The following is a 115,343-nucleotide window of genomic DNA, read 5'->3' as shown; positions in this document are numbered from 1 at the left end:
GTTAATAATCATCTTGCTCTTGACCATTGGCTTTATGAAAGCTCAAGAACAAAAACAAAGTTATTCCTTTAGTCTCCAACAGGCTATTGACTATGCCATTAAAAACAATTATGCTTCCCTCAATGCCGACCGAGACATTGCTGCCGCTAAGCAAAAGAAATGGGAAACCACAGCCGCAGGTTTACCCCAAATTAATGCCGGTCTGAGTTACATCAATAATTTTGAGTTAACCCAGCAAGGCGCAGCAGGTGGTGGACCATTTGGCGGAAGCCCATCAGAAGTCTTAACTTTTGCTTTTGGCACCAAACACAATATGAATGCCCAAGCAACGTTGAGCCAATTGATTTTTGACGGTTCCTATATCGTAGCGCTTCAAGCCTCAAAAACGTATTTGAAATACTATGAAAATGCGAAACAAAAAAGCAATACCGAAATTCGAGAAATGGTAGTGAATGCCTACGGTAATGTTTTATTGGCGCAGGAAAGCATTTCTATTTTAGAAAAAAACAAAACGACCTTATCCAAAACGCTTTTTGACACACAGGAAACCTATAAAAACGGTTTAATTGAAGAAGAAAATGTAGAACAATTACAAATTACATTATCCTCAATCGAAAGCAATTTGAACAATACCAAAAGGCTTTTAGAGGTAGCCACTAAAATGTTGAAATTCACTTTGGGAATGGACATTGACGATGAATTAACGTTGACCGACAAATTAGACAATCTTTCTACTTCTAATTTAGATTTGGCTTTTAGTCAAGGTGGATTTACGGTTGACAATAACATTAATTATCAAATGGCTACCAATTTTCAAGAGCAAAGAGCTTTGGAGTTAAAGCTGCAAAAAAGTAAAGCGTTACCAACCTTGAGTGCTGCTTTAAACTTTGGTTACAATGCCTTTGGAAACGAATTCACCTTTGCCAATAGCGATCAAAAATGGAATAACTTTTCCAATTTAGGAGTAAGTTTAAATGTGCCAATCTTTAGCAGTTTCGGGAGAAGTGCCAAAACACAGCAAGCCAAAATTGCTTTAGAACAAGCCAAAACCCAATTGACGCAAACCGAACAACAGTTGAAATTAGAATACGAAAGAGCCAAAAGCGACTATGAGTTCAGTATTGAAGAATACGCCACTTCCAAAAGCAATTTGAATTTGGCCGAACGAATTGAAAAAAAGCAACAAATCAAATTTACCGAAGGTTTGTCCTCTAGTTTTGACTTCAGTGAAGCACAACGACAGTTGTATTCTGCACAACAAAACTACCTGCAATCTATGGTAAACATCATCAATAAAAAAGCAACTCTTGAAAAAATCATCAATAAAAACTAATCTATACATTATGAAGAAGACAATTATACTATCTCTTTTAGCCGTAGTGCTTTACGCTTGTGGTAATAAAGAAAACACGCAGCCGGTTGACCAATTGATTGCTGCCAAAAACGTAAACGCTTTACAAGCTAAAAAAACAGCTTTACAGGGAGAAATTGCTAAAATCGAAGAAGCTTTGGCAACATTAGACGTTAAAAAAGAAGAAGCTCTAGTTGCGGTATTGACTGTAAAAGATACAATTTTCACTCATTATCTTGACATTCAAGGAAGTGTTGACACCAAAGAAAATATTTTGGTTCAACCGGAATTCAGCGGTACTTTAACTTCGCTAACCGTTAAAGCCGGACAAAGTGTTGCTAAAGGTCAAATCCTGGGTCGCGTTGATGATGGCGGAATGAGTTCACAGTTGGCTAGTGCCGAAAACCAATACAATTTGGCCAAAACGACTTACGAAAGACAAAAAAATCTTTGGGACAAAAAAATCGGTTCTGAAATTCAATACTTGCAAGCAGAAGCGCAAATGATTTCGGCACAAAAAAGTGTGGCACAAATCAAAGCTCAATTGGCTAAAACCATAATTCGTGCACCATTCACCGGTACTATCGATGAAGTTTTTGTTGAAAAAGGACAAGTAGTGGCACCAAGCGCTCAAGGCTTAATGCGAATTGTAAACTTAAACAACATGTATGTTTCGACAACTGTTCCTGAAACTTATATCGGAAAATTGAAAGTAGGCACTTTGGTAGATGTGTATTTAACTTCTTTAAACAAAACGTATAAAGGAAAAGTTCGTCAAGTGGGTAACTTCATCAATCCAAGCAACAGAAGTTTTGGTATCGAAGTGAGTGTGCCAAATCCGGACAACTTATTACGTCCGAATCAAGTAGCCAAGTTAAAAATTACTGATTATGTTAACAAAGATGCGATTGTAGTGCCAACCAATGTAGTTCAAGAAGACGGAACAGGTGCAAAATACGTTTACACCGTTGAAGGCAGTAATGGAAAAACAGGAACCGCCAAAAAAGTATTGGTAACCGTAGGAAAATCAGCTGAGAATGTAACCGAAATCCTTAGTGGTTTATCTGCAAACGACATTATTGTTACCGAAGGCGTGAATAATATTTCGGAAGGAATGAAATTAAATTTCTAATATCAAATATTAGATATCAAATATCCAAAATTTAATATCTAATATCTAAAATCTAATATTAAATGAGTCACCAAAATAAAGAATTCGGAATATCGAGTTGGGCAGTTGACAACAGAGTCACTGTGTATATCTTCACTTTTTTGATTGTTATTACCGGTTTAATCGCCTATGTAACAATGCCACGTGAAGATTTCCCGGAAATTATCGAAAATAAAATTTACGTTTCTTCTGTTTTTCCGGGGAATTCAGCCGAAGACGTTGAAAAATTAATTGTCAAGCCACTGGAAAAAGAATTCAAAAACATCAGTGGAATTGAAAAAATAACCGCCAGTTCGTTTCAGGATTACGGAATGATTATCGTTGAATTCGGCGATAAAGTGGGTGTTGAAGAAGCCAAAACCAAAATCAAAGACAAAGTCGATGTGGTAAAAGCCGACACCGATTGGCCGAATTTGGACAACGGAAGTAAAGTTGAACCTAGCGTTTTCGAATTGAACATTTCAGAAGAAGTGCCGATTTTGAACATCAACTTAAAAGGAAATTACACCACACAACAACTTAAAAAATACGGCGAAAAACTGCAAGATGATATTGAAGAAATTGCCGAAGTAAAAAAAGTTGACATCCTTGGTGTTGATGACAAAGAAGTTGAAATCGCCGTTGATATTTTCAAAATGACTGCTGCACAGGTTTCGTTTGACGACATTCAAAATGCCGTGAAATATGAAAACATGACACTTTCGGGTGGAAATTTAACTTCGCAAGGTTCTCGAAATAACATTAGAATCGTTGGAGAAATCAAAGACCCGAAAGAATTAGAAAATGTAATCGTAAAATCTTTTGGCGGAAGCGTTTACCTAAAAGATATCGCCACAGTAAGTTTCAAAGAAAAAGAGAAAACGACTTACGCTCGTGAAAAAGGAAAAGAAGTCGTGATGTTGAACGTGAAAAAACGTTCGGGTCAAAACATGATTTCTGCGATTGAGCAAGTCAAAGAAAGAATCGAATTGGCGAAACAAAATTATTTGCCTTCAGATTTAAAAATCGATTTAACCAATGACCAATCTTCGCGTGTAGAACACCAAGTAGACGAATTGTCCAACCACATTATCTTCGGAATTGTGTTGGTAATGATTGTCTTGATGTTTACCATGGGATTGCGAAACTCCTTATTCGTAGGTGCGGCGATTCCATTGTCAATGTTGATGGCGTTTACAATTCTTTCTGCTTTCGGAATGACGTTAAATACGATGGTGTTGTTCGGACTCGTAATGGGATTAGGAATGTTAGTGGATGACGGAATTGTAGTGGTCGACAACGTGTTTGCCAATATGAAAAAAGGTATGCCGCGTATTCAAGCATCGAAAATCGGTATTGGCGAAATCGCTTGGCCGGTAATTTCTTCAACAGCAACGACTTTGATGGCATTTTTACCTTTTGCATTATGGCCTGGAACTATGGGTAAATTTATGATTTACTTTCCGTTGACGCTTTCGGTAACATTAGGCGCGTCGTTATTCGTGGCGATGATTGTCAATGCGGCGATGACCGGTGGTTCTATGGATATTGAAGACCGAAATGTAACCAACAAATCTGCCAAAACCTATTCGATTGTTTTCGGAATCATAGCGGTTATTTTTGTGATTCTCGGTAATGTATACGATTCAAAATTAGGAAGAGGAATTGGTCACTTAGCGCTTATTGCATTAGGATTAATGTGGTTGTACAAATTGAAATTGTACCAATGGACACAAGATTTTCAACATAACTTTTTCCCTAGAATGGAAGAAAAGTACAAACGCTTTTTGGCCAAAATCCTAACCGGAAGAAATGCTTGGTATGCTTTGGTAACCATCATCGGAATGTTGTTCTTATCTTTTATCTTGTTAGGTATTTTCCCGAGAAAAGTATTGTTCTTCCCGGACAATATTCCGAATCAGGCTATTGTTTATATCGAATATCCGCAAGGAACTGATATCGAGAAAACCAACAAGGCTACTTTATATGTAGAAAAACAAGTAATCAATATTTTAAGCAAATATGTTGATGAAAAAAATCCAAACGAGAACTTCTTAGCCGAAAGTATCGTTTCGCAAGTTGGTGTCGGTGCCGGAAATCCAAATGTTGATGCCGGTTCTGCTTCGGAAACCCCTTTTAAAGGAAAAGTTACGGTAAACTTCTCGGAGTTCAAATTCCGTCAAGGTATCAACACTTCCGATGTTTTAGAAGAAATTCGCGGCAAAGTAAAAGGCATAGCTGGAGCGATAGTTACGGTTGAAAAAGATGCCAATGGTCCGCCGGCAGGTTATCCTATTTCGGTACAATTAACCGGTTCCGATTATGACCAAATGATTGCGCAAGCCGATAAAATGATCAACTACATCAACAGCAAAAACATTCCCGGAATCGAGAAATTGAGCGTTGATGTCAACAAACAAAGTCCGGAATTGGAAGTAAGCGTAGATCGTGTAAATGCAGGAAGTGCCGGAGTTACCACAGGTCAATTAGGATTCAATTTACGTCGTTCTTTATATGGTCAGGAAATTTCAACTTATAAAGAAGGTGATGACGACTATAATATTGTGGTGAGATTGCAGGAAGACCAACGTAAGAATGAGAACATTTTGTTCAACCAATCGTTGACCTTCAGAAATCAAAACAACGGACAAATCGTGCAAGTGCCAATTTCTGCCGTATCTGAAACAGAGAAAACGTACACGTACAACCAAATCAAAAGAAAAGGTTACAAACGTATCATGACCATTTATTCCAATGTAATAACCGGTTATAATGCGGATGAAATTACGAAACAGATTGAAACAGAATTAAAAGGATACGAATTGCCAAAAGGCATTACCTATTCGTTCTCAGGCGTACAAGAAGAACAAGGCAAAAATCAGAGTTTCTTACTTTATGCACTGTTCTTAGCTATGGCAGGAATTACGATTATCATCGTGTTACAATTTAACTCGGTTTCTAAAACCATAGTGATTTTGTTCACTGTATTGTTGAGTTTCAGTGGTGTTTTCTATGGTTATGTTATTGCTAATATGGATTTCGTAATCCTGATGACCATGATGGGAATTATTTCCTTGGCTGGAATTGTGGTAAAAAACGGAATCGTATTAATGGATTTCTTCGTCTTGTTATTAGACAAAAAAGTAGCCGACAAAGCGGTGGAAAGTCACGATGATTTATCGCTTGAGGAAATCAAAGAAGTGATTATTGAAAGTGGAAAATCGCGTTTGCGTCCGGTATTGCTAACCGCATTGACCGCTGTTTTAGGATTAATTCCGTTGGCGATCGGATTGAACTTTGACTTCTTCGGATTGATCACCGATTTAAATCCGCACTTATATATGGGCGGTGACAACGTAATTTTCTGGGGACCATTGGCCTGGACGATTATCTTCGGATTGACCTATGCTACGGTATTGACCTTAGTTATGGTTCCGGTAATGTTCTTCTTGGTGAAACGAACTAAATATTGGTTGCGTGACCGAAGAGAAAGAAGAAAAACTGTTGAAGCATAATTTTGATAGTTGCAAATAAAAAAGGGAACTCAATTGAGTTCCCTTTTTTACTTTAAATAATTAACTTTTATTTATTAACGATAGCGTCTTGTTTCCAAGATTTTACCGAAGCTACACGGCTATCAGCATAATCTACTTCGCTTAATGATTTGTTGTTCCAAAAGAACCATTTCCCGGTTTTTTGACCATTAGTGTATTCCCCAATAGATTTTTTATTACCGTTTTCATCATAAGCAACCCATTGTCCGGTGATTTTACCGTCTTTAAAATAACCTTGTTGTTGTACTTTACCATTTTCATAGTAATAGGTCGCTTTTACTAAGTTTCCTTCTTGTTCTAAAACCGGCTTAGCAGTTTGAGCAAAAGTGAATCCTGAGATAAATAATGCTCCTAAAATCAATATCTTTTTCATAATCGTAGGTTTAAGTTGTTCATAATTACATAACAAAGCTACAATATAATTTACAATAAAAAAACTTTTGCTTAACAATTTGGTAACATTGAGTGAAAACTTAACATTGGGATTTTATTTTTTAGACAAAAAAACCACCCGGTTTGGGTGGCTCATGTATTGGTTTTACTGATTTTAATTCAATAATTTATTCAATTGTTCTTGTAGTCTTGGATCAGATGGTCTTTTCGCATCTGCATCAACAACAACGCCTTTTGGGTCGATTAATATGAATCTTGGAATAGAATTTACTTCAAAAGCTTTAACAAATTCCGTTTGGTTCGCTTTAGCGGCATACAATTGAGTACCGGTCAATTGTTTTTCGGTTACAAATGTTTTCCATTTCTCATAATCCTTTTCAGCATCAATTGAAACACTCACAAATTCAATGTTCTTACCATGAAACGTTTCTTCCATTTTCTTTAAAGAAGGAATCTCCGCACGACATGGTCCGCACCAAGTGGCCCATAAATCTACATAAACGTATTTTCCTTTCAAACTTTCCAAAGTGGTTTTGCCACCTTTATGATTTTCAAAATCAAAATTAGGCGCCGCCACATTGTTCATCTTTTTCTTGGCTAATGACATGGTATAATATTGTTGCAATTGACCAATATTGGCTTCGGTTCCTTTCTTCAACATATCTACCAAATTCGCATCAATTTTTGAAGCTTCTAAACTGGCAATTTGCGTCGCCTTAAGTTCTTCAGTTGCTTTTTTGAAACTTTCAGCATCTAACTCCAACATCGTTTGAAAATCAATACTGTTCTCTTGCAAAGTTCGTTTGGCTAAAAAATTATTTTCTGCGGCACCATTTCCAGTAAATGCTATAGTCTCATCAAATTTTGCAGCATCCATGGTCATTTTTAGATTATAACCGTTTTTCAAATACAAATTGGCATATTCTACGCCATCAAATAACTGATACAATCCTTCTTTGATTGGAAAAGTGGCTTTAAAATTACCTTTTGTATCTGCCTCAATTTTTTGAATGGTTTCTCTACCGCTATTGATAAAAAGTGTGTTGCCGTTTTTGTTGGCAATCTCTGCCTGAAAAGTCATAGTCTCCTGAGCAATAGCCAAACAGGAAACCATTACAGTTAAAATAAAGCTAACTATTTTCTTCATAAGTGTGTGTGTTAATTTTTAAGATACCAAATATACTTGTTTTGTCTATTCAAAAATTAAAGATTAACTTAAATTTGATTTGGCTCTTCAAGCGTTTAATTGGTATAAGTTTTTTACTTTTGCCAAAAATTTATTCTAAATGTATAGAAGTCATAATTGTGGCCAATTAAACGCCACTCATATTAATAAGAAAGTTACGCTTGCCGGTTGGGTTCAAAAATCACGTGACAAAGGTTTTATGATTTGGGTAGATTTGCGCGACCGCTACGGTATCACCCAATTAATCTTTGACGAACAAAGAACTGACAAAGCCGTTTTCGAAAAAGCCAAATCGCTTGGAAGAGAATTCGTAATTCAGGTAAAAGGAACTGTGATTGAGCGGGAGTCCAAAAACCCGAATATGACTACCGGTGATATCGAAATTTTGGTGTCTGAACTGACTTTATTAAATGCTTCTATTCTTCCGCCATTTACTATTGAAGATGAAACCGACGGTGGTGAAGACATCCGAATGAAATACCGTTACTTAGATATTAGAAGAAATCCGGTAAAAAACTCCTTGCTTTTCCGTCATAAAGTGGCGATGGAAGTGCGTAAATATTTATCCGATTTGGATTTCTGTGAAGTGGAAACCCCTTATTTAATCAAATCGACTCCGGAAGGTGCCAGAGATTTCGTGGTTCCAAGCCGAATGAACGAAGGACAATTTTATGCCTTACCGCAATCGCCTCAAACCTTCAAACAATTGTTGATGGTAGGTGGCATGGACAAATATTTTCAAATCGTAAAATGTTTCCGTGACGAAGATTTGCGTGCCGACAGACAACCGGAATTCACCCAAATCGATTGCGAAATGGCATTCGTTGAACAAGAAGATATTTTAAACGTTTTCGAAGGATTGACGCGTCATTTATTGAAAGAAATCAAAGGCATTGACGTAGCAGAATTCCCGAGAATGACCTATGATTACGCCATGAAAACCTACGGTAACGACAAACCGGATATTCGTTTTGATATGAAATTCGGTGAACTAAATGCTGTTGCCCAACATAAAGATTTCCCTGTCTTCAATTCGGCCGAATTGGTAGTTGGAATTGCCGCTCCGGGTTGTGCTTCATATACTCGTAAAGAAATTGACGCCCTAATTGACTGGGTAAAACGTCCGCAAGTCGGTGCATCCGGAATGGTTTACGTAAAATGTGAAGAAGACGGAACTTTTAAATCATCGGTAGATAAGTTTTATGATCAAGACGATTTGAAAAAATGGGCAGAAGCTACGAATGCTAAGGCTGGCGACTTAATTTTAGTACTTTCAGGAAACGCTAACAAAACAAGAACACAATTGTCAGCACTTCGTATGGAAGTAGCAACAAGATTAGGTTTGAGAAAACCCGACGAGTTTGCACCGTTATGGGTGGTAGATTTTCCTTTATTAGAATGGGACGAAGAAAGCGAAAGATACCACGCAATGCATCATCCGTTTACATCACCCAAACCGGAAGACATGAAACTCATTGAAACCGAACCGGGAAAAGTACGCGCCAATGCTTATGATATGGTATTGAATGGAAATGAAATCGGCGGTGGTTCGATTCGTATTCACGATAAAGAGTTACAAAGCAGAATGTTCAGTCTGTTAGGATTTACTCCGGAACAAGCGCAAGACCAATTCGGATTCTTGATGAATGCTTTCCAATTTGGCGCACCGCCACACGGTGGTTTGGCTTTTGGATTGGATAGATTGGTGGCTATTTTGGGCGGACAAGAAACAATTCGCGACTTTATTGCTTTCCCAAAAAACAATTCAGGGCGAGATGTTATGATTGATGCACCATCAGCCATTGATGAAGCACAATTAAAAGAATTGTACATAAAATTAGACTTACCACAATAAATATCATATTCGCATTTTCAAAGAAAGCAATTATTTAAAAATTTATAAATAATTGCTTTTTTTGTTGTCATTTTTAGAATAATTCAAATACTGTACTGAAAATCATTTAATTATAATTTGAAAATTCTGAAAAAAATTTAACTTTTTATTTGATTTTTGTTGGCTATGTTACAAATAAGTATATCTTTGGACATTATTAATTATTTTTATATTACAAAATGCGCACAGGTAAAGTTAAATTCTTCAATGAATCAAAAGGTTACGGTTTTATTACTGACGACGAGACAGGAAAAGACATTTTCGTACATGCTACCGGAGTTAGAACTGAAGGTCTAGCTGAAGGTGATAAAGTATCTTACGAAGAAGAAGAAGGTAGAAAAGGTAAAGTAGCAGCTCAAGTAGTAGCTATCGAAGACTAATATATATTATTTTTTGATTACCTAAAATGACTCAACGTCCCGAAAATTTCGGGGCGTTTTTTTATACCCAAGCTCCTTATTTATAATCGGTTTAAATAAACCTGTTTAGGAAAGAAATAACAAACGTTTAGCTTTTCATTTTTGCGAATTAAATAATGCGATGTATATTTGTAGCTATTTTAATTTACTTCTAATTTTGAGCATTATGCAGTCTAATCAATTAGATTATTTACCAATCCTGATGCAAGCAGGTTTAGCAGTTGGATTTGTGGTCTTAACCATTATCGGCTCTAGCTTTTTAGGCCCAAAAAGACACTCTAAAAACAAAGACAAAAACTTCGAATGTGGTATTGAATCAGTCGGAAACGCCAGAATACCTTTTTCTGTAAAATATTTCTTAGTAGCAATTCTTTTCGTCCTTTTTGACGTAGAGGTGATTTTCCTTTACCCTTGGGCTATCAATTTCAAAGAATTGGGAATGGAAGGCATGATTAAAATGGTTATTTTCATGTCACTGCTATTGGTAGGCTTCTTCTATATCATCAAGAAGAAAGCTTTAGAGTGGGAATAATTAATTGCGACACGAGCGAAAGCGAAATGATGAAATAATTATAAATTACGAATTATAAATGAGTGATTCTAAAACAAATATGGTCGCTCCGCCGGAAGGAGTAGTTGGTGAAGGTTTCTTCGCTACCAAATTAAACGATGTTGTTGGATTAGCCAGAGCTAATTCACTTTGGCCATTGCCATTCGCGACTTCTTGTTGCGGAATCGAATTTATGGCTACCATGGCTTCTCACTACGATTTAGCACGCTTTGGTTCGGAAAGAGTAAGTTTCTCTCCGCGTCAAGCCGATATGCTGATGGTAATGGGAACGATTTCTAAAAAAATGGCTCCGATTTTACGTCAGGTTTACGAACAAATGTCAGAACCTCGTTGGGTAATTGCCGTTGGCGCTTGTGCTTCTTCAGGCGGTGTATTCGACACTTATTCTGTTTTACAAGGCATCGACAAAGTAATTCCGGTTGACGTTTACGTTCCGGGTTGTCCGCCAAGACCGGAACAAATTGTTGACGGCGTAATGCAATTACAAGAATTGGTGAAAAACGAATCGGTTCGCCGAAGAAGTTCACCGGAATATAAAGAATTATTAGCTTCTTATAACCTATAATATGGCTTTAGAAACAGCTTATATACAAGATAAATTAATGCAGGCTTTCGGCAACAATGTGCTGAATTTCGAGATGAAACGTGATATTTTCACTTTCGAAGCCACGCCAAGCACTATCCACGAAGTGATTCGCTTTTTGAAAGAGCAAGAAGATTTAAACTTCCATTTCTTAACGGATTTAGCCGGAATTCATTTCCCGGACAATGATGATGAACACCAATTTGCGGTAGTTTATCAAATGCACAATTGGATTGAAAACATAAGAATTCGTGTAAAAACTTATTTGCCTGATGCGGCAGAAGTTGAAACCATAACCGATTTATTTCTGTGTGCCAATTGGATGGAAAGAGAAGCCTGGGATTTCTTCGGAATCAATTTCAAAGGACATCCGCAATTGAAACGCATTTTGAATATGGATGAAATGGTTTCTCATCCAATGCGAAAAGAATTCCCAATGGAAGACAGTGGAAGAACCGATAAAGACGACCGTTTCTTCGGAAGAACACCGGCAAATTTGTAATTACGTATTAAAAATTACGAATTACGAATTTTGAAAAACATTAATGATTAGTAAATTAAATAACAAGTCTAAGTTGAATTACACAGTACATTTAAAAGCAATTGTCTTTAATTCGTAATTCGTAATTCGTAATTGAAAATATGTCAGATTTATTATTATCACCAGAGCATCGATATGCTAAAGTTATAGAAAAGACCCGCAACGAAGACGGAAGCGAACTCTCTATACTAAACTTGGGACCAACACACCCGGCCACACACGGAATTTTCCAAAACATCTTATTAATGGATGGAGAAAGAATTCTGGATGCCGAGCCAACCGTTGGTTACATTCATAGAGCATTCGAAAAAATTGCAGAAAATCGTCCGTTTTACCAAATCAACGTTTTGACTGATCGTATGAACTATTGTTCATCGCCTATCAATAACATGGCTTGGTGGATGACTGTTGAGAAATTATTGAATATTGAAGTGCCGAAACGTGCCCAATATTTAAGAGTAATCGTGATGGAATTGGCCCGAATTACAGACCACTTGATTTGTAATTCGATTTTAGGGGTTGATACCGGAGCTTATACCGGTTTCCTTTACGTATTCCAATTCAGAGAAAAAGTATACGAGATTTACGAAGAAATTTGTGGCGCTCGTTTAACCACCAATATGGGAAGAATAGGCGGTTTCGAGAGAGAATGGTCTGATGAAGCCTTCAAAAAACTAAACACTTTCCTTGAAGATTTCCCGGTAGCCTGGAAAGAATTCGAAAACCTATTTGAAAGAAACCGAATCTTTATTGACAGAACTGTTGATGTTGGATCAATTACTGCCGAAAAAGCAATGGCTTACGGATTCACAGGGCCAAACTTACGTGCAGCCGGAATTGACTACGATGTTCGTAAAGCCGCACCATACTCTTCTTATGAAGATTTCGAATTTGATATTCCTGTTGGAAAATCAGGCGATACCTATGACCGCTTCTGTGTTCGTAATGCCGAAGTTTGGGAAAGTTTGAGCATCATCAAACAAGCTTTAGCGAAATTACCTGAAGGGCCAATTCACGCTGATGTTCCCGATTATTATTTACCGCCAAAAGAAGACGTTTACACCAACATGGAAAGCTTAATTTATCACTTCAAAATTGTGATGGGTGAAGTTCCGGTTCCGGTTGATGAAATCTATCATGCAGTGGAAGGCGGCAACGGAGAATTAGGTTTCTATTTAATTACCGATGGAAGTCGAACACCATACCGTTTAAAATTCAGAAGACCTTGTTACATCTATTACCAAGCTTATACTGAAATGATTAAAGGCGGAATGCTATCGGATGCCATCGTTATTTTATCAAGTTTAAATGTAATTGCCGGCGAATTAGACGCTTAAGAATTATGGAAAGATCACATATCAAACAAGAGATAAACATTACTGAACCCTTGATGGCTCGCATCAATGAGTTGATTAGTCATTATCCTGCCGATAAAAAGAAATCAGCGTTATTGCCGGTTTTGCACGAAGTTCAAGACGCTCACGACAATTGGTTGAGCATCGAATTGCAAAACAAAGTAGCCGAGATTTTAGAAATATTGCCTATCGAAGTATACGAAGTAGTGACTTTTTATACGATGTTCAACCAAAGACCTATTGGAAAGTACATGTTCGAATTCTGTCAAACCGCTGCCTGTTGTCAAAACGGTGTAGAAGATTTGATGGATTATACTTGCGAAAAATTGGGCGTAGGCATTGGCGAACCAACCGCTGATGGCATGTTTGAAGTACGCGGCGTAGAATGTTTAGGCGCTTGCGGTTATGCGCCAATGATGCAATTGGGCGATTTCTACCAAGAACATTTGACCAAAGAAAAAGTAGACCAGCTAATCGCTGATTGCAAAGACGGAAAAATCACTTTACACGATAAATAATATCATGGGAAGAAAAATATTATTAGACAAAATCAATGTTCCAGGCATCAAAACCTATGAAGTATATCGTCGTGAAGGCGGTTATGCTTCGGTGGAAAAAGCCCTAAAAAAAATGACGCCGGATGAAGTAGTCGAAGAAGTTAAAACTTCATGCTTACGCGGTCGAGGTGGCGCTGGTTTCCCGGCCGGAATGAAATGGAGTTTTATAGATAAAAAATCAGGCAATCCAAGACACTTGGTGTGCAACGCCGATGAATCTGAACCGGGAACTTTCAAAGACCGTTACTTAATGGAATACATTCCGCATCTTTTGATTGAAGGAATGATTACGTCGAGTTATGCTTTGGGTGCCAACCTATCCTACATCTACATTCGTGGCGAATACATGTGGGTGTATAAAATTTTAGAAAGAGCCATCGCCGAAGCAAAAGCGGCCGGTTGGTTAGGTAAAAATATATTAGGCTCAGGCTACGATTTGGAATTATACGTTCAAATCGGTGGCGGTGCTTACATCTGCGGTGAAGAAACTGCCTTAATCGAAAGTTTAGAAGGAAAACGTGGTAATCCTAGATTGAAACCACCATTTCCTGCTGTAAAAGGACTTTGGCAAAATCCAACTGTAGTCAATAACGTAGAAACGATTGCAGCTGTGCCATGGATTGTAAACAATTCAGGAGCAGATTATGCCGGAATCGGAATCGGGCGTTCAACGGGAACCAAATTAATCTCGGCTTCCGGAAACATCAAAAACCAAGGCGTTTACGAAATTGAATTAGGTGTTTCCGTTTACGAATTCATCAATTCTGATGAATATTGTGGGGGAATGCAAACCGACAGACCATTGAAAGCATTGGTACCCGGAGGTTCTTCGGTGCCGATTTTACCAGCGAATTTAATCTACAAAACCGCTGCAGGCGAAGACCGTTTAATGACATACGAAAGTTTGGCTGACGGTGGATTTGCCACAGGTTCTATGTTAGGTTCAGGTGGATTTATCGTTTATGATGACCGCGCTTGTATCGTTCGCAACACTTGGAATTTTTCTCGCTTCTACCACCATGAATCTTGCGGTCAATGTACGCCATGTCGCGAAGGAACGGGTTGGTTAGAAAAAGTATTGTGGAGAATCGAAAACGGACAAGGACGCGAAGAAGACATCGAATTGTTATGGAGCATCCAATCTAAAATCGAAGGAAACACGATTTGTCCACTAGGCGATGCGGCTTCATGGCCGGTTGCTGCGGCGATTCGTCATTTCAGAGACGAATTTGAATACCATATTCGTTTCCCTGAAAAAATTAAAAATAGAGATCACTTTGTGAATGAGCCTTTTGAAAAAGTAAAACATTTAGTGGCAAAACAAGAAGTTTAAAATAAATTAGGAGCGAATGGCTCGGGCATTTTTTGCCATCCATTTTCCCGCTTTCCGCGCTGCATGGCAGCCAGCTGCAATCGGGGCTAAAGAGCAATCTTTAGGAATAAAACAAATTAATAAAAACAAAAACTCCGTAGGAGTGAAATATTGGTATGAAAGTAACCATAGACGGTCAAGAAATTGAAGTAGCACCGGGAACAACCATCCTGCAAGCTGCTCGTATGATTGGTGGAGAATCTGTTCCGCCAGCCATGTGTTATTATTCGAAACTAGAAGGAACCGGCGGAAAATGTCGTTGTTGTTTGGTAGACGTTACTAAAGGTAGCGAAGCTGATCCAAGACCAATGCCAAAACTAGTTGCGTCATGCGTAACCGGTTGTCAAGACGGAATGGAAGTCGCCAGCAAAGGTTCAGACCGCGTTTTTGAAGCGCGCAAAGCCGTAACCGAATTCCTTTTAATCAATCACCCGCTCGATTGTCCGGTTTGTGACCAGGCAGGAGAATGTGATTTGCAGAATTTAAGCTTCGAACACGGAAAATTACAACAACGTTTTATAGAAGAGAAGAGAACTTTCGAACCGGAAGATATCGGTGACAAAATTCAATTGCACATGAACCGTTGTATCGTTTGCCAACGTTGTGTGGAAGTCGCCGATCAATTGACCGACAAAAGAGTTCACGGGGTTTTAAATCGTGGTGATCACTCTCAAATTTCGACTTGTGTTTCGGCAGCCATCGACAATGAATTCTCCGGAAATATGATTGATGTTTGTCCGGTTGGCGCTTTGACTGACAAGACATTCCGATTCAAATCAAGAGTTTGGTTCAACAAACCTTTCAACGCTCACAGAGAATGTACTACTCCGGGTTGTTGCGGAAAAACTACTTTATGGATGTTTGGTAACGAAATCCAAAGAGTAACCGCTCGCAAAGACGAATTCCACGAAGTAGAAGATTTTATCTGTAACACTTGTCGTTTCGACAAAAAAGAAGTGTCAGATTGGGTAATTGAAGGACCAAGAAAATTCGAGAAAGATTCAGTTATCAACCAAAATAACTATACTCGTAAAATGGAAAAAGTAGTGATCGAAACCGAAAAAGCCATCTTGCAAGGTAGAGACATCGACCGTAAAAAAATCAGCATGGCCGAGATTGATTACAACGAAAAAATAGATGGTAACCCAATAAATAGCAGTAAAAATGGATAGTGCCTTTATTATAGAAAAAAGTATCGTTATCGTTGTTGTTTTTGCAGTAACCATGATTATGGCGATGTATTCCACTTGGGCCGAACGTAAAGTAGCGGCTTATTTGCAAGACCGTGTCGGACCAAACCGCGCCGGTTGGGGAGGATTGTTACAACCTCTTGCTGATGGAATGAAATTATTCGCCAAAGAAGAATTTGAACCGAATACTAAAAATAAATTTTTATTCTTTGTTGGACCTGCCGTTGCCATGAGTGCCGCATTAATGACGAGTGCCGTAATTCCTTGGGGCGACAAATTAGAAGTTTTTGGAAGAACAGTTCAACTACAAGCAACCGATACCGATAGTGCTTTATTATACATTTTCGCCATAGTTTCCATCGGTGTTTATGGCATCATGATTGGTGGTTGGGCATCGAACAACAAATTCTCTTTAATGAGTGCGGTTCGTGCGGCTTCTCAAATGGTTTCTTACGAAATCGCCATGGGATTATCCATAATTGCCTTGTTAATGATGACCGGAACGTTGAGTTTAAAAGAAATCTCAATGCAACAACACGGATTCCATTGGAATGTATTCTATCAACCTTTGTCGTTCCTAATCTTTTTGATTTGTGCTTTTGCAGAAACCAACAGAACGCCTTTCGATTTAGCGGAATGTGAATCGGAATTAATTGGTGGTTATCACACCGAATATTCTTCGATGAAAATGGGATTCTATTTGTTTGCTGAATACGCTAACATGTTTATCTCGTCAACCATTATTGCCGTTTTATTCTTTGGTGGTTATAACTATCCCGGAATGGGTTGGGCAGTCGAAAATTGGGGCGTTAACATTGCCAACGTCATCGGAATTGCCGCTTTATTTGCCAAACTGTGTTTCTTCATCTTCTTCTTTATGTGGATCAGATGGACCATACCACGTTTCAGATACGATCAATTGATGCATTTAGGCTGGAAGATTTTAATCCCGCTTTCCATCTTCAATATTATAATAACAGGAATTTGCATTTTAGCTTTTAAATAAGAAAAGAAATTATGTCAACATCGATACAAAGTATATCATTATCAGGCCATAAAAAGCAGGTTTCCAACAAGGAAATGACCTTTTTAGAAAGACTATACCTGATTGCCATTTTCAAAGGCTTATGGATTACCATCCAACACTTTTTCAGAAAAAAAGCTACGATTCATTATCCGGAGCAAGTTCGAGAATTCAGTCCGGTTTATCGTGGCCAACACATGTTGAAACGCGATGAGTTAGGTCGTGAAAACTGTACAGCTTGCGGATTGTGTGCCTTGTCTTGTCCGGCAGAAGCCATCACTATGAAGGCCGAAGAGAGAAAAAAAGGAGAAGAACATTTGTACAGAGAAGAAAAATATGCTTCCATTTATGAAATCAATATGTTGCGTTGTATTTTCTGCGGATTGTGTGAAGAAGCTTGTCCGAAAGATGCTATTTACCTAACCATTTCTAAAGAATTGGTTCCTGCAAACTACGACCGTGAAGATTTTATTTTCGGAAAAGATAAATTGGTTATGCCTTTGGACATGGCCATGAAGAACGCTCAACTTAAAAACGCTAACTAATGTCGCCAATATTAATTACCTTCTATTTTTTAGCAGCCATTACTTTGGCTACGGCGTTTTTAACCATTTACAGTAAAAACCCAATACACAGTGCCATTTATTTAGTACTTTGCTTTTTCTCAATAGCCGGTCATTACCTGCTTTTCAACGCACAGTTTTTGGCCATTGTTCATATTATAGTTTATTCGGGTGCCATTGTGGTTCTGTTCCTTTTTACCATCATGTTGATGAATTTGAATAAGGAAGATGAAGTCCACAAACCTCGTATCACCAGACTTGGCGCTATCGTTGTTTTCATAATCACTAGTGTTGTTTTGGTGACTATTTTTATCAATTCAAAAACCATAATGGGTGAATATGATACAACCGGTGAAGATTTTCAATCGATTAAAAAATTAGGAACCATATTGTTGAACGAATACATGGTGCCTTTCGAATTTGCTTCAATTTTATTATTAACAGCAATGATTGGTGTGGTTTTATTGTCTAAAAAAGAAAAAACGGAGAAAAAATAATGAACAATATTTTAAATGAAATAGGGATTGAAAACTACATTTTCCTTTCGGTACTTTTATTTTGTATCGGTGTTTTCGGAGTGTTGTACCGCAGAAATGCCATCATCGTTTTCATGTCAATTGAAATCATGCTGAATGCGGTGAACTTATTGTTTGTAGCTTTTTCAACGTATCACCAAGACGCCGAAGGACAAATATTTGTATTTTTCTCGATGGCGGTTGCTGCAGCAGAAGTTGCCGTAGGATTGGCCATCTTAGTTGCGGTATTCCGTAACTTAGGCTCAATCGATATTGATAATTTAAAGAATTTAAAAGGATAACCCGGGATGGAAACAAATTTAGCTTTAGTATTACTCTTATCTCCATTTGTTGGATTTCTTTTCAATATTTTCTTTGGGAAAAAAGTAAGCCGAAATCTATCAGGCGCTATCGGAACATTAACTGTAGTAGTTTCGTTCTTATTAAGCATCTGCTTTTTTGCCCAATTGAACCAAAACGGAAAACCGTTCGAAATTTCGTTATTCGATTGGATTCAAGTGAGCAATTTCAAACTAGACTTCGGTATTTTATTAGACCAATTGTCGTTATTGTGGTTGTTATTCGTAACCGGAATTGGTTCGTTAATTCACTTATATTCTATCAGCTACATGCACGACGATGAGAATATGCATAAGTTCTTTGCGTATTTGAATTTGTTCGTCTTCTTCATGATTACGTTAGTAGTGGGAAGCAACTTATTAGTGATGTTCATTGGTTGGGAAGGCGTTGGATTGTGTTCGTATTTGTTGATTGGTTTCTGGTATAAAAACCAACCTTATAACGATGCAGCCAAAAAAGCGTTTATCATGAACAGAATCGGAGATTTAGGCTTTTTAATCGGAATGTTTATTATTGCCGCTTTGTTCTCTACTTTAAACTACGCCGAATTAAGAACTGCACTTTCAGCCGGAAATGCAAATTCTGCAATGCTTGGTGTAGCGGCTTTGTGCTTATTCATCGGAGCTTGTGGAAAATCAGCACAGTTGCCTTTATACACTTGGTTACCCGATGCGATGGCTGGTCCAACACCGGTTTCTGCGTTAATTCACGCCGCGACCATGGTAACCGCCGGTATTTTTATGGTTACGAGAATGAATTTCTTATTCGATTTAACACCGGATATTCAACAAATCATAGCCATTGTTGGTGCTGCCACTGCTTTAGTAGCCGCTTCCATTGGTTTATTGCAAAACGATATCAAGAAAGTATTGGCTTACTCAACCGTTTCCCAATTGGGATTAATGTTCTTAGCTTTAGGTTTAGGAGCATACACCGTTGCGGTATTCCACGTAATCACACATGCATTCTTTAAAGCTTGTTTGTTCCTAGGTTCCGGTTCAGTAATCCACGGATTGCATGGCGAACAAGACATGCGAAAAATGGGTGGTTTGCGCAAAGCGATGCCAATCACTTTCTGGACTATGATGATATCTACCTTAGCAATTGCCGGTATTTTCCCGTTCGCAGGTTTCTGGTCAAAAGACGAAATCTTAATGGTCGCTTTTGAACACAATAAAGTATTATGGGTTGTCGCTTCGATTGCTTCGATAATGACCGCTTTTTATATGTTCCGATTGATGTATTTGACCTTTTTTAAAGAATTCAGAGGCACAGAAGAACAAAAACACCACTTACACGAAAGCCCTAGTTTAATCACCATTCCATTGATAATCTTAGCTATTTTAGCCGTAATTGGTGGCGCGATTAACTTACCGGGCAGTATGTGGTTGAACCATTTCCTAGAACCGGTTTTAGCCGCTAAGCACGAAGCTCATCATTTAGGCACGCAAGAGTTTGTTTTGATGGGAATCGCATTAGCCGGTGCCATCGTTGGAATAATTTGGGCGAATGCCAAATACATCAAAGGCGGTTTTGTTCCAAAACAAGATGCAGACATCACCGGATTTTCTAAAACAATTTACAATAAATATTATGTAGACGAGTTTTATACCTTCTTGATTGTGAAACCTATCAACGGATTAGCTAATTTCTTCCGTACGACATTGGAACCGGCTTTAGGTAAAGTGGTTTACAGTTTCGGAAGTTTGGCTAACGGCTTGGGTACACAAGGGAAAAAATTACACAACGGAAATATCGGTTTATACCTTTTTGCCTTTGTAATTGGGGTTTGTGCCATCATAACTTATTTATTTATTACAACTAAAACAGTTCAATAATTTTACACAATGGATGTAACTACGCTATTATTATTACTTCTTGTTGGTGCTATCGCCACGTTTTTTGCAGGAGATAAATTGGCTTCCAAAATTGCGCTGGTATTCAGCTTGGCAGCCTTAGGTTTGTCATTGTATTTGCTAAACTTATTGAACCAAGGTGCTGATATCGGTTTCACCGGAAGTTGGATTGCCAACCCAAAAGTAGCCTTAGCTTTCAAAGCCGACGGTTTATCCATGGCGATGGTTTTATTGACTACAGCTTTAACACCGTTGATTATTTTATCATCATTCGGAAATAGCTTTACAAACGCTAAAAACTTCTACGCTTTAGTATTGTTCATGTCATTTGCCATGGTGGGAACATTCTTGGCTGCTGACGGATTATTATACTACATCTTCTGGGAATTGGCTTTAATTCCGATTTACTTCATCGCTTTAATTTGGGGTAACGGCGATGCCGAAGAACGCAAAAAAGCGGTGGTGAAATTCTTCATCTACACTTTAGGAGGTTCGTTATTTATGCTAATCGCTTTTGCTTATTTGTATTCAAAAGCCGGAAGCTTCCTTTTAGAAGATTTATACCAATTAGACTTAACCGCTACAGAAGAATGTTGGATTTTCTTCGCTTTCTTCTTGGCTTATGCGATTAAAATTCCAATCATTCCTTTCCATACTTGGCAAGCAAAAGTATACCAAAAAGCACCAACCGTTGGAACGATGCTTTTATCGGGTATCATGTTAAAAATGGGATTGTACAGCGTTATCCGTTGGCAATTGCCTATCGCGCCAAATGCAGCTAAAGAATACATGCCAATCTTAATCGGGTTGAGTATAGCCGGAGTAATTTACGGTTCAATAGTGGCTTTACGCCAAAAAGATTTGAAAAAATTATTGGCTTACTCATCATTAGCACACGTTGGTTTAATCGCCGCCGGTTGTTATACTTTAACGCTTGACGGATTAAGCGGTGCGGTTTCGCAAATGATTGCCCACGGTTTTGTTATCGTTGGATTATTCTTTGCGGCTGAAGTGATTTTCAGAAGATATGAAACGAGAACTATTGCTGATTTAGGTGGTATCAGAAGTCAAACGCCAAAGTTTACTTCGATGTTTATGATTTTGGTATTAGCTTCTGTGGCTTTACCGGGAACCTTTAACTTTGTGGGAGAGTTTACGGTATTGTACAGTTTGAGCCAAGTGAATATTTGGTTCGCCGTTTTAGGTGGAACGACGATTATTTTAGGGGCTTACTATATGTTGAAAATGTTCCAAGACGTTATGCTAGGAGAAACCAATACGAAAGTATTTGCAGACGTAACCACCAGCGAAGCGATTACCTTTGTAGTAATCATTGCGTTTTTACTGTTCTTCGGTTTGTATCCAAAACCAATTGTAGATCTGGTAACGCCAAGTTTAAACGAAATTTTAGAAGTAATCAATAAATAATAAAATGCAAGTATTAATAACAATAGTATCATTAGGAGTTTTTTGTCTGTTGGCAGAAATTTTCAATTTTAGAAAACTACTGGTTCCAGTTACTGTAATAGGTTTACTTGCCATTTTAGGTATATCCTTAAATCTTTGGGCGATTGACCCAAGCATTGATTCCAACTATGCAAGTATGATTGCTGTAGATAAATTCTCGAACGCTTTTTCTTCTTTATTCATTTTACTTACGATATTCTTAGTCGCCTTAAGTGGTGATTTCTATAAAGAACACCAAACCAAAATATCCGACTTTATTGCCATCAAAGTATTCCTTTTGGCCGGAGCAGTTGCTATGGTTTCTTTTGCCAATTTATCCATGTTCTTTTTAGGAATTGAAGTATTATCAATCGCTTTATACGTTTTAGCCGCGAGCCGAAGATTGGACGTAAAAAGTAACGAAGCCGGAATGAAATACTTCCTGATGGGATCGTTTGCTTCAGGGATTATTTTATTCGGAATTTGTTTGATTTATGGCGCGACAGGCTATTTCGACTTAGCAGCCATCAAAGATTTATCTTCAGGAGCCGGTTTACCGATTTGGTTCCCAATAGGCATCACTTTAATGATCATCGGAATGCTGTTCAAAATCGCAGCTGCACCTTTCCATTTTTGGGCACCGGATGTTTACGAAGGTTCGCCATCGATGACAACAGCAACCATGAGTACGTTAGCGAAAGTAGTCGCTATGGCTGCTTTATACAAAATATTAAGTAGCATGACTTCCTCATTAACCCCAACTTTCGAAATGGTGATTGTTGTCGTTTCTATATTATCAATGACCATCGGAAATATCATGGCGTTGCGTCAGGACAATGTAAAACGTATGTTGGCGTTCTCCGGAATTTCTCACGCCGGATTTATGTTAATGGCGATTTTAAGTTTATCCACTGCGGCAAGTACTTTATTTTATTACACTGCCGCTTATGCTTTAGCGGGAATTGCTTCTTTTGCCGTAATCATTTATGTAACGCGCAACAAAGACAATGAAGCTACGGCCAACTTCAACGGTTTAGGCAAAACCAATCCGTTAATGGCAGCCATTTTAACAGCTTCACTTTTATCGATGGCAGGAATTCCAATATTCTCAGGATTCTTTGCCAAGTTTATGTTGTTCAGCGATACCATTAAATCAGGTTATTTATTCTTAGTGATTGTTGGGGTAATCAACTCGATTATCAGTGTAGGTTATTATTTCAAACTGATTTTGGCGATGTACACTAAAGAAACTACCGAAGAAAAACAATCGGTTCCTTTTGTTTATTACTTCGTAGCAGTTGCAGCGATTTTACTCAATATTGCCATGGGACTTTATCCATCATTTGTAACCAATTTATTGAACTAAAAAACACTTCTTACTTCATTATACTAAAAACCATCAAGAGTAATTTTGATGGTTTTTTTGTGGATCGTTGTCTTTAATAAAATCCTATATTTGGATAGCAAAAAGAAATTAAACATGGAAAACTCGAGTGTAACAACGGTTCTCAGAAAATTGCCTTACGACATTATCACTTTCTTTATATTTTGTCTTGCCATTTCCACTTTCAGTTTTTATTTGGATCTAGATATTAATAAAGAATTAAGAACTTCTTTAATTCCTTACACTGGTTGGGGTTTTGGCAGAGGTTATTTGTCCGCCTCGTTTTTCATATTAATTGGTTTACTTTCGTTCAAAAGTTCGGAAAACAGAACGCTTCAAATACTACGGATTTTTATTATCCTCTTAATGTCAATCAATGTTTATAACGGTGTACAAGATTGGCTGCAAATCACTCCCGAAGATTACACCAATCCCAATCCGTATTTGCGCTATGATACTTTAACACCCGTTTATACAATTGCCACTCCGTTATTTTGGACACTTCTTATGACAGTAACACTAGTTTGGAACTACTTCAAAAACAAAAAGAGAAACAAACCAAAACCTGATACAATCTCTTAAAATATAAAACCATCATGATTGATTTTGATGGTTTTTGTTATCAACAATTGGTAAAATTAACTTTTGTTCCGGTACAAAATCCTTAATTTTATACGATGTATGCTTTAGTCGATTGCAATAACTTTTACGCTTCGTGCGAACGTGTTTTTCAGCCAAAATTGGTTGGAAAACCGATTGTTATTTTGTCCAATAACGACGGTTGCATTATCTCGCGAAGTGATGAAGCCAAAGCACTCGGCATTCCCATGGGTGCGCCCGAATTCAAAGTACGCCAAGAGCTCCAAGCCAAAAACATTCAGGTCTTTTCTTCCAATTATCCTTTGTATGGTGATTTGAGTAATCGCGTGATGAAAATACTCGAAGGCTTTACACCACATGTAGAACCGTACAGCATCGACGAAGCCTTTATGAATTTTGAAGGTGTAAAAATAGCCAACTTCCACGAGTATGGACTGCAAATGAAAAGCCGCATTATGAAATGGCTAAGCATTCCGGTATCCGTGGGTTTTGCGGAAACCAAAGCACTTTCAAAAGTCGCCAATAAAATCGCCCGTAAGTTTCCCGAAAGAACCCAAGGCGTCTATGTAATCGATTCAGAAGAAAAGCGCAACAAAGCCTTAAAATGGACCAAGATTGAAGACGTTTGGGGTATTGGATTTCGCCTGACTAAAAAAATGAAAGCGAAAAACATCAATACCGCTTATGATTTCACTTTGCCACACAACGAAGCTTTTATCCAATCAACCATGGGCGTTATAGGCTTGCGATTGAAATATGAATTAGAAGGTAAGTCGGTCTTAGAAATGGACTTACCCAAAGACAAAAAAACCATCGCCATCACCCGAAGTTTTGCCGGCAACATTACCACTTTAGACGAAATGAAAGAACGCGTTTCAACCTTCGCTACCGTTTGTGCCGAAAAGCTACGCAAACAAAAATCTTGTTGTCATGGCGTCATTTTGTATTTAAGAAAAGACAAATACAAAACCGATCGACAACGTTACAATTTTTATAAGATGGAAACCTTGCCTTTTGCCAGTAATTCTTCTATCACCATTAGTAACTTGGCGGTAAAAATGCTGAAAGAAGTCTTTGAAGAAGGTGAAATCTATAAAAAAGCCGGCGTCATCGTGACTGAAATTATACCCGAAAACCAAAAGCAGTTCCACCTTTTTGAAGAAGAAAATCCAAAGCATTTAAAACTCATGAAAGTGATGGATGATTATTATAAAAAAACCGGAGAACGCAAAATACGATTGGGCAACCAAGATTTGCAACGCACTTGGAAAATGAAACAAGACCATTTGTCTAATAAATACACCACCGATTTCTCTCAAATCTTAAAAATTAAATGTCAATAAAAAGCAACCTCTCCTTTTTTAAACCCGATTTCGAAAACTCGAGAACACTTCCCTATTTTGAAGGCGGCATCAAAGCAGGTTTTCCTTCACCGGCAGCCGATTTTGAAGGAAGCCAAATCAGTTTAGACAAAGTATTGGTCAAAAATTTCGAGGCTACTTTCTATGCCAAAGCCGATGGCCATTCAATGATTGGCGCCGGCATAGACGATGGCGACATTATGGTCATTGATCGAAGTCTGGAACCCACAAATGGTAAAATTGCGGTTTGCCTGACTGACGGAGATTTTACTGTAAAACGCATCAAAGTCGAAAAAGATGCTGTCTATCTCATGCCGGAAAATGATTCTTTTCAACCGATAAAAATATCTGAAGACAACAAATTGATTATTTGGGGCATTGTAACTTATGTAATAAAAAGTGTATAGTCAACCTGGGTAAGACTACAAAAATGCAATCATTTTAACAACTCATCATCGCTACTCATTAGGAAAATATAGCCAATCAATTGAATCGATTGTGATAAGTTCCTATCTATAATAACGTATTTTCTTGTGTAATCCTTCCAAAAAACACAACGAAAACGTTTGAAACAACTTAACATTACTACAACATTTAGCAAAATCCTTCGAAAAAAGGCAAACCAATGATGAAACAAAACAAATTATAGGGAGTGCATTAAGATAAAAATTAAGAATTGTATAGTTTTTATATCATATAATGTAAATATGTGTAAAAAAACATACGGTATTTTTATAATCTACAAATTTTACAAATTATGAAACGAATAGTACAATACTTTTTCAGAAAAACACCAATTATCCTTTTGTGGGCAATTGTAGGAATCCATAATTTAAGTGCTCAAAATTTATTAACCAATGGCGATTTTGAAGCTGGTGGAAGTGGTAATGGTTTTTTAGTGCATGATTATACTTTGATTAATCCGCTTAACGGAATCAGTAATCCGGGTTTTTATGGCAGAACTACTAACCCAACCATAATGAATACCAATTATATTTCGGGTGGAGACCACACATCGGGCTCGGGTAACATGCTGGTTATCGATGGGGCAACACTTGCCAACAGATTTTTCTGGACTACCGGAAATACCGGCGGTGCTATTGGTGGATTTACGGCCGGAACAACCTATACTTTCAGTTTTTGGATTAAATCCGTTTCCAATGCAGTAACTTCAGACGATACTACCAGAGCGAGTATCGGTGTCTTTTTTGTTAATGCCAATAATGTCAATCCAACAAATTTAAACACGCTTGCTCCTTTACCATCAGAAGGCTGGCAACGAATATCTTATTCTTTTGTGGCTACAGCCAACAATGTAATGGTGCGTTTAAAAACCAATACCATCGGGACTATAGGTCACGATTTCGCTGTAGATGATTTTTCTATTACTGAAGGAGGTCTTCCTTTTGTAGGTTCTTATTCTTTTGTCAATCCAACTTGTCCTAATACGACAGATGGCAGTATCACAGTCAACATAACCGGTGGTACTTTTCCATATAGCACTTTTAATTTAACCGGTACAGCAACCCTTTCTAACAATAACGGAATCTTTACCGGTTTAGGCGAAGGAACTTATTCGGTGACCGTTTCTGATTCTAATGGACAACAGTATACGCAAACTGATATTGTATTGGCAGCGCCCAATAATTTACAATTGAGCAGCCCGGTAACCATTTGTTCCGGAGAATCAACTACTTTATCAGCAACCGGAGGAACAGGCTCTTATACTTGGTCGGCTAATCCTGCGGATGCTTCTATCACTAACCCAAATAGTGCCACACAAAACGTTAGTCCGACAGTAACTACAACTTACACGGTTACCTCTGGCTCACTTTCTAATCCCGTGAATTTAATTCAAAATGGAGACTTTACACAAGGCAATACCCTTTTCATAACAGAGTATGCCCAAGTAGATGACCCGAATCCGTTTGGAGTTCAATCGTCATACAATATTGTCACCAATCCTAATGCTTGGTTTGCCCCATTTGCTTCCTGTGGTGATCACACTACCGGTAGTGGAAATTTAATGGTGTTTGACGGATCAACAGACCCAACAGGAAACATCATAGCATGGGGTAATGAAAATCCGGTTGCAATTGCTACCAACACCAATTACACTTTCTCTTACTATGTAGCATCAGTTGCGCCTCAAAATTTAGCCCAATTGGAAGTTACCATTAACGGCATATCGCTGGGAGCACCTGTCACTGCACCTGGTTCAACCTGCTTATGGACACTAGTATCATACAACTGGAATTCCGGTGCCAATACCACTGCAACCATCCGCATCTATAATAGAAATTTTATCGACTTTGGAAATGATTTTGCTTTAGATGACATCTCTTTAAGAGAAACTGTAACCTGTCAGTATGAAAAAACAGTAACTGTAACCGTTAACCCGGCCAACACACCTTCTTTTAATGCGGTAGCTCCTATTTGCTCAGGTGGAACTTTGAATGCATTGCCTACAACTTCTATCAACGGTTATACAGGAACTTGGTCGCCGGTTTTGAATAATACCGCTACAACCACTTATACATTTGAGCCAACCGCAGGGCAACAATGTGTGACCAATGCAAATCTTACCATTACAGTAAACCCTAACTTAACACCGAGTTTTGCCGCAGTTAATCCAATTTGTTTTGGAACTACTTTATCCGCATTGCCTACAACTTCTACCAACGGCGTTACCGGATCTTGGCTGCCTGCTTTGAACAATACGGCTACTACAACTTATACCTTTTCGCCAACAGCCGGACAATGTGCATCGGCTACAAATCTTTCCATAGAAGTTAAGCCTTTACCGGAATTTACCATAGCTGAAGGTTGTAATGGCGTAAGTTATACTTTAACTGCAGTTGATACCAACCCTGCCAATTCAACTTATGCATGGTTTGATCCTTCAAACACTCCAATAGGAAATGAATTGTCTGTGGTTATCGCTACTCCGGGTGTTTATGAGTTGGCAGTAACCCAAAATGGTTGTACTGCTGAAGAAACCATTAATGTCCTTTCACCAACTTGCGGCATCCAAAAAGGAATCTCTGCCAACAATGATGGTTTAAATGACAGCTTTGATTTGGCAGGCTATAACGTGAAACAACTAAAAATCTTCAACCGATATGGCGTTGCGGTTTACTCTAAATCCAATTACGAAAACGAATGGTTTGGTCAATCTGATGGTGGTGATAAATTGCCGGATGGTACTTACTATTACGTAATTGATTTCAATGATCTCAAAACCAAAACCGGCTGGATTTATATCAACAGAGTACAATAATTAAACTTCCTTTTTGCCCTAATCTGATGTTTAACAATAAATCGATGGTTTATAATTTATAAATCTTCAAGGTTGCTATTTTCCACATAAATGAATTACCCAAAAAAAATATTGCTCTTTTTACTTTTGCTGCTATCCTCTCACAGTTATTCTCAATTGGGATTCTGTGGCGGAAGTAAAGGCGACCCTATTTTTACTGAAAATTTCGGGAATGGCACCAACTACGGACCGGCTTTACCTGCCGGAACAACCAATTATACTTTTGTAACCGGAAATCCAAACGACGGAAGCTATACCCTTTATTACAGAACAAATTTATACAGCACTTGGCATTACTCCTTAGACCATACACCCGATGCCACTAACGGCACTAATGGAAAGTCTTTAATTGTAAACGCCAACGCAAGTACTTCGGGCGATTTTTATAAAAGAACCGTAACCGGATTGTGTGTTAATACCACTTTTGAATTTTCTGCTTGGGTAATGAATGTTTACAATCCCGGCTCAGGATTTTGTGGCGCCGGTGAAATACCCATCAATGTCAGATTCGAAATTTGGAATGACACCGAAACCACTCTTTTAGGCTCCGGAAACACAGGAAATATCATGGGAACCTTTGCGCCAACTTGGCAACAATTTGCTCTGGTATTTACTACCGGAAATGAAACCTCTGTAGTACTGAAAATGAAAAACAACGGCTTAGGCGGTTGCGGCAATGACTTAGCCATAGACGACATCGAATTTAGATCTTGTGGTGATTTAACCACCGTGACAAGCCCATCGGTAACAGGAAATAGTTTTGTTACCTGTCAAAGTCCGGTTTCACTTGTACTTCAAGCCAACACTACCGGAACTTCTCCTTACTTTTACCAATGGCAAACCAGTACCAACGGCTTCACATGGGTAGATATTCCCGGAGCTACTCACGCCAGCTATACGACACCTAATTTGACTTCGCTAACCTATTACAGAACCAAAGTAGCACAAGATATTGCCAATTTAAGCAACCCTTTTTGTTCAACCTTGTCAAACAGCTTTACCATTTCTTTTTTACCACCGCCTACAAACAGTGTCAGCAATGGAAACCAAACCATTTGTAGCAACCAACCTATTCCAACCCTAAGCGTTACGGCAAGTCCGGGAACCGGAATCAACTGGTACGATGCGGCAACCGGTGGTAACTTATTGTTGTCAAACTCAACTTCTTTTACCCCAACAACCGCCGGAACGTACTACGCCGAAACGTATGATTTAACCTCAAATTGTCTCAATAGTTCCAGAGTTCCTGTTAGTCTAACTATAGTCAGTCAACCCACAGCAACCCTTTCAGGAACTACTTCTATATGTACCGGAAATACCGCTACTATTACCTTCAACGGAACACCAAATGCTATGGTAACTTATAATATTGACGGTGGTGCAAATCAAACAACCACTTTAAACGCAAGCGGCTCAGCTTCCGTTACCACACCAGTTTTAACTTCCAACAGCACCTACAATTTAGTGTCAGTAACCTTAAACACTTGTACGGCCAACTTAAATGGCTCGGCGGTGATTACGGTGTTTTCTACACCAACAGCCTCTGTTTCAGGCACAACTTCGGTTTGTTCCGGGGCTAATGCACCTCTTACATTCATCGGAACACCAAACGCCACTGTGACTTACACCGTCAATAGCGGTGTCAATCAAACAATAACTCTAGATGCCAACGGCAATGGTTCAGCAGTAGTTTCAAATGTAACCTCAAACACCATTATTACACTCATCAGCATTACTTCAGCCGGTGCCAATAGTTGCGTCCAACCCTTATCACAATCTTTTACTATAACTGTAGTCGCCTTACCAACAGCAACCATCAGTGTGAGTCCATCAACCATTTGCGCCAACCAAACCAGTACGCTAAGTTTTACCGGCACACCAAATGCTATCATTACTTATAACGCAAACGGAGGAACCAATCAAACCATAACACTAAACGCTTCAGGACAAGCTTCTTTAGTTACCCCAAGCATTGCCTCAAACACTACTTTTCAATTGGTAAGCGCCGCGCTTTCGGAAGTTTCAAGCTGTAGCCAATCAATCTCAGGCAGTGCTTCGGTTTCGTTAAATCCAACGCCTGTAGCCGGTTTCAACGGAGATTTAAATTATTGTTCCAATGAAACTACGGCCATCAACCTAACGGCTGATATCGTCGGAACCACCTTCTCATGGACCGTTACCCAAAACGGCACTACAGGAGCAACAACCGGAACAGGAGATCAGATTGTACAAACCATAACCAATAACAATACTACTAACGGAGCCGTTACTTATGTTGTTACTCCTTCTTACAATGGCTGTGCAGGTCTTCCGATAACTATTAATATCACCATTCATCCGATACCAAATCCATCCATTACTGATGGTGCTATCTGTTTGAGTAGCGCAAGTGCTCCGACGTCACAATTTCATACTTTAGTTACCAACCTACCTGCAGCCAATCACAGTTTCGTTTGGTATTATGGCAGCGCAGTTATCCCAAATGCCAATAACAATGCATACAATGCTTACCAGGTTGGAACTTATAGTGTTATCGCAACCAATACCTTAACCGGTTGTGTTTCCGGTTTGGTTTCTGCTGTAGTAAGCGAGTCCATTCGCGGTGAAAGCCTGATCATCAATCAATCGGAAACTTTTAGCGATAATCCCCGAATTACTGTAACGGTTGTTGGTGGAGACGGTCCGTTTTTATACCAATTAGACAATGGTCCGTTTCAGTCTTCGAACGTCTTTGCTCCCGTTTCACCGGGAACGCATACCATTACCGTGGTAGATGAAACCTATTGTACTTATTTAACCTCAACCGTAACCATCATCAACTATCCGCATTATTTTACGCCTAATGGTGACGGCTATCATGACCATTGGAACATAAAAGGAGTCAATGCCAATGCCCGTATAGTAATTTATGACCGCTACGGAAAAATCATCAAGCAAACCAGCCCCGGCGCCGGTGGTTGGGACGGAACCTATAATGGCCGCCTGATGTTCTCCGATGATTATTGGTTCACCATTGATTATATAGAAAATGGCGTTGAAAAAACTTTCAGAGCACATTTCACCCTAAAAAGATAACCACTTAAACACACACTAACCATGAAACAAAACCAACCAAGCACAATAGGACAAACAAAATTTGCATTCAAAATAAAATAAGACAAAATGAAGAAACTATATTTCATTGCCATATTAGCTTTATCAGTAACAGAGTTAAGAGCACAGCAAGATCCTCATTACACTCAGTACATGTACAACATGAGTGTGATGAATCCGGCGTATGCCGGATCTAAAGAAGCGGTTTCCGGTGGTTTCCTTTATCGTAAGCAATGGGTTGAGATAGAAGATGCGCCTACAACGGGAACCTTCTTTATCCACAGTCCGGTAGGCAGAAACGTTGGATTAGGCCTTTCTGTCATCTCCGATAAGATTGGACCGGTGGAAGAGAACAATTTCTACGCCGACTTCTCCTATACCTTAAACTTAGGTGGCGAACACCGCTTGGCTTTTGGTATGAAAGCCGGGGTAACCATGCACAAAATTGATTTCAATACCATCTATCCAACCTTACCTGATATCAATGATGGCGTTTTTGCTGGAGGCAATCCTAACAAAACCTTCCTAAACGTGGGTTCAGGGGTTTTCTATTACACCGATAAGTACTATGTAGCGTTCTCGGTACCGAACATGCTAAAGACAAAATATTTAGATTTTGACGGCAGACAATACGGAACAGAAGAATTGCACTATTTCTTAACCGGAGGTTATGTGTTTGATATCAACCCGAATTTAAAATTCAAACCTTTTGCGATGGTTAAATCCTCGCTTAACGCACCTACATCAGTTGATGTATCGACCAATTTTATGCTTTATGATAAGTTAGAATTAGGCGCCACTTATAGATTAGAGGACTCTTTCGGAGCCATGGTCAACTTTGCCATTACCCCTAGTTTAAGAATAGGGTACGCTTATGACCACATTGTTTCCGATTTGAATACCGTAACACCATCTTCTCACGAGGTGATGTTGTTATTCGATTTGAACTTCCCGAAAAAAGTATCCCGTTCACCAAGATATTTCTAACCTGTAAAGACACCTAAAAAATGAAAAATCTATATATAGCCTTAAGTTTTGTTACCCTAAGTTTCTCGCTTTCGGCACAAAATAAAGATACCAAAGCCGCCGACAAACTATTCGCAAGATATGAGTATGTTGATGCTGCTAAAGCCTATCTGAAACTTGTTGAGAATGATAAAGCCGACCCTTATGTGTACAAACAATTGGCCGATGCCAATTACAACATGTTCAACTCGGCAGAAGCTGCAAAATGGTATGCTAAAGCCACGGAGACCAATCAGGATGCCGAGACTTACTATCGTTATGCACAAATGCTAAAAGCCAATGGAAAATACGAAGAAGCCAACAAGCAAATGCAAAAGTTTGCCGCAGCAGCGCCTAATGACCAAAGAGCCAAAGCCTTCAAAGAAAACCCTAATTACGTACCAAGATTACTGGACAAAACCAAATTGTACAACGTAAAGTCATCTGATGTAAGCAGCGACAAGTCTGATTTTGGAGCCGTGCTTTATGACAATAGTTTGTATTTTGCCAGCGCTCGAAACGGTGCCAGAAAAAACTACGGTTGGACAGATGAACCTTTCCTTGACATTTACAAAGCCGATTACAATACCGATGGCACTATTACTAATGCGGGTGTGGTAGCGTCTTTAAACTCAAAATGGCATGATGGTCCGGTGACTATCTCAGCCGATGGCAATACGGCATACTTTGCCAGTGAGAGCTACAAAGAGAAAGACTACGAGAAAGACAAAAAGAACAATGCCCGATTCAGTCAGGTGTATTTGTTTAAAGCTACCAAAAATGGCGATTCGTGGAGTGAGTTAACCGCACTGCCTTTTAACGACAAAACCTATTCAAGCAGCAATCCATCACTTAGTAGAGACGGCAAAACGTTGTACTTCTCTTCTAACAGACCGGGCGGTTTAGGCGGAAATGATATTTGGAAAGTAAGCGTGAATGCTGATGGTAGTTTTGGAGAGCCACAAAATTTAGGCAGTAAAGTAAACACCGAAGGCAACGAGAGCTTCCCGTTTATAGCCGATGACAACAAAACATTGTACTTTGCCTCAAGTGGTAAACAAGGTTTAGGCGGATACGATGTGTTCCAAATTGATTTATCAGGAGGAGAAGCTACCAATTTAGGTACGCCAATCAATACCGAGAAAGACGATTTTGCATTTTCTTTCAACGGCACTAAAAACGTAGGTTTCTTATCGAGTAATCGCTCAGGAAATGACGATATCTTAGTGGTGAGCCCAATCTGTGGTGTTGATGTAACGGTGGTAGTAACCGATGCTAAAACAGGCGCTATTTTATCAAATGCCAATGTTGCCATCTTAGATGACAAGAAGAATGTTATTGCTACTGAAAAGTCAAACGCTAGTGGTGAGGTAAAATACCGAGTAGAGTGTGACAAACCTTATGTAGTACAAGCGTCAAAAGACGGCTACGAAGGCAATACTTTTGCTGTGACACCAAGCAAAGGACCATCGGCTAAAATAGCAGCCGCCTTACAACCAATTGATGTGATTGTAACGGATACCGAAATTGTATTGAAACCAATTTATTTTGAATACGACAAGAGCAACATCACCCAAGAAGGCGCTTTTGAGTTAGACAAACTGGTTCAGGTGATGAAAAACAATGAGAAAATGGTCATCTTAGCCAAATCACACACGGATAACCGTGGAACTGACAAATACAACGAAAGACTCTCAGACAGAAGAGCCAAATCAACAGCGCAATACATCATTTCGAAAGGGATTGCGGCCAACAGAATCTCTGCCAAAGGCATGGGTGAGTTAGAGCCAAAAGTAGATTGCGGCAAAGACTGCTCAGAAGAACAACACGCTCAAAACAGACGTTCTGAGTTTTTGATTGTGACGAAGTAATCAAATAATACTAAAAAATAGAAAACCCCAAGCAGTAATGTTTGGGGTTTTTTGGTTAAAATGTACACAAAAAGTGTAACAACAAAACTTCATCATTTCTTATTTTAGCAAAAATTAATGTGCTACAAAATAAACACATTTCATAACCCCGTTAGGGTTTAACATGGGTAGCAATGGGTTTAAAACGCATCGAATATAAAACAAGAACAAAATCCCCTTAGGGATGATATATTGGTAAATGGCTAATACCTACACACAAATTCATATTCAATTGGTTTTCGCTGTAAAACACCGGAATGCATTAATCCATTCTTCATTTAAAGGCGAATTATACCAATATATTACAGGAATAATCAAAAACCACAATCATAAATTATTAGCCATAAACGGTATGTCCGACCATATCCATATCTTTATTGGCATGCGTCCAACACAATCCTTATCTGATTTATTACAAGACATCAAAGGAAATTCCTCAAAATGGATAAATGAAAAGAAGTTTCTTAAAGTCAATTTTGAATGGCAGCAAGGTTATGGTGCATTTTCTTATTCAAAGTCACAAGTAAATAATGTCATTAACTATATTAATAATCAAGAGCAACATCATTCAATAAAAACTTTTCGGGAAGAATATTTAGAATTCTTAAAATTATTTGAGGTTGATTACGATGAAAGGTATATTTTTAAAGAGCCCTTATAAAATCCCGGCAAAAAAATCATCAATCAACCAAACCCAATCCCAAATCCCGCTAGGGATAAAATATCGGTAGAGATAAAATATCGGTAGAAATGAAATATCGGTAGAAAAAATATCCGCAAAAAAATCATCAATCAACCAAACCCAATCCCGCTAGGGATAAAATATCGGTAGAGATGAAATATCGGTAGAGATGAAATATCGGTAGAAAAAATATCCGCAAAAAAAATCATCAATCAACCAAACCCAATCCCGCTAGGGATAAAATATCGGTAGAAATGAAATATCGGTAGAAAAAATATCCGCAAAAAAATCATCAATCAACCAAACCCAATCCCGCTAGGGATAAAATATCGGTAGAGATGAAATGTCGGTAGAAAATTCATCAATCAAACAAACCCAAAATCCCGCTAGGGATGACATATGGGTGAAAATTGTATATGTGTAATAATATAATTTATATCATCCCTAAAGGGATTTTTTATCAAATAACATCTTTTCTACCAAAATTAAATCCCTAAAGGGATTGACCAAAAAAAATCTCTGCCAAAGGCATGGGTGAGTTAGAGCCAAAAGTAGATTGCAGCAAAGACTGTAGCGAAGAACAACACGCTCAAAACAGACGTTCTGAGTTCTTGGTTGTGAGTAAATAATAGATATCACTATAAATAGAAAAGCCCCGAGCAGTGATGTTTGGGGTTTTTTGTTTTTCAATACCTATTTTTATTTTTGTAATCTTTTTTGTATATTAGCATTCAATAACTAGAGAATAACAGTGAAAGTCTTATTAAAAATGACTTTAGATTGTACTGAAATTGTGGATTAATGAAATAAACACATTAATTAAATTTATTCTAAAATTTATAAGATATTGAAAATTCTAATAGACACAAACATCCTACTTAACCTAGAAGACAATAGAATCATAGAAGCATCCTTTTCAAATTTTTATCGTTTAGCTATAGAAAACAACTGCAAGATTATTTATCATCCTAAAGCAATTCCTGCTGATATTAGTAGAGATAAAAATTCAAATAGAAAACAAATCACTATCTCTAAACTTAAAAAGTATCAAGAACTTGAAGATTATGCTAAACCAACTAAAGAATTCTTATCTAATCTTAAAACAAAAAAAGCGAATGACGAGATAGATAATATACAACTTTTTCAATTATACAGAGGATATGTTGACTATTTTATTACACAAGACAAGGGTATACATACAAGTGCAAAAAAGCTTGGCATTAATTCTAAAGTCTTAAATATATCTGGAATACTTAAATTACTTGAAGAACAATTTACAATAGTAATTCCAACTCATCCAATTTTAAAAGAGCATAGTCTCAGAGAAATAGAAGATAAATTCAGTAGCGTATTTTTTGATAGTTTCAAATTAGATTATGGTGACTACTTTGATACCTGGCTTAAAAAATGCGTCCAAACAAACAGAAAGTGTTACTCATTGATAGTAGATGATGAATTACAGGCTTTACTAATCTATAATATTGAAAACATTGAAGATCATAAGTTAGCAAACATTTTTGAAAAGGTGCTGAAAATTTGCACACTAAAAGTTGCTGACACTGCATTTGGTATAAAACTAGGGGAACTCTTTCTAAACAAAATGTTTGAATATTGTATTAATCAAAAATTAAATTATTTATATCTGACCGTATACGAAAAGCAAGAACAATTAATCACACTACTTGACTATTTTGGCTTTTATCGTGAAAATTTTACTAATAGTCAAGGTTTGATTGAAATCAGAATGATAAAGTGCCTAAACAAAAGTGCTATAAACACGAAGGAGAATACAATCGACATTCATCCGTTTTATCATGATGATGAAACCATATCTAAATTTGCAATACCTATACGTCCAAATTATTATAGTAATCTTTTTAAAGATGGTAAGTTAAGACCGCCCTCCATTTTTGATGCTTCACCGGATAGTGTAAATGAAATACAAGGAAACACAATTATAAAAGCTTACATATCGAACTCTAAAATAAAGAATTTAAAAAAAGGGGACATTCTGCTTTTTTATTCTTCACAAACCAACAAATCAATAAAGCCAATAGGAATATTAGAAACAATAAAAATTGTAAAAGATTTTGATGAGCTTTCAAAGATTGTGAGTAAAAAGACCGTATTTTCGCAAGAAGATTTATTAAAGATGTTCATTAAGAAAGATGAATTACATGTTATAACATTTAGACTAATAACTTATTTGAGCAAAAAAATTCCCTTACAAAAAATCCAACAGTTAGAAAGTTTTAAAAATAAAATACAAACAATTACTAAAATATCTGAACAAGATTACCAATTATTAAAAAATGAAGGATACTTTGACAAGCGTTATATTATCAATTAAACCGACTTATTCCAAAGCAATTATTTCAGGCACCAAGAGAGTAGAGTTTCGGAAAAAAAAATTCAAACGGCCTGTAGATAAAATTTTTATCTATTCTTCATCGCCTGAAAAAATGATTATAGGGTACTTTACAATTTCAGAGATTGTCCAAGATTCTCCAAAAAACTTATGGAGTTCATTTAATAAAGTTGGTGGTATAACTGAAACTGATTTTTTCGATTATTACAAAGATGCAGAAATAGGTTTTTCTATAGTAATAGATAAAGTTTGCAAGTTTGAAAACGGTATTGATCCTATTGATTTTATAGAAAAATTTTGCGCCCCACAATCTTATATCTACGTAGAGGAAAAACGCCTACTTTCAGCAGCAATACTGAATTACTAATTAAAATACCCCGCTACCGCACGAATCCTTTCGTGTGGTATTCAACCCACCCCGCCCACCAGCGGGTTTTTTCATTCCCAAAACCACCAACCCTCAAAAAAAATCCCCTCCCATCCCCCATTTAACAAGCAAACTATTATTTTTTTAATAGGCACGCATACTATTTTAAACTTTTCTGCGTTATCTATAAAGAGAACAGTCAATAATAAAAGTTCAACCCATCGGTACTCCATGAAATAAAAATTACTTGACACTTATTCCTAAGGCAAAACAACCTTCCAAAACGGATGGGTGTCAGCGAGTAATAAAAATATTTCTAATGAAACTTTTACATTATGAGTACCAGAAGATCAACCTCAGAAGTAGGGCATGCTAAAAACGTAGCCAACTTCACAGCCCTAATCCAGTTATTAGAAGAAATGGGGCCTTTGTACCAACCTACAAATGCCACAATCGCAATTAGCCCTCTCATCACACTGCGAGACCAACTCACCGACAGCATTCAAAACCTAGCCGACAAAATACCACCTTTTAAATCGCAGTAGCCAACCGCGAAAACGCCTTTAGAGACCTATCCAAAAGAGCGACCAGAGTCAAGAACAGTTTCTATTCCATGGGACTGTCAGCACCCGAAAATGAAAACGTCTTAGCCATAGTCAAGAAAATTCGAGGCGACCAACCCGTCCGAAGGGCTGATAACCTCGAAAACGCCGAAACAGAATCCATCTCTAATGCCCAACTCAGCTACACCAGCCGAGCCACGCACCTCCAAACCTTAACAAGCCTTTTAAGCTCTTATCCGGCTTATGCACCCAATGAAGAGGAACTATCCGCTGCTAAACTGGCAAACTTCTATAATAACCTCAAAAACCTCAATGATGAGGCAGCCAATAAAACCTTTGCCCTCATTACCGCGCGCAAAGAACGTAATGACCTCCTATACTACAATCCCGGAAACCTACTCAGCCTAGTAAATCCTATAAAAGATTACATCAAATCAGTAGAAGGAGCTAATGCTTATTACAAAGCTGCGGTAGCTTTAAAATTTAAAACAATTCAGTAAAAACAAATTCCGTTAATGAAACCGAGGCAAATCAAATCACCTCGGTTTTTTTATGTCCATTCCCGAAAAGACAACTACAACTCCTAAAATCAAACCTGAAAACTCCGAAAGAACACCTGCCAGCTCCGAAAAGATACCTGCCAACTCCAAAAAGATACCTGCCAAGTCCGAAAAGACTCCTGCCAAGTCCGAAAGAACACCTGCCAACTCCAAAAAGATATCTGCCTACTCCGAAAAGATACCTGCCAACTCCGAAAAGACTCCTGCCAAGTCCGAAAGAACACCTGCCGGCTCCGAAAAGATATCTGCCTACTCCGAAAGAACACCTGCCTACTCCAAAAAGATACCTACCTACTCCAAAAAGATACCTGCCAACTCCGAAAAGACTCCTGCCAAGTCCGAAAGTACACCTGCCGACTCCAAAAAGATATCTGCCTACTCCGAAAGAACACCTGCCTACTCCAAAAAGATACCTGCCAACTCCGAAAAGACTCCTGCCAACTCTGAATTGAGACCTGCCGACCCAATCATATAAAAACAAAAAAGCCCGATACTTTCGCATCAGGCTTTCTTTATAAATTATACAACGATTACAAATCCAATTGGAGGCTAAAAACCGAACTGTGCGCAGCAAATCCTTTCGGATGATAGCAGGAGTTATTTATTTACAGTACCATCAATCTAACTTGAGTCGCGTATGCCTAGGCATTCCTTTTTAAGGAAACAATCAAAAATCAACATTCACTACACCGCCAATCATATCTTGAACGCTTGTCTGGCCTGCGTTCACCACCTCACCGCGAAAAGTCCCCACTATTGAAGTGCTAGAATTAACGGTGATGTTGTTAGTCCATTCGTTTCCGAATGCGGCAGGAATCAAAGGCGTATAGATCTGGCTGAAAAGACGAAGTTGAAAATTGTTGATTTTGTTAGTACCCGTTTGGCCTACTTCCACGTCAAAATCAATTTGATAGGTTGTATTGGTCTTTTCTCCGTGAACGTGACGTGTTGTACCGGTAGTAGTAACCGTAATCACATCAAATACAACTGGTGCCGAACCCAAATTCACAGACAACGTTCCGGTTGTTGTTGGCACAGTACAATCCAAACCATCAAGGATAGTTTGCAAATCTCCCGTGGTATCTCCACAAGCCGTAATTTGGTCTTGCAATGCCTCTTTGTATGCCTCACATAACTCAGGGAAATTTTCGTCTGTAGCATTCTGAAACGCTTGAGCCGCCGCTAAAGTAGCCGATGCTGCCTCTTCACAACTAGGTGCCGAATCACTGTCGGAACTACAAGACAAAGACAATAAGGTCAAAAGCAATACTGTCGAAACTAATTTTAATCTTTTCATTTTATTTGTTTTTTAGAAATTAAAAAAAAGCCCGATACTTCTGTATCGGGCTTTTAAGCTGCTCCCCCTCTTGGGCTCGAACCAAGGACCCTCTGATTAACAGTCAGATGCTCTAACCAACTGAGCTAAGGAGGAAGATGTTATATCTTTTAAGCGGTTGCAAAGATAGAACGAATTTTATTTTTTGCAAATAAAAACGAATAAAATTTTAAAAAATATTACTTGCCTATGATTGCTTTGTAAATATCGTTTCCGTTAGCAAACAGTAGCAAGGAAATAAGTAATACAAAACCAACCATTTGGGCTTTCTCTAAGAACTTGTCACTTGGCTTTCTTCCTGAGATCATTTCATACAACAAGAACATCACATGACCTCCGTCTAGCGCAGGAATCGGCAATAAATTCATCACCCCAAGCATAATCGACAGTAAAGCGGTAATACTCCAAAAAGCTTCCCAACTCCAATAATCAGGGAATACATTATAAATTGCGGCAAAACCACCAACCCCTTTATAAGCGCCCGTACTTGGATTGAAAATCAATTTCAATTGTTTCCAATAATTGCCCAATTGTTCAAATCCTTTGTCAATACCCACCGGAATAGATTCGAAAAAGCCAAACTGCTCTGTGCTGAATTTATAGTACCCTAATTTCTCAAGGTTATCTTCTTTGATAGCACCACGCACTACGCCTAATTTACCTTCTTTATTCACCGTCACGGTAACTGCTGTTTCTTTTTGGTCTCTCAACACTACCGCTGGCAATTGCTTTCCTTTGTTTGCCGAAAGTATTGGCTCAGCCTGATCAAAATACCTCACTGACTGACCGTTTATGGAAACAAAAATATCTTTGGCTTTCAACTCTTTGTTTGGAGAATCATCTTGTAAACCCCCAACCACAAAAGGCATTCTCAAAGCAATCAATCCTTTTTTGTCTTCGTCAATAAATTTACCAATAAAGTTTTGCGGAAGCGTAATTGTCTTTTCTTCTCCGTTACGGTTAACCAAAACAGTTTTAGCCATTAAAACATCCATATTAACAGAAGGCTCAAACTTTACAATTTTCTTACCGTCAATAGCAACAATTTTATCTCCGGTTTTGATGCCGGCTTTTTCAAGCTCAGTGTTTTGCACCCAAACACCATCTTTCACTTCACTATTATTAATGTACTTTTCACCATAGAAAAAAGTCATCCCAATATAAATGATAAACGCCAAAATAAAGTTTACCGTTACACCGCCCAACATGATAATCAAACGTTGCCAAGTTGGTTTCGAACGGAACTCCCAAGGTTGTGGTTCTTGTGCCAATTGTTCCGTGTCCATGCTTTCATCTACCATTCCGGAGATTTTTACATAGCCCCCCAAAGGCAACCAACCGATACCATATTCGGTTTCACCGATTTTCTTTTTTAATAAAGAATATTTGATGTCAAAAAATAAGTAGAACTTCTCTACCCTAGTTTTAAATAATTTGGCCGGAATAAAATGCCCTAATTCGTGAAGTATAATTAATATTGATAAACTCAGTAAAAATTGAGATAATTTGATTGCAATTTCCATTTCTTATTTGTCAGTTTCTTTTAAACGCACAAAAGTAAGGTTTTCACCTTACTCGTGCATATAATATTTGTTTTAGATTATTTTTTTATGAATTTTTTATGATAAGTCCCTTCAGATGTCTGAATTTGCAAGTAATGAACTCCAGAGGACAAATGACTTACAGAGAAGTCCAAAGTATTGTTTTCAGCTATATTTTGTCCTAAGCTATTGTAAATCGTGACTTTTTCCAGAACTATATCCGTTGGCATTTGGATGTGTAAAACATCAACACTAGGATTAGGATAAAGCACTATAGCATTAGCCATGTCAAAATTCTCATTGCCAAGGGTAGCATTGCTGTTTCTGGAAATAATATGTCTTTCAGGATCAAACACTACTGCGGTTATAGCAAAAGGAACATTGGCAATAATCTCTTCTCCATTAAAAGTATTCTCCAGTACTAAATCAGCTTCCTGACCACCGGAACCATACACCCTAACCGGAACCGGCATTTCAAAATAAGACACCGAAGGATCAGATTGTGTTTGATTAATGACAAATTTGGCTTGTCCTTCGCCCCAATTCTGAGCAGTAATATTATAAGTCGGATACCCTTGATTGTAAACCCAATCATTAAAGAACTCTGTTAAATCTTGTCCGTAAACAGCTTCCAAATGCGCTATCAAATCGGTAGTAACGGCATATTTATAAGCCAAATTAGGATCGACCAAGTAATTTCTTATCGCTTGAAAAAAGTCTTCGTCACCCATTTTAAAACGCAACATTTCTAAAACCATCGCGCCTTTGTTATAACTCAATCGACTACTGAAAATTCTGCCCACATTGGTCGCTTGAACATCGGTTAAATAAACATTACCAGCCGGACTAGAAGTAATAAAGTCAATCATCCCCGTTTTTTGTGTGATAAAAGCATCTAATCCGTCTAAATTCTCAATGGTAATAGCCGATAAATAAGTAGCAAATCCTTCATTCAGCCAAATGTCTTTCCAAGTACCACAGGTGATTTTATTTCCAAACCATTGGTGCGCCAATTCGTGCGCAATCAAACCGCGACTGAAATTCCCCATAAAAGAAACGGTCGTATGTTCCATTCCACCACCAAAACCACATTGGGCATGCCCATACTTTTCGGCACTAAAAGGATAAGGTTCAAACAAATTTTCAAACAAATCCATAATCACAGGCGTTTGCGCCAAAGAAACCACTGCCGAAGCATAATTCTCAGGATAAATATAATTTACAATCGGGAACGTATTAGGTCCAATGCCGGCAGTTTGAGTATACACTTGATAATTGGTTATGGCAATAGCCACCAAATAAGCAGGTATCGGATAGTTGTGTTGAAAATGAGTCGTTTTATTGGCCCCATTGATAACCGGAGCTTCCGGTTCAACACCATTGGCCACACTTACATATTGCAATGGCGCTGTGATGTATATATCTACACTCTCAATCTTATCATTCAAATCTTGTTTACAAGGCCACCAATCTTTGGCACCAAATGGCTCCGATAATGTCCAAATAATCCAAGCACCATTGTGACTACTTCTGGTAAAAGCCTGCTCACCACTAGCCGGAGCACCTGAATAATTGATTTCAACCGTAGCAAAATTTCCGGTAGTTAAAGTACTTGGCAAAGTAATCACCAATTCATCGCTGGCATTTTGCACAAATGTTAAATTGGTTGTTCCTTGTTTAACCGAACTTACAGTCAATTGATCCGTTAAATCAAAGGTCACCGTTGTCATATCACTCAATGCCTTGAAAGTTGTCGTCACTTTTCCGGTGATAAAATAAACGGCAGGATTTACCGTAAACTCTAATTTACTGTAGGTAACATCGTAGTTTGCCGTATTGGGATTAACCTGAAAACTCATCAATTGGGAAGCCGATTTCATTTCCGCTTCGGCAATTCTGTTGGTTTCCAGCAAGCCATCTTGTGCAAAAACAAAAGAAATTGTAAAGAAAAATAATAAAATGTAGCACTTTTTCATAGCAAGCAATCTGTTTTTTTGCGAATATAACAATTATCAGGCTATACAACTGTCAAAAAAATGATAAATTAAACCTATCACTTTGATTATAATTTGGTTACCAAAAGTAAGTTTTTCAGCAACTGAAAGGTTTTATCAAACATTTCATTAAATTTGCGGGCGCAATAAAGAAAATGACATGTTACAAATCAGTTACATCAGAGAGAACAAAGAAAAAGTGATTACCGCTTTGGCCAAAAAACACATGGATGCTAAAGCCATTGTAGAAGACGTAATCCAATTAGACGAAAACAGAAGAAGCACACAAGTGGCTCTTGACAATACTTTGGCAGAAGCCAATAAATTATCATCCGCTATTGGCGAAATGATGAAAAATGGTGAGAAAGCCAAAGCCGAAATCCTAAAACAAAAAACAAGTCAGCTCAAAGAAAGCAGCAAAGAATTGTCTGAGAAATTAGATGCCTTCGCTACCGAATTGACCCAAAAAATGTATTTACTACCAAATCTTCCCGCCGATATCGTTCCGGAAGGCAAAACTCCCGAAGAAAACCTAAACGTTTTCCAAGAAGGTGACATTCCGGTTTTGCACGAAGGCGCGCAACCACACTGGGAATTGGTCAAAAAATATGACATCATCGACTTCGAATTGGGCGTAAAAATCACCGGAGCAGGTTTTCCTGTTTATAAAGGAAAAGGCGCCAAATTACAACGCGCGTTGATTTCGTATTTCTTAGACAAAAACACCGAAGCCGGTTACCAAGAATTTCAAGTACCACATTTAGTTAACGAAGCTTCAGGATACGGAACCGGACAATTACCGGATAAAGAAGGCCAAATGTACCACGTTGGCGTTGACGATTTATACTTAATTCCAACCGCTGAAGTTCCGGTAACGAATTTGTTCCGCGATGTGATTTTACAAGAAAACGAATTGCCTGTTATGTGTACGGGTTATACGCCGTGTTTCCGTCGTGAAGCAGGTTCTTATGGCGCGCACGTTCGTGGTTTGAACCGTTTGCACCAATTTGACAAAGTCGAAATCGTACGAGTGGAACATCCTGATAAATCATATGAAGCGCTTGATGGCATGGTGGAACATGTGAAAAACATTTTGCAAGAATTGAAGTTACCTTATAGAATCCTACGTCTTTGTGGCGGCGATATGAGTTTTGCTTCGGCATTGACTTATGATTTTGAAGTATTTTCAACCGCTCAAGACCGATGGTTGGAAATTTCTTCGGTGTCTAATTTTGAAACTTTCCAAGCTAATCGTTTAAAATTGCGTTTCAAAGGAAAAGACGGCAAAACCCAATTGGCGCATACACTCAATGGAAGTTCATTGGCTTTACCAAGAGTTTTAGCCGGCATCATAGAAAATTACCAAACACCGGAAGGTATCGTAATCCCGGAAGTATTGCGTCCTTACACCGGATTTGATATCATTAACTAAATAAGTTAACCTACCTATCGGCAGGCAAGTCTTTTTTAACAATTCATTGTACTAAAGGAGCACAAAAAGTGTTACTTTAGTACATTGTTCGTTTTACTGTTGCACATGAAAAAAATGCTCTCCATACTTTGCTTATTCCTTTCGCTTTGGGCTTCGGCTCAAAACGAGCAATTGGCCAATAATTATTTTGACCGAGGTGAATTTGAAAAGGCGTTGGTTAGTTATGAAGAATTACTCAAAGCCCAAGCCGGCAATTCCAATTATTTCCAAAGACTAATTGAGTGTTACCAACAGCTGCAACAATTTGACAAAGCCGAAAAAGCGATACAAGAACGTCTTGACAAATACAAACAGGGCAATCTTTTAATCGAATTGGGATTCAATTTCCAGTTGCAAAAAAACCAAGACAAAGCCAACAAATATTACAATCAGGCGATAGACAGAATCAAGAAAAACGCTAATGAAGCCTACGGATTGGCTTATACTTTCGAAAGAAAAGCCTTGTTTGATTATGCGCTTTTGGCTTATAAAACCGCAATTGAAACCGACTCCAGATTGAGTTTCAACTTTCAAATGGCGATGCTTTACGGGCAAAAAGGCCAAACCGATTTGATGATTGAAACCTATTTGCTGGAAGCCAATCAAAACCCGCAAAACCTACCCGTTATTCAAAACCAATTGTCGCGGTTTATGACCGAAGATGGTGATGCTAATTTCAATGAGGCTCTAAAAAAGGCTTTACTCATCAGAACCCAAAAATCGCAAGATGTCTTCTGGAATGATTTTTTAAGCTGGTATTTTGTGCAACAAAAAGAATACGGTAAAGCGTTTATCCAACAAAAGGCTATCTATAAAAGAAACCCGGAATCTTTTGGGAACATTGTCAATTTAGGCGAAATGGCCATCGAAGACAACGACCAAGATTCGGCCAAAGAAATTTTGACTTTTGTATTGGAAAACACCAACGATCTAGAGTTGTTGATTCAGGCACATTCTTATTTAATTGAAATGAGAATTGACCACGCTACCGATAAAGATTATGCTGTCATTTCGGCCGAATTAGACAGACTCATTAAAGAATTTGGGGTAAGTCCATACACTTTATCCCTGTTAGAATTGCAAGCCGATTTCACTGCCTTCAATTTGAACAACCCTGAAAAAGCGAAAGCCATTTTGAAAAATGCAATGGAAATGCCTATCAATCGGTACCAAACCGCAGCCCTCAAAATGCAACTGGCGGATATTCTTTTGTTAGAAGAAAAATACAATCAGGCGTTGATTTATTATTCCCAAGTCGGAGAAGACATGGGTGGCGATATTACCGGACAAGAAGCCCAATTAAAAACCGCCAAAACCAGTTATTTTAAAGGCGATTTCGAATGGGCAACACACCAATTAAAAGTCCTAAAATCAGCCACGTCACAATTGATTGCCAATGATGCTTTAGACTTGTTTTTACTCATCAGCGACAATACTGTGGAAGATTCAACTCAAGTGGCTTTGAAGAAGTTTGCCCGTGCTGATTTCTTGTTGTACCAAAATAAAAAAACACAAGCTTTAGCCCAATTCCAACTCATATTAAAAGAACACAAAGGCGAAGAAATTGAACCGGTGACTTTACTACGCATCGGTAAAACCTATGAAAAAATGGGCGAGTTCACCAAAGCGTTAGAAAACTATAATGCCATAATCGCCAATCACAAAGAGTGTATTTATAGGGACGAAGCGCTTTATTATTCGGCAGAGATTTACAATATGAATTTAAACGATGCCGAAAAGGCTAAACCACTTTATGAAGAAATTATCTTCAAGCACGAAGACAGTATTTACTTTGTTGACTCGAGGAATAAATACCGGAAACTTCGTGGAGACACTAATCTTTAGTATTCAGTCACAGTAGCAGTTGGCAGTCAAAAAACAAATACCAAATTATCATGATTTTATATAACGTTACCATCAACATACACGAAAGCGTTCACGACCAATGGATGCGATGGATGCAGGAAAAACACATTAGCGATGTCTTGGCCACCGGAAAATTTTCTTCGGCACGAATGGTAAAAGTTTTAATCGAGGAAGAAATGGGCGGCACGACTTATTCCATTCAATATAGCACAGATTCTAAAGAAACCTTGCAAAAATATTACGAGGAAGATGCCCCGAGATTGCGCGAAGAAGGACATCGCCTTTTTGGCGACAAAATGTTGGCTTTCAGAACGGAATTGGAATTGATAAGCGACCATTAACCCCGTTTTTGTCATTCCCGCGCAGGCGGGAATCCATAAATAAAACATTACAGAAGATGCAACAATTCCGTCAATACTTCCTCTATATTTTGGCAAGTAAGAAAAACGGAACGCTATACATTGGAGTGACAAACAATATCGAAAGAAGGATTGAAGAACATAAAAACAAACTAAATCCAAACTGTTTTACTGCAAAATACAATGTAAATTTGTTAGTGTACTATGAAACTTTCCAATATATAAACGACGCTATTGACCGGGAAAAACAACTCAAAAAATGGAATCGTCAATGGAAAATAAATTTGATTGAAGAAGAAAACAAAGATTGGAAAGACCTTTCTGAAAATTGGAATAATTAAAAATGGATTCCCGCCTGCGCGGGAATGACAAACGAGCAGGAAAATGAACCAAGTAAAAGCCAAAAAACACCTCGGACAACATTTCTTAACCGACGAAAGCATAGCCAAAGACATAGCCGATACGCTAAATCTACAAGGCTATGAAAACGTATTGGAAATTGGACCAGGCATGGGTGTTTTGACCAAATATCTTTTGGAAAGACCAACTACGACTTATGTGATTGAAATCGATACCGAATCGGTGGAATATTTGAACACACATTATCCTAAACTGGAAGGAAAAATCATTTCCAAAGACTTTTTGAAATACAACATCAACGAAATTTTCGAAGGCCAACCTTTCGCCATTACCGGAAACTTTCCGTATAATATTTCGTCCCAAATTGTGTTCAAATGTTTAGAATTGCGCGAGCAAGTTCCGGAGTTTTCAGGGATGTTCCAAAAAGAAGTTGCTGAAAGAATTTGTTCCAAAAAAGGCAGCAAAGTTTACGGAATTTTGTCGGTTTTGGTTCAAGCTTTTTACGATGCCGAGTATTTGTTTACCGTTCACGAACATGTTTTTAATCCGCCACCTAAAGTAAAATCGGGTGTGTTGCGTTTGCGCCGAAAAGCCGATTTCCATTTGCCTTGTAGCGAAAAATTATTCTTTAGCGTAGTCAAAACCGGATTCCAACAACGCAGAAAGACATTGCGAAACAGTCTAAAATCGTTCAACCTTTCGGATAATTTAAAAGAAGATACTATCTTTGACCTCCGTCCGGAACAATTGACTGTAGAACAGTTCATCGAACTCACTCAAAAAATAGAAGCCAATGCAGTTTAAAATCAGCAAAGAACTCTTAGCGCAAATCGAGCAACTCATTCACGACAAAAACGACCAAGCGTTGGAAGTGTTGTTGAATGACATGCACCATGCCGATATCGCAGAGATTTTTGAGGAACTCGAAACTGCCGAAGCCACTTATATTTTTAAAATCCTTGACAGTGAAATCACCGCCGAAATTCTTCCCGAATTGGAAGACGATTTGCGTGAAAAAATACTTAAAGGACTTTCTGCCAAAGAAATCGCAGAAGAGCTTGACGAATTAGACACCGATGATGCGGCGGATATCATCGCCGAGCTTTCGCAAAGCAAAAAAGAAGAAGTAATCTCCGAATTAGAAGATGTTGAACACGCCAAAGACATTGTCGATTTGTTGCGTTACGACGAAGATACGGCCGGAGGTTTGATGGGAAAAGAGTTGGTCAAAGTCAATGAAAATTGGAACGTATTAACTTGCGTTAAAGAAATGCGAATCCAAGCGGAACATGTGACTCGCGTACATTCGATTTATGTCGTAGATGACGAAAACCGTTTGAAAGGAAGATTATCTTTAAAAGATTTATTGACGACTTCAACCAAAACCCCAATCAGCGAAGTTTATATCAAAAAAGTAGATTATGTTCGAGTGGACATGCCCAACACAGATGTTGCTCGTATCATGCAAAAATACGACTTGGAAGCCATTCCTGTTGTAGATGAAATGGGCAGATTGGTGGGCCGAATTACCATTGACGACATCGTAGACGTGATTAAAGAAGAAGCTGATAAAGATTACCAATTAGCGGCCGGTATCTCACAAGACGTTGAAGCGGATGACAGCATCCTCGACTTAACCCGAGCGCGTTTGCCTTGGTTGGTTTTGGCCTTATTTGGTGGTTTTATCAGTGTTAGAGTTCTGGGTTTATTCGAAGGCGCGATGGATAATCATGGTAATTTATTCTTCTTTACACCACTAATCGCGGCGATGGCAGGAAATGTTGGAGTACAATCTTCAGCGATTATCGTACAAGGTTTGGCCAACCAATCCATCAGCGGTTCGTTGTGGAATCGTTTGATTAAAGAAGTGTCTTTGAGTTTGCTCAATGGCGTTATCTTAGCCACCATATTATTCGTTGGCAGTCATTTCCTTTTAAATGTCGAATTAATCATCGGAGAGATTGTCACTATTGCGTTGGTTTCTGTAATCATCATCGCCTCACTTATCGGAACTTTTGTACCGTTATTGCTCCACCGATTCAATATTGATCCCGCTTTAGCCACCGGACCATTCATCACGACCAGCAACGACATTTGCGGAATTTTAATTTACTTTTCAATTGCCAAATTGATTTTGGGGTTTTAGTTTTTTAGGAGCGGAAGTTCCTGCTTCATTACACTAATCCTCCCGCCATCCGCACTACCCCGAAGCATCGGGGGTAGTTTGCTCCTGTCGGGGCTATTAAGAATGTATTTCTTTCTTACAACCAATAAAAAAACCTCCCATTACTGAGAGGTTTTGTACCCGGAGTGGGAATCGAACCCACACTCCTAAGAACACGAGTTTGAGTCGTGCGCGTCTACCAATTCCGCCATCCGGGCATTTCCTTTTGGATTTTGACATTTAATTTTTAGAAAAAATTAATTAAATAAGTCGCCATCCGGGCAGATTCGATGTAAATTTCAAAAATATTCAGTTCCGAGGAAAGTGTATTAGTGACATCGAACAACAAGATATCCTTGTTTTGTGGGTGCAAATGTAAAAAAAAATTCTTCATACAAACCAAAAAATACTTAAAAATATCCTTTCAGAGTCGGATTTAATTTCTAAATTTGCACCTCGGTAAAACGAACAACAACTAACTAACTACATCCGAGGCAATTAATACTTGAAGTTTAGACAACAGTCATAACCAAATTGTATAGAGCGCAACGGAGTAACAACAACAATTACAATGTCGCATTTAGAGCCCGAAGCAAAGATATTTGCCTGTTCACAAAGCGTCCACTTAGCCGAACAAATAGCTACTAACTATGGTGTTCCGCTGGGGAAAGTTACGTTCTCAAAATATAGTGATGGCGAGTTTCAGCCCTCGTTTGAAGAATCCATAAGAGGATTGCGCGTTTTTATTGTCTGCTCGACATTTCCGAGTGCCGACAATTTAATGGAGCTTTTGTTAATGATTGATGCCGCGAAACGCGCTTCAGCCCGACACATTACTCCGGTAATTCCGTACTTTGGTTGGGCCAGACAAGACCGTAAAGACAAACCTCGTGTGCCGATTGGAGCCAAATTAGTAGCCAAATTATTGGAAACTGCCGGTGCCACCAGAATCATGACGATGGATTTACACGCCGATCAGATTCAAGGGTTTTTTGAAAAACCGGTGGATCACTTGTTTGCTTCTACAATCTTTTTACCGTATGTAAAGAGTTTGCAGTTGGACAATTTAACCATTGCGTCTCCAGACATGGGTGGTTCCAAAAGAGCTTATGCTTATTCTAAATTTTTAGAATCAGATGTAGTAATTTGTTACAAACAAAGAAAAGCCGCCAACGTGATTGACACGATGGAGTTGATTGGAGAAGTTAAAGGCAGAAACGTGATTTTGGTAGACGACATGATCGACACCGGAGGAACTTTAGCCAAAGCCGCCGATTTGATGATGGAGAAAGGCGCCATAAGTGTCAGAGCGATTTGTACACACGCCATCTTATCAGGAGAAGCGTATGAAAAAATAGAGAACTCTAAATTATTAGAATTAATAGTAACCGATTCTATTCCGTTAAAGAAAGAATCGAACAAAATAAAAGTGGTGAGTTGTGCACCGCTCTTCGCCGAAGTAATGCACATGGTGCAACACAACAACTCTATAAGCGGGAAATTCCTGATGTAGAAAAAAAGTTTCAGGTTTGAAGTTTCAAGTTATGACCAACATGAAACGTGAAACATGAAACACTTCAAAAGAACAATAAATTTTGAAGTTTAGCAGAGATTGCGTTAGATTTGAGATTAAGAGGAGGAAGCCCAGTGGGCTTCAGGTATAAAAAGCCTCGAGAGAATTTTATATTTCAAGTTTAGCACATATTGCGTTAGGGATAGAGGCAGGCACCGCGTGCAGCCGAAAGCCCGGCCCGAAGGGAAACGCCCAAAAAAGTATTTTATTTATTAACTATATATTTTTACAATGAAATCGATTACGATTAAAGGACAAGAAAGAGAAAGCGTAGGCAAAAAAGCTACTAAAGCCTTACGTGATGCTGGAATGGTCCCTTGCGTTATTTACGGAGGAACTACACCAGTGCATTTTGCAGCAGAAGAAAAAGCATTCAAAGGCTTGGTTTACACTCCAAACGCACATACTGTTGTGGTTGATTTGGCTGGAAAAACTACCAATGTTATTCTTCAAGACATTCAGTTTCACCCGGTGTCTGACAAAATTTTACACATTGATTTCTTTCAATTAAACGAAAGCAAAGAAATTACTATGGAAGTTCCGGTGAAAGTGGTTGGAACCTCTCCAGGTGTATTGTTAGGTGGTGATTTACGTTTGAACACCAGAAGATTGAAAGTAAAAGCTTTACCTAAAAATCTTCCTGATTTTGTTGAAGCTAACATCTCTGAATTGCAAATGGGTAACAAATTGTACGTTACCAAATTAGAAGCAAAAAACTTCAAATTGATGCACCCGGACAACACTGTGGTGGCGCAAGTGAAGATTTCACGTGCTGCTATGAAAGCCGCTCAAGAAGCAGCCAAAGCAGCAAAAGCTCCGGCAAAAGGAAAGAAAAAATAATTTTCAATACCTTATACTTAAAAGCATCAGTTCACACTGGTGCTTTTTTTTATGTCTTTTTTTTAGGAGCGAAAGGTTAGGGCTTTCTTGGTTTCCATATTCCCGCTTTTCACTGCAATAACTTTGTCAAAGTTATTTCCGTTACAATCGGGGCTAGATAGTAAACTAAAGGCTTCTTGGTAAATTTTCAAATTTTCAAATTGTCTCATCTTCAAATTAGTTTATTTTTGCTTCATGAAATGGTTAACACAACTCTTTAGCAATAACCCTAAAGTTGACAACACAAATCAAATGAAGAAATTCCTAATTGTCGGTCTTGGAAATATCGGCGCCGAATATGTCAATACCCGCCACAACATTGGCTTCAAAGTTTTGGATTTCGTAGCCCAAAAGGAAAATTTATCTTTTGAAACGGCCAAGCTTGGCATGATAACCGAATATACTATCAAAGGCAGAAAGCTTATCCTATTGAAACCAAACACTTATATGAATTTAAGCGGAAAAGCGGTTCAATATTGGATGGAAAAAGAAAACATCGCCAAAGAAAACGTCTTAATCATTACCGATGATTTGAATTTGCCTTTTGGCACCATTCGCATCAAGGCCAAAGGCAGCGATGGCGGACACAACGGCTTGAAGAACATCCAACTGGTTTTAAACTCTTCCGAATATCCTCGGTTTCGTTTCGGTATCAGTGATGAATTCAAAAAAGGCCAACAAGTAGATTATGTTTTAGGCGAATGGAACGAAGACGAAAAAGCCAAACTCCCGGAACGATACGAAGTGGCCAAACAAATCATAGAATCCTTTGCTCTTGCCGGTTTGAACAACACCATGAACAGTTTCAACGGAAAATAAAAAAAGCCATCAGAAATGATGGCTTTTTGTTTATAAATAAAACACGATTACTCGATAACAATTTTTTTAGTTACCAATTGGCCGTTATCACTTTTAATATTGATAAAGTAAACTCCGCTACTGGTGTTTTCTAAATTGATCGTTTGCACTAAGCTTGAAGCCAATTCAAAGTTATTATCATAAATAACCTGACCGGTAATATCATATACCTCAACCGAATAACTATTGGTCAACTCTTTGAACTCGATGGTAAAGCTACCTTTACTTGGGTTTGGATAAACTTTAAAGCTATTAGCCAACACTTCATTGTTAGATAAAGCTGTAGTAGAAAATTGACCGGCAATAGCATTGTAATAAGCTCTCATTCTGTTTTCTTGTCCTAAGGTAAACATATACATACAAGCATCATCTACATAATCCATGTAGTTCATGGTAAGCGCAAACTGCTCAAATGAACAACTTCCAACAGTTCCTACTGACGGGCAGCCATAAGACTCTTCAGCTACTTCAGGGGTATCACAAACCCTGTCGCCTTGAGTATTACAGTTCGTGTTGGTACTACAGGTACCATTGTTAAAGGTATGATTTAAATTAAAGAAATGCCCTAACTCATGGGTAAGTGTTCTTCCTAAATTAAAAGGTGCTGCAGGAACATATCCGGAACAACCCGAACCAGATCCAAAACAAAATCTGTTAATCACCACTGTATGACCTGCGCCCGGAGAACCACCAAGAGGCGAATACCCTAAAATAGAATTCCCTTCATTTCTAACTACCATGTTCATATAACCTGCCCAAGTTGCATCAGAATCAGCACCGGATAAGAAATCTGTACCAAAAGTGACAGCCACCTGTCCATTGGTCAATCCTGTTCCTGCAGGATGATTTTGAGTAGCCAATTCAAACTGTACGCCTAAATTGCCAACTGAAATCCCCGGATAGAAATCGGCATCACCTTCTGTAAAATTGACAATATCGGCATTCATTGCATTGTAATCTGCATTTAAAATGTTGATTTGATTTTGGGCCAACGCTCTTAAACAAGTTTTCACTGATTCAGATACCGCACCGGCAGAAGGGTAATGAACTGCAACCGGAATTCTAATTATTTGAACATTATTAACTGTATTACTGTTTCTATTGAGTGTTGACAGTTTTTGAAGCTCTACTTCAAATTTGGCTTGTTGTTGAAGATACTGTTGTCTAGCGGCAGGATCATTCATGATTTGTTGCATCTTTTGTTCCATTCCGCAAGTTCTTTGCTGGGCAAAACCAATTTGAACTAAAGCTAACAACAGTAAGGAAAATTTTAATTTCATTTAGCAATTTTTTAATTATTTAAACATTGTAAGCTCAAAAAGGAGAAAATTTCACAATTCACTCCTTTTGAAACTATTTTTAATTTATTACTCGTTTACTCAACAGCAATTCGTTTTACTACTTTTCTGTTACCATCAGTAACATTCAATAAGTAAATTCCTGATTGAGCATTGTTCAATTGAATATTCTCATTAAATACCCCTTGGTTTGTATAAGCGTTTTCAAATATTTTTCTACCTCTCATATCATATACCTCAATCTTGGTTTCTTCAGAAATTGGGTTGTCAAACTGAACGGTAAAGTTTCCATTATTTGGATTTGGATATACAGTTAAATCAGCGATATCAAATGGTTGGCTATCTAAAGTACAACCGAAATCAATTCCCCATGAAGCAATAGTTCCGGTATCACCATTGTAAAAATCCTGAACAGTTAAAGTCCATACTCCATTAGAAGGTTTTCCGTTAAAAGCTGATAAGGCTTGAGCCGGACTATAAGTTCCTGCTGTCGGACTGGCACAAACCGGTGCCGGTGAACCATCAGCAAAAATAATATTCATTCCAGTTCTTTGCGGATTGTTACAGGTTCTGTTCCATAGATTAATTTCTGTACCGTCAGGGTGTTTTAGTTTAACTACTAAATCTCCAATCCAAGTGTGACCTGTACTGAAAGAAGCCTTCATATTGTTAATCGTAACATTATTTGGGAAGTTGATAGTGCGAACAGCGGCTGCTCCCGGATTGTTAGCCCCTAATCCGTCAGCGATTGCTGTACCAGGCGTTTCATTGGCAACATTACAATCATATCCTAAAGTAATATTTTTACTAACTGCATAGAAAATATTCCCCACAGCTTCTATTAATAATCTACAATTTTGTGTTGGTGTAACAGGCATTGTAATGGTTTCAGTTCCATCATTTGGCGTATTGGCTACCAAAGTTGTAAATGTGGTGCCACCATCTGTTGAGATTAAAATGTTAACATTAGCGGTATTCATCCCATTTGCAGTACTTCCGGCAACATTCCATGTGATGGTTTGTGTAGAACCCAATTGCCATGAAACCGGCGCATTTGGACTGGTGAAAGCAAATGCACCACTAATGTTAACCACGTTAACCGTAGTTGCAGCGGTGTTCGTTTGTCCGCCTCCGAGCGCATTATCTCTGGCTGTAAAAGTAAAATTCAAAGTTCTTGCCACAGTAGAAACAGTTTCCCAAGCGTTTACTAAACTACCATTTAATACATCTGAAAATTTAGGCATGTATCTTACCGGATTTTCACTTGGAACCACAGATCTAAAATTAGGACCATTTGTTTTTGTTGGTGAAGGCAATGAAGCGGCTGCACCTACAGTAGTAGCATCATTATTTTGCTCCCAAGTATAAGTCAAAACTTGACCGGCTGTATCAGTTCCTGTTCCGCTTAATTTAAAAGCTGTTCCCACCGGAATAGTAAAACTAGTTCCTTCAACAGTTACTGTTGGTCTTGGATTGGTATCAACTATACTGGTACTTATCGGACAAGTCTTTCCGGCTAAATTGGTTTGTATTTGAAGGATACTTCTGTATGTGAAATAATCATCTGAATTCCCTTGCATATCAGTTCCACCTCCACCAATTCCGGCATAAGCCATGATGGTAGAACCACTTCCAGGCTCAACATTTACGGCATTGTTTTCTGCAGTATGTGAAAAAGTATGGTTAGCACCCATTTGGTGACCCATTTCGTGCGCTACATAATCAATATCATAAGTATCTCCCATTGGCACACCATCAGCCGGAGAAGTATAACCACTTCCCTTTTGACCATCTACACAAACACATCCGATACAACCTGCAAAACCACCGCCTCCAGTTGCTCCGAATAAGTGACCGATATCATAGTTTGCTTCTCCAATTTGTGAGGTCAAAGTCGCTTGTAATTGCGGACTCCAATTCCCCATAGTCGTATAAGGATCCGTTCCCGGATTGGTATAAATCACCAAGTTATTGTTAGCGACAAGGATTAATTTCACCGCTAAATCTCTTTCAAAAACACCATTACAACGTGTCATAGTAGCATTAATAGCCGCTAAAGCCAAAGCAACCGTTCCTCCGTGATAAACTGCATATTCTCCATTACAAGATACTGCTAAACGCATGGTTTTGTAAATTTGATTGTTGGCCATAGTCACATTACTGTTTCTTTGTAAATTATCAGCCATAGCAACATCTTCTGTAGAACATACAAAAGGCAATTGACCTCGCGCTCTAGTTTTAGAATCAAACACTACATAAACAGATCTGTCTTTGGTGTAAGGCTCAATAAATTCTGATCCTAAACCTGCTCTGAAAATCATGGTTTGAATGCCTGAAGGCGCAAAACTAAAATTTAAAGTAGCGGCCGGATCAGTGATTCCTTTTCCGACATAAGCCCTGATTTCAGGAAAGTTAGCTTGCAATTCAGGGGCAAAGTTTGAGGATTCCCAAACCCTAAATTTCTCCAATTTCCCCTCTATATTTGGAAGTGAGATTTCAACTCCCGGAAGTCCTGAAGCCAAATCGTTTACATTAACCAACAATTGCTTGAATTCAACGGCATTGAATTCTAATAATTTCTGATTGTCTGAATAATCGGTTTCTCTAACTTTTTCGGCAGTAATAAGCTTATCATTACTGAGTAATTTCCATGTTGAATTTCCTTGAGCGAAACCTTGGATTACCGAAAAAAAGAGGATGAATAAAAAGTACTGTTTTTTCATGGTATTTTCTTGATAGTTAAAAGTAGCCAAAGATAATTATCTTTCAATAGATTGCAAATCTCTGTACAGTTTTTTTGAAAGATTTCGATTTAAATTTAACATATAGTTTGTTATTTTTATTTTTTTAACAATCTAATGCCTAGTGTTTTTATACTTTTCAAGTTAAAAACAAACGCTATTCTTTTTGTTGCTTTATCTTAATTACGAAAAAAAATGCCTCTAAGTTTTAAAACAAACTTATAAATCTTTGATGGTGGTTTTGTACAATAACTACAGATTTTGTGTATTATAGCTTGAAAAATTATTGTATTTAATTTGTAAAACATATTTTTGCAGTAATACATTCCGTTACTTCTTGAAAATAGTCCATTCCATAAAATCTTTTGTCGCCCATAAACCTACCATAGTCACTATTGGTACTTTTGACGGCGTGCATTTGGGACACCGAAAAATTTTAGAAAAAATCATTGCCACCGCAAAATCTCAAGATTGCGAAAGCTTAGTACTGACATTTTTCCCGCATCCGCGAATGGTATTGCAGGAAGGAACCGAAATGAAACAACTCAACACACTCAAAGAAAAAATAACGCTGTTAGAAAACTTAGGTGTCGACCATCTGGTGGTTCATCCTTTCGACAAAGATTTTTCGAGATTAACCGCTGAGGATTTTGTCAAACAAGTTTTGGTAGATACTTTCAAGCTACAGAAAATCATCATCGGTCACGACCATCGCTTTGGTAGAAACCGAACAGCAGACATTAATGATTTGACCGAATTCGGCAATGCGTATGGCTTTGAAGTAGAGCAAATTTCGGCCCAAGAAATCAATGAAGTTTCCATCAGCTCAACTAAAATCAGAACCGCTTTAAATGAAGGCAACATCGAATTGGCCAACAACTATTTAGGTTATGATTATTCTTTAACCGGAATCGTTACCAAAGGCAAACAACTCGGCAGAACCATTGGTTACCCAACCGCCAACATCAACATCGAAGAAGATTATAAACTCATTCCGCAAAACGGCGTTTACATTGCCCAAAGTATCATTGAAGGCAAAACAATCTTCGGTATGATGAACATCGGCAACCGACCAACCGTTGACGGTGTAACTTTAACCATAGAAATTAATTTCTTCGATTTTGACCAAGACCTTTACGATCAAGAAATAACCGTTTCGCTACTGAAACGAATGCGTGACGAACAAAAGTTCGAGTCTTTAGACGCGCTCAAAAAACAATTGGCCTTGGATAAATCAACAGCTTTAAACCACATAAATTTGCTATAGAAAATTTAAATTTTCGTTTATTTTTTTAAAATAAAACTTTCTTTTCTGTTAAATTATTACTGTTTCAAAGATAATTTCTTAAATTTGATAGACACTTTTTTTGATTACTCACTTAAATCTATCACGATGAAACTGCCAAAAGAACTACTAAACGGGATTTTAATTTTCGTTGGAATCGCCCTCTACTTTTTTATCATGGAATTTTTCGAGCTGTCAAACATCCTTTATTTGAGAGCTTTTAATGCTGCGTTTGTGTTTTATGGCGTGGCTCGAACCTTAAAATCAAACATCAAAGAAGGAAAAACAGGCTATGTCACTAATCTTCTTTCTGCCGGAATAACCGCAATTGTCGGTGTGCTGCTCAGCGTAGCCGGATTGCTCACTTACATCTACATTAGAGGTGGCAATACTTATATTGATAATCTTTCCGAAGAATTTTTATTTGGTGGAGAACCAACCGCAAATGAATACTGTATCGGTGTTTTGTTTGAAGGAATTGCCTCGGCTGTCATTATGGTTTTTGTAGCAATGCAGTTTTGGAGAAAAGATTTTGCCGCCAATAAATAATTATAGCGCAATCACAACCTAGCTTATTGTAACTTAAAGACAAATTACCTACTTTTGGTGCAATATAAAATAGCACCTATGAGTATTACAAAACACAACTGGACTAAAGACGAAATCATCGCTATATACAATAAACCGTTAATGGATTTGCTTTACGAAGCCGCTTCCATTCACCGTGAGCATCATGATCCGAATGTCGTTCAGGTTTCTACTTTACTTTCTATAAAAACCGGCGGTTGTCCCGAAGATTGTGGCTATTGTCCACAAGCGGCGCGCTATCATACGGACATAACCGGAAATGATTTAATGACCGTAAGCCAAGTTAAAGCACAAGCCTTAAGAGCCAAATCTAACGGTTCTTCCAGAGTTTGTATGGGTGCTGCGTGGCGAAATGTAAAAGACGGCGAAGAGTTTGACCAAGTCTTGGAAATGGTAAGAACCATCAACAAATTAGACATGGAAGTCTGTTGCACATTAGGCATGCTAACCGAAAACCAAGCCCAAAGATTGGCCGAAGCCGGATTATACGCCTATAACCACAACTTAGACACTTCTGAAGATTATTACAAAGAAGTGATTTCAACCCGAGGTTTTGAAGACCGTTTGCAAACCATCGAAAACGTGCGCAAAACCAATGTTACCGTTTGTAGCGGCGGCATCATCGGAATGGGTGAAAGCATCGAAGATCGTGCAGGAATGTTAGTTGCTTTGTCAACTTTAAATCCGCAACCGGAATCGGTGCCAATTAACGCCTTAGTAGCGGTTGAAGGCACACCCATGGAAAACGAAAAACCGGTTGAAATTTGGGAAATGATTCGAATGGTTGCCACAACGCGTATCGTAATGCCGGAAACCCAAGTGCGTTTGTCTGCCGGAAGAACCGAAATGTCTCGCGAAGGTCAAGCCATGTGCTTCTTTGCCGGTGCCAATTCTATTTTTGCAGGCGATAAACTATTGACTACCCCAAACCCTGATGTGAACGAAGACATGAAAATGTTTGAAACTCTTGGTTTGATTCCGCAAAAACCATTCATCAAAATCATGCAACCTACCACGGTAGAAGCCAAAGACTCACAATTCCAAGCTTTAGGCGAAAAACCAAAATGGTCTAGACCGGGACATCAAATTGAACGCAATTTAGAAGCGTCGACCAAAGGAAAATAGTTAACTTTTCCCTAAACGTTTACACTTTCTAAACCTTTTTATAACTTTGCTCTCAGCATCTTTTTTGCTGGGAGCTTTTTTTATTTTATACCGCTACAGTCTATGTCACTAACTCTAACAGAAATTGAACGCGTAAAAACCATTTCAAAAGAAGATTTTTACAACCGCTATGTAAAAAAACAGAAACCGGTGGTTATTGAACAACTCACCACCGATTGGCCTGCATACCAAAAGTGGCATTTGGAATACATCAAAGAAGTAGCCGGCGATAAAATCGTACCGCTTTATGATGACCGTCCGGTTTCGCACAAAGACGGATTCAACGAAGCCCATGCCCAAATGAAAATGAGCGATTACATCGACTTACTCAACGCCAAACCTACCAATTACAGGATTTTTTTATACAACCTAATAAAAGAAGTTCCGGTTTTAAAAGACGATTTTAAATGGCCCGACATTGGCTTGAAATTGGTCAAACAACTGCCCATGCTGTTTTTTGGCGGAGAAAACTCAAAAGTGTTTATGCACTACGATATCGATTATTCTAACATTTTGCACTTTCACTTTCACGGAAAAAAAAGATGCGTGCTTTTTGCCCCAAACCAAACGCCTTATTTGTACAAAGTGCCACACGCCTTAATTGCAAGAGAAGATATTGATTTTGACAATCCCGATTTTGACCAATGGCCGGCTTTGAAAAAAGCCCAAGGTTTTGTAACCGATTTAAAACACGGCGAAATGCTCTACATGCCCGAAGGATATTGGCATTATATGAAATACGTTACTCCGGGGTTTTCTATGAGTTTGAGGGCTTTTCCAAGAAGTGTAACCCATTTATCCAAAGCCGCCTATAATGTATTTATCATGCGGAACTTTGACAATCTCATGCGCAAATGGAAAGGAGAAAAATGGATACAGTATAAAAACCAAAAAGCCATTACCAACACTAACAAATAACCCAAAAAAAAGGCTCAGTACAAATAATATGCTGAGCCTTTTTGTTTAATTGATTAGTACCTTTTTGGTAACTATCGTTCCGCTTTCGAGTTTAATTTTGACAATTAATGATTGTTGGCTCATGGAGATGTTGGAAGCGCTTAAGTTGTTGGCGCCAATTCCCTTTTGGTTGAACAATTGTCGGCCTAACACATCATAAACCGTTACTTCTTCTAAGGTTTGCAAAGATGATTTTATAGTCATTACACCATTATTACCGGCTACAACTACACTGTTGTTTAAGGTGTCAAAATCAGGATTGCCCAGCGCATTCGTAGTGTATCGAATAATGAATCGGTCATTGTATATCCCCGAAACACTCGTGAATTGATAAGGTGCTTGGCGCAAATCATGAATGATGTTTAAATAAGTGTCTTCCAAATAAATTCTTTGATTGGTCTCTGTAAACAATCCGTCAACCATTCCGATGGCTATCTTATAACTTCCGCTCTGAATAACATCAACCCCTAACGGAACCAAATCAAATTCGTTGAAAGGTAACGAACGTCCTTGTATCACAAATTTATCGTTGCCGGAAACTGTATATAATTTTAAAGTATTGTCATTTTTAGTCAAGGCATCATACAAGTGATCTCGTCCCATCGTTGCGCCATCAACATAACCAAACATCGTTCTTACCGGTTTTGGCGTGCCTTCTTTTACTATATCCAACCAAATTCTGTTAAACTGTTCGGCTTGCACTTCATTGGTTGCGTTATTGGCATTTCTGTAAAAATTAGTTCCTGTAACGTTACCATAAGTTATATTTCTTAAGGTATTGGTAAAATTAACTGTCGCACTTCCTTCAGCGCCGTCTTGCATTACTACAAAGAAACCTTGTCCGGCACCAATGTGGTAATCCGGATTAGGATTGGCCAAATTCCCTGTTAAATTAAACGGCAAGTAATCGGCATTTGGATCATAATTAGAAATGAAATCCTGGTAAAAAGGATCTCCGGTATAAATAGACGGCAATGTTCCGTGTGTCCAAATGTAAAGCGCTCCGGTCAAAACCGAACTGTTATTGGACAAGAAATCACGGCAACTGATAGCTGACGGATAAGGATTTCCTAACAAATTCCAGTTGTCGTCTAAATTAGTTACTAAGGCTCCCGTACTTAAGGTATAATTTGGCCCTTCATAAGCCCCTCTGTTGATGGTCACCGGTATGTCTCCATTTCTTGGTATTCCAAAAAACGGTACTTCAAAATCCTGATTCGATGTGTTGTTAAACGATGACGGACCGCCCACGATATAGCCTTTCCCTAAATTCATTGTACTCGAATAAAACTGCCAGTTTCCTTGGGTGCCGTTGGTGTTGTTAACCGTTGTGTTCCAAGTAAGTTTGTAACCGTCTGACGGCAGCGTGCTCAACGAATACCCTTCAACCGGGGAAGACCAATACACATAATCCGAACGTCTTTGTTGGGCGAGTCTTTTATAGGTAATGCTGCCCGAGTTGGTCACATTGTTTATTTGAACCAAACTCGAATTGTTCTCAAAAGTAGCTGTTCCTGTGCCGGTAACCGTTATTGCTTCTTTAATCAATATATAGTTATTGCCTCTTACTATTACGTTTCTGGCATTGTTAACCGTAACTGAACAAGCATTAAAACTTGGCGAGAACGCATTGGCGGTATCATAAGTATGGTCAATGATTACAGCCGTGTCAAGCGTAGGAACTCCGTTAGACCAACTATTGCTCGCTTGCCAAGTAGTGCTTGATCCGGCAATAATTTTCACGGCGTTGGTGGCGGTAAAACAAGTATCGGCATTCTCTCTGATTTGACAATAAAATTGATACCCAATTAAAGTCGCCACATTTGAAATAGTCAAAGTAGCCGTAGTCACTCCCGAATACAATCCGGCGTTGGTCAAAGCTGTCCATGTGGCTGTACTTGGCGCAACGGCATACCATTGGTAAGTCAGTTCCATCGTGTCACCAACACCATTGTAGCCTTCTAAACCGGCTATTGATAAGGTGGTTCCACTACAAGTTGGCGTATAAGAAGGCTGTACTGTCACTGTTGGCGGCGTTCCGGCCAAAAAGTTATAAACGCCTATATTGGAATAATCATTGGTTGAACAAGAACCTGCACCACTACCAATCCAATCTGTAACATCCCAATCGGCATTAGAATAAGCGGTGGTTGGCACTGTAGCGGTATTTTTTCTTCTGAAGTCGGCGCCTCGGTCACCAATATTCAAAGGCACTGCCCAACTTTGGTTCATATAAGTTCCCCAACTGTCAATTTTAACACCCGATTTGTATAAAGCGATATGGTCATGGCCTTGGGTAATATCTGCTCCATCAGCAAAATTCACCCCTGAAATGGCAGTGATTAAATTAGCTAATGAACCATTTCCTCCGGCAATAGCACATTCAGAGCCACTCGTTGAAGTACTCACCGTATAAGTCGCGCCATTGGCCAATGTTCCTGAAAAGTTAACTGTTGTATAGGAAGTTGCTGAACCATTAGCAAAAAACTGTAAGGCATAATTGGTCAGCGTTACTGAAGCTCCGGTTCCATTGTAAACTTCAATGTAAGACAAACCGCCTACCGTTGCATCAGTTACTTCGCTGATAAACAAATCTGAAGCAGTACTTCCGCCTTGACAAGTAGTAGTCGCGTTGCCAATTACCGTAAAAGAATTAGAAGCCTGGCATCCTTGAGCGTTGGTAGTAATCAAAGCTCCGGAACCATTAAACGCTCCGGTTGGCACCAAAACAGTAATTTGCGTTGAAGACACTTGGGTTACCGGAGTAGCATTGGCACCGCCAATAACTACGGTTGCGCCGGTTAAATTATTAGTAGTAGCCGTAATGGTAACCTCTGTTCCAACAGGTCCTGAAGTAGGTGTAATCGTATTGGCTGTAGCCAAACAAACACCGGTTCCGTTGATGAGATAAGTATAAGGATTTTCATCCGAATCATTATTGGCAATAGATACTATAGCAGAACGCGGTCCTGCCGCTTGTGGTGTAAAAGTGATGATAAAAGTAGTACTACCGCCTGCCGCTATCGTATTGGTTCCCGGAACTGTAGTGACTACAAAATCTCCCGGATTAGTGCCGCCAATACTTACTAATGGCGCGCCGGTTAAATTTAAAACGGCCGATCCTGTATTTTGAATTTGGTAATCTTTAGTAATATTTGACCCTAGATTTATATTACCGAAAGCCGTGTTGTCTAAACCGCTAGTAGTGGTTAAAGTACCACTGGTAATACTGTTTGTTCCGCCGGTAAATCCTCTAACATTGATTTCGGCTGCCGTTGGCGTACAAAATGTAACCGGCGCACCTGCTGTTCGGTAATTGATGGTAGCAAAATCATTCGCCACATTCATACTAAAAGGCACCAACGAAAAATAATAAGTAACTCCTGTTGTCAAACCGCCGGCAATATAAGTGGTAGTTGCGGTTCCCAAGAATGAGCCGTGAACCGTGGCATCCCCAAAAACAGTTCCCGCATTGTGAAAAGCACCATCGGTAGGAACACCCGTTGGGGCACTACCGGTGCTGTACAGTACAAAATAACCTCTGGCGTTTGGAATGGTACTGGCCGCACTAAAATTCAATCTAATTGAATTGGCATCTAATGGGGTACAAGTTAATGAAGCCGAATGAGCCGTTGGTTCTGTAGCCAATGTAAAGAAAGTTGCAGTAGCCGGTGAAGCGGTATTATAACAAATGTTGGTTCCGGTTCCGTTATAAGCATAAACAGTGACTGTATATTCGGTACCGGCGGTTAAACCCGAAAGACCGGTTACGGTTCCGGCAGAATTCCTATAAACGACTCTGTTGTTGGTGTTAATTTGTCCGGCAGAAGCCCAATTGGCATTAGGCGTATAACTCGTTCCATCAACCGGTGCTACAACGGTTTGTCCTATCGGCGTAATAACCACTATTGAACCGGAAGCACCCACGGCTTCAGTCCAAGTGATGTCGGCACCACCAACGGTTCTGTTGGTCACTACCGGAGTTGCATCTTGGGTTAAAGGATCGGAACATGGTCCGGTTGGAATAGCTTCGCCGTCAATAACAACATTATCAATACCAAAAGTTCCTCCTGCTGCTTCGGCATTCCAGCCATAAAATCTAAAGGTAACCGCTCCGGAAAGCGCGTCATAAGCAGCACCGAGAGTAATAACACTTCCATTTTGAGCTGAAGATGATGAATCAAGAGTTTGAAATATATTGGTAGCCACAACAGATAAATTAGCATTTGCCGGCGAAATACTGGCAGGCAAGTTTGCACCATAGCCATCTACACTTGAACGAACTGCATATTGTCTAGGTCCAGTTCCCGAACGTTGCGAAGTAAATATAATTGAATTGATATCCAAATTATAACCAACTGCGGGAGTTATGGTAACCTGAATGTATTTGCCAGTGTTAATTGCTCCGGAAAAAGTATCACTACCATTCGTTGCGCCTGTATCATATCCTGAAAAACCAAATCTAGCTGCTGCTATTGGATTTGTTGATAATCCAGTCGCTGTAAATGAACCGAAAGTCACACCTGTTGCTGTAGGCACAGGCGTTGGATCAGTAGTTCCTGAAGTCATGGTTACTGAAGCAAAATCATACGTAGCGCTAAAAACTTGCCCAAAAGCACTACCCGCATTCAACACTAAAACCAAAAAGGCAACCAAAAATAATTTAAGTTTCATACAATTTTTATAATAGTTTCATAGTCATTAGTCTGATTTTGACGCAACAAGAAAGGTCAAGTCAAAACCGGTAGAAAAAAGGGCATGCAAAACTACATCTAAATTACTAAATTACAAGGAGTTTGGCTTAAGAAATTATTAACTTAACGCTATATTTTTGAACAATTCAGGGTATTGCTTTCAATTTAAAGTCTTTAGCCTTGTTTATGAAAGCTATTTCTTATAATGCACTACAACATAAGTACAACATGGGCTATAATTATGGTTGATTTGTTTTACAAAAAGTCACAGTCATAGTCACAGTAGCAGTTTTCAGCATGTGAGGATAAAAAAACTTCATTGACTTTGTGCTGAAACTTTGTGAACTTTGTGCTACTACTTCGAGTCGCAGTCACAGTCACAGTTTAGGCTACAGAAAACAGACAACAGACAACCAAAAAAAACCTACTTTTGCCTTTCACTCAATACCAACATGACCGATAAACCAACCCTTGCCGAAGCTACGCTCAAACTGGAATATTACTGTTCCTACCAAGAGCGCTGTCATCAGGAAGTAGTGGATAAATTGTACCAACTCGGCATGAAAAGCGAGGAGATTGATGGGATAGTAGTGCATCTACTGCAACATAATTTCCTCAACGAAGAACGCTTCGCCCGAAGTTTCGCCCGAGGCAAACACCGCATTAAATCTTGGGGCAAAATCAGGATTGTGAATGAGCTTAAGCAAAGACACATTTCGGCACCCAACATCAAAGCCGCACTTACCGAAATCACCGAAGAACAATACCAGGAAACTTTTCACCAACTGGCCGAACGCCATTGGCACAGTTTGACCGAAAGAAAAGGACCCAAAAAGAACAAGAAGTTTTGCGATTACTTGTTGCGAAGAGGTTGGGAAAGTCATTTGGTTTATGAGAAGATGAAGGAACTTGGAGAATAGTTTGCGGTGAAAAGATTTAACCACAAAAGAATCAAAAGAGTTCAATAGTCACAAAAGAATTCTTTATGCCTTTGCTTATTCTTTGTGCCTTTTGTGGTTAAGATTGTTAGTTCCACAGAGATTCACGGAGAAAAAAAGAGATTCACAAAGAAGTGGTCAATTGTTTTGCGGTCTTTTCAGTTAAGCAATCCCACTGCAAACTGAGACTGCGACTGCGACTTAAAACGCTCTACTCACCAACACGCTCACCGCATTCCCGCCGAAACCGACAGCATTGATCAGCACATTTCGTATCGCTTTGCGCGGATTGAGTTCTTCGATATACGGAATTCCGATGAAGGTTTGGTGTTGCATCATCAGCAGTGCCAATTCAATATTCAGCATGCCCGAAGCTCCGAAAGTGTGGCCTATTTTCCATTTGTTGGTGGTGAGCATGGGTACATTATCGCCAAAGACTTTTTGTATCGCTTTGTATTCTGAAGTGTCGCCTTTTAAGGTTCCCGGGGCGTGCATGACAATGGCATCGACTTCGGCCAAAGGCGTATTTCCCAAAGCCATCGCCATCGATTTTTGGAAACACTTTGCTTCCTTTGAGATGGAAATGTTGTGTTCTAAATCGTCTGTAGCATAGCCAATTCCGATGATGTAACCTAAGGCATTTTGGCTTTCGCCCAATTCTAAACAAGCCACGGAAGCGGCTTCACCCAAGACCATGCTGTTTTTGGTTTTGGTTAAATCGAAAGCGCGACAAGGCCATTCGGCAGGCTCAGGCTGACAATCATTTGGATTCGCATAAATCTTCAACGCTTGCATTTGGGCCAAAGTAAAAGGGGTCAATGGTGCTTCACTGCCGCCCACCAAAAACTTAGTCGCCATTCCCGATTGCAACCAAGCCACGGCATTGAGCACCGCATGCAAAGCCGTTGAACAGGTAATAGAATGCGAGATTTCGGGGCCGGCACTTTTTAAATCATGCGCTACCCAAGAAGCAATATTTCCTAAAGTGGTGGTTGGCGAAGTTAGTGTCGCGGTCTTACCGGTGGCTAAAAATTCCTGATGGTATTTTTCAAACAATTGTGTGGCACCACGAGACGAACCAATGTTAATTCCGAAGTCATCGCCTTGTTGCCAACCGGCATTTTTTATGGCTTGGCGCGAAGTCAATATGGCTAGTAAAACCGTTTCGTCTAAGGCTTTGTATTTACTGTCTTCTTTGCGTAAGGCGTCAATTTCTTTTCTGATTTCGGTTGGAATCGTTGCCACAAATTCGCTTTTACCGTTAAAATCCTCTGTGGTAATTAAAGTTTTAGGCGAAAGATAATTGGCCCAAATCGCATCCGGATTATTTCCCAAAGGCGAAACAGAAGCTAAAGAAGTAATGGCAATTTTGGTTTTCAACATGGTAGCGTATTGTGCGGCAAAGGTAGTTATTCTTGGGGAAAGTTGGGAGTTTGGAGTTGGGAGTTTGGAGTTGGGAGTTTGGAGTGAAAATTTAACCGCTAAGTTCGCCAAGAAGGCGCTAAGAACGCTAAGTCTTTGCGACCTTTGCGTAAAACCTTGCGACCTTTGCGGTTAAAAATTAAACCATCTCCACCGCTTCTTCAACAATCCTATAAACTTTCTCTAGTTGCTCATCTGAAATAACATACGGCGGTAAGATGTAAACGATATTTCCAACCGGGCGCAAAATCACACCGTTTTCAATAAAGAAATTGTAGAGTTTCATCCGCATCGAACCATAGTAACTTTCGGCGCCATCGGTTTTGATTTCTAAGGCGAAAATAACGCCGAGTACACGAGTGGTTTTGACTTTTGGATGCGCTTTCATTTTTTGGGCGAAAGCCAAATGTTGGGTATTGATGCGTTGTATGTTGTTTTGTATTTCGGCCGTTTCGAGCAAACCGATACTGGCCAAAGCCGCAGCACAACCTGTTGGATTGGCGGTAAAAGTATGTCCGTGAAACAAGGCTTTATTGACATCGTCATGGTAAAACCCGTCGAAGATGTCTTGGCTGAAAGTGGTTATTGCCATTGGAATGGTTCCGCCGGTTAAGGCTTTTGACAAACACATCATATCAGGTTTGTTGACCAAATAATCGGTGGCGAAAGTTTTACCGGTTTTCCCGAAACCTGTCATGACTTCATCGGCTATGGTAAAAACTTGGTGTTCTTTACAAATGGCCATCATTTTATCTAACACTTCGGCTTCATACATCACCATTCCGGCAGCGCCTTGCACTAAAGGCTCGAAGATAAAGGCGGCGTATGCTTTGGTAGCGACCAACTCTTGCAAAATGGTCAAACTGCGTTCTTCCTGGCCAACTGTCGGCACCGGAATTCGAACGACTTCGAGCAACGATCCTTTGAAGGCTTCGGTAAAAAAAGTAATCCCGCTGGAAGCCATGGCGCCAAACGTATCGCCGTGGAAGGCATCTTCAAACGCAATGACTTTGGTGCGTGGTTCGCCTTGGTTGTGGTAAAATTGCAATGCGGCTTTTAGGGCTACTTCGACTGCGGTTGAACCGTTATCGGAAAAGAAGATTTTCTTTTGGTTAGCAGGCAAAATGGAAATCAATTTTTCAGACAATTCCACCGCTTTGTTATGGGTAAAACCACCGAATAGAACGTGTTCTAAAGTCGTTAGCTGTTCGTAAATCGCATCAGCAATCACTTTATTGGAATGTCCAAACGGATTGACCCACCAAGACGCAATGGCATCAATGAATTCTTTACCGTTATCGTCCCAAAGCAAAGCGCCTTCGCCTTTAACAATGGCGGGTAACAAGCCGGTGGTTTTGTGTTGGGTGTAAGGATGCCAGTTGTAGAGTTGGTCTTTTTCTGAAAGGTTCATATGTTATGTTGTAAAAGAAAAAAGAAAAAAGAGAATAGAAAATAGAGAATAGAAAATAGACAAAAAGGCTATTACCGAAACTATTCTATATTCTATATTCCATATTCTATATTCTATATTCTATAAATTTAATAGATTCTCCCGAAACTTATCGGCGTAATAAGAAATTACATTTGAGTCAAAATAGGGTTCGTTGTCAATTCGGCCGATGCATTTAACGCCTGATTTATTAAGGATAATATCTTCGGTAGCTTTGTTTTCATCGCCTGAGAAAATGATGCCGGCTACTTTTATTTTTCGGTTTTGTAAAGCTTCAACAGTCAGTAACGTATGGTTGATACTGCCTAAATAATGACGGGAAACGACAATGACTTTATGGTCTTTTTGGATTAAATCGATGACACATTCGGAATCATTTAACGGCACTAAAACGCCACCGGCACCTTCAATCACCAAATGATTTTTCTCCCGATAACTGTCGGGGTTGGTTTCGACTATTTTACTGATATCGATGCGCACGCCGTCTTTGGCTGCTGCCAAATGAGGACTCGCCGGTGTGTTGAGTGCATAAGCATTTGGGTGAAAAACAGATTTACCATTAGAGACCAATGCTCTTACTTTATGACTGTCGGAATGGTCTAAATCTCCGGCTTGAACGGGTTTCCAATAATCGGCTTCTAGGGCTTCGGTGACTATTGCGGATGCGACAGTTTTGCCGACATCGGTACCGATTCCTGTGATGAATATTTTCATGGTATTAATTGAATTCGTGTTTACACACCTCACATTTATATTTGTGCCTTGCTTTGAAAGGGAACAAGAAAAGAAAGAACAAAATAAAAAAGTATAAAAATGACTTCCATCCCTTTATTGAGGTCATCATATCAATTTGTTCGCTACCGCAATTTGGGCATTGAATGGGTTGACTATTATCGTCTATAGAATATGGACTTATTTCCTTTAAAATTTCGTTGGCTTTATCAACGTCTGCCGTTTTTACATATAATTTCACACCGCCAACGGCATTGCTGTAAAGCGGATTTGTATCAACAATGTGATTGTCGCGTAAAAAAACTTCCACGCCGTGACTTTCTAATTTTCCTTGATAAATGATGGCTTCGCTTGAATATTGAAACCGTCTGAGCAATTGAAATTTTTCTTCTTCCATAATTAAAACACAAAAGTACTCAACAATTCCAACACCTGTGTAATTTCTTTTTCAGAATTATAACTGTGCAAGCAAAAGCGCAGGCGTTCTTGTCCTTCGGGTACGGTTGGAGAAAGAATGGGTTTAACGTCAAAACCATTTTGTTGGAGTTGTGTGGCGATGCTTTTTACTTTGTCATTGCCGGGAATGATGGCGCATTGTATGGCTGATTTAGAATAGACAAACATAGGTTTTAATCCCAACCTCAGTTTCTCTTGGTTGAAGAAAAGGATGTTAGATTTAAGTTGTTGCAACACTTCTTTATCTTTTCCCAAATGTTTATAGGCTTGTAAAATCGTAGCCACACTATGAGGTGATAAACCGGTGGTATAAATAAAACTTCTCGCAAAGTTGACCAGATAACTTTTCAATTCGGCACTGCCTAAAATGGCCGCGCCGTGACAGCCTAATCCTTTACCGAAGGTCATGATTCGGGCGAAGACTTTGTCTTGTAAACCCAAACTTTGAATTACACCTTCTCCTCCCGAAGTTTCGGGACTACCAAAAACGCCGAGTGCGTGTGCTTCGTCTATAACCAAATATGCTGCATACTTTTCGGTAAGCGCAACAAGTTCCTCTAAATTGGGACAATCGCCGTCCATGGAAAAGACCGATTCGGTGACAATATAAATGTTGAATGTTGAATGTTGACCCGAGCCGGAGGCGAACTGAGCGGAGCTAATGTTGAATTTTATGATTAGTTTTTCTAAATCTTCAATATCATTGTGTTGGAATTTATAGGCTTTGGCGTGGCTCATTTGGATGCCGTCTCGGATGGAAGCGTGGCAGAGTTCGTCGTATAGAATGATGTCGTTGCGTTGTGGTACGGCACTGAAGAAACCTACATTAGCATCGTAACCTGAGTTGAAAATTAAAGCTTCTTCGCTTTGATGGAATTTTGAAAGATATAATTCTGTTTTAACGTACAAATCATGGTTTCCTGAAATCAAACGCGAACCGGTGGCGCCGTTTTGTCTCATTCCTTTGGCACATAGAGATTGATGTGTCTCTTCAAAGATATCACGGTTTTTGGCAAAACCCAGATAGTCGTTGGAAGAAAAATCAACTTGGATACTGTAGCAGTAATCCTGTAGCTTTCGCAAGGCGTTGGCTTTTTCTCTTTCTTTGAGCTTATAGAATAATGATAATGGAAAACGTTTCATTGAAGCAAATATAGTGATTAGCCCGGATTGCAACGGCATCCTTTTTATTTCGTTTTTCAAACGAAATAAAAAGATATAGTGGAAAGCCGGAAACAGCTCCCAATAAAAAAGCCCAACATTACTGCTGGGCTTCTTCTTTTATGCTGAATCGTATTAGTCGGCTAACACAATTATTTTATTGTCTTTCATTTCAATAGTTCCTGAATTGATTTCCAAAGTGTAGTTTTGGTCGTTTACTTTGGTAAACTTCTCGGCTACTTCTTTGCTCAATTTAAAACTATCGGCAGCGATTTTCACGGTACCTTCTTTTAGGATAGAAACGATAGGCGCGTGGTTGTTCAATACTTGGAAAGAACCGTTCACACCCGGTAAAGAAACCGAAGTAACTTCGCCTTTGAATAAGGTAGCTTCCGGTGATACTATTTCTAAAATCATAATTTTAATTAATTACGAATTTAAAATTACGAATTACGAAAATTGATAATTCGTAATTCGCAATTCATAATTCTTATTATGCTTCTGCTAACATTTTTTGTCCAGCTTCGATGGCTTCTTCGATAGTTCCTTTCAAGTTGAAAGCGGCTTCCGGAAGGTGATCTAGCTCTCCATCAATGATCATGTTGAATCCTTTGATGGTGTCTTTGATATCAACCAATACTCCAGGAATACCGGTAAACTGCTCGGCTACGTGGAAAGGTTGAGACAAGAAACGTTGTACACGACGTGCTCTAGATACGGCTAATTTATCTTCTTCAGATAACTCTTCCATCCCTAAGATCGCGATGATATCTTGTAATTGTTTGTATTTCTGTAAAATCTCTTTTACTCTTTGTGCACAGTTGTAATGCTCGTCACCTAAGATTTGAGCTGTAAGGATTCTTGAAGTAGAATCTAACGGGTCAACCGCAGGATAGATACCAAGCTCAGCAATTTTACGAGACAATACTGTTGTGGCATCTAAGTGAGCAAAAGTAGTTGCCGGTGCCGGATCGGTTAAGTCATCCGCAGGTACATATACAGCTTGTACAGAAGTAATCGAACCTTTGTTGGTTGACGTAATACGCTCTTGCATCGCACCCATTTCAGTAGCCAAGGTTGGTTGGTAACCTACCGCAGATGGCATACGTCCTAATAACGCTGATACCTCAGAACCTGCTTGGGTAAAACGGAAGATGTTATCCACGAAGAATAAAACGTCTTTTCCTTGGTCAGAACCAGCTCCATCACGGAAATACTCAGCGATAGATAATCCTGAAAGCGCTACACGAGCACGAGCTCCAGGTGGCTCATTCATTTGTCCGAATACGAAAGTCGCTTTAGACTCTCTCATACCCGGTTTGTCTACTTTAGATAAATCCCATCCTCCATTTTCCATAGAGTGCATGAAATCTTCTCCGTATTTGATAATGCCTGACTCTAACATCTCACGAAGCAAGTCATTTCCTTCACGGGTTCTTTCTCCTACTCCTGCGAATACAGAAAGACCACCGTGACCTTTGGCGATATTGTTAATTAATTCTTGGATCAATACGGTTTTACCAACTCCGGCACCACCGAATAATCCAATTTTACCACCTTTAGCATAAGGCTCGATTAAATCGATTACTTTGATTCCGGTGAATAAAACTTCTGTAGAGGTTGATAAATCTTCAAATTTCGGAGCCGGTCTGTGGATTGAAATTCCATCTTTCCCTGCTTTTGGCAAATCTCCTAATCCATCGATAGCATCACCAATTACGTTGAACAAGCGTCCGTAAACGTCAGCACCGATTGGCATTTGAATTGGCGCACCAGTAGCTTTTACTTCAGTTCCTCTGCTCAAACCGTCGGTTGAGTCCATGGAAATCGTACGAACTGTGTTTTCACCAATGTGTGATTGAACTTCCAGAACTAAAATTGAACCATTCTTGTTAATGATTTCTAATGAGTCGTAAATTTTTGGCAACTCAACATCTTTAGTATCAAATACTACGTCAACTACCGGACCGATGATTTGCGAAACTTTTCCTATTGCTTTAGACATTGTTTATGTATTTATTAAATAGCTATTTAGGTTTGAGAAAAACACCTCTTTTTTCAGAGCGCAAAGGTAAAATTTCTATTTCGAAAAATCAATATTTGAAGTGAGTTTTTTTCTTTATTTTTTGACGAATTAGCAATTAAAAGCTAACTAAGCCTTGTGACAAACAAAAAACCACCTGATTTCTCGGGTGGTTTTGGGAATATATAAATTGGTTAGTTTAGAAATTGGCCGGATCTTGCGGATATAAAATGCGGTAAGTTCCAACATTTACCCCTTTAAAATTAGATCCATAAGCTGTATTGATGGCTTTCAAGAAGATATTAGCAATATAGGCATAACCTCTTGGACTTGGATGAACCCCATCTAATGAAAAAGTTGCTCCGGTTACATAAGCAGAAGTAAGCGTATAGTTGTTGGCTACAATTCCGGTTGTGCTTAACTGATCCATCACTGTTTTTGCATCTACAAAAGCCAAACCATTGGCAGTTGCCGCAGATTGAATTGTTTGGTTATAAGCATCAGTTGCTGTTTTAACCTCTAAAATTTCATCTTTAGACAAAATCCATTGGTCCGCTAAAGGAACTGAAATTCCGTTTACTTGAGCAGGATTTCCGCCAACAGTAGTTCCGATAAAAGTTCTTGCCGGTAGCACTACCAAATCTTCGTTGGTTGCTTGGCGGTAAGATGGAATTCCGAATCCGGTTAGATTGGTTAAATATTCATCAACCATTACTACTCTGTTGGTACTTGAAGCCGAGAATGAAATGGTTCTTCTGGCCACTTCATCTGCCGTTAATAAGCCATTGGATTGCGCGAACAACAATCCGTTGTTGTATGCTGCATATCCGGCATTTAATTGAGCAGCGGTTGTAGCATCTAACGGCACCGGATTATGAGGTACTGTTGTAAAATAAGGCAAAGTACTTACGTATGGCAAATTGGCTACAACGCCTTTTCTTCCACCGGCTGCTAATTGACCTACAATTGAATTGTACACTGCGTCAAATGTTGCCGGCGCTGTAATATCAGCCGGATTTAATCCGCCGGAAGTGGCGTATCCTAACACATCGTTACCTCCAATCCAAAGAGAAAAGAAAGTTGGATTTTGGGCCAGTGCATCTTGCAGCACAGTGGCTGTTGGTGATGAGGCAAATCTGGCAAAATAAGGATTCCCTGCGCTGCTTCCATAGCCTGAAAAAGTCAGGTGAAAACTTCTGGCACCAGGAATTCCCATATTATTAAAACTTCCTGACAAATGCGTCGAAATATCTGTAGTAGAAACACCGGAAACCGGCAGCGGACTACTAGTCAAGGGATTAAACCACAATCTTGGTCCAAATCCAGGAACTTGCACTCCTCCTGAACTAAATCCACCTATATTATCATTCATAAAAGGATTTGTAAAATCTCCGCCACCTACCAGAGCAAACTGTGTTGCTATAATATTTGGATAAGAATTTTTTTGTCCTTCCATAAACAAGGCATTGTCTGAAAAACCGGCAGCAAAGGAATCACCAAGTGCTACGTATTTTGAGAAATCGGCTGTTCCTGCGGTAAGCGGCGTTCCGTCTGTTGAATTAGGGTCAACAAACGGTTCCTCATCACTACTACATGCTACAAAGGTTAAGGAAACCAACAGTAGCCATTTGAAATTTTTTATCATAACTATTATATTTTAATAATTGGGTTTGAATTATGGATTGATTGTTAAAGACAAGAAATATTGTTGACCAATTAATCCAGGTCCGATAAGCTGTCTGTATTCTTTTCCGCCTAAGTTTGTTGCTCCAGCTTTGATCACTGATTTTAAACTTGGCAGTCCGTAACTGATTTGTGCATCGATAACCGTTACCGCATCAATCATTCCATCTGCGAAAGTAGATTCCCAGTAGTATTCATCGCTCCATCTTCCGCTAATGTTGAAACCGAAGTTTTTGAATAAATTATCGTTACTGAAACTGGCTTTAACTCTGTGTTTAGGCGTATTGAATCCGGCTTCAAAACTTGGGTCTTTGGCTTGGTCAAAATCAAACTGAGCATAGTTGTAATTCGCAGAAACTTCAAAGTTTCTCGGTAACTTTTTAGACACCCCAACTCCAAAACCTAGTGATCTGATTTCAATATCAGTGTTGGTGTACAATTGGAAAGCTCTTGTATTTCCTGTAGCTATAGCATCTACTGATTGAGCTCCGGGATCTGTTGGGCCTAATAATGGGTTTGGTGCATCTTGTGCCGTTCCGTATAATGGCGCAACAACTGTTAAGTTTCCGATAAAATCATTGTAGATATTATAATATCCGTTAATGTCATAAGTGAATCCTTTTACTTCGCCTCTATAACCTAATTCAAATGCTTTAACCGTTTCCGGTTTTACTAAATCTACATTGGTTCTCACTAATAATGCTGAAGCGGCTACTGGGTTAGTTGATGCTAATGCTGCAAAAGCTTGAACAGATTGAGCTGTATAAGAATTATAATAAGCATTATTCCCATCAATTGTTGTGGTAGTTCCGCCAACCAAAGCTTGTCCTAAAGCAGAAGTTACCGGTAATGTTTCTTCATATCTCGTCAAGTTATCCGGTGCTGATCCTAATAAAATAGCATTTCCTACGTTGAATCCTATATATTGGTCTTGTGTAGTTGGGTTACGGAAACCGGTTTGGAAAGATCCTCTAAAAATATGGTTTTTAGCTTCACCTGCAGTGTATACTAGGGAAACTCTTGGTGAATAATTACCGTCAAAATTTTCAGCTTTGTCGTAACGTACAGAACCGGTGAATTTCAATCGGTCGTCCATCATTTTTTTCTGTACTTGAGTATACACCCCGTATTCGTCATATTTAATGCCACCAAATTGTGGGGTATCCGTATAAATTCTTCCGAAAGAATTTAAGTCATATCTTCTGTATGAACCTCCGACTTGGATTTCGGCTACTTTAATTAAATCTCTAAAGTTATAATTGGCATCTGAATGGTAAATTTTTGAATTGTCTACCAATTTAGACCCTGATAAAACATCCGGATTAGAAATTACTTGGTTGAAGGCATTTTGGAATTCAGGAGTTCCCGGTAAAAATCTTCCGGTGTCTGCTACAACTCTTGCAGCAGCATGTGCTTGTTCAGGTGTTGCTCCGCCTAAAGTAGACTGAACATACTGACCTGCGTATTGACCGAACCAAGTAGCATCCGGTTTCCAAGCTCTGTTGATGTTCAATCCGGTGAAAAGCATGTCATAAGAACTTCCGCCGTCTTCAGTGGTGAAATAACCTCTTACGAAAAAGTTTTTCCCGGTTAACTCCAACTTGTGTTGTTGCATGGAAAATCCATTCAAATAGTAGCGATTGGCTCCTTGGTAAACTGAATTTCCGAAACCGAATTTACTTTGCCAAATTACCTCAAGGTTTTCGTTTCCGAAAGGTCTTAGGTGTAAGGAGAAATCAATTTTAGCATTTCTTACTTTGTTGTCTGTTAAGTCTACTTCATTGTATCCTGTTCTTGAAACATTTTCGTTAGGAAGTAAGTTTAGAGCAGATGCCGGAAGCAACCCTAAGCCAACTAATGTTTGACCTACACTTTTGATGTTGGTTGTGGCTTCATCTCCATAAACATTGATTCCATTATAGTTGTGGTGACTTCTGTCTCTGCCTTCTACTGTTCTGTCATCGTAATCAGTTGCCCACCATTCGGTACCATTCATATAAGTAAAATTGGCTTTGGCCGCGAAATAATCGTCAAATTTATGTGCTACTCTGATACCATAATCACGATAATCGTTAGAACCGGCCGCTTTTTGACTGGTGGCTCCATATTTTACATAAGCTGAAATGCCTTGGTATTTGAAAGGACTTTTGCTGTTCATGAACAAAATACCGTTGAAAGCATTCGCACCATATAAGGCAGAAGAGGCTCCAGGAAGTAACTCCACGCTGGCAACATCAATATCGGAAACCCCGATTAGGTTACCTAAAACGAAATTTAATAAAGGTGAAGAGTTATCCATACCATCAACCAATTGCATAAAACGCGTATTGGCTACTGTAGCAAATCCACGAGTATTGATTGATTTAAACGACATACTACTGGTGTTCATTTGAACTTCTTTCAAATTTTCCAAACCGTCATAGAATGTTGGCGATGCAGTTTTCTTAATGTCTCTGATGGTCATTCTCTCAATAGTTACCGGAGATTCTCTGACCTTTTCCGGTGCTCTGGAAGCAGAAACTACAATTTCATCTAATTGTGTTTCTTGCTCAGACAATGAAACGCTTACATTTTGGTTGTTGGAAGTCACGCTTACCGTTGATGAACCATATCCAACACTTGACACTTCAATGTCAAACGGAGGTTTTTTGGTCGTGGTTAAGTTGAAATTTCCATCACTGTCAGTAATTGTTCCGGCACTTTCACCGGCCACTTTAACATTGGCTCCGGGAATTGGTTGGTTTTTGCTGTCTTTTACCGAACCAGAAATTGAAGTTTGCGAATAAGTAATGCCGCAAAAAAACAATGAAAGGATAAATAAATAAATCTTCATTTGGTTTTATATTTTGTTGGTTTATGCAACCAAAGTACAAATATTTTTTTTACATCCTCAAAAAAATAGTCTTCATTTTAGCAATAATTAATTATTCGGATTGAATATTGATAATTTAACAATACGTGCCATTTTTAAGGTTTTATTAACTTTTTGACGCAAATGCTAAAAAAAATACTATGCTTACATACAAAAAGTCTATTCTATTAAATAAATCACAAATAATTAGCAAAAAAAAGGCGAGAATAAATCTCGCCTTTTGGTGTTTTTTGTAGTAAAAAAATTATTCAACCGTTACAGATTTTGCCAAATTTCTTGGCTGATCAACATTACAACCTCTTAAAACTGCAATATGATAAGACAATAATTGCAAAGGAATAGTGGTAATTAAGGGTGATAATGCATCTGAAGTTTCCGGAATTTCGATTACGTGATCGGCCAATTCTTTTACTTGTGTATCACCTTTGGTTACCACGGCAATAATTTTACCGCTTCTTGATTTTATTTCTTGGATGTTACTCACAACTTTGTCATAATGGCCTTGTTTTGGCGCAATTACCACTACCGGCATTTGCTCGTCGATAAGAGCAATCGGGCCGTGTTTCATTTCTGCTGCCGGATAACCTTCAGCGTGGATGTATGAGATCTCTTTTAATTTTAAAGCCCCTTCTAGCGCTACCGGGAAATTATAACCTCTTCCTAAGTAAAGACAGTTTGGTGCCTCTTTGAATTTAGCGGCAATTTCTTTGGCTTTTTCATTGGTTTCCAAAGCTTCTTTTACTTTCTCCGGAATCACTTCTAACTCTTGCAAATAACGATGGAAATCTGAATTTGAAAGCGTTCCTTTGGCTTTGGCCAAACGAAGTGCAATCATGGTCAACACCGTGATTTGTGTGGTAAAGGCTTTGGTCGACGCTACTCCAATTTCAGGTCCGGCATGTGTATAAGCTCCGGCATTGGTTTCCCTTGATATGGAAGAACCAACCACATTACAAACTCCGAAAACAAATGCACCTCTTTCTTTGGCCAATTTAATAGCCGCTAAAGTATCCGCTGTTTCACCGGATTGGGAAATCGCGATCACTACGTCAGAAGGATTTATAATTGGATTTCTGTACCTGAACTCTGAAGCATATTCAACTTCCACCGGAATTCTGGTAAATTCTTCAAAAATATATTCTGCCACCAACCCGGCGTGCCATGAGGTTCCGCAAGCTACGATTAGTATTCTTTGGGCATGAAGGAATTTTTCAAGATTGTCTTCTACACCGGCCATTTGGATTATCCCTTGATTGGCTAACAACCTTCCGCGGTAAGTGTCTTTGATTACATTGGGTTGTTCGTAGATTTCTTTTAACATGAAATGGTCGTAACCTCCTTTTTCAATTTGCTCCAAATTCATTTGAAGTTCTTGAATATAAGGATCAACCAAAGTGTCGTCTTTAATTTTTCTGATTTTTAAGGGCCTGTTCAATCTTACGATTGCCATTTCTTCATCTTCTAAGTAAATCGCATTAGAAGTATATTCGATAAATGGAGAAGCGTCAGAAGCAATAAAAAATTCATCTTGACCAACGCCAATGGCCAGCGGACTTCCTAAACGGGCTACTACAATTTCATCCGGCTTTTCTTTGTCAAAAACGCAGATAGCATAAGCTCCGACCACTTGGTTTAAAGCGATTTGAACTGCTTTTCCCAATTTAATATTTTCCTTTTTCTTAACTTCTTCAATCAAATTGATTAAAACTTCAGTATCCGTGTCAGAGGTAAAAGTATAGCCTCTTTTAAGCAATTCTTTTTTCAATGGCTCATAGTTTTCTATGATTCCGTTGTGAATAATTACCAAATTCCCGGAATTGGAAACATGTGGATGCGAGTTAACATCATTCGGAACGCCATGGGTAGCCCAACGGGTATGCCCCATCCCTATCGTGGCTTTGGAATTTGCTAAATCTTTGGACTTTTCTTCCAGATCAGAAACCTTTCCTTTGGTTTTGGCTATGCTTAAATCATTGCCATCACAAAGCATAATCCCGGCACTGTCGTAACCGCGGTATTCTAATCTTTTTAAACCTTTTATAACTATTGGATACGCTTCTCTGTAACCAATATAGCCAACAATTCCACACATAACTTTAGGTATTAATCAGGTTTGGTATAATAAATTTCAAGTTTTAATCTTTTTGCATAATCAGAATTGGGATCGCTATTGAAAGGGATATTGGTTCCATATAAAACCGTTCCCACCGGACTCAAAACCGACATGTTTGGGGCGTATAGTGTATTAGTATTAGCCGTTCTTAACTTCGAAAAACCAACATTATTAATAGTCTCTGTTACTGAAAGTCCTAATCTTACATTCGTTGAGTCATTCTTAATTAAATTCCTGACATGATTGGTAATTCTGATTTTATACTTGGTTCCTCTACCGCCTGTAACATTTTCTCTTTCAATAATTCCACCATGAACCGATTTGTTTAGTTTTGGGTTAACAGTATTAGAGCTATTGTCTAAGGTATAATCAATTAGTATCTTCCTATTGTTTAAATCATATAAAAAGATGCGGTTAGGCTCTACAGGTTTGTTAAGTTGATTGGGACTCATCACACCTCTGTCTATATAAAACGTAAGATTGGCTTCATTAATCAACCAACCATTGGCTTTGATGGCTTCAATTTCATCCGCAATTCCGTTGTTGTCAGCATCCGGACCAAACACATCTATAACAGCAATAGAGCCTTGACCTCCTTTAACATAAAGCTTAGACGCTTCTTGATTACTGTTGGCCGCAGTTAAATAATCAACATTTTCATTTGAGTTATTGAGCAAACTCACTGTATTCCCGGTCATACTCATAGAAAGCGTTTTAAATTCTCTTTCATAAGAAACAACACCATCTACCGTTTTCTTTTTGTCCTCATTATAATAAACCGTGATTTTTCCACCTTGGAAGTTCATCATGGCCATTTGTCCCGGATTTCCATTCTCAACTTTAAAATACAATCCTCTAAAGTAATTTTTAAACACCGCATTGGACACTAATTGTCCGCTTGGCGCATTCAAAAGTAAATTAGTAAAAACGGTTTTATTCAAATGCAAGCGCATGGATGGCGCAAATCTTGTATCCACTAAAACAGGTGGCGTAGCAGTATTCAACGCTGAAGTTTTGTGTTCTCTTTTGTCAAAATAAAACTGAGTATTCTCATGTCCATCCTGGTTATTCCCTGAAAGAGGTGCGTCATTCAACAAGACCGGAATCTTGTTATTGTCAATTTCAGCATCCATATCAGTGTAAAAAAGCTGACGTTCTACTAGGGATTGACTAGGATCTAAATCTCTTAAAAAATAATTAGATTGATAAACACTCAATTTGAATTTGGAATTTTCAGGACCATAAATAGAATCCAATTTATAAGTAGTATGTACTTCAGTCACTCCATTAACTGTAACATTTTCTACTGCAGTTACTCTGCTGTAATAAGGAATATTTAAAATAATACTGTCAATTACAGTGGGATCAAGATCATATTCTTCAGGATCCACATTGTTAAATCTTGGATTTTCAGAATCTAGTTGCACTTGGGTTACAAAATTAGCTTGGGTCGTGCCAAAAGCAGGATTTTCATAAAAACCCAGTGGATTTATCGGTAAATTATTAGAAGAGATTGGCCCCAATTTTTGATTGTAAGCTTTTACAGAAGCATCAGTATATCTTTCAAAAAGAAAATGGTCATCACCAACGATGTCTGTTCCTAATTCGTTGAAGTCTTTGTCACAAGAAGCAAAAAGCAAAACGGCGGTTAAGCCAAATAAAATCTGTTGTAAATAGGATTTTTTAAACATAAATCTGATTAATTATTTTTAGGGAAGCATTTCCTTATAGAAGTTGGTGTATGCTTCTGAAAATTTGTCTTTCGTGGCGAAAGGTAAAAAAGGTTTTCCTGAAGATTCTATAAATTTTGTTAAACTTGGCGACAGGCCTTCAGAAGCGATTATCACAGCATCAGAGTGCATCACCGAAGACTTAATAAGGTTTTCGTAATTAGGCAATTCCAAGTCCTGAATAGCGTCTTGCGGAATGTTATCAAACTTTATTTTGTTGATCATTTCCGTATTCAAAGTGCCGTCAAAAGACTGACCGTAAACTGAAGTCACAATCTTAGTCTCCGAAAATAACGCTTCGTCTTTGTAGTAATGCTTCATATAAACCGGTAACAAACCGGCCATCCAACCGTGAACGTGAATAATATCGGGAACCCAATTTAATTTTTTAACCGTTTCTACAACGCCTTTGGCAAAGAAAATCGCTCTTTCATCGTTATCCGGATACATCACCCCATCTTCATCGCTGAAAGTTGCCTTGCGTTTGAAATATTCATCATTGTCAATAAAATAAACCTGAATTCTCTCTTTCGGGATTGAAGCCACTTTGATAATCAAGGGCATATCCAAATCATTTACTACTAAATTCATTCCCGACAATCGGATAACCTCATGTAATTGGTGTCTTCTTTCGTTGATATTCCCATACCTTGGCATAAAAATTCTTATTTGTCCTCCTTGATCATTAATCATTTTAGGAACGTCATACGACATTAAAGAAACCTCATTTTCAGCCAGATAAGGCACCACTTCAGATGATACATACAATATCCTCTTATCTTCCATAATCTATTTTACTTTATTTATTGGCAATAAAAAACAGGCAAAAGTACAAAAATTTATGCAGTTATTTATGAAAATAGTAAGTTTGCAACTCATTTACCGAAAGCCAATGCTCATTTTTAACAATCAAAATGAATTAGTTGCTCATTTAGCTTCTGTTTCAACTTCAGCAACCTCCATTGGTTTTGTGCCTACTATGGGCGCGCTTCATCAAGGACATTTATCTTTATTGTCTGAAGCTGTGGCTAATAATTCGATAGCCGTTATCAGTATTTTTGTCAATCCGACACAGTTCAACAATCCGGAAGATTTGGCCAAATATCCTCGAACTTTAGATGCCGATATAGAAAAAATCAAGACCGTTTCCGATAACATTATCGTTTATGCACCAAGTGTAGAAGACATTTACAAAGGCAACACTGTTTCACAGCCTTTTGATTTTGATGGTCTGGAAAACCAAATGGAAGGCCAATTTCGCCCAGGTCATTTTGATGGCGTTGGTACTATTGTGAAAAGACTTTTTGAAATCATCAAACCAACCAATGCTTATTTTGGCGAAAAGGATTTTCAGCAATTACAGATTGTTAAAAAAATGGTCGAAAAAGCCAAAATGCCGGTGAAAGTTATTGGTTGCCCAATTTTCAGAGAAGCCAACGGATTAGCCATGAGTTCGCGTAACGAAAGGTTAACTGAAACCGAGAAAAAAGAAGCCTCAATTATCTATAAAACCATTACTCAAGCCAAGAAATTATTCGCCACCAAATCAGCCAACGAAGTAACAAATTGGGTCAAAAAGACTTTTGAGAAAAACCCAAACTTTGCCTTAGAGTATTTCCAAATTGCCGACGAAGCTTCTTTATTGCCTTGCCTTCGAAAAAATAAAAATAAAAAATACCGTGCTTTCATAGCCGTTTTTGTCAACAATATTAGATTGATTGACACCATATCACTAAATTAATTTAACTTTGCCCCATGCAAATTGAAGTAGTAAAATCGAAAATCCATCGTGTAAAAGTTACCGGAGCCGACTTGAATTATATAGGAAGTATTACCATTGACGAAACTTTAATGGAAGCTTCTAACCTAATTGAAGGCGAAAAAGTATCAATTGTGAATGTCAATAATGGCGAACGTTTTGACACTTATGTTATCAAAGGAATTAAAAATTCAGGCGACATTACACTCAATGGCCCGGCCGCAAGAAAAGTTCATAAAGGCGACATCATCATCATTATGTCATATGCTTTAATGGATTTTGAAGAAGCCAAAACCTTCAAACCTTGGCTGGTTTTTCCAAATGAAAAAGACAATTCTTTGACCTAATCACTTGAAAAAACTAATTAGCAAATGGCTCACTATTCTTATTCCTCTTTTCATAGGAATCGGAATCATTTACTATCAATACACCACACTAAAACCCGACGAAATTGACAAAATAAAGGTCAGTTTTCAAAAAGCCAATTATGCTTACATCTTACTTTCGCTTGCGGTGGCTTGTGTTGGTTATTGGTCAAGAGCGTATCGTTGGAAATTTGCACTAAATCATTTGGGCTACCATACTAAATTTTACAACAATTTCTTTACCGTAAGTGTTTCCTACCTAGTGAATCTAACCGTACCGCGTTCGGGTGAAATTTCCCGTGCCGCACTTTTGAAAAAATACGAAAATGTCCCTTTTGACAAAGCTTTTGGAACTATCGTTGCCGAAAGGATTGTTGATTTATTGATTTTCTTGTTGTTTGTTTTTATTGGATTTGTCTCGCAGTTTGATAAAATTTATCAGTTCTTAGTTAGTAAAAATGTATCCCTAGAATCCTTGATATATTACGGTATCGCAGCAGTAATCATAGGAATTGTTTTTTTACTGATTTGGATTTATGCCGAATGGCCTGTTATCTTAAAACTAAAGAACAAACTATCAGGATTAATTGAAGGCATGACTACCGTGGTAAAAATGAAGTCGAAATGGAAATACCTTTTTCACTCTTTTTTCATCTGGATTTCATACCTAACCATGTTTTATGTGGCCATATTCGCTTTGCCTGAAACTTCAGAAATCAGCTTTGATATTGTAATCATGGGCTTTATTTTTGGCAGCTTGGCCGTTGGGTTTTCCAATGGCGGATTAGGTGCTTATCCTTTTGCTATTGCTTTGATTTTCTCGTTATATGGTATTTCAAATGACATCGGAATCGCCTTTGGCTGGTTGGTTTGGACTTCTCAAACCATCTTAGCCATTCTACTCGGTCTGATTTCCTATGTTTTACTTCCGTTGTTCAATAGAAATAAATAATTTACTATCTTGCTAATCATTTTAGCAACAATTTCTATTCAACCAAAAACCATATTCCATGAAACAACTGTTTGTTCTATTACTGTTTGTTTGTTCGGGTAATTTATTGGCCCAAAGAACCATCACAGACACCATAACCTCCAAAAAGCTCAATGAAGACCGAGAAATCAAAATTGGCCTTCCTCCTTCTTACGACAAAAACAAATCGAAAAAATATCCTTTATTGGTGCTTTTTGATGGAGATTTTCTGTTCGATGCCTTTCAAGGGGCACTGAGTTATGGTTATTATTGGGATGATTTGCCTGAGGTTATCATTGTGGCCATTAGTCAAAACAAAAACAACGAACGTGAAACCGATTGTACTTTTGATGAAACTACCGGTTTACCTGCTGAAAAAGGAGCTGATTTCTTTGAATTTGTCGGCATGGAATTGATTCCGAGTATTCAAAAAAACTTTAGAACCGCACCCTTTAGAATCGCAGCCGGATTAGACACTACTGCTGCATTTTTAAATTGTTATTTATACAAAGACCAACCCATATTCAACGCCTATATTTCCATGAGCCCGGAACTTCCTGAAGGAATGGAAGAACAAATTCCGGAACGATTAGCAGCCATGCAACAAACGACTTTCTATTACCATTGTTCTGCAGATGGTGACATGAAAAAAATGAAAACACGCATTCAGGCTTTAGATGCTGCAGCCAAACTAATAAAAAATCCGAAACTCAACTATCTGTACGAAGAGTTCAAAGGCGCTTCGCATTACTCTTTGGTTTTACATGCCATTCCGAGCGCTTTGTACCAAATTTTTGCCGTTTACCAACCAATTTCCACCACAGAGTTTCAAGAAAAAATTGCGGTATTGCCTTCGGGTTATGTCAAATATTTAGCTGATAAATATGCAGTACTTGAGAATTCATTGGGACTAAAATTGCAAATCAGAATCAATGATTTCAAAGCCATTGAAGCCGCTATTCTGAAAAACAAAGCTTATGTTGAGTTTGATGAATTGTCACAATTGGCTCGAAAAAATTATCCTAAGTCGATGTTAGCCGATTACCATTTGGCACAACTTTATGAAAAAACAGGGGATTCTAAAAAAGCCATTAAAAGTTACCAAACCGCTTTCCAAAAAGAAGAAATTGGTGATTTGACTAAAGACATGATGTTGGAAAGAGCCGATGCATTAAAAGGTGCTGCCAAAGCCAAAAAAGAAGAACCGGTAGAAGAAATTCCGGCAACCGAAACACCCGCCGAAGAAAAAAAATCAGAATAAATATACCCTAAATGTCGAAACTCAAAACTACTTTTTTTTGTCAAAATTGTGGTACCCAATATGCCAAATGGCAAGGCCAATGCAATGCTTGTAAAGAATGGAACACCATAGCCGAAGAAATTATCCAAAAGGAAGAAAAGTCGAGCTGGAAACTCGATAATTCTGATTCCAAAAGAGTTTCAAAACCGCTTAAAATCAAAGAAATCGATTCGACCCAAGAAGTACGAATGGACACCACTGACAGCGAATTAAATCGCGTACTCGGTGGCGGTATTGTTCCCGGTTCGTTAATCTTGTTGGGCGGCGAACCCGGAATCGGAAAAAGCACGTTGTTGCTTCAAATTTCTTTAAAATTGCCTTATAAAACCTTATACGTCTCGGGTGAAGAGAGTCAGAAACAAATCAAAATGCGTGCGGAAAGAATCAATCCGAACAGCGACAATTGCTATATTTTAACCGAAACCAAAACCCAAAATATATTTCGCCACATTGTAGAAACCGAACCTGATATAGTAATCATCGATTCGATACAAACTTTGCATACCGATTATATAGAATCAACTGCGGGAAGTATTTCTCAGATTCGAGAAACTACCGCCGAATTGATAAAATTTGCCAAGGAAACCAACATTCCTGTGATTCTTATCGGTCACATCACCAAAGACGGCAACATCGCCGGTCCAAAGATTTTGGAACACATGGTCGATACTGTTTTGCAATTTGAAGGCGATAGAAATCATGTTTATAGAATCCTGCGTTCGCTCAAAAACCGATTTGGTTCTACCGCCGAATTAGGAATCTATGAAATGCAAGGGTCGGGTTTAAGAGAAGTTTCTAATCCATCCGAAATATTGATTTCGCACCGCGAGGAAGAATTGTCAGGAACCGCGATTGCTTCCACTTTAGAAGGCATGCGACCGTTGATGATAGAAATTCAGGCACTAGTTTCAACAGCGGTTTATGGAACACCGCAACGAAGTACAACAGGGTACAATGCCAAACGATTAAATATGATTTTAGCCGTTTTGGAAAAACGCGCCGGTTTCAGACTCGGAACCAAAGATGTTTTCCTGAATGTTACCGGCGGAATATCTGTAGATGATCCGGCGATTGATTTAGCGGTTGTCGCGGCGATTTTGTCTTCCAATGAAGATATCGCTGTTGGCAAAGATGTTTGTTTTGCAGGCGAAGTCGGTTTGTCAGGCGAAATTCGTCCGGTGAACCGAGTAGAACAGCGCATACAAGAAGCAGAGAAATTAGGCTTTTCGACCATATTTGTGTCTAAATACAATAAGATTGCGACAAAGTTTCCCGGAATAAAAGTGGTTTTAGTCTCTAAAATTGAAGAAGTAGTTGAACAGTTATTTGGGTAAATCATAAATCCTATAAATAATTCCTTAAATTATATAAACCGGAATCTTGTGGCTATAATTACTTTTGATTTAGTAATAAAAGTTGAAAAACAGCGTTTTAGATAAATAACTTCTCTTTTTTATGAAAACAAAAAAACTACTCTTTTCTTTTTTTCTGGTTGTTTTTATCTCCTGTAATTCCTCAAGTACTTTCCGTGAATTTGATAAGATGCCGGAAAATAACCGTTGGGAGAAATCCGATGTTAAACAATATGAGTTTGAAATTAAAGACAATACTACATTGTACAACTTTGTTTTCAAATTCAGCCATATCTATGACTATCAATTTGCTAATATTCCTGTTCAGTTTGTAATTGAAAATCCCGATGGTCAAAGGGAAACTTTAGCAGTCGATTTGCCTATCAAAGAAAGTAATGGGCAACAAATAGCCGATTGTTCAGGCGATGTATGTGATTTGGATTATCGAATAAAAACCAAAACCAAACTCACCAATGGAAAGTATAAAATTACCATTTCACATGATTTCAAACAAGCCGATTATCTCCCAAATGTGCTTGGTGTTGGATTAGAAGTTGACAAAGCAGAATAAATGAAGCGAAAAAACAAAAAACTACTATTCAGAATCCTTAAAGTCTGCGGTTTTCTTACACTGCTTGGGATTGTTTTGGTTTTTGTTTTTCGAAATACCCTTTTAGAGAAAGCCATCCATCGCATTGATGCCAAAATGGAGCGCGATTACCAATGCAACTTAAACATTGCCAAAGCCGAATTTCATGGTTTGACGAATATCGAATTCCAACAAATTACTTTAGTCCCCAAAAAAGCCGATACATTGGTTCGTATTGACGAATTGAAAACCAGTGTTAGTTTTTGGAAATTGTTGGTCGGCGACATTCAGTTGGGCAAACTCGAAGTCAACAAAGGGTATATTCAATTGGTTAAAACCAAAAACGGCAGCAATTTTGAGGCTTTTCTGCGTTCGAAAAAAGAGAAAACAGACAATGCCGAAGTCAATTATGCCAAATTGTTAAACCGAATTTCTTCCAATCTTTTAGACTTAGTGCCAACAGATATGCATGTCAAAGGCTTTGCTTTTAAGATCAACGACAAAGGCCATAAAGTAGTTTTTGATTTTAACCAATTGGCTTTGGCTGATAAAAAACTAAACACTTTAATTCAAGTTACTTCGGATGGTTTTTCCCAACAATGGGCGATTAACGGTTTTGCCGACCCAAGAGATCGAAAAGCCGATTTGGAGTTTTTCAATCCGGAAAGCGATACGATTCGCCTTCCTTATTTGGACCAAAAATTCAACCTGAAAGCCGGTTTTAAATCGATTCATTTTAATTTAGACAATCTTTCAATGAATAGCGGCAAATTGCATATTGACGGATATTCTTCCATCCAAAACTTAAAAGTCAATCATCCAAAAATAGCAAGTAAAGACGTCGTAATCAAAAACGCCCGCTTTGATTACCGTTGGATTATTGGACCAAGATTGATGGCTTTAGACAGTACATCGACCGTGCAATTGAACAACATCAAATGTCATCCGCATGTTTCATACACTAATGAAACCGACAAAGTCTATGCGTTCAAATTGACCATTCCGAAAATGAAAGCGAATGACTTCATTACTTCTCTGCCAACTGGATTATTCCGACATTTCGAAGGAATGGAAGCGCAAGGTGATTTTAGTTATACCCTTAACTTTGCATACAATAACCACAAACCAAACGACATTATTTTTGACAGCAAACTAAAACCCGAAGGTTTAAAAATCACCAAATACGGAGAAGCCGATTTGAACAAAATCAACGGCGAATTTGTGTACAGAGCGATTGACAATGGCGTGGCGCAACGACCGATTGTAGTGGGCGCTTCCAATCCCAATTTTACCCCTTTACAGCAGATTTCGCCCTATTTACAAAAATGTGTCTTGACTAGTGAAGACCCGTCGTTTTTTACCCATCGTGGCTTTATCAATTCGGCTTTCAAACAGTCGATTGTTAAGAACATCAAAACCAAGAAATTTGCCCGTGGCGCCAGTACGATTAGCATGCAATTGGTCAAAAATGTATTCTTAACCCGTGAAAAAACTTTGTCTCGTAAACTGGAAGAAATCCTGTTGGTTTACATTTTAGAAAACAACCGCATCAGCACAAAAGAGCGCATGCTCGAAGTGTATTTCAACATTATAGAATGGGGACCGAATGTTTATGGCATTGGCGAAGCATCTCGTTTTTATTTTAACAAAATGCCTCAGGATTTAAATGTAAACCAGTGCTTATTCTTAGCCAGTATCATCCCTAAACCCAAAGGATTCATGTCTCGCTTAGAGAATGCCGAAAAATTCAAACCTTATGCCCAACAACATAACGATTTCCTGATGCGATTGATGTTTAAAAGAAATCTTATTACCGAAAGTGATACCATAGGCAACTTTGCTCTGGATATTTCCGGACCGGCCAAAATGTACTTAAGGCAAAAACCTATTGCCGTTCAAAATGATAGTTTGAGTGTAGATGATTTTGATTTTTAGAAAATTTCATACTAATTCCAACCTTTTTGCGTTATAACTACTCTCTGTAGTATGACCTTAATTTAATTATCATGAAAAGACTCTTCTTGTTAGCCTTTTGGGTTACTGCCGTTGGCTATTCGCAAAAACCTATTTTTACTACCGCCAAAGTCAAATCCGCAACGGTTTATTTCAACGCTGCCGAACTATCACAAAACACTACGGTCAATTTACCGGCCGGCACTAGTGAAATTGTGATAAAAAACGTAGCCGATTACTTGAATGAAAGTACTGTTCAAATTGGCGCTCCTAGTTCGGTGACGGTTTTATCGGTACAGTTTACCCAGAATTACATTTCGGAATACGAAATCGACGAGGCCAATCCGGCCATTAAAAAAGTACGTGACAGCATTACTTTAGTCAACAAAGAAATCAAGAAAATCCAAATTGAAACTTACTCCAACCAACAAGCCATAGCGCTTTTGGATGCCTATCAAAATGTTGGCGGCAGCAATACCGGCTTAAATGTAGCCGAATTGATAAAACTGGTTGACTACTACAAAGCCAAACGCATGGAAATGGATAATGTCATTGTAGCCTTGGGAGAAAGAGAAACCAAACTCAAAGCCACACTTAAAAACCTCAACGACAAACTCGAAATCAACACCAAAAAAGAAGAAAAAAATTCCAGAGGTAAGTTGATTGTTCAAGTAATGAATGACATTGCCGGTATGGTGAATTTAGATATTAATTATATTACCAACTCTGCTTCTTGGTCGCCTTTTTATGACTTGCGTGCCGAGAATATTACTTCACCTATCAACATGATGTATAAAGCCCAAGTGGTTCAAAACACCGGTATCGACTGGAAAAAAGTAAAACTAACTTTGTCTTCAGGCAACCCGAATCAGAACAATCAGGCGCCTTTGCTGAGTGCATGGTTTTTGAGGTATGGAAGCTTTTATGACGATAATAATTACAGAAATGGAGATTTTAAAACAAATACATTACAAGAAGTTGTTGTTCAGGGCTATTCAGCAAAAAAAGATAAAAGAAGTGTTGCGGCCTACAGCACTGTTAGCGCAAACATTGTTGAAAACCAACTCAATGTTTCTTTCGACATCGATATTCCTTATGATATTTTGTCTAATAACAAACCGCACAGTGTAGCTTTAAAAGACATCCAACTGCCGGCGACTTATAAATATTATGCCGCGCCAAGAATCGAAAAAGAAGCGTTTCTTTTAGCCGAAATCAGCGATTATTCTAAATACAATTTGTTGCCGGGTGAAGCCAATATCATTTTCGAAGGATTGTATGTGGGCAAAACCGTAATAAATCCGAACCAAACTTCCGACACTTTGAATTTGAGTATGGGAAGAGACAAAAAGATTTCCATCAAACGCGAAAAAGTGGTTGACAAATCGGGCACGCGTTTCTTATCTTCTAAAAAGGAACAAACCTTTACCTTCGACATCACCGTCAGAAACAACAAAAAAGAAACGGCCGGTATGTTGTTAAAAGACCAATATCCGTTGAGTCCGGATAAAGACATCGAAATTGAATTGACCGAAAGCAGCGGTGCCAAAATCAACTCCGAAACCGGCATCCTGACTTGGGATTTGAAATTACAACCTAACGAAACCAAAAAAATCCGCCTCAGTTACAAAGTCAAATACCCGAAAGACAAAATCATTGATAATTTATAAATATGAAAAACACTATTTTTTTTCTTCTTTTGGTTTGTGGTTTGAGTCAGTACACATCGGCTCAAAACCATAAAGAAATTGTACTTTTTGACTATGACCAATTCATTTTGACCGATAAAGCAAAGTCAAAACTGGAAGAAGTAGTGTTAAAATTGGACCTGGCTCAATTAAAAACCGTGGAACTCAATGGCAATACCGATGCCGACGGTGATTCGAAATACAACATCACTTTGTCTAAAAATAGGGCTAATGAAGTATCCCATTATTTAGTAGCCAAAGGTATTCCGGCAGAAAAAATCCAGTTGAAATTTGAAGGCGAAAACAAACCGGTAGCCGAAAATGCCAGTGATAAAGGCAAACAACAAAACCGAAGAGTGGAAATCACTTTTACCTTCGCCGAAAAAGAATTCACCAATACTATTTTCAACCAACTTCAAAAGGAAAGTCAATTCTTCACCGGAAAATCCAATGAAGTCATTACGATTATCGGTAAAGAAGGCACAAAAATTACCATTCCTAAAAATTCTTTAAAAAAAGCCAACGGTAAATTTGCCATTGGTAAAATCGATATTGAGCTCCAAGAATTCTACAAAAAATCGGATGTTGTAGCAGCAAATTTACATACCATGTCAAACGGAATAATGCTCGAAAGTGGCGGTATGGTTTATATAAAAGCCTCTTCAAAAGGCGAAGAATTGCAGTTAAAAAAAGGAACTGAAATGATCCTTGAGTTTGCTTCTAAAGACAATTCGAATGACATGCAAACATTTTATGGTTATCCTAAAGAGGACAAAACCGTTGATTGGAGTACAAATGACAATTATACAGTAACCGAAGAAGAAAACTGGTCTACCTATGCGGTTTTTTATTGGGACGGAAGAGAACAAAGAGATACTATTTATGGCGGAAAAAGCACAAGAAAAGCTTTTAAAAGAGCCACAACCGATGCAGAAAAAGTGAGTGCTATAGGCAGTACCATTTTAACCTCAACAAAATTGGGTTGGATTAACTGTGATCGTTTCTACGAAATAAAAGACAAAACCGATTTATTGGTCGACATCGATTTAAAATACAAACCCGAAATCAGGTTGGTCTTCAAAGACATCAATTCCATTATGTCGGGTCATATCGATAAAAATAATAAACTGGTTTTAAGTGGAATTCCTGTTGGCCGAAAAGCTACACTGATGGCTTTTAGTTGTGTAGAAAGTGAAGTTTATTTCGCTACAAAAGAAATCATAATTGACAAAAATGCCAGTGTTGGTTTGGACCTCCAAAAAACTTCAGTGGCCGAATTTAAAACCGCATTGCAGCAACTGAATTGATGTTTTCGTCTTAAAAATGCAATCTTTACGGGTTGCATTTTTTATAACCCTTTGATTGTAATAGTTTTATTTTTAACTTTACCAAAAACCTATTAGCTATGAAAAAAATTCTACCTTTCGTTTTTGGTCTTTTTGCGACTTGTGCTTGGGCACAAACCATCGGCCTTCAAAGTTTTGCTACCGGATTTTCTTCACCGGTTGAAATTGCCCATCCGGCCAATGATGCTCGTTTGTTTGTGGTACAACAAGGCGGTTTAATCCGCATTGTTAATGCAAACGGAACTGTTAATACAACCCCTTTTATCAATTTAAGCACCACTATTGTTTCCGGTGGGGAAAGAGGTTTATTGGGTTTGGCCTTCCACCCCAATTATGCTACTAATGGTTATTTTTATGTCAACTATACTCGTGCAGGCGATGGTGCGACCGTAATTGCTCGTTATTCCGTTTCAACTGATCCCAATGTGGCTGATGCTACAAGCGGAACTGTTTTGTTGACGGTAACACAACCTTTCAGTAACCACAATGGTGGTTCTATAAAATTTGGTTCTGATGGCTATTTATACATTGGAATGGGTGATGGCGGCAGTGGAGGCGATCCGGGCAATCGCGCTCAAAATATCAATGAGAATTTGGGTAAAATGCTTCGTATAGATGTAGATTCAGCTTCACCTTATGGCATTCCTCCGACCAATCCTTATGTAGGTATTGCAGGTAATGACGAGATTTGGGCGATAGGCTTGCGAAACCCATGGAAATTTTCATTTAACCGTTTGAATGGCGATTTATGGATTGCAGATGTGGGTCAAAACGCCATTGAAGAAGTGAGTAAAACAGCATTCCCTTTACCTAATACCGGTTTAAACTATGGCTGGCGTTGTTATGAAGGTAATGTTGCTTACAATACTACGGGGTGTCCTACTTATGCCTCAACAGTTGCGCCTTTTTCCGTGTACACGCATGGTTCAACCAACCGATGTTCTATTACAGGAGGTTATTTTTACACCGGAACTACTTATCCGAATTTTGCCAATAAGTATTTCTTTGCCGATTATTGTACGGCTGAAATTGGTTGGGTTGATGCCGTTGGCAATATCACTTGGGCTTTTGATACTTCAGGTGTGATTACCACTTTTGGAGAAGACAAAGATGGCGAACTCTACGTGGCCAATGGAGGAACGATTTATAAATTAATAGATACATCTTTGAGTACAGATACTTTTGTTCAAAACAGCATTCGAATGTATCCGAATCCGGCAAAAACAGAATTATTCCTAAAAAACGAACATGCCATCGGATTAAAATCAATAAAAATAATCGACTTATCAGGCAAAACCATTTTAAGTCAAGACTTGAATGACCACGAAATCAATTCCGTAAACATTTCAACTATGGCCAAAGGAATGTATTTGGTTAAAGTAAAAAATCAATCCGGAAATACTTTTCAATCTAAATTGGTAGTGGAATAATTTGGTATGAAAAAACTCTTTTTAGGCTGTTTTACGATAATGGCTTTGTATTTTGGCTATCGATTTGGGCATAAAAACAATTCTACTTTAAAAGGACCCGCTGTTTTTGAGAATGAAGTTACCCCTTTGAGACTTAAAAATCACGTCGACAGTATAAAATCATTTGTGTCTAAGAAATCGGACTATAATAATGATATTGCCTTCTTTATAGACATGAAAATCAATTCGGGTAAAAATCGTTTTTTTGTATACAATTTAAAAGAGAATAAGATTATCGATCAAGGTTTAGTGGCGCACGGTTCAGGTTCAGAAACCGGAATTGAAGGCCAATTGAAGTTTAGCAATATTCCCAATTCAAATACTACCTCATTGGGCAAATATTCCGTCGGACATCATTATATAGGAAAATTTGGAAAAGCCTATAAATTATTCGGTTTAGACAAAACTAACAGCAAGGCTTTTGACCGTTTCATCGTTTTGCATTACTTTAGCAAAGTACCATATGAACAACAATCGGATCCGATTTGTAATAGTTTAGGTTGTCCAATGGTGAATGAAAAATTCTTTAACCGACTTGAAAAAATATTGGATGGCTCACAGAAAAAGATACTTTTGAGTATTTATTATTAGAAATTATTGTTTTTGAAACGGTCATTTTTATTTTGCAGTATAGCAATTTTTGCCAACAATTCTGCAATTTGTTTCTCCTTAAATTTATTATCCTCTATCAAAGCATTGATTTGCGCAATTATACTTTCTGGAAAATTATTTTGCCTATCTGTATTCAAAAACCCATGTGTATTTGAAACATCAGAGGTTGTTGATTGTTCTTCTAAAAAATAATTAAAACCTACTTTAAAATAATGACAAACTTTATTCATCAAGATAAAATCAATCGATTTATCCTCATTACTTTCTATGTTACAAAGCTTGGTTTGTGAAATTCCCAATACTGTTGAAAGCTCCATTTGAGAAATTTTATCGCGTTCCCGTAATCGCTTAATCTTAATTCCAATTTCCATAATTTATTCATTTTTGGTTTAACATTATTCATAATTAAATAGAAATTTACTACAAATATAAATACTTTTGAATGATTTAATTTGTTAAATAATAAAAAATATTGATTGGTTATCTCAACATTAAATTCATTAAAGAGATAATGAGATTAAAAATACGATTGAATTAAAATCGTGAAAACAATCGATTGATTAACTAGAACTGATCTGGGTAAAACCTAAATAAAAGACATGTTCAAAATATTTAATATTCAAATTAGCTGAGTAATAAATTAATGCACTAACAGAAGGTATTTAGAATACCATCAAACACAGATACTCATTTTCATAAGATAAAAAAGTAAAATTATTTCTATTTGTAATAATTTTCACCTATATTTGATCTGCAAAATTTCAGTTTTGTCCTTATTAAGACAATTACCACTTCAGTCTTAATGAAAATCTATCATGCCTAAAAAGTAAGATAAGATATTTTAATTCAACAACACAATTCATTAATTGATTAACATTTCTATTTTGTTTAAAACAAAATAGAATCGATTGAGTTAATATGACTCAAAGTGAAGTCGATTAAAAAAAATTATTTTCAACCTATAAATTAAACATAATTATGAAGAAACTAATCAACCTTTTATTACTAGCTATTGTAGTGGGATGCTCCAATGAAAGTGAAAACAAAAACCCTGAGTCACTCTTGCCTCCAATAACACAGACAGGAGCCAATACTTTTGGTTGTTTAATTGATGGCAATTTATTTATTCCAAGAGATGGAACTGGAACTTGGTCAGGTCCTGATAATGCGGTTTCAATTTACGGGGATCCAACAGGAAACAATCAATATAGAGAAATTGAGGTAAGGGATTATAAAAGTGAAAGAACTGCTAAAATTTTGATGCACATCCAAAATTTGCCACAGATTGGATATGGAAACTACACAATTAATGAATCAAACGGAATGAACAATATTGATGGTGCTAATCATACTTATTTACATTGTAGGGTATTTAGAGAATCAACTAATAGTTATCAGTTTTACAGGTCATTTGAAAATTCAGGCACTATCAACATAACAAGATATCAATTGATCCCGAATGTTAGTTTATTTATATCTGGCACATTCAGTTGTAGAGTTAAGAACTCCGCTAACCCAAATGATATTATAGAAATAACAAATGGACGATTTGATTTTAATGGAGCAACAATTCCAAATGCTGTTTTTCCATAAAAAAAGGGTTGCTACGGGAATAGCAACCCAAATCTAGATTAATAAAAACAATTTTACTAACCAAAAGCAAACAAAAGTATGAAAAAATTCTATTCTTTTCTGCTAGCTTCAATACTTTGTCTTGAAGCTAACGCACAAACAATTCCTGCCGGAGAAAACATAAGTTTAGACCTGCAACTATCGAACATCAACCAAACTAGTGTCACTAGCGGTATCATCTACGAAAGAGTTATTCAAATTGCCAATATTTATAACTTTAATTCTACAGCAACCTTCAACACGGCAAATTTTAATTATTTTCAACAAGCACTTGATGAAATGAATCGAGCAAGTAATGGCTCAAAATTTACTACACTCGATAATTTTAAAAATTTAATTGCCACTACTACGGCAGAAAATCAAGTTGATTTATCCATCCTGAATACACAGTATCACATCTTGAATTATAATGAAGACAATCCAAGTCAAGGAGGTTTAACATTCAACACTTCAACTAATAAATTTGTCCAAATTAGTGGCAAGGCTCCTTTTTACATGTTAAACACCAGTATCATTGCACCAACAAAAGATTATGTTTCTGGCGCCTCAGTAATTTATAAAATCAGGAATGATCTATATTTCAAAAACGGAACCAAAAACATCAAAACCTTAGTGGCCAATTTTGGTGATGGAATAAATAGAACGCTAATAAGCTCTCAACTATTGACCAATCAAAACATAACGGTAAACTACACGAGTAGCGGTGAAAAAATAAGCACATTCACCATTACCTATACCGACAATACAACCCTCACAACATATGGTAAAATTTTCTTTCAATTAGTGGATAGCACTACCAGAAACAACACCGTAGGCTGTTTTGCAACCGATCCCTATAAACAAGACTTTCAATTGCAGGCTGATATTCCATTTACCGGATATGTTGCGGGAGATCCAACAATAAAAGCTAAAATTGAATACCGAGTATTTTATGGCAATACCAATACTGATAAAAAGATAAGAAAACCAATAATCATTATTGATGGTTTTGATCCAGGTGACAAACGCAAGATAGAAGATTGTGATTGTGAAAATATTCCCGATTGCGCTTCAAGAAACACTACCAATGGTGTTTTCGATTCTGAAAAGCATAGAGCCATGGTAGATTTAATGGAATATTATAATTCAAATATTCAAGGACCTGTCAATCTAATGCCTCAACTAAGATCACTTGGATATGATATAATCATGGTGAATCATCCAAAATACACTACAACCAATTTACAAAATGGTCAAACTGTTACCATTGATGGTGGTGCCTATTACATAGAAAGCAATGCAATGGCATTAGTGAAACTGTTAATTCAAACAAAACAATTACTAATCAATAATGGTAGCACCAATAATATCGCAGTTATTGGTCCTAGTATGGGAGGACAGATTTCAAGATATGCCCTAGCCTATATGGAAAAAAACAATATTCCCCATAACACTTATTTATGGGTAAGTATTGACAGCCCTCATCTTGGGGCCAATATCCCATTAGGTGATCAAGCATTATTAAATTTAGTAAAAAACAGTAGTCACGAAGCCAAAACTTTTTATGAAAAAGACTTGGCTTCTCCTGCAGCACAACAACAATTAATCGAATTCCATAGAGAAGGATCAAACTATCATTTGGTTAATCAGAACTTTTTAAATGCGCAAACAACTTCTCAAGGAATGCCAAATAACAGAGGGAATTCATTTTTCCAAAAACATTATAACAATCAATTTTCGAACGGTCTCAGTAACTCAAATGGTTGGCCTATGAATTTAAGAAAAATATCTTTGATCAATGGGTCACTTTCAGGATCAAAAGAAACTATAACATCTAACGGACAACCTTTTTACTCTTTTGCCAATGATAATGAAAAGGTTTTAAATCTAAGAGGCTTTCAAAGAGTAAACATTAGTTCACCATTAGGCTCAATAACATTCAGAATACATATTGCTTCTTTGGAAGCTAATTTTCTTCCTACTAGTGGTAGCGGAGACACAAAAATAGCTAGATTCAAAAAACTATTTAATGACAGAACAACCAAAGCACCAAATTATAACCCTAGAGGCAATATGGACAATGTTCCTGGCGGGTATTTTGGTGCTCAAAGTGAACTGGCTAATCCAACTCAAAACACCAATCCCGTACCTGGAACTTATCCGTTAGCGAATTGGTCGATAAACAATTTATCAATCACTAATTTCATTCATAGTATCAGTCAAATGTTAGGCGGATCAGAATGGTATTTGCACGAATTTAACCCAATACATTCTTTCATCCCTTCATTTTCTGCATTGGGTCATTTGCAACCTAATCAGAGTTGGGCAAATCCTTTAAACACAAACTTAAAGTGTCCAACCAATAACTTAACGCCCTTTGATAGTTATTTTGGTTTAGGTAAAAACACCCAACACACCTCATTCACTAAAGAAAGTGTCAATTGGCTTCTTAAAGAATTAGCCGGTCAACCTCAAGCACCATACTTCCCTTTAGAAGCAAATCTGTTAGTTGGTTTAGAAAAAATATGTTTAAACACAAATAACACCTATAGTTTTGCCAATACTTGCTCAGTTCCCAGCGGAGTTACAACTTGGTCGATTACGCCAAACTTAGAATTAATTAGTCAATCTGGTTACAATATTGTTGTTAAAGGAACGGGGAACGGTCAAGGCACAATAACAGCCGTTTTTCAAAACGGTCAAACTCTTATCAAAAACATTTGGGTTGGTTCGCCAACGTTTAATGAAATTACCTACGGAACCGCAAATACTGCCCAAAGTCTTTGCTTAAGTCCCGGAGGCAACTTTACATATTCTATTCCTGAATTGAATGATAGCAATAAGATTAAAGCAGTGTTTGGTGGTCTAACCCCAACCGAAATTAACACCAATTCAAATTGGGAGTGGATTCCCTTAAATAATCTAATTATGCTTACTGGAACCAAAGACTCACGCGAAATTTGTCCTATGGGCACCGGACAAACAGGGGTGAAATTCAGAGCAAAAAATGCTTGTGGTTGGAGCGAATGGATTGAATTCCCTTTTGAAATTATTGAACTTCCTTTTTATCAAAAACAAAGTCAATCTGTTTACAGAATTTATCCAAATCCTTCAAAAGACATTGTAAATATTGATTTAAGAGACAAAGACATTCAACCAGAAAATGAAACAATAATTAAAGGTGAACTATTTGATGTGTTAGGGATTTCAAAATCAAAAATTGAAATCAAAGAAAATAAAGCAACCTTTTCAGTTAATGGGCTGATTAAAGGTATTTACATATTAAAAATCTATATAAATGATCAAATAGAAAGTCATCAAATAGCCGTTGAATAATAAACCTGATACTAAATAAATTTTATCCTAATAATATAATCATCACATTAGAAAAAATTAAATAATCAAGGCGCAGGATCAGGGATTACCGCTTGTATTTTGTTAATTCCGGCAACAACTTCAGGAGATAATTGCACTTCAAAAGCGGCAATATTCTCTTGAAGTTGTTCTATTTTTGTGGCACCAATAATTGTGGACATCACAAAATCTTGCTGGTTCACAAAAGCCAAAGCCATTTGGGTTAAAGTTAATCCGTGGTCTTGTGCTAATTCTTGATACAACTTGGTAGCCTTATGGCAATTTTCATTAGAATATCGGCTGAATTGCGGAAACAAACCTAATCTGGAATCAGACTGAATTCCATTCAAATGTTTACCGGTTAAGAAGCTAAACCCTAAAGGCGAATAAGCCATCAAGCCAACATTTTCTCGTAAACAAATCTCAGATAACCCAACTTCAAACAAACGGTTCAATAAAGAATAAGGATTTTGAATAGTCACAATTCTCGGCAAATTGTGTCTTTTGCTTTCACTTAAAAACTTCATCACACCATACGGATTCTCATTAGAAACACCAATATGCTTAATTTTTCCTTCTTTAATTAATCCATCATAAACAATCAAAACCTCAAAAAAATTGTCTTGCCATTGGTCGTCAATTTTTGAAAGTCCGCGTTGCCCAAACATGTTCATGACACGCTCCGGCCAATGCATTTGGTACAAATCAATATAATCTGTTTGCAAGTTTTTTAAACTCAACTCAACCGCTTCGTGAATACTTTGCTTGGAAAAATTCAACGGTTTGCGAATGTATTCCATACCTCTATTGGGTCCGGCAATTTTCGTAGCAATGACCAAATTATCTCGTTTTCCGGATTTCTTTAACCAAGAGCCAATATATTTTTCGGTTAAACCCAATGTTGCTTGTCGCGCCGCAATCGGATACATTTCAGCTGTATCAATGAAATTAACACCTTGATCAACAGCATAATCTAATTGCGCATGGGCATCACTTTCAGTATTTTGCTCTCCAAAAGTCATTGTGCCCAAACATATTTTGCTGACTTTGATATCGGTATTCGGTAACGTAGTGTAGTTCATTTGTATCGCTTTTTCGCTGGGCAAAAGTAAAATATTGTAGGCGTTAATTTTAACCGATTAACACATTTTTTGGAATCGTTGACAACAAAAAAGGTTCCAAGTCAAAACTCAGAACCTTAGTCACTCAACACCTTAGTATCTTTATTTTAAAATTCATTCAACATTTTGGAAATCTCATCCAATTTTGGCGTCAAAATGATTTCAATTCTTCTGTTTTTAGCTTTGCCTTCCGGAGTATCATTACTCATCAAAGGAGCAAATTCTCCTCTACCGGCTGCTGTTAAATTTTTCTTTTGAATTCCGGCATTTTCTCCCAGAATATTCACTATCGCTGTGGCTCTTTTAGTCGATAAATCCCAGTTGTTCTCTACTCCGCCGCCAATAGCACCGTAAATTTTGTCGTTGTCAGTATGTCCTTCAATTAATACCGTAATATCAGGATTTTGAGCCAATACTTTTCCAACCTCAACTACCGCTTTTCTTCCTTCTGAACCTACAGCCCAACTTCCGGTTTGGAACAACAATTTGTTTTCCATAGAAACATATACTTTTCCGTTTTTCATTTCTACTGTCAATCCTTTTCCTTCAAAGGCATTCAGTGCTTTTGACAACGTATCTTTCAGCTTTTTCATGGCAGCATCTTTGGCGGCAATCATGCTTTCCAATTCGTTCAAACGCTTTGTACTTGCGGCCAATTCGTCTCTCAATTTATTCAATCGGTCTTGTTCAGCAGCCATGGCTTTTTCTTTGGCTTCCAATTGGGCTAACAATTCGCGATTTTTATTCATATTGGTTTCCAAGGCATCGTTGCTGTTTTTCTCCAAAGCTGCATACGATTCTTGTAAAGCCTTTAAATTGTTGGTTGTAGCCGTGCAATCGGCTTGCAATTTGTCTCGGTCTGCTTTAAGCTTTGCCAATTCGGCTGTCAATGATTTGTTCACCGAATCAAATTCGGCGTTGGCTTTATGCAATTCATCTACCTCATCTGCCAACGAACGGTTTTCTTTCTTTAAATCGGTGTACTTATTCTCTAAATCATTGTAAATCTTTTTAGATACACAGGAAGACATTACGGTCAATGCTACTACTCCTAAAACTATTCTTTTTATCATAGGTTATCTTATTTTGTTTATTTGTACATATTCGGAGTAACCACATATTCCATTACGTGTTCTCCATTTTTATCTGAGTAATTATACTTGAAGGTTACTTGTTTATCTCGTAATGATTGCCCTTCCGGATTCTCCTTGGTGTTTTTCAAAAGATTGGGAAAAACATATTTTTTTACTGTGTCTAGATTGATTTCAGCTTTTGTGATATCATTCAACTCGTAGTTGTATTGAATCGTTTTTTTCGGCAATGCCTTAACATTTACCAACACCGTTATTTCATCAACCTGAAAAGGACAACCTCTGTTCATGTTTTCTGCTATCATGGCCAGTTCTGCATCAACTGTCTGATTTGACGCGTCAACTGACGGATTTAGTGCATCAACTGATGGATTTAATAAAGTATATATTCCAAAAAAAGCAGCCCAAACACAAACTACAAAAATTACTAGTAGTATGGGATGTATCTTTTTCTTTGGTTTATAACCAAACGGTGAAGTTTCCGTTTTTTCCATTTCCTTTACAGGTAACAAATACCCGCAAACTGAACAATATTTTACCTCCGGGTTATTCTCTTCCTGACAATTTGGACAACTATTATTCATTGTTATTGTTTAATCAATTTCTACTAAAACCGGACAATGGTCTGAATGCTTGGCCTCCGGCAAAATCACGGCTCGGGTTAATCTGTTTTTCAACGGTTCGCTGGCCAAACAATAATCAATTCTCCAACCTTTATTATTGGCTCTGGCATTAGCGCGATAACTCCACCAACTGTAATGATGTGGTTCTTTATTAAAAAATCTAAAGGTATCTATGAAACCTCTTTTCATGAATTGGTCTAACCAAGCACGTTCTTCCGGTAAAAATCCGGAAACGGTTTTATTGCGAATGGGATCGTGAATATCTATGGCTTCATGACAAATATTATAATCGCCGCAAATAATCAAATTCGGAATTTCTTTCTTCAAACCATCTATGTACTCTTGAAATTCATCCATGTATTGGAACTTATAATCCAATCTTTCAAAATTAGTTCCCGAAGGCAAATACAAACTCATCACCGAAAAATCATCAAAATCAACGCGAAGGTTTCTGCCTTCAAAATCCATATGCGGAATTCCGGTGCCGAAAACGACATTATTCGGTTTTACTTTAGACAAAATGGCCACGCCGCTGTATCCTTTTTTGGTCGCCGGAAACCAGTAATGATAAGGATAACCGGAAAGTTCAACATCAAGTAACGGTATCTGATCTTCAGTAGCTTTTATCTCTTGCAAACAAATAACATCAGGGTTGGCCTGTTGCAACCAATTCAAAAAACCTTTTGAAATTGCTGCACGAATGCCGTTTACGTTATAAGAAATAATTCTCATTAAGCTTTACATTAGTTTTTTAACTCTGTTCAATTCGGCCAAAAGACCTTGGGTCAAAAGTAGGTAAAAACACAAACATTTGAAACCCAAAAAACATAATAAAAAAATAAAGTTTAACGGCTGTTTTCTGTTTTTTCTCGAAGCTATTTCAGCAGAATTACTATCTTTGTTTCTTACTCAAAAACGAAAGGTATACATGGGTTTAGTTACTGCTAAAGAAGTTGCAAAAGCAATAAACGCTGATAAATATGGGGTTTTCGGAACTTTTTGTGGCTGGCTATTAATGAAAGCTTTAAAGATTTCGACCTTAAACAAAATCTACGACCGCAACAAACATTTGAGCGAAGTGGAATTCCTAAATGCCATTTTGGACGAATTCCAAATCAAATTTGAAATCCCTGAAGATGACTTAAAACGATTACCCAAAGACGGCGCTTACATCACTATTTCCAATCATCCGTTAGGCGGAATTGACGGTATTTTATTGTTGAAATTAATGCTCGAAAGAGAACCAAATTTTAAAATTATCGCCAATTTCCTTCTGCACCGCATCGAGCCGATGAAACCTTATATTATGCCAGTTAATCCTTTTGAAAATCACAAAGATGCTAAATCAAGTGTGATTGGAATCAAGGAAACTTTACGTCATTTGAGCGATGGAAAACCACTGGGAATGTTTCCTGCCGGAGAAGTGTCAACTTATAAAGACGGACAATTGGTAGTGGATAAAGATTGGGAAGAAGGCGCCATTAAAGTCATCAGAAAAGCTCAAGTTCCGGTAGTACCAATATATTTTCATGCGAAGAACAGTCGCTTTTTTTACTTTCTGTCTAAAATAAATCCGACGCTTCGCACAGCCAAATTACCTTCAGAATTATTGACGCAAAAAGACCGTGTGATTAAAGTTCGTATCGGAAAACCTATTTCTGTCTCCGAACAAAACGAACACAAAACCATTGAAGAATATTCAGAATTTTTACGCCGAAAAACTTATATGTTGGCGAATTCATTTAATGATGAGTCGAAATTGTTGAGTTCACAAAACCTCAACCTCAATTTAAAAACCCCTAAAAGTCCGAAACAGATTGTAAAACCTGCTAATCACGACAAAATTTTAGAAGAAGTTGAAATTTTAAAAGAAGGCGACTATCGATTGTTACACAGTAAAAACTACATGGTTTTCTTGGTTACAGCTGATAAAATCCCGAATATTTTACACGAAATCGGACGTTTGCGCGAAATCACTTTTAGAGCGGTTGGCGAAGGAACCAACGAATCTATCGACCTAGACCAATACGACAATTATTACCATCACATGTTTCTTTGGGATGATGAAAACCAACAAATTGCCGGTGCTTATCGAATGGGATTAGGTTCTGAAATATTCCCTAAATATGGTATTGAAGGTTTCTATCTTCAGGATTTATTCCGATTTGAACCCGAATTATATGGTATGATGGAACAATCCATTGAAATGGGAAGAGCGTTTATCGTTAGTGATTATCAACAAAAACCAATGCCGTTATTCTTGCTTTGGAAAGGCATAGTGCACACCACTTTGCGTTATCCTGAACATAAATATTTAATTGGCGGCGTGAGCATCAGTAACCAATTTACGGAGTTCTCCAAATCGTTGATGATTGAGTTTATGAAGTCGCATTATTATGACCCTTATGTGGCGCAATACATTCACCCTAAAAAAGAATTCAAGGTAAAACTAAAAGATGCCGACAAAGATTTTGTTTTCAATGAAACTGAATCGGACTTAAATAAATTCGATAAAATCATTGATGAAGTAGAACCGGGCAGTTTGAGATTACCGGTTTTGATTAAAAAATACATCAAGCAAAATGCGCGTGTTGTTGCTTTCAATGTTGACCCGCTATTCAATAATGCCGTTGACGGATTAATGTACATCAGAATAGCCGATTTACCCGAAAGCACTGTAAAACCTGTAATGGAAGAATTTCAAGCAGAATTGGAAAGAAAAGAAAAGAATTATAAATAATTACTATAAAAAAAGGCAACTCAATGAGTTGCCTTTTTGGTTATTCTGATTTTACTTGTTCCTGAAAAGCTTTCCAATCTTTATCAGAAAGTGTGGCTTTGCTTTTGAGCTTTTTGCCTTTGATGTATTCCAAAATATACTTGGCACGTTCTTCCGATTCCGGGTGATCTGAAATCCAATACATGGCTTTGTTAATGTTGCTGTCCATAGCCATTTGATACATAAAATCGGCCATAGGTTTTGGGTCTATGTTCGCTTTAATCATATAATCAACACTGGTAATATCGGCTTCTTTTTCCAAAGTTCGGTCATAAGCAGAAGACGTTAAGGTTTTTAAAATCTCTCTGGCTACGGCTCCGCCTTTGGCTCCAATCAATACGGTATACCCCAATTCTTTAGAGAGTTTTTTCATCACATGATTTTTCTCAATGTGGGCAATTTCGTGACCTAAAACCCCTTGTAATGCTTCTTGCTTTTTACAGTCAATTATCAATCCTGTGTAAACCACCAAATGGTTATTAGGCAATGCAAATGCATTGATTTCGTCTTTGATGATGATATGAACCTTTAAAGAATCGCGTTCAATATCATTGGCTTTACACAAAGGAATTATCAAACTGTCTAATGTTTTTATAAGAGTGTCATTGGTTACAATATCCTCGGTATTGGATATTTCGGCCCAAATCAAATCACCTAATTTATTTTCCAAATTAGTGGTTCTTTCTCTTACTTGAAAAAACTTCATGAAATCCAATTGGGAGAACCCAAACCATACTGCGGCAAATCCCATTAGTATAATTAATCCCTGAAAAATGGTTTTTTTTATCATTATGGTTTACAAATTAAGTTAGTAACATTTCCGAAGAACAAAAACTTGACGTGTATCCCTTTGCGGGTTTGTACTGCGGCATAAATAGTGGAGAAAATCTCCAACAAATTAAATATAATTACCGTGAAAATATAAGCAAAATATTCATTGCTGGCTTTCTCATCAGAGAACAATATGGAAACAGTCCACCAAAAACTGGCGCTGTTAATTCCCAACAACGCTAATTGTGACAATAAAGCTTGTGTACAATGCCAACGTACAAAATAAGTGCCTTTTCTGTTGGCTAAAAAGAAAAAGAAAGTTGCCAATAAGTTAATAATCGGCAATGGTAATCCAGCGATTAAAGCTACTAAAGACATCAAATAACTGTTCGATGATTTTTCGCATTCGTGTTCGCCCGGTTTGTAAGGGAAAGTGGTTTCTTGTATCATAGATTTTTATATAAATTCCAAATCCAATTGAGCAATACTAACAGTATTAAAACAATGGCAATCCAAGGTTTTCTAATAATAGCTTCAGCTTTTTTATAGGCTAAAAAAAAGGTTTCTTTTTTTAAAAAAAAATCGGTCAAAACCCAAATAGGAAAGATTGTCATGATTAAAGCAACAATTATTCCAAAGGGATTGAGCAGTAAAGAATCGATAATTTTGCCTTCTAAAAGTAAAGTTACAGCTCGAGTGGTACCACAAGACGGACAAGCATAACCGGTCACATTTTTAATGATACACACTCCAACTGTTTCTTGTTGTTCCTTTTGAATGGAGTAAAAAAGATAAATAAATCCCGCCAAACAAGCTATAAGCGACAAAGAATATAACTTATTTCGGGTCATTTATTAATAAAAGGTGTTTTGGAAAGACTCCATGTTTTTCTCACGAGTAGCGCCCATGATTAAAAACCAATCAACAATGGCCCAAATCCCTAAACCTCCACAGGTTAACAGTTTGGCTACACCCATTCCGGTATCACCAATCATAAAACGGTCAATGCCTAATTGTCCACCTAAAAGTGATACAATTAATGATGTGGTTGGCTCTTTGAACTGAAGGGTTTGTACTAAACCCCATTTCGATTCGTCAAGACTTAATAATTTTTCTCTAACAGCGTTCAAATGATGACTTTCAAAATACTTTGCGTTCATCATCATAAACATGTCCACTTTTTGTGCTTCCATAATATTGTTTTGTTGGTTTTGTTATTGATGGGTCTAATATATAAAATTCTTATAAAATAATACTATTGCTGAAAAACTATTATAAAAAAGCAGCGTCAATTGGTTCCCAAAGTTCAATCTTGTTCCCTTCAGGATCTAATATCCAACCGAATTTTCCATAATCATAAGTCTCCATTTCGCCTACGATTGTTACACCTTCTTCTTGTAAAACTTTCAACAAAGCTTCCAAGTCATGAACCCTAAAGTTCATCATGAATTGCTTTTCGCTGGGATTGAAATAATTAGTCTTGGCTTCAAAAGGCGACCATTGGGTTGAACAATCATTGCCGTCTTTGTCTTTCCACCAAAATGTCCAGCCGTATTGATCGGTTGGAATGCCGAGATGGTTTTTGTACCAATCTTTAATCGCATTTGGATTCTCACTCTTGAAGAAAAAACCACCTAAACCGGTTACTCTTTTTAGGTCTTTATTGCTCATTGCTTTCTCTTTTGTAAAAAACAGTCACTGCCAATAAAAGCAAAATACCTTCAACCGTGAAGAAAAATAAAGGATTAAAAACCTCTTGAGCGATATAACTACAGCCCAATCCAAAGGCTAAAAACCCAATACTCATGTACAATACTTGTAATCTCGCTACGTGTTTACCTTCTTTTATTGGCTTTGCCAAAAAGAACAACCAAATACTCGACAATAACATCATGATAGAAGAATACAACCAAATCATCTGCATGCCTTGTGCCGCAACGGGTTGGATTTCTCCTTTTTGAATGTGTTCTAAAACCGCCGGCATTCCCATAAAAGCATGTGGGAAAAATTGAATGAAGGTTAAGATGCCTACAATCACTACTAGGTAATAACTAGCTTTGTTCATAATCTAAAGTTTTAATTTATGCTCAGTATTTGTTTAAACCAATTCGTAATTCCTAATTCGTAATTCGTAACTGCACAATCTTATCCACTATAGTCTGCGCCAGTTTCTCATGACTTTCAAAAGTCCAACCGGCAATATGTGGCGTTAATAAAACATTTTCGGATTGCAGCAAATACTCGAAAGCTTTAGGTTTTTCGCTATCGATAAAAAGATTCTCAAACGATAATTTTTCATACTCCAAAACATCCAATCCGGCACCTAGGATTTTACCGGAAGCTAATGCGCCCACCAAATCATCGGTAACTACATTTTTCCCTCTTGAGGTATTGATTAACCAAAACGGTTTGGCAAAAGCATTGATAAAATTCGAATTCACCATCTTGTCTGTTTCAGGTGTCCAAGGAATGTGTAAACTCAACACATCGGCTTGGGCTTGTAATTCAGCTAAAGAAACTTGCTTAGCATTGGCATCGCCCACATTCGGCAGAAGGTCATGACACAAAACGGTAACATCAAATCCGCGTAGTTTTTTGGCAAACGATTTACCCATATTGCCATAACCAATTAGCCCGACGGTTTTACCTTCGAGTTCATAGCCGCGATTGCCTTCACGAATCCATTTGCCTTCGCGTACTAATCTATCAGCGCGATTTAGTTTGTTCATTATCGATAAAAGCATTCCTAAAGCATGTTCGCCCACAGCATTTCTATTTCCTTCAGGCGCTGCAATGAGGTGAATTCCTTTAGCTTCGGCATATCCACAATCAATGCTTTCCAATCCGGCACCTACTCGGGCAATGAATTTTAGGTTAGTGGCTTTGTCCAAAAAAGCTTGGTCAATTTTAAACCGACTGCGAATAACAATCCCATGATAGTTTTGAATTTTAGCTTCGATTTCGGCTTTTGTGGAAGTAAAATCAGCCTCATTTTGAAAACCGGCTTGTTCCAATTGCTCCCACAATAATGGATGATTGCTGTCGATATGAAGAATTCTAATGTTTGGGTTAGGCATGATGGTAAATTGAAGAGTAAAGATAGCATTTCTTAGGAGATTTTGAAATGCTATAATTGACTACACTTTATTTTTCCACTCTCATTACAAAAAGGGCCGAAACCTTAACCGGAGCATAAATTACACTTGCTCCAAAACCGGAATCTCAATCGCTTCTACTGCCGCTTTGTAAAACTGCAACTGTTCTTGAATAGTATTGCTGTCTTTGCCAAAGAAATCAGTACTGGCAAACAAATCGATATAATACTCAATGCCCGCCAACAGATTACTTTTAAAGGCATTCCATTTTTTGAGTTGGGCCGTGGTAAATTCTTCGGTATAGTTGTCCAATTCATTCTTCAAATAATCGACATACATTTTCAATTCATTGACAAACATATTCGGGCGATTAGTATCGGCCAACACATTGGCATTGCCATAAATATGTTTCACCATGTCCGCCAAAGAAACCACTTGGTCAAAATACGCCAAATTCGGTCCGGGACAAATCACAATACCTTGCTGTTGCCCTTTAACATCGAGGTTGTTTTCTATATAAGAAGCATTCGCCAAACCAACACACAAGCACGATTTCTCAAATATTTTGGCTTGTTTTTTCTGAAGTGCTGATGCTGTTAAGTGGTCTTTTTGGACTTCCAATTCGGCCAATTTAAGGTCTTGGTATTTCTTAGAAGCGGTGCACAGGCCTTGCGCATCATACTCTTTGCTTAAGGCCAACAATTTCTTAGGGCAAGAACTTCCGGCTTTGTTATCGTCTATGCGTTTTTGTTTCCAAAGGTCATTGCTCATACCTTTTATGGAATTAAACGGAACGCCAAGCGGTGAAATATTACTCAGGTAAAAATCATCTTCTTTGGCTTTCGCCAAAAGCACTCTGGTTTCTTCATCGACTGAAGTGGCTTCGGGAACCAATAGGAATGGTGAACCCCAACCTACCGAATCTAATCCATAATTTTTCAGCAAAAAATCATGTTCTTCTCCGGTGCCAACACCACCTTGAGCCGTTATTTTTAAATCTAAAGGCTGAGCCGGAACAGGAAGATTTTTCGCTTCCAAAGCTTTCACCATTAGCTCGTGTGCCGATTGTATCAGTTGGTCTTTTTTGGTTTTGAATTCTTCCAAAATCGGCCCCATTAAAAAGCCTTCGGTAGCAAAAGCATGGCCACCGCAATTCAAGCCCGACTCGATGCGGTATTCCGACACCCAAAGCCCTTTTTTAGCCAAAAAATTCCCTTGTATCATAGCCGAACGGAAGTCACTTACTTTCAAAATAATTTTCTTCTGCAGTTCGCCATTCGCATCCGGATAAAACACCGAAAATTGTTCAAAATAACTGTACAACCTCGGATTCATTCCGGCCGAAAGCACGACTGATGAAGTAAGATTGCTTTCAGCAAAACCACGTAAGGACGCATGAGCATCGTTAAATTCAACCGGCAACTGTTCCTTTTTGTCAAAATTGTCTTTGTCCACTTTGGTCATAATGTTCACATCAATACCGCCGGGAGAAAAGTGTTCGGCCAAATAATTTTTAACCGATTCTTTCATCGACAAACCTTCGTCAATGAACTTTTGCAACCCTTTTTTGAACTCTGATTTAATAGGCAATATGGCGATGTAATTTTCCAAAACGGTTTTGTTTTCCGCCAATTCATTTTTGAAACTTTCAAATTTGTCTTTGACAATCGTATCGACTAAATTCAAATAGTGTTTGATTCGTTCCGCACGGTAATCATGACATTTTTGGGTAATTTCCTGATAGGGAAGACTGAACTTTTTACTGTAAAAAGCACGCATCTTTTCTATCAATTCGTCATCGGTTATTGAAATCACGGAAGAAATGCCATATTGCGCCACGCGAATCGGGCTGTCAATAGTATAAGCCAATCCCATAACAGGAATATGAAAAGTATGAATGTTGTTGGTAGTACTCATGTGGTAACGTTTTTTAATAAGGGGCGAATATTAAAAAAGCATTTCACAAAAAGCATGATATATGTCATACCAATTGATTGTAGAAGTCGCTTTTAAGTATCAACCTCTATATACCACTTGCTCTCTTCGGAATAAAATTCCGCGTATGGGTAGAAATATTTTTGTCAATCTAACATTTAGCCTATGAGTTAAGCCCTTATCGATTGAGAATTTGTTGAACCGTACCTAGCATTACATTCGCGCCAATCGCCAAATCTTCATAGGAAGCAAACTCAAGCGGATTGTGGCTGATGCCGTCTTTGCAGCGCACGAATATCATGCCGTAATCGCAAGCATAAGACAACGCCAATGCATCATGAAAAGGTCCGCTCATCAATTCGATTTCGTCTAATTCTAATTTTTGACATTCATCATGGATGCTTTCTTTAATCCAATCGGCGCAATATCTTGGATCACTTTTGGTGTCTTCTGAGATTTCGTAAGTGAGTTGGTGTTTGGCACAAATGGCTTGAATTCTATCGCGCAATTGTTTCTCATAACGGTTTCTTCTGTCTAAATCAATGTCGCGTAAATCAACTGTAAACGTTACTTCTTCAGGGATAATATTTCGTGATGCCGGAAAAATATTCAGCGTTCCCACGGTTCCAACAGTAGGATTTCCGGGAACTTGTGTAGCAATTTCATTCACAGCAACAATAATTTCGGCAGCACCAACTAAGGCATCTTTTCGAATCGGCATTGGAACAGAACCGGTGTGGCCTGCCATTCCTTTGAGTTTAACGGTCCACCACAACGGTCCCGAAATTCCGGAAACCACGCCGATGGGTTTGTGTGCCAAATCTAAAATCGGGCCTTGTTCGATATGCAGTTCCAAAAAGCAAAAAATGCTTCCGGGTTGGTATTCTGATTCTTTAAATTTTGTGATATCGCAACCAAAATCTTTTAAGGCTTGACCGCGAGTGATTCCATCTTTGTCGGCTCGTTCCAATTCGCCTTCTTCGAGTTTACCTAAAATGCCTCTCGAACCGAATAAGCCTTTGTTAAAACGCCAACCTTCTTCATCAGCAAAGGAAATCACTTCGATGCTACGTTCAGGAACGATGCCGTTATCGTGTAAAGTTTTCACGACTTCAATCGCACACAAAACTCCGGCAACGCCATCAAAACGACCGCCATAAGGTTGGGAATCTAAATGCGAACCCATCATTAAAACGGGTAACTCAGGATTTTTGCCTTCCAATCTTCCGATTAGGTTTCCGAAATTATCGATGCGAACCGTCATTCCGGCTTCGGTCATCCAGGAACCGGCAATTTCAAAACCTTGTTTTTCCAACTCGGTATGCGCAGGACGGCAAGTACCGGTTTCCCCAATTTTGCCGATTAAGCTCATGGCTTCGAAATGTTGTTGTAATCGAGAAGCGTTTATTTTCATTTTATGTTGAATGTTGAATGTTAAATGTTGAATGTTGAATGTTAAATGAAAAACAATGCCATCATTCAGCATTTAGCATTCAACATTCAAAATAATTTTTTTAGTGGTCATTTAACGGCAAACCTCTTTCTTGCCAATCTTTCCAATTGATATACTCAGGTGCCACTCGGTGGACTTCCATCGTGATACAATTGTCGACCGGACAAACCAATTTGCACAAATTACAGCCTACACATTCTTCTTCTTTAATGGTGTAATTGTTATAAGGAACACCTCTTTCGATGTTGATGGATTGGTGCGAAGTATCTTCGCAAGCAATGTAACACAAGCCGCAATGGATGCATTTTTCTTGGTCTATTTTGGCGATGTGATGGTAATTGATGTCCAAATCTTCCCAATGGGTGATTTTTTCAACGGATTTGCCGATGAAATCGGTAGTTTTTTGGTATCCTTTTTCGTCCATCCAGTTGTTTAAACCTTCGCACATGTCTTCTACAATTCGGAAACCGTGGGTCATCGCTGCTGTACAAACTTGTACGGAAGTGGCACCCAATAACATGAATTCGACAGCATCTTTCCAAGTACTCACGCCGCCAATTCCGGAAATCGGCACTTTGTTAGTTACCTCATCTTGGGCAATCGTAGTTAACATTTTTAACGCAATAGGTTTTACGGCCGGACCGCAATAACCCCCAAAAACACTTTTTCCGGCTACGTAGGGATTGGGCACTAAAGTGTCTAAATCAATTCCGGTTACACTTTGAATGGTGTTGATTAAACTCAAAGCACTGGTTCCGCCTTCAACGGCTGCTCTTCCGGTTGGAACAACAGAATGTACATTGGGCGTAAGCTTTGTAATTACGGGAATTGTTGCTTTTTCCATGACCCATTCGACTACCATTTTGGCAATCTCGGGGTCTTGACCAACGGCAGCTCCCATGCCTCTTTCGGTCATCCCGTGTGGGCAGCCAAAATTTAACTCAAAGCCCATGGCTCCGGCATCTTCACATTTCATGATAAGTTCGTGCCAGGACTTTCTATCATTGTCTGCCATCAGCGAAACAATCATCGCTCGGTCGGGGAACATTTTCACGACTTCATAAATTTCTTTTAGATTGATTTCTAGAGGTCGATCGCTGATTAATTCGATGTTATTGAAGCCCATGATTCTTTTTCTGCCGTATTCTACAGAGGAATAACGAGAGGAAACATTTTTGACTTGAGAACCTAAAGTTTTCCAAACCACACCGCCCCAACCGGCTTCGAAAGCACGTACCACGTTGATTAATTTATCTGTCGGTGGCGCACTGGCTAACCAAAATGGATTTGGAGATTTGATTCCGAGA

At 38.2% G+C, this 115,343-nt stretch carries 96 protein-coding genes, 2 tRNA genes and 1 pseudogene (2 of these 99 cut by a window edge); 60 read left to right on the top strand and 39 right to left on the bottom strand.

Annotation, left to right across the window (positions count from 1 at the left end):
* The 3 genes from ACK4R1_RS03120 to ACK4R1_RS03110 form a co-directional block, all read left to right on the top strand.
* Window positions 1-1,333, top strand: partial view of a TolC family protein gene (locus ACK4R1_RS03120; protein WP_409683499.1) — the 3' portion only. The gene continues 11 nt to the left of window position 1, outside the view; only the last 1,333 of its 1,344 coding nucleotides appear in the window; its start codon lies beyond the left edge, outside the window; it ends in the stop codon at window positions 1,331-1,333.
* 10 nt (window positions 1,334-1,343) lie between these two features.
* On the top strand, window positions 1,344-2,483 hold the full coding sequence (locus ACK4R1_RS03115; protein WP_409683496.1) for an efflux RND transporter periplasmic adaptor subunit: 1,140 nt from the start codon (window positions 1,344-1,346) through the stop codon (window positions 2,481-2,483).
* A 62-nt stretch (window positions 2,484-2,545) separates the two neighbouring features.
* Window positions 2,546-6,016: an efflux RND transporter permease subunit gene (locus ACK4R1_RS03110; RefSeq protein WP_409683493.1), complete on the top strand. Its 3,471-nt coding sequence runs from the start codon at window positions 2,546-2,548 to the stop codon at window positions 6,014-6,016.
* Window positions 6,017-6,083: 67 nt separating this feature from the next.
* On the opposite strand, the gene ACK4R1_RS03105 is transcribed toward ACK4R1_RS03110, so the two are convergent.
* Together ACK4R1_RS03105 and ACK4R1_RS03100 are read right to left on the bottom strand one after the other, a co-directional pair.
* Window positions 6,084-6,428 carry a toxin-antitoxin system YwqK family antitoxin gene (locus tag ACK4R1_RS03105; protein ID WP_409683490.1) on the bottom strand — a complete coding sequence of 115 codons (345 nt, stop codon included), beginning with the start codon at window positions 6,426-6,428 and terminating at the stop codon, window positions 6,084-6,086.
* Between the two features lie 174 nt (window positions 6,429-6,602).
* The gene (locus ACK4R1_RS03100; protein ID WP_409683488.1) at window positions 6,603-7,595 is read right to left on the bottom strand and encodes a TlpA family protein disulfide reductase; all 993 of its coding nucleotides are present in this window, start codon (window positions 7,593-7,595) and stop codon (window positions 6,603-6,605) included.
* A gap of 139 nt (window positions 7,596-7,734) precedes the next feature.
* Here ACK4R1_RS03100 and aspS point away from each other — a divergent pair, with 139 nt between their 5' ends.
* From aspS to ACK4R1_RS02955, 29 genes are all read left to right on the top strand, one after another.
* Entirely contained in the window at window positions 7,735-9,489 is a 1,755-nt protein-coding gene (gene aspS / locus ACK4R1_RS03095) for an aspartate--tRNA ligase (protein WP_409683485.1), read from the top strand.
* A 218-nt stretch (window positions 9,490-9,707) separates the two neighbouring features.
* Window positions 9,708-9,908 (top strand): cold-shock protein, encoded by a 201-nt coding sequence (locus ACK4R1_RS03090; protein ID WP_121312451.1) that lies wholly within the window; start codon window positions 9,708-9,710, stop codon window positions 9,906-9,908.
* 205 nt (window positions 9,909-10,113) lie between these two features.
* On the top strand, window positions 10,114-10,479 hold the full coding sequence (locus tag ACK4R1_RS03085; protein ID WP_121312450.1) for an NADH-quinone oxidoreductase subunit A: 366 nt from the start codon (window positions 10,114-10,116) through the stop codon (window positions 10,477-10,479).
* 58 nt (window positions 10,480-10,537) lie between these two features.
* On the top strand, window positions 10,538-11,083 hold the full coding sequence (locus ACK4R1_RS03080; protein WP_187659378.1) for an NADH-quinone oxidoreductase subunit B: 546 nt from the start codon (window positions 10,538-10,540) through the stop codon (window positions 11,081-11,083).
* Between the two features lies 1 nt (window position 11,084).
* Window positions 11,085-11,603, top strand: coding sequence for an NADH-quinone oxidoreductase subunit C (locus ACK4R1_RS03075; protein ID WP_409683482.1), 519 nt, complete (start codon window positions 11,085-11,087; stop codon window positions 11,601-11,603).
* A gap of 140 nt (window positions 11,604-11,743) precedes the next feature.
* A complete protein-coding gene (nuoD, locus tag ACK4R1_RS03070; RefSeq protein WP_409683480.1) occupies window positions 11,744-12,979 on the top strand; it encodes an NADH dehydrogenase (quinone) subunit D in 1,236 nt (411 codons plus the stop codon).
* Between the two features lie 5 nt (window positions 12,980-12,984).
* Window positions 12,985-13,515: a complex I 24 kDa subunit family protein gene (locus tag ACK4R1_RS03065; RefSeq protein ID WP_409683477.1), complete on the top strand. Its 531-nt coding sequence runs from the start codon at window positions 12,985-12,987 to the stop codon at window positions 13,513-13,515.
* A gap of 4 nt (window positions 13,516-13,519) precedes the next feature.
* On the top strand, window positions 13,520-14,887 hold the full coding sequence (gene nuoF, locus ACK4R1_RS03060; RefSeq protein ID WP_409683474.1) for an NADH-quinone oxidoreductase subunit NuoF: 1,368 nt from the start codon (window positions 13,520-13,522) through the stop codon (window positions 14,885-14,887).
* 155 nt (window positions 14,888-15,042) lie between these two features.
* Window positions 15,043-16,098, top strand: a complete 1,056-nt coding sequence (locus tag ACK4R1_RS03055) for a 2Fe-2S iron-sulfur cluster-binding protein (RefSeq protein ID WP_409683472.1) — start codon at window positions 15,043-15,045, stop codon at window positions 16,096-16,098.
* Entirely contained in the window at window positions 16,091-17,122 is a 1,032-nt protein-coding gene (gene nuoH, locus ACK4R1_RS03050; RefSeq protein ID WP_409683469.1) for an NADH-quinone oxidoreductase subunit NuoH, read from the top strand. Before ACK4R1_RS03055 ends, nuoH begins: the two co-directional genes overlap by 8 nt.
* A gap of 11 nt (window positions 17,123-17,133) precedes the next feature.
* Complete coding sequence (locus tag ACK4R1_RS03045) at window positions 17,134-17,685, top strand: NuoI/complex I 23 kDa subunit family protein (RefSeq protein ID WP_409683466.1); 552 nt, start codon at window positions 17,134-17,136, stop codon at window positions 17,683-17,685.
* Window positions 17,685-18,200: an NADH-quinone oxidoreductase subunit J gene (locus ACK4R1_RS03040; protein ID WP_409683464.1), complete on the top strand. Its 516-nt coding sequence runs from the start codon at window positions 17,685-17,687 to the stop codon at window positions 18,198-18,200. The genes ACK4R1_RS03045 and ACK4R1_RS03040 overlap by 1 nt, the downstream gene beginning before the upstream one ends.
* Window positions 18,200-18,520, top strand: coding sequence for an NADH-quinone oxidoreductase subunit NuoK (gene nuoK / locus ACK4R1_RS03035; protein WP_409683461.1), 321 nt, complete (start codon window positions 18,200-18,202; stop codon window positions 18,518-18,520). The genes ACK4R1_RS03040 and nuoK overlap by 1 nt, the downstream gene beginning before the upstream one ends.
* A gap of 6 nt (window positions 18,521-18,526) precedes the next feature.
* Window positions 18,527-20,416 (top strand): NADH-quinone oxidoreductase subunit L, encoded by a 1,890-nt coding sequence (gene nuoL, locus ACK4R1_RS03030; RefSeq protein WP_409683458.1) that lies wholly within the window; start codon window positions 18,527-18,529, stop codon window positions 20,414-20,416.
* A 9-nt stretch (window positions 20,417-20,425) separates the two neighbouring features.
* Window positions 20,426-21,862 (top strand): NuoM family protein, encoded by a 1,437-nt coding sequence (locus ACK4R1_RS03025; protein ID WP_409683455.1) that lies wholly within the window; start codon window positions 20,426-20,428, stop codon window positions 21,860-21,862.
* Between the two features lie 4 nt (window positions 21,863-21,866).
* Window positions 21,867-23,246, top strand: coding sequence for an NADH-quinone oxidoreductase subunit N (locus ACK4R1_RS03020; protein ID WP_409683453.1), 1,380 nt, complete (start codon window positions 21,867-21,869; stop codon window positions 23,244-23,246).
* Window positions 23,247-23,360: 114 nt separating this feature from the next.
* Window positions 23,361-23,846: a hypothetical protein gene (locus ACK4R1_RS03015; protein ID WP_409683450.1), complete on the top strand. Its 486-nt coding sequence runs from the start codon at window positions 23,361-23,363 to the stop codon at window positions 23,844-23,846.
* 95 nt (window positions 23,847-23,941) lie between these two features.
* A complete protein-coding gene (locus ACK4R1_RS03010) occupies window positions 23,942-25,207 on the top strand; it encodes a Y-family DNA polymerase (protein ID WP_409683447.1) in 1,266 nt (421 codons plus the stop codon).
* On the top strand, window positions 25,198-25,632 hold the full coding sequence (locus ACK4R1_RS03005; protein WP_409683444.1) for a LexA family protein: 435 nt from the start codon (window positions 25,198-25,200) through the stop codon (window positions 25,630-25,632). The genes ACK4R1_RS03010 and ACK4R1_RS03005 overlap by 10 nt, the downstream gene beginning before the upstream one ends.
* A gap of 350 nt (window positions 25,633-25,982) precedes the next feature.
* Entirely contained in the window at window positions 25,983-28,505 is a 2,523-nt protein-coding gene (locus tag ACK4R1_RS03000; protein ID WP_409683441.1) for a gliding motility-associated C-terminal domain-containing protein, read from the top strand.
* Between the two features lie 90 nt (window positions 28,506-28,595).
* Window positions 28,596-31,619 (top strand): T9SS type B sorting domain-containing protein, encoded by a 3,024-nt coding sequence (locus ACK4R1_RS02995; protein ID WP_409683439.1) that lies wholly within the window; start codon window positions 28,596-28,598, stop codon window positions 31,617-31,619.
* An 87-nt stretch (window positions 31,620-31,706) separates the two neighbouring features.
* Window positions 31,707-32,624: a type IX secretion system membrane protein PorP/SprF gene (locus ACK4R1_RS02990; protein WP_409682347.1), complete on the top strand. Its 918-nt coding sequence runs from the start codon at window positions 31,707-31,709 to the stop codon at window positions 32,622-32,624.
* Between the two features lie 20 nt (window positions 32,625-32,644).
* On the top strand, window positions 32,645-34,513 hold the full coding sequence (locus tag ACK4R1_RS02985) for an OmpA family protein (RefSeq protein WP_409682345.1): 1,869 nt from the start codon (window positions 32,645-32,647) through the stop codon (window positions 34,511-34,513).
* 238 nt (window positions 34,514-34,751) lie between these two features.
* Complete coding sequence (gene tnpA / locus ACK4R1_RS02980; RefSeq protein ID WP_409683436.1) at window positions 34,752-35,213, top strand: IS200/IS605 family transposase; 462 nt, start codon at window positions 34,752-34,754, stop codon at window positions 35,211-35,213.
* Between the two features lie 868 nt (window positions 35,214-36,081).
* Entirely contained in the window at window positions 36,082-37,584 is a 1,503-nt protein-coding gene (locus ACK4R1_RS02975) for a hypothetical protein (RefSeq protein ID WP_409683433.1), read from the top strand.
* Window positions 37,547-37,969: an ASCH domain-containing protein gene (locus tag ACK4R1_RS02970; protein ID WP_409683430.1), complete on the top strand. Its 423-nt coding sequence runs from the start codon at window positions 37,547-37,549 to the stop codon at window positions 37,967-37,969. The genes ACK4R1_RS02975 and ACK4R1_RS02970 overlap by 38 nt, the downstream gene beginning before the upstream one ends.
* Window positions 37,970-38,304: 335 nt before the next feature.
* On the top strand, window positions 38,305-38,514 hold the full coding sequence (locus ACK4R1_RS02965) for a hypothetical protein (protein ID WP_409683427.1): 210 nt from the start codon (window positions 38,305-38,307) through the stop codon (window positions 38,512-38,514).
* Between the two features lie 68 nt (window positions 38,515-38,582).
* Window positions 38,583-39,032, top strand: a complete 450-nt coding sequence (locus ACK4R1_RS02960) for a hypothetical protein (RefSeq protein WP_409683424.1) — start codon at window positions 38,583-38,585, stop codon at window positions 39,030-39,032.
* A 52-nt stretch (window positions 39,033-39,084) separates the two neighbouring features.
* Complete coding sequence (locus ACK4R1_RS02955; protein ID WP_409683421.1) at window positions 39,085-39,567, top strand: hypothetical protein; 483 nt, start codon at window positions 39,085-39,087, stop codon at window positions 39,565-39,567.
* Window positions 39,568-39,759: 192 nt separating this feature from the next.
* Here the strand turns inward: ACK4R1_RS02955 and ACK4R1_RS02950 are convergent, their stop codons facing one another.
* From ACK4R1_RS02950 to ACK4R1_RS02935, 4 genes are all read right to left on the bottom strand, one after another.
* Window positions 39,760-40,389, bottom strand: coding sequence for a hypothetical protein (locus tag ACK4R1_RS02950; protein WP_409683418.1), 630 nt, complete (start codon window positions 40,387-40,389; stop codon window positions 39,760-39,762).
* A gap of 61 nt (window positions 40,390-40,450) precedes the next feature.
* Window positions 40,451-40,524: transfer RNA gene (locus ACK4R1_RS02945), tRNA-Asn, on the bottom strand.
* Window positions 40,525-40,607: 83 nt separating this feature from the next.
* Window positions 40,608-41,951: an RIP metalloprotease RseP gene (gene rseP / locus ACK4R1_RS02940; RefSeq protein ID WP_409683415.1), complete on the bottom strand. Its 1,344-nt coding sequence runs from the start codon at window positions 41,949-41,951 to the stop codon at window positions 40,608-40,610.
* A 77-nt stretch (window positions 41,952-42,028) separates the two neighbouring features.
* A complete protein-coding gene (locus ACK4R1_RS02935; RefSeq protein WP_409683412.1) occupies window positions 42,029-43,945 on the bottom strand; it encodes a M1 family aminopeptidase in 1,917 nt (638 codons plus the stop codon).
* Between the two features lie 178 nt (window positions 43,946-44,123).
* On the opposite strand from ACK4R1_RS02935, the gene serS reads away from it, so the two are divergent.
* From serS to mgtE, 6 genes are all read left to right on the top strand, one after another.
* Window positions 44,124-45,395 carry a serine--tRNA ligase gene (gene serS, locus ACK4R1_RS02930; RefSeq protein WP_409683409.1) on the top strand — a complete coding sequence of 424 codons (1,272 nt, stop codon included), beginning with the start codon at window positions 44,124-44,126 and terminating at the stop codon, window positions 45,393-45,395.
* A 114-nt stretch (window positions 45,396-45,509) separates the two neighbouring features.
* On the top strand, window positions 45,510-47,279 hold the full coding sequence (locus ACK4R1_RS02925) for a tetratricopeptide repeat protein (RefSeq protein WP_409683406.1): 1,770 nt from the start codon (window positions 45,510-45,512) through the stop codon (window positions 47,277-47,279).
* Window positions 47,280-47,329: 50 nt separating this feature from the next.
* The gene (locus tag ACK4R1_RS02920; protein ID WP_409683403.1) at window positions 47,330-47,641 is read left to right on the top strand and encodes a DUF4286 family protein; all 312 of its coding nucleotides are present in this window, start codon (window positions 47,330-47,332) and stop codon (window positions 47,639-47,641) included.
* Window positions 47,642-47,697: 56 nt separating this feature from the next.
* Window positions 47,698-48,000: a GIY-YIG nuclease family protein gene (locus tag ACK4R1_RS02915; protein WP_409683400.1), complete on the top strand. Its 303-nt coding sequence runs from the start codon at window positions 47,698-47,700 to the stop codon at window positions 47,998-48,000.
* Window positions 48,001-48,043: 43 nt separating this feature from the next.
* The gene (gene rsmA / locus ACK4R1_RS02910; protein ID WP_409683397.1) at window positions 48,044-48,823 is read left to right on the top strand and encodes a 16S rRNA (adenine(1518)-N(6)/adenine(1519)-N(6))-dimethyltransferase RsmA; all 780 of its coding nucleotides are present in this window, start codon (window positions 48,044-48,046) and stop codon (window positions 48,821-48,823) included.
* Window positions 48,813-50,165: a magnesium transporter gene (gene mgtE / locus ACK4R1_RS02905; RefSeq protein ID WP_409683395.1), complete on the top strand. Its 1,353-nt coding sequence runs from the start codon at window positions 48,813-48,815 to the stop codon at window positions 50,163-50,165. The genes rsmA and mgtE overlap by 11 nt, the downstream gene beginning before the upstream one ends.
* A gap of 156 nt (window positions 50,166-50,321) precedes the next feature.
* On the opposite strand, the gene ACK4R1_RS02900 is transcribed toward mgtE, so the two are convergent.
* Window positions 50,322-50,401: transfer RNA gene (locus ACK4R1_RS02900), tRNA-Leu, on the bottom strand.
* Between the two features lie 353 nt (window positions 50,402-50,754).
* On the opposite strand from ACK4R1_RS02900, the gene ACK4R1_RS02895 reads away from it, so the two are divergent.
* Both ACK4R1_RS02895 and ACK4R1_RS02890 read left to right on the top strand, forming a co-directional pair.
* Window positions 50,755-51,696 (top strand): ribose-phosphate pyrophosphokinase, encoded by a 942-nt coding sequence (locus ACK4R1_RS02895; protein WP_409683392.1) that lies wholly within the window; start codon window positions 50,755-50,757, stop codon window positions 51,694-51,696.
* 291 nt (window positions 51,697-51,987) lie between these two features.
* On the top strand, window positions 51,988-52,596 hold the full coding sequence (locus ACK4R1_RS02890; protein ID WP_409683389.1) for a 50S ribosomal protein L25/general stress protein Ctc: 609 nt from the start codon (window positions 51,988-51,990) through the stop codon (window positions 52,594-52,596).
* A gap of 62 nt (window positions 52,597-52,658) precedes the next feature.
* Here the strand turns inward: ACK4R1_RS02890 and ACK4R1_RS02885 are convergent, their stop codons facing one another.
* Entirely contained in the window at window positions 52,659-52,805 is a 147-nt protein-coding gene (locus ACK4R1_RS02885; RefSeq protein ID WP_409683386.1) for a hypothetical protein, read from the bottom strand.
* A 25-nt stretch (window positions 52,806-52,830) separates the two neighbouring features.
* Here ACK4R1_RS02885 and pth point away from each other — a divergent pair, with 25 nt between their 5' ends.
* Entirely contained in the window at window positions 52,831-53,454 is a 624-nt protein-coding gene (gene pth, locus ACK4R1_RS02880; protein ID WP_409683383.1) for an aminoacyl-tRNA hydrolase, read from the top strand.
* A 47-nt stretch (window positions 53,455-53,501) separates the two neighbouring features.
* Here pth and ACK4R1_RS02875 read toward each other — a convergent pair whose 3' ends face one another.
* Both ACK4R1_RS02875 and ACK4R1_RS02870 read right to left on the bottom strand, forming a co-directional pair.
* Window positions 53,502-54,773 carry a zinc-dependent metalloprotease gene (locus tag ACK4R1_RS02875; protein ID WP_409683380.1) on the bottom strand — a complete coding sequence of 424 codons (1,272 nt, stop codon included), beginning with the start codon at window positions 54,771-54,773 and terminating at the stop codon, window positions 53,502-53,504.
* A gap of 95 nt (window positions 54,774-54,868) precedes the next feature.
* The gene (locus ACK4R1_RS02870) at window positions 54,869-57,514 is read right to left on the bottom strand and encodes a reprolysin-like metallopeptidase (protein WP_409683378.1); all 2,646 of its coding nucleotides are present in this window, start codon (window positions 57,512-57,514) and stop codon (window positions 54,869-54,871) included.
* 355 nt (window positions 57,515-57,869) lie between these two features.
* Between ACK4R1_RS02870 and ACK4R1_RS02865 the strand changes: the two genes are divergently transcribed.
* From ACK4R1_RS02865 to ACK4R1_RS02850, 4 genes are all read left to right on the top strand, one after another.
* Window positions 57,870-58,799: a bifunctional riboflavin kinase/FAD synthetase gene (locus ACK4R1_RS02865; RefSeq protein WP_409683375.1), complete on the top strand. Its 930-nt coding sequence runs from the start codon at window positions 57,870-57,872 to the stop codon at window positions 58,797-58,799.
* A 126-nt stretch (window positions 58,800-58,925) separates the two neighbouring features.
* Complete coding sequence (locus tag ACK4R1_RS02860) at window positions 58,926-59,366, top strand: hypothetical protein (RefSeq protein WP_409683373.1); 441 nt, start codon at window positions 58,926-58,928, stop codon at window positions 59,364-59,366.
* A 78-nt stretch (window positions 59,367-59,444) separates the two neighbouring features.
* Window positions 59,445-60,530: a biotin synthase BioB gene (gene bioB, locus ACK4R1_RS02855; protein ID WP_409683370.1), complete on the top strand. Its 1,086-nt coding sequence runs from the start codon at window positions 59,445-59,447 to the stop codon at window positions 60,528-60,530.
* Window positions 60,531-60,632: 102 nt separating this feature from the next.
* Window positions 60,633-61,487, top strand: coding sequence for a cupin-like domain-containing protein (locus ACK4R1_RS02850; protein WP_409683368.1), 855 nt, complete (start codon window positions 60,633-60,635; stop codon window positions 61,485-61,487).
* 45 nt (window positions 61,488-61,532) lie between these two features.
* Here the strand turns inward: ACK4R1_RS02850 and ACK4R1_RS02845 are convergent, their stop codons facing one another.
* A complete protein-coding gene (locus ACK4R1_RS02845) occupies window positions 61,533-66,200 on the bottom strand; it encodes a choice-of-anchor D domain-containing protein (protein WP_409683366.1) in 4,668 nt (1,555 codons plus the stop codon).
* 472 nt (window positions 66,201-66,672) lie between these two features.
* Here ACK4R1_RS02845 and ACK4R1_RS02840 point away from each other — a divergent pair, with 472 nt between their 5' ends.
* Entirely contained in the window at window positions 66,673-67,140 is a 468-nt protein-coding gene (locus ACK4R1_RS02840; RefSeq protein ID WP_409683363.1) for a regulatory protein RecX, read from the top strand.
* A 219-nt stretch (window positions 67,141-67,359) separates the two neighbouring features.
* Here ACK4R1_RS02840 and ACK4R1_RS02835 read toward each other — a convergent pair whose 3' ends face one another.
* The 12 genes from ACK4R1_RS02835 to ACK4R1_RS02780 form a co-directional block, all read right to left on the bottom strand.
* Entirely contained in the window at window positions 67,360-68,541 is a 1,182-nt protein-coding gene (locus ACK4R1_RS02835; RefSeq protein WP_409683361.1) for a beta-ketoacyl synthase N-terminal-like domain-containing protein, read from the bottom strand.
* A 178-nt stretch (window positions 68,542-68,719) separates the two neighbouring features.
* A complete protein-coding gene (gene bioA, locus ACK4R1_RS02830) occupies window positions 68,720-69,991 on the bottom strand; it encodes an adenosylmethionine--8-amino-7-oxononanoate transaminase (protein WP_409683359.1) in 1,272 nt (423 codons plus the stop codon).
* A gap of 120 nt (window positions 69,992-70,111) precedes the next feature.
* On the bottom strand, window positions 70,112-70,744 hold the full coding sequence (gene bioD, locus ACK4R1_RS02825; protein WP_409683356.1) for a dethiobiotin synthase: 633 nt from the start codon (window positions 70,742-70,744) through the stop codon (window positions 70,112-70,114).
* A 4-nt stretch (window positions 70,745-70,748) separates the two neighbouring features.
* Window positions 70,749-71,159: a putative signal transducing protein gene (locus ACK4R1_RS02820; protein WP_294777701.1), complete on the bottom strand. Its 411-nt coding sequence runs from the start codon at window positions 71,157-71,159 to the stop codon at window positions 70,749-70,751.
* Window positions 71,160-71,161: 2 nt separating this feature from the next.
* Window positions 71,162-72,361 (bottom strand): aminotransferase class I/II-fold pyridoxal phosphate-dependent enzyme, encoded by a 1,200-nt coding sequence (locus tag ACK4R1_RS02815; protein WP_409683352.1) that lies wholly within the window; start codon window positions 72,359-72,361, stop codon window positions 71,162-71,164.
* A 153-nt stretch (window positions 72,362-72,514) separates the two neighbouring features.
* Window positions 72,515-72,796, bottom strand: coding sequence for a F0F1 ATP synthase subunit epsilon (locus tag ACK4R1_RS02810; protein WP_409683350.1), 282 nt, complete (start codon window positions 72,794-72,796; stop codon window positions 72,515-72,517).
* A gap of 76 nt (window positions 72,797-72,872) precedes the next feature.
* Window positions 72,873-74,384 (bottom strand): F0F1 ATP synthase subunit beta, encoded by a 1,512-nt coding sequence (gene atpD, locus ACK4R1_RS02805; protein ID WP_409683347.1) that lies wholly within the window; start codon window positions 74,382-74,384, stop codon window positions 72,873-72,875.
* A gap of 217 nt (window positions 74,385-74,601) precedes the next feature.
* Window positions 74,602-76,047, bottom strand: a complete 1,446-nt coding sequence (locus tag ACK4R1_RS02800) for a G-D-S-L family lipolytic protein (protein WP_409683344.1) — start codon at window positions 76,045-76,047, stop codon at window positions 74,602-74,604.
* A gap of 30 nt (window positions 76,048-76,077) precedes the next feature.
* Window positions 76,078-78,918, bottom strand: coding sequence for a TonB-dependent receptor (locus ACK4R1_RS02795; protein ID WP_409683342.1), 2,841 nt, complete (start codon window positions 78,916-78,918; stop codon window positions 76,078-76,080).
* A 283-nt stretch (window positions 78,919-79,201) separates the two neighbouring features.
* Window positions 79,202-81,049: a glutamine--fructose-6-phosphate transaminase (isomerizing) gene (gene glmS, locus ACK4R1_RS02790; protein ID WP_409683339.1), complete on the bottom strand. Its 1,848-nt coding sequence runs from the start codon at window positions 81,047-81,049 to the stop codon at window positions 79,202-79,204.
* Window positions 81,050-81,060: 11 nt separating this feature from the next.
* Complete coding sequence (locus ACK4R1_RS02785; protein WP_409683336.1) at window positions 81,061-82,761, bottom strand: DUF4270 domain-containing protein; 1,701 nt, start codon at window positions 82,759-82,761, stop codon at window positions 81,061-81,063.
* An 18-nt stretch (window positions 82,762-82,779) separates the two neighbouring features.
* On the bottom strand, window positions 82,780-83,586 hold the full coding sequence (locus tag ACK4R1_RS02780; RefSeq protein ID WP_409683334.1) for a glycogen/starch synthase: 807 nt from the start codon (window positions 83,584-83,586) through the stop codon (window positions 82,780-82,782).
* A 106-nt stretch (window positions 83,587-83,692) separates the two neighbouring features.
* Between ACK4R1_RS02780 and panC the strand changes: the two genes are divergently transcribed.
* From panC to ACK4R1_RS02725, 11 genes are all read left to right on the top strand, one after another.
* Window positions 83,693-84,541 carry a pantoate--beta-alanine ligase gene (panC, locus tag ACK4R1_RS02775; RefSeq protein ID WP_409684053.1) on the top strand — a complete coding sequence of 283 codons (849 nt, stop codon included), beginning with the start codon at window positions 83,693-83,695 and terminating at the stop codon, window positions 84,539-84,541.
* A 14-nt stretch (window positions 84,542-84,555) separates the two neighbouring features.
* Window positions 84,556-84,906, top strand: a complete 351-nt coding sequence (gene panD, locus ACK4R1_RS02770; protein ID WP_409683331.1) for an aspartate 1-decarboxylase — start codon at window positions 84,556-84,558, stop codon at window positions 84,904-84,906.
* Window positions 84,907-84,910: 4 nt separating this feature from the next.
* On the top strand, window positions 84,911-85,876 hold the full coding sequence (locus ACK4R1_RS02765) for a YbhN family protein (RefSeq protein WP_409683328.1): 966 nt from the start codon (window positions 84,911-84,913) through the stop codon (window positions 85,874-85,876).
* Window positions 85,877-85,934: 58 nt separating this feature from the next.
* Window positions 85,935-87,155 carry an alpha/beta hydrolase-fold protein gene (locus ACK4R1_RS02760; protein WP_409683325.1) on the top strand — a complete coding sequence of 407 codons (1,221 nt, stop codon included), beginning with the start codon at window positions 85,935-85,937 and terminating at the stop codon, window positions 87,153-87,155.
* Between the two features lie 11 nt (window positions 87,156-87,166).
* Window positions 87,167-88,528, top strand: a complete 1,362-nt coding sequence (radA, locus tag ACK4R1_RS02755; protein ID WP_409683323.1) for a DNA repair protein RadA — start codon at window positions 87,167-87,169, stop codon at window positions 88,526-88,528.
* 121 nt (window positions 88,529-88,649) lie between these two features.
* Entirely contained in the window at window positions 88,650-89,117 is a 468-nt protein-coding gene (locus ACK4R1_RS02750) for a hypothetical protein (RefSeq protein ID WP_409683320.1), read from the top strand.
* A complete protein-coding gene (locus ACK4R1_RS02745) occupies window positions 89,118-91,070 on the top strand; it encodes a transglycosylase domain-containing protein (protein WP_409683317.1) in 1,953 nt (650 codons plus the stop codon). It abuts the gene before it with no gap.
* A gap of 71 nt (window positions 91,071-91,141) precedes the next feature.
* Window positions 91,142-92,758, top strand: coding sequence for a DUF4139 domain-containing protein (locus ACK4R1_RS02740; protein ID WP_409683314.1), 1,617 nt, complete (start codon window positions 91,142-91,144; stop codon window positions 92,756-92,758).
* A 2-nt stretch (window positions 92,759-92,760) separates the two neighbouring features.
* Entirely contained in the window at window positions 92,761-94,083 is a 1,323-nt protein-coding gene (locus ACK4R1_RS02735) for an OmpA family protein (RefSeq protein WP_409683312.1), read from the top strand.
* A gap of 98 nt (window positions 94,084-94,181) precedes the next feature.
* A complete protein-coding gene (locus ACK4R1_RS02730; RefSeq protein WP_409683309.1) occupies window positions 94,182-95,552 on the top strand; it encodes a PQQ-dependent sugar dehydrogenase in 1,371 nt (456 codons plus the stop codon).
* Between the two features lie 6 nt (window positions 95,553-95,558).
* The gene (locus tag ACK4R1_RS02725; protein ID WP_409683306.1) at window positions 95,559-96,182 is read left to right on the top strand and encodes a murein L,D-transpeptidase catalytic domain-containing protein; all 624 of its coding nucleotides are present in this window, start codon (window positions 95,559-95,561) and stop codon (window positions 96,180-96,182) included.
* Here the strand turns inward: ACK4R1_RS02725 and ACK4R1_RS02720 are convergent.
* Entirely contained in the window at window positions 96,179-96,574 is a 396-nt protein-coding gene (locus ACK4R1_RS02720) for a helix-turn-helix domain-containing protein (protein ID WP_409683303.1), read from the bottom strand. The genes ACK4R1_RS02725 and ACK4R1_RS02720 overlap by 4 nt on opposite strands.
* A gap of 607 nt (window positions 96,575-97,181) precedes the next feature.
* On the opposite strand from ACK4R1_RS02720, the gene ACK4R1_RS02715 reads away from it, so the two are divergent.
* Together ACK4R1_RS02715 and ACK4R1_RS02710 are read left to right on the top strand one after the other, a co-directional pair.
* Window positions 97,182-97,796: a hypothetical protein gene (locus ACK4R1_RS02715; protein ID WP_409683300.1), complete on the top strand. Its 615-nt coding sequence runs from the start codon at window positions 97,182-97,184 to the stop codon at window positions 97,794-97,796.
* Between the two features lie 78 nt (window positions 97,797-97,874).
* Window positions 97,875-101,150: a T9SS type A sorting domain-containing protein gene (locus ACK4R1_RS02710; RefSeq protein WP_409683298.1), complete on the top strand. Its 3,276-nt coding sequence runs from the start codon at window positions 97,875-97,877 to the stop codon at window positions 101,148-101,150.
* A 65-nt stretch (window positions 101,151-101,215) separates the two neighbouring features.
* Here the strand turns inward: ACK4R1_RS02710 and ACK4R1_RS02705 are convergent, their stop codons facing one another.
* The 5 genes and pseudogenes from ACK4R1_RS02705 to ACK4R1_RS02685 all read right to left on the bottom strand — a co-directional run bounded on the left by ACK4R1_RS02705 (window position 101,216) and on the right by ACK4R1_RS02685 (window position 104,735).
* Window positions 101,216-102,250, bottom strand: coding sequence for an NADP(H)-dependent aldo-keto reductase (locus tag ACK4R1_RS02705; RefSeq protein WP_409683295.1), 1,035 nt, complete (start codon window positions 102,248-102,250; stop codon window positions 101,216-101,218).
* A 146-nt stretch (window positions 102,251-102,396) separates the two neighbouring features.
* On the bottom strand, window positions 102,397-103,362 hold the full coding sequence (locus ACK4R1_RS02700) for an OmpA family protein (protein WP_409683292.1): 966 nt from the start codon (window positions 103,360-103,362) through the stop codon (window positions 102,397-102,399).
* 17 nt (window positions 103,363-103,379) lie between these two features.
* Window positions 103,380-103,874: a hypothetical protein gene (locus ACK4R1_RS02695; RefSeq protein ID WP_409684058.1), complete on the bottom strand. Its 495-nt coding sequence runs from the start codon at window positions 103,872-103,874 to the stop codon at window positions 103,380-103,382.
* Window positions 103,875-103,895: 21 nt separating this feature from the next.
* A pseudogene (locus ACK4R1_RS02690) lies at window positions 103,896-103,964 on the bottom strand (zinc-ribbon domain-containing protein); the annotation flags it as partial.
* Between the two features lie 9 nt (window positions 103,965-103,973).
* Window positions 103,974-104,735, bottom strand: coding sequence for an exodeoxyribonuclease III (locus tag ACK4R1_RS02685; protein ID WP_409683289.1), 762 nt, complete (start codon window positions 104,733-104,735; stop codon window positions 103,974-103,976).
* A 196-nt stretch (window positions 104,736-104,931) separates the two neighbouring features.
* Here ACK4R1_RS02685 and ACK4R1_RS02680 point away from each other — a divergent pair, with 196 nt between their 5' ends.
* The gene (locus tag ACK4R1_RS02680) at window positions 104,932-106,743 is read left to right on the top strand and encodes a GNAT family N-acyltransferase (protein WP_409683286.1); all 1,812 of its coding nucleotides are present in this window, start codon (window positions 104,932-104,934) and stop codon (window positions 106,741-106,743) included.
* 40 nt (window positions 106,744-106,783) lie between these two features.
* On the opposite strand, the gene ACK4R1_RS02675 is transcribed toward ACK4R1_RS02680, so the two are convergent.
* The 10 genes from ACK4R1_RS02675 to preA form a co-directional block, all read right to left on the bottom strand.
* On the bottom strand, window positions 106,784-107,572 hold the full coding sequence (locus ACK4R1_RS02675) for a M48 family metallopeptidase (RefSeq protein WP_409683283.1): 789 nt from the start codon (window positions 107,570-107,572) through the stop codon (window positions 106,784-106,786).
* The gene (locus tag ACK4R1_RS02670) at window positions 107,572-108,003 is read right to left on the bottom strand and encodes a hypothetical protein (RefSeq protein WP_409683281.1); all 432 of its coding nucleotides are present in this window, start codon (window positions 108,001-108,003) and stop codon (window positions 107,572-107,574) included. The genes ACK4R1_RS02675 and ACK4R1_RS02670 overlap by 1 nt, the downstream gene beginning before the upstream one ends.
* Window positions 108,000-108,404, bottom strand: coding sequence for a DUF2752 domain-containing protein (locus ACK4R1_RS02665; RefSeq protein ID WP_409683279.1), 405 nt, complete (start codon window positions 108,402-108,404; stop codon window positions 108,000-108,002). The genes ACK4R1_RS02670 and ACK4R1_RS02665 overlap by 4 nt, the downstream gene beginning before the upstream one ends.
* Before the next feature lie 3 nt (window positions 108,405-108,407).
* Window positions 108,408-108,746 carry a TM2 domain-containing protein gene (locus ACK4R1_RS02660; RefSeq protein ID WP_187659312.1) on the bottom strand — a complete coding sequence of 113 codons (339 nt, stop codon included), beginning with the start codon at window positions 108,744-108,746 and terminating at the stop codon, window positions 108,408-108,410.
* 79 nt (window positions 108,747-108,825) lie between these two features.
* Entirely contained in the window at window positions 108,826-109,224 is a 399-nt protein-coding gene (locus tag ACK4R1_RS02655; RefSeq protein ID WP_409683275.1) for a VOC family protein, read from the bottom strand.
* Window positions 109,214-109,618 (bottom strand): hypothetical protein, encoded by a 405-nt coding sequence (locus ACK4R1_RS02650; protein WP_409683272.1) that lies wholly within the window; start codon window positions 109,616-109,618, stop codon window positions 109,214-109,216. The genes ACK4R1_RS02655 and ACK4R1_RS02650 overlap by 11 nt, the downstream gene beginning before the upstream one ends.
* A 52-nt stretch (window positions 109,619-109,670) precedes the next feature.
* A complete protein-coding gene (locus ACK4R1_RS02645) occupies window positions 109,671-110,630 on the bottom strand; it encodes a 2-hydroxyacid dehydrogenase (RefSeq protein WP_409683269.1) in 960 nt (319 codons plus the stop codon).
* Window positions 110,631-110,750: 120 nt separating this feature from the next.
* The gene (locus ACK4R1_RS02640) at window positions 110,751-112,565 is read right to left on the bottom strand and encodes a hypothetical protein (protein ID WP_409683267.1); all 1,815 of its coding nucleotides are present in this window, start codon (window positions 112,563-112,565) and stop codon (window positions 110,751-110,753) included.
* A gap of 196 nt (window positions 112,566-112,761) precedes the next feature.
* Entirely contained in the window at window positions 112,762-113,997 is a 1,236-nt protein-coding gene (locus tag ACK4R1_RS02635) for a M20 family metallo-hydrolase (RefSeq protein WP_409683264.1), read from the bottom strand.
* A 100-nt stretch (window positions 113,998-114,097) separates the two neighbouring features.
* A protein-coding gene (gene preA / locus ACK4R1_RS02630; RefSeq protein ID WP_409683261.1) for an NAD-dependent dihydropyrimidine dehydrogenase subunit PreA crosses the window boundary here: on the bottom strand, window positions 114,098-115,343 show its 3' portion. It continues 23 nt past the right edge of the window; 1,246 of the gene's 1,269 nt are visible here — the last part of the coding sequence; its start codon lies beyond the right edge, outside the window; its stop codon occupies window positions 114,098-114,100.

It is taken from the genome of Flavobacterium sp. (assembly GCF_046293665.1).
Taxonomy (GTDB): domain Bacteria; phylum Bacteroidota; class Bacteroidia; order Flavobacteriales; family Flavobacteriaceae; genus Flavobacterium.
The sequence above is the reverse complement of the archived record's forward strand: the minus strand, read 5'-3'. Positions and strand labels throughout refer to the sequence as shown.

What these genes read in the sequence shown, in the direction of transcription:
- ACK4R1_RS02700 (WP_409683292.1), bottom strand. Translation starts at nt 103,362, where the DNA reads ATGATAAAAAGAATAGTTTTAGGAGTAGTAGCATTGACCGTAATGTCT.
- ACK4R1_RS02695 (WP_409684058.1), bottom strand. Translation starts at nt 103,874, where the DNA reads ATGGAAAAAACGGAAACTTCACCGTTTGGTTATAAACCAAAGAAAAAG.
- ACK4R1_RS02730 (WP_409683309.1), top strand. Translation starts at nt 94,182, where the DNA reads ATGAAAAAAATTCTACCTTTCGTTTTTGGTCTTTTTGCGACTTGTGCT.
- tnpA (WP_409683436.1), top strand. Translation starts at nt 34,752, where the DNA reads ATGGCTAATACCTACACACAAATTCATATTCAATTGGTTTTCGCTGTA.
- ACK4R1_RS02725 (WP_409683306.1), top strand. Translation starts at nt 95,559, where the DNA reads ATGAAAAAACTCTTTTTAGGCTGTTTTACGATAATGGCTTTGTATTTT.
- ACK4R1_RS02935 (WP_409683412.1), bottom strand. Translation starts at nt 43,945, where the DNA reads ATGAAAAAGTGCTACATTTTATTATTTTTCTTTACAATTTCTTTTGTT.
- ACK4R1_RS03040 (WP_409683464.1), top strand. Translation starts at nt 17,685, where the DNA reads ATGTCGCCAATATTAATTACCTTCTATTTTTTAGCAGCCATTACTTTG.
- ACK4R1_RS03115 (WP_409683496.1), top strand. Translation starts at nt 1,344, where the DNA reads ATGAAGAAGACAATTATACTATCTCTTTTAGCCGTAGTGCTTTACGCT.
- ACK4R1_RS03100 (WP_409683488.1), bottom strand. Translation starts at nt 7,595, where the DNA reads ATGAAGAAAATAGTTAGCTTTATTTTAACTGTAATGGTTTCCTGTTTG.
- ACK4R1_RS03000 (WP_409683441.1), top strand. Translation starts at nt 25,983, where the DNA reads ATGAAACGAATAGTACAATACTTTTTCAGAAAAACACCAATTATCCTT.
- ACK4R1_RS02875 (WP_409683380.1), bottom strand. Translation starts at nt 54,773, where the DNA reads ATGAAATTAAAATTTTCCTTACTGTTGTTAGCTTTAGTTCAAATTGGT.
- nuoK (WP_409683461.1), top strand. Translation starts at nt 18,200, where the DNA reads ATGAACAATATTTTAAATGAAATAGGGATTGAAAACTACATTTTCCTT.
- ACK4R1_RS02915 (WP_409683400.1), top strand. Translation starts at nt 47,698, where the DNA reads ATGCAACAATTCCGTCAATACTTCCTCTATATTTTGGCAAGTAAGAAA.
- ACK4R1_RS03055 (WP_409683472.1), top strand. Translation starts at nt 15,043, where the DNA reads ATGAAAGTAACCATAGACGGTCAAGAAATTGAAGTAGCACCGGGAACA.
- ACK4R1_RS03075 (WP_409683482.1), top strand. Translation starts at nt 11,085, where the DNA reads ATGGCTTTAGAAACAGCTTATATACAAGATAAATTAATGCAGGCTTTC.
- ACK4R1_RS03020 (WP_409683453.1), top strand. Translation starts at nt 21,867, where the DNA reads ATGCAAGTATTAATAACAATAGTATCATTAGGAGTTTTTTGTCTGTTG.
- ACK4R1_RS02850 (WP_409683368.1), top strand. Translation starts at nt 60,633, where the DNA reads ATGTCACTAACTCTAACAGAAATTGAACGCGTAAAAACCATTTCAAAA.
- ACK4R1_RS02715 (WP_409683300.1), top strand. Translation starts at nt 97,182, where the DNA reads ATGAAGAAACTAATCAACCTTTTATTACTAGCTATTGTAGTGGGATGC.
- bioB (WP_409683370.1), top strand. Translation starts at nt 59,445, where the DNA reads ATGAGTATTACAAAACACAACTGGACTAAAGACGAAATCATCGCTATA.
- ACK4R1_RS02675 (WP_409683283.1), bottom strand. Translation starts at nt 107,572, where the DNA reads ATGATAAAAAAAACCATTTTTCAGGGATTAATTATACTAATGGGATTT.
- ACK4R1_RS02995 (WP_409683439.1), top strand. Translation starts at nt 28,596, where the DNA reads ATGAATTACCCAAAAAAAATATTGCTCTTTTTACTTTTGCTGCTATCC.
- ACK4R1_RS03090 (WP_121312451.1), top strand. Translation starts at nt 9,708, where the DNA reads ATGCGCACAGGTAAAGTTAAATTCTTCAATGAATCAAAAGGTTACGGT.
- nuoH (WP_409683469.1), top strand. Translation starts at nt 16,091, where the DNA reads ATGGATAGTGCCTTTATTATAGAAAAAAGTATCGTTATCGTTGTTGTT.
- ACK4R1_RS02635 (WP_409683264.1), bottom strand. Translation starts at nt 113,997, where the DNA reads ATGAAAATAAACGCTTCTCGATTACAACAACATTTCGAAGCCATGAGC.
- ACK4R1_RS02820 (WP_294777701.1), bottom strand. Translation starts at nt 71,159, where the DNA reads ATGGAAGAAGAAAAATTTCAATTGCTCAGACGGTTTCAATATTCAAGC.
- ACK4R1_RS02760 (WP_409683325.1), top strand. Translation starts at nt 85,935, where the DNA reads ATGAAACAACTGTTTGTTCTATTACTGTTTGTTTGTTCGGGTAATTTA.
- ACK4R1_RS02660 (WP_187659312.1), bottom strand. Translation starts at nt 108,746, where the DNA reads ATGGAAGCACAAAAAGTGGACATGTTTATGATGATGAACGCAAAGTAT.
- ACK4R1_RS02970 (WP_409683430.1), top strand. Translation starts at nt 37,547, where the DNA reads ATGAAGGATACTTTGACAAGCGTTATATTATCAATTAAACCGACTTAT.
- ACK4R1_RS02810 (WP_409683350.1), bottom strand. Translation starts at nt 72,796, where the DNA reads ATGATTTTAGAAATAGTATCACCGGAAGCTACCTTATTCAAAGGCGAA.
- ACK4R1_RS02645 (WP_409683269.1), bottom strand. Translation starts at nt 110,630, where the DNA reads ATGCCTAACCCAAACATTAGAATTCTTCATATCGACAGCAATCATCCA.
- ACK4R1_RS03045 (WP_409683466.1), top strand. Translation starts at nt 17,134, where the DNA reads ATGTCAACATCGATACAAAGTATATCATTATCAGGCCATAAAAAGCAG.
- serS (WP_409683409.1), top strand. Translation starts at nt 44,124, where the DNA reads ATGTTACAAATCAGTTACATCAGAGAGAACAAAGAAAAAGTGATTACC.
- ACK4R1_RS02705 (WP_409683295.1), bottom strand. Translation starts at nt 102,250, where the DNA reads ATGAACTACACTACGTTACCGAATACCGATATCAAAGTCAGCAAAATA.
- ACK4R1_RS02745 (WP_409683317.1), top strand. Translation starts at nt 89,118, where the DNA reads ATGAAGCGAAAAAACAAAAAACTACTATTCAGAATCCTTAAAGTCTGC.
- ACK4R1_RS03015 (WP_409683450.1), top strand. Translation starts at nt 23,361, where the DNA reads ATGGAAAACTCGAGTGTAACAACGGTTCTCAGAAAATTGCCTTACGAC.
- ACK4R1_RS02950 (WP_409683418.1), bottom strand. Translation starts at nt 40,389, where the DNA reads ATGAAAAGATTAAAATTAGTTTCGACAGTATTGCTTTTGACCTTATTG.
- ACK4R1_RS03105 (WP_409683490.1), bottom strand. Translation starts at nt 6,428, where the DNA reads ATGAAAAAGATATTGATTTTAGGAGCATTATTTATCTCAGGATTCACT.
- mgtE (WP_409683395.1), top strand. Translation starts at nt 48,813, where the DNA reads ATGCAGTTTAAAATCAGCAAAGAACTCTTAGCGCAAATCGAGCAACTC.
- ACK4R1_RS02990 (WP_409682347.1), top strand. Translation starts at nt 31,707, where the DNA reads ATGAAGAAACTATATTTCATTGCCATATTAGCTTTATCAGTAACAGAG.
- ACK4R1_RS02680 (WP_409683286.1), top strand. Translation starts at nt 104,932, where the DNA reads ATGGGTTTAGTTACTGCTAAAGAAGTTGCAAAAGCAATAAACGCTGAT.
- ACK4R1_RS02960 (WP_409683424.1), top strand. Translation starts at nt 38,583, where the DNA reads ATGGGACTGTCAGCACCCGAAAATGAAAACGTCTTAGCCATAGTCAAG.
- ACK4R1_RS02740 (WP_409683314.1), top strand. Translation starts at nt 91,142, where the DNA reads ATGAAAAGACTCTTCTTGTTAGCCTTTTGGGTTACTGCCGTTGGCTAT.
- ACK4R1_RS02735 (WP_409683312.1), top strand. Translation starts at nt 92,761, where the DNA reads ATGAAAAACACTATTTTTTTTCTTCTTTTGGTTTGTGGTTTGAGTCAG.
- ACK4R1_RS02800 (WP_409683344.1), bottom strand. Translation starts at nt 76,047, where the DNA reads ATGATAAAAAATTTCAAATGGCTACTGTTGGTTTCCTTAACCTTTGTA.
- ACK4R1_RS02840 (WP_409683363.1), top strand. Translation starts at nt 66,673, where the DNA reads ATGACCGATAAACCAACCCTTGCCGAAGCTACGCTCAAACTGGAATAT.
- ACK4R1_RS03085 (WP_121312450.1), top strand. Translation starts at nt 10,114, where the DNA reads ATGCAGTCTAATCAATTAGATTATTTACCAATCCTGATGCAAGCAGGT.
- rseP (WP_409683415.1), bottom strand. Translation starts at nt 41,951, where the DNA reads ATGGAAATTGCAATCAAATTATCTCAATTTTTACTGAGTTTATCAATA.
- aspS (WP_409683485.1), top strand. Translation starts at nt 7,735, where the DNA reads ATGTATAGAAGTCATAATTGTGGCCAATTAAACGCCACTCATATTAAT.
- ACK4R1_RS02965 (WP_409683427.1), top strand. Translation starts at nt 38,305, where the DNA reads ATGAGTACCAGAAGATCAACCTCAGAAGTAGGGCATGCTAAAAACGTA.
- panD (WP_409683331.1), top strand. Translation starts at nt 84,556, where the DNA reads ATGCAAATTGAAGTAGTAAAATCGAAAATCCATCGTGTAAAAGTTACC.
- ACK4R1_RS02720 (WP_409683303.1), bottom strand. Translation starts at nt 96,574, where the DNA reads ATGGAAATTGGAATTAAGATTAAGCGATTACGGGAACGCGATAAAATT.
- rsmA (WP_409683397.1), top strand. Translation starts at nt 48,044, where the DNA reads ATGAACCAAGTAAAAGCCAAAAAACACCTCGGACAACATTTCTTAACC.
- ACK4R1_RS02920 (WP_409683403.1), top strand. Translation starts at nt 47,330, where the DNA reads ATGATTTTATATAACGTTACCATCAACATACACGAAAGCGTTCACGAC.
- ACK4R1_RS03110 (WP_409683493.1), top strand. Translation starts at nt 2,546, where the DNA reads ATGAGTCACCAAAATAAAGAATTCGGAATATCGAGTTGGGCAGTTGAC.
- ACK4R1_RS03065 (WP_409683477.1), top strand. Translation starts at nt 12,985, where the DNA reads ATGGAAAGATCACATATCAAACAAGAGATAAACATTACTGAACCCTTG.
- ACK4R1_RS03025 (WP_409683455.1), top strand. Translation starts at nt 20,426, where the DNA reads ATGGATGTAACTACGCTATTATTATTACTTCTTGTTGGTGCTATCGCC.
- bioA (WP_409683359.1), bottom strand. Translation starts at nt 69,991, where the DNA reads ATGAACCTTTCAGAAAAAGACCAACTCTACAACTGGCATCCTTACACC.
- ACK4R1_RS02795 (WP_409683342.1), bottom strand. Translation starts at nt 78,918, where the DNA reads ATGAAGATTTATTTATTTATCCTTTCATTGTTTTTTTGCGGCATTACT.
- ACK4R1_RS02885 (WP_409683386.1), bottom strand. Translation starts at nt 52,805, where the DNA reads ATGAGACAATTTGAAAATTTGAAAATTTACCAAGAAGCCTTTAGTTTA.
- ACK4R1_RS02955 (WP_409683421.1), top strand. Translation starts at nt 39,085, where the DNA reads ATGTCCATTCCCGAAAAGACAACTACAACTCCTAAAATCAAACCTGAA.
- ACK4R1_RS02925 (WP_409683406.1), top strand. Translation starts at nt 45,510, where the DNA reads ATGCTCTCCATACTTTGCTTATTCCTTTCGCTTTGGGCTTCGGCTCAA.
- pth (WP_409683383.1), top strand. Translation starts at nt 52,831, where the DNA reads ATGAAATGGTTAACACAACTCTTTAGCAATAACCCTAAAGTTGACAAC.
- ACK4R1_RS02860 (WP_409683373.1), top strand. Translation starts at nt 58,926, where the DNA reads ATGAAACTGCCAAAAGAACTACTAAACGGGATTTTAATTTTCGTTGGA.
- ACK4R1_RS02835 (WP_409683361.1), bottom strand. Translation starts at nt 68,541, where the DNA reads ATGTTGAAAACCAAAATTGCCATTACTTCTTTAGCTTCTGTTTCGCCT.
- ACK4R1_RS02785 (WP_409683336.1), bottom strand. Translation starts at nt 82,761, where the DNA reads ATGTTTAAAAAATCCTATTTACAACAGATTTTATTTGGCTTAACCGCC.
- nuoD (WP_409683480.1), top strand. Translation starts at nt 11,744, where the DNA reads ATGTCAGATTTATTATTATCACCAGAGCATCGATATGCTAAAGTTATA.
- ACK4R1_RS03080 (WP_187659378.1), top strand. Translation starts at nt 10,538, where the DNA reads ATGAGTGATTCTAAAACAAATATGGTCGCTCCGCCGGAAGGAGTAGTT.
- ACK4R1_RS02845 (WP_409683366.1), bottom strand. Translation starts at nt 66,200, where the DNA reads ATGAAACTTAAATTATTTTTGGTTGCCTTTTTGGTTTTAGTGTTGAAT.
- bioD (WP_409683356.1), bottom strand. Translation starts at nt 70,744, where the DNA reads ATGAAAATATTCATCACAGGAATCGGTACCGATGTCGGCAAAACTGTC.
- radA (WP_409683323.1), top strand. Translation starts at nt 87,167, where the DNA reads ATGTCGAAACTCAAAACTACTTTTTTTTGTCAAAATTGTGGTACCCAA.
- panC (WP_409684053.1), top strand. Translation starts at nt 83,693, where the DNA reads ATGCTCATTTTTAACAATCAAAATGAATTAGTTGCTCATTTAGCTTCT.
- ACK4R1_RS02985 (WP_409682345.1), top strand. Translation starts at nt 32,645, where the DNA reads ATGAAAAATCTATATATAGCCTTAAGTTTTGTTACCCTAAGTTTCTCG.
- ACK4R1_RS02640 (WP_409683267.1), bottom strand. Translation starts at nt 112,565, where the DNA reads ATGAGTACTACCAACAACATTCATACTTTTCATATTCCTGTTATGGGA.
- ACK4R1_RS02870 (WP_409683378.1), bottom strand. Translation starts at nt 57,514, where the DNA reads ATGAAAAAACAGTACTTTTTATTCATCCTCTTTTTTTCGGTAATCCAA.
- ACK4R1_RS02815 (WP_409683352.1), bottom strand. Translation starts at nt 72,361, where the DNA reads ATGAAACGTTTTCCATTATCATTATTCTATAAGCTCAAAGAAAGAGAA.
- ACK4R1_RS02710 (WP_409683298.1), top strand. Translation starts at nt 97,875, where the DNA reads ATGAAAAAATTCTATTCTTTTCTGCTAGCTTCAATACTTTGTCTTGAA.
- ACK4R1_RS02685 (WP_409683289.1), bottom strand. Translation starts at nt 104,735, where the DNA reads ATGAGAATTATTTCTTATAACGTAAACGGCATTCGTGCAGCAATTTCA.
- atpD (WP_409683347.1), bottom strand. Translation starts at nt 74,384, where the DNA reads ATGTCTAAAGCAATAGGAAAAGTTTCGCAAATCATCGGTCCGGTAGTT.
- glmS (WP_409683339.1), bottom strand. Translation starts at nt 81,049, where the DNA reads ATGTGTGGAATTGTTGGCTATATTGGTTACAGAGAAGCGTATCCAATA.
- ACK4R1_RS02890 (WP_409683389.1), top strand. Translation starts at nt 51,988, where the DNA reads ATGAAATCGATTACGATTAAAGGACAAGAAAGAGAAAGCGTAGGCAAA.
- nuoF (WP_409683474.1), top strand. Translation starts at nt 13,520, where the DNA reads ATGGGAAGAAAAATATTATTAGACAAAATCAATGTTCCAGGCATCAAA.
- ACK4R1_RS03010 (WP_409683447.1), top strand. Translation starts at nt 23,942, where the DNA reads ATGTATGCTTTAGTCGATTGCAATAACTTTTACGCTTCGTGCGAACGT.
- ACK4R1_RS02665 (WP_409683279.1), bottom strand. Translation starts at nt 108,404, where the DNA reads ATGACCCGAAATAAGTTATATTCTTTGTCGCTTATAGCTTGTTTGGCG.
- nuoL (WP_409683458.1), top strand. Translation starts at nt 18,527, where the DNA reads ATGGAAACAAATTTAGCTTTAGTATTACTCTTATCTCCATTTGTTGGA.
- ACK4R1_RS03005 (WP_409683444.1), top strand. Translation starts at nt 25,198, where the DNA reads ATGTCAATAAAAAGCAACCTCTCCTTTTTTAAACCCGATTTCGAAAAC.
- ACK4R1_RS02670 (WP_409683281.1), bottom strand. Translation starts at nt 108,003, where the DNA reads ATGATACAAGAAACCACTTTCCCTTACAAACCGGGCGAACACGAATGC.
- ACK4R1_RS02750 (WP_409683320.1), top strand. Translation starts at nt 88,650, where the DNA reads ATGAAAACAAAAAAACTACTCTTTTCTTTTTTTCTGGTTGTTTTTATC.
- ACK4R1_RS02650 (WP_409683272.1), bottom strand. Translation starts at nt 109,618, where the DNA reads ATGAACAAAGCTAGTTATTACCTAGTAGTGATTGTAGGCATCTTAACC.
- ACK4R1_RS02780 (WP_409683334.1), bottom strand. Translation starts at nt 83,586, where the DNA reads ATGGAAGATAAGAGGATATTGTATGTATCATCTGAAGTGGTGCCTTAT.
- ACK4R1_RS02655 (WP_409683275.1), bottom strand. Translation starts at nt 109,224, where the DNA reads ATGAGCAATAAAGACCTAAAAAGAGTAACCGGTTTAGGTGGTTTTTTC.
- ACK4R1_RS02895 (WP_409683392.1), top strand. Translation starts at nt 50,755, where the DNA reads ATGTCGCATTTAGAGCCCGAAGCAAAGATATTTGCCTGTTCACAAAGC.